This is a genomic window from uncultured Agrobacterium sp., from assembly GCA_913777615.1.
Classification (GTDB): Bacteria; Pseudomonadota; Alphaproteobacteria; order Rhizobiales; family Rhizobiaceae; genus Agrobacterium.
The window spans coordinates 281,873-393,655 of sequence record CAJYTK010000017.1 but is presented as its reverse complement, the minus strand read 5'-3'; the positions used below and the strand labels follow the sequence as shown (position 1 = coordinate 393,655).

The window sequence follows — 111,783 nt, the reverse complement described above, 5'->3', positions numbered from 1 at the left end:
GCCGTTCACGCGCAGACGGGCGATCTGAAATATACCGAAGTCGTCGAACATTACTTTGCTCGCCATAAAGTCAAGCCGGGCGTGACCGGGTGGGCTCAAATCAATGGATGGCGGGGAGAGATCGACAATAGTGACAAGATAAAACAGCGGACCGCCTTCGATCTGTACTATATCGAAAACTGGTCCCTCCTGCTCGACCTCAAAATTCTGTTTCTAACGCCGATTCGCTTGTTGAAGTCTGATAACGCCTACTGAACGACCAATATTATGATACCGCTTACCCCTTGGAACTCTCAGGGATTTTGGGCGTTAAAGCGCTGTAAATCTTAACTTTCAGGGGAAATCCGAATGACGCGAACCAACAATCTTTATCTCATCATCGGCGCACTGTTTGTGGCAGTAGCAGCCTTGGGCATTTATGTCTGGCATGAAGAAAGCAAGCCGAAGGGTATCGAAATGAATATCGGTCCAAATGGCGTTTCAGTGCAGGAAAACTAATAAGCCAGATGTGGAAAGCGCAGCCCTTAGGGAGCTGCGCATTTTGCACTTTGCAGCATAGACTGCTTCACGCAAGTCCTACGAAGGACAGAATCATCCCAACCACAACGACCAGACCGACGATGTAAATAATACTGTTCATTTCTCTCTCCATTCGCAATTGCCAGGCATCGAAGCCGATGCGTCATCTCGTTACGATGGACTAACCCCTCTGCAAGGCATGGCGTTCCATTAGAAAAATCAAAAATGAAGCATGCACTGCACGAGTGAGATAGGTGCGTCGAATCAACGTGGGCGCCAGATGTGAAGCACAGCAAATACGCTTCCGATTGCCCGGTACGGACTGAAGAAATTCGCCGAAAGAAGAGGTTTGGGGAGAACCTCGTGAATGGTCGGAGCGACAGGACTTGAACCTGCGACCCCTTGACCCCCAGTCAAGTGCGCTACCGGGCTGCGCTACGCTCCGACACAAGAGAGGCGTTTATATAGAAGGCGCGCTCCGTGCAACCCTAAAAATAAACGGCTGCGGACAAAAAGGCTGAACTGTGCTTATTCTCGCGTGACGCGCCTTCCCGTCGAGGTGAACCGTAAAAATGTCCAAGCGCTTTCTTGGCGTCGTCCGCCCCTGATTAGCTTGCACCTACGGGCTCAATGGAGCTCGCCAGGGACCCGTCCACGCGTCACATTGTTGCCAGATGGGTCTCGATCGTCTCCCAACTCTGATCCATTGGATAGGCTTGCGAGATGATCGGGACCGCGAGGTGGCCATAGCGGATCGACAATTGCTTCTCGGCCGTTTCCGGATTGATGCCGGCGATCTTGCCGAGATAGATAGCGGAAGCGAGTCCCGTACGATCCGATCCAGATCTGCAATGGATAAGAATTGGTTTGGGCGAAGAGCGCATGATCTCCACAAGCGCTTCCGCCTTATCCATGGAGAGCGCCTCACGTGCGGACATTGCAAAGTCTACGTGACTGATGCCAAGCGCCTTGGATTCGGAAATCTCGTCTTTGTACCAGGTCGAACCGTCATTCTTTCCCCTAAGATTGATGACGGTTTTGATATGGTGCTCCTTGACGTAAGATGCCAATTGCTCGGCACTAGGCTGGTTAGAGCGATACAGCTCTCCAGCCAAGACCTCGTGAAAATTCCCTGACAGTTGGAGAAATCCCAGATAGCCAAAAAAGGCGAGCAGAAGGACCGTGAAAACGGTGAAAAATGCTCTGAATTTTTTTCGCATGATTCCCATCGCTCTACTGTCGTTGAGACGATGGATATTGGCTCAGCCTGACATCAAGATGAATGAAGCTTTCGGATATCTTGTGCTAAGCAGCCATGTCACCGGACGAAGATATAGACCGTGTAGAGTGCAATCAGAGCGCTGGCGACAAGGGCAGCGATCAAACCTAGGCGCTTTTCAATGAAGTGACGAATGCCTTCGCCATATCGCTGTAGCAACAGTGCCAAAATGAAAAAGCGCGCTCCGCGCGTCACAATTGCGGTGATAATGAATAATGCAAGGCTGATATTGGCCGCGCCAGACAGGATTGTCACCACCTTGATTGGAGGAAGGTGAGCCAGCCCGGACGTGATCAACAAAAGGACGATCGTCTCATAATCGACGGACGCCTTGAGATTTTCAAACGTGTCTGCCTTACCGTAAAATTCCAGGATCGGGCGGGCGATGCTTTCAAAAGCATAATGGCCAAGATACCAGCCAGCAATTCCGCCAAGGACGGAAGCGACCGTCGCTACCGTGGCATAAAAAATGGCTCGACGCGGTCTTGCCAGAACCATCGGTAAAAACAAAACGTCAGCAGGCAGAAAAAAAATCGAACTCTCGACGAACGCGATAATGGCAAGCCACCAGACCGCAGTTTTTCTCGCTGCGAGGTTCATCGCCCAGGCGTAGAGGCCCTTCAGCATTTTTCTCTCCATTCGGTCTGCTAGGATTTTCGGCAGGGGTGTGTGGCCAAAGCATTAGCTTCCACCGCGAGGCTTTGCAAATGATGCAGCGCAACATTGTGGCAAAGAGGACATAAGAATGCTGCGACGCGGAAAATACTTTTATTGAGTTTTAAGATAAATCAAAGGGCATCATGGTGCAACGCAGCAATAAAGTTGTTTGTCCTGGTATTCCTGTTCAATCGGAGTAGTATGGTAAGAGCGAGGACATACTGAGGAGGAGACAGTTATGGACTACGTTAATTTCTTTACTTCACTGAACCCGTTTATTCTCGGAATTCTCATGGCGGTCCTATTATTGGGCGCCTACAATAAGTGGGTTTCCCACTAACGCAGTGAGATGTCCGTGGATCATCCGAGATCTTGATCGCCATCCGCCTGGCGGATTTGCGGATGGTCACTCTATGGCATGAGTGATATCACTTCCGAAATCGAAACGAATTCGGGAGACAGCATGACGCAGGACTTCGGTTTCAAGGATACGTCAGAGAATCTCAGCACAGTTTTACAACGCCTGATTGATCAGTTGCGCGGAAATACGATCACTCTGAGAGAGTTGATGGAGGCTATCGGCGAGCAAGGGCTTCTTTTGATGTGCGCCATCGCGTCGTTACCATTTTTGATACCTGTCTCCATTCCCGGCGTCAGCACCGTCTTCGGTGCGGCCATCATCATGATCAGTCTTGCTGTTACGCTGAACCGCCTTCCATGGCTTCCAAAGCGCATTCTGGACAAGCAGATGGAGACTGCGCGTCTCGTGCCTGCCCTGCAAAAGGGCATCAACATCGTTTCCTGGCTCGATCGCTACATTCGCCCACGAATGCTTTCACTGACGACTGGACTCTTGATGAACAGGGTCAATGGCCTTGCCATCATGAGTGCCGGTCTCTTGCTGATGATGCCACTGGGCTTCATTCCCTTCTCGAATACCTTGCCGGGAGTTGCGATTCTTCTGTTCTCTGCAGGGATGATCCAGCGTGACGGCGCGACCGTTCTGGGCGGCTATCTGTTTCTATTGCTAACGGTGGTCTACTTCGCCGCCCTCGCCTACGCGGCGGTCTGGGCTGGACAGGGGCTCAGCAACTCGCTTTCTGGCGCTTAAGAGCGTAGCTCGTCCTTTGGGACGCTCTATCGTCTTGAACCTACGCTTCGTGCTTTCCTGACATCGATTCCGATCCACGGTCCGATGCTGTAGCGCGGTCTCGGCGCGCCTGACGGGCGCGTTTGCGATACTCCCACCAGATTGCGAGCTGTCTGCGCTTGCGGCGAACGAAACGCAAATCCTGCGACAAAACGAGAAGCCCTAGAGGCACCATCCAGAAGCCGAGGATCGGCAAGAAGCCCAGCAGACCGCCAACGACCAACAATGTGCCGATAACGATGCGCCCGACACGCGAGCGAGGCATCGCTACGCTCCATTTACCCATATGGAGTCGCCCGGTTTTGGGATGGAGACCGAAATTCACGCCAGAATACCTCGGTTGAAAAGTGTCATGAGATTTTTTTTAACATCGTCATGCCCGGAAAAGTGGGGCCTTCAGTGGATAAAACAAGGGGAAGGCATTTTTTTTGAAAAAAGCGCTTGGCAAATCGTCAAAGCGTTTGTATTACCCCGCTCACGCCACGACAAGCGGCGCACGTTCCCTGGTAGCTCAGCGGTAGAGCATTCGACTGTTAATCGACAGGTCGCCGGTTCGAATCCGGCCCGGGGAGCCATTTTACAATATGCCGCATTGTAAAAAACCCCTTTCCTACTATCGCTGAAAAAACTGCTTAGTCTGCACATTGGTCGAAGCATGTCGCAGATGGTTTAAGCCTTGTTCATGTTTTTCGAGAATGCAGAATCAACGGCACTCGTGAAGACCATACCCACGATTTTCGCAAAACGATTCCGGTTCCCACTCCAATGTTGTAGGACAAGACAAGACCGCAGCATCCGCTTCGGTCAAGTTGCAGCCATGGAGACTGCTGACATGTCTATCACCGCTTCACAATGCAGAGCCGCACGAGCGATGCTCGACTGGTCACAAGAGACGCTGGTCGAAGGTGCCGATATCGAGCTGGACATCCTTTGTGCCTTCGAGCACGGCCATAGCAAGTTGGACCTCGAACTACAGGATCGGCTTCGCGCAGCTCTGGAGAAGGCAGGCATTTCTTTTATAGGCGACAATCAGACATCTGCGGCGGGCGGTCCAGGGGTGCGGATGTTGAGGTCGCCCGGCGAGTTCGATACCGACCAGAGCAAAACGGTGCAATACACGGAAAATCTGGCGCCGGACGCGCCAACAGGGGCTGGAGGCTGACATGTCCAAGAAGCAGAAAATGGAACACTCGGAGTTTTCCGGGGAATTCGAGGATGACGGCGTTACTGTTTTGGTGGATATTTTTCGGCCGGCGGGAACGCAACAGGACTGGCAACTGGAAGTCATCTCCGAAGAGGACGATGTCACCACTTGGGACGAGCCCTTTGCCACCGATAAGGATGCTTGGGAGGAGTTTCTGGCTACCTGCGAAAGAGACGGTATCCGAAGCTTTCTTGGCGACGAGGAGCCTGCTGTTCATTGATCGCGGTTACAGACACTTTGGGTTTGCGCTACGCACTCTGAAAGAGGTGGAAACCAAAAGACTAGAAGGCGGCCAGTGGTTTGGCCGCCTTGCATCTAAAAATAAGGAGCTTCGCGGCTACCCCGCGGGTGTTAGCGCTTGCCTGCGCGGCCCGATACGGCGGTCGATGTGGCTGACACCGGATCGCTTGCTGGAAATGTATCCTCCAGCCCCTCTTCGAACCCGGCCTCTGGATCACGCTCTTGCTGCGACTGTTCGCGGTTGAGCGATACGACAGCGGGTGACTGGTCAGCCGACGCTTCAGGCGCTTCGCCGAGAACCGACGTGTTCCTGTCGGCGTTGATTTCCATTTCAGCTTCGCTCCAATGGCGGTCGTGGTCGCCATCGCGCCGACCTTCGCTCTCCCACTTCTCATAGGCCTTCTTGCGTATTTCGGATTCACGATCGACTTGCATGGTGCTTCTCCCGTTTTGGATATCGGGAAAACAAATTGCACTCTTATTGGTTCCTGCTCGCCTGCTGCAGCGTCTATCAAGATGGGGTGAAGCATTGAGAGGAAGGAACGAAGCCACGCCCCGCCCGTTGTCGTACCGAACAGTCACTGAATAATTATGGAGCACACCATGACCGACGAAAGAGCAACCACCGACCAGAACAATCATCTTGATATCAGGGAAGAAGACGTGGCTCGCTTCGAGACGCAGGGAGATCTCACGCAACATCAACAGGAAGTTGACCCAGATGAGCTGATTAGCCTGCGAGCGCGCAAACAAGCTGCACGCCAGCACGAGGACGCTTTCATCGTTGCAACTGACTTGGAAGACGATGACCAGCGTGATGCAGCGCCAGGTACTCGCGAGCAGCCATAAGCTCAATCGCCTTGAGAGGACTTGAAGGGAAGTTTGTTCTTACTCCGAACTCCTCTCGGTTGGCGATGAGCTTCCAAGAACCCACTGCAGGCTAAGGGCGTTATCGGCTGGGGAGTCCCATCACCGCCGGACCGAGACGATGGACTTCCTGCTGAAATTGGAGACCTGGACGCGACCAGACTGGTTGCCGCCGAGGATTTGAGCAGTAGCACCGCTCATGCTTTTTAAAATTCCTGCGTGGTAGCGCTTGCCGCTTCTGACGACAACGACATCTCCGGGCTTGGCAGCGCCGACCGGAACGGCATAACCGAAGGATTTCCAGGATTTGGCGAAACCTGATGATTTCGGAGGGGTTCGTCCAGATTGCTCCGCGACGACACTGAGGAAGTGACCGCACCATGGGGTTTTACGGGGGTTGACGCCCAAAATCGCTTTCAGCGTCTTATTGTTCTTGCCCTCATGGAGCCCGGCATACCGCTCGGCTTGGTTCAACATGCCCGCCGAGACGGGTGTTACGACTGCGGCGCAAAGCCCTACAGCCAAAAGAAACGCAGATACTCTCACACTTTTGCCCTTTAAAAGCACAGGACGTCCCGGCTCCAGCCCGCGCCGAAGTGTCCTTGCGCACATTCAAAGTAGGGCAGTCTTGGGAGCGATACTGCTCGCTCACTGCGACTGCTGTCGAGCCGTCTATGCTTCGAATTTAGCGAGAATTTGACGAGACATGGGCGTTTGTGGGTATGTTTGCCCGGAAATCGCCCATCGTGTTACCAAAACTGAGAAGCCTATTCCGGATTTTGCTCATTATTGAAAACGTCTTCTACTCCCCAACATTTGGGTTTTGTTCTCATCCCATTTTGTGATTAAAAGCCGCCCGGTCTCACTTCGGCGGCAACGAGCCGATGGCGTGAATTCATGAGCGGCATTAGTGTGCTTGCCATTGCCTCGCCGACGATCTCGGGAGCATGTGAAGCAGCATTCAGTCCACCGGCAATGCCGCCATAGTTGTTAGACGGCCTCCAGGGGAAACAGCCGTCTTTACCTTATAAACTTTTGAAAAAATTGGCTTCTGCGACTACAAGCGAGATGCAAGCAGTCGTATCTGTGTCCAAAGTAGCCTCTCGCTTGTTCCTGTAAATGCTGCCATTTAGCGTAAGGGCTCGGAGCGTTCGGAAGTTGTCATAGCCGAGAATAGGAGAGCTTGGGCTCACCTGTCACATCCCGCGGCGGTTGAAACCGGCAGAGGTCAACGTCATACCATACGATTGCATAAAACCCGATTGCGATCTGAGCAACTTATCAGTCGATTTCGCGCTACGGCGCCCTGCCCCATTTCAGTCTGATTCCCTCCAGCCGGCGCTGGCGTTAACGTTTCAGCAACCATTTTTGTCGCGATCAATTCGTGCTGGGAGAGAGTATTTTGAGGCAAAGATGTGTCGGCAACTCATGAGCCATCCTGAAGTCGTGAGGGATTTGGCACATCAAAAAGCCACCCGGCGGGGACGCGACGGGTGGCTGAAAAGGTCATCTTCGAGAAAAGATTAAGCGGAGCGCTTAAGATGCGAGTTTGGGCATCTCCACAAGACGATTTGCATCGCGGCTTGCCTCTACAAAGGCGGTGCGTGCAATTTCGCCAGACACGCTGCCCAGAAGCGAGGCCCTGCAAAGGCGCAATGCCTGCTCATACGCCTTGCCATGGCGGCTGGGCCATTCGTGTTGGAGAAAGTCAAAGGCTTCATAAGCGCCGTTGAAGGTGCGAGGCGCGCCGTTCTCCAGGGAGATCACGACAGGCGCATCCCATTTAACTTCATTCAGCATCATCGGTGGGTCTTCCATACTCAATTCACGTGCCTCCAACGCTACCTCCGCCATATGGTTCCACTGGTTTTCATTTAAAACCAACAAAATTTACCCTTTAAAAACCATAGGTACCGCACCACCGTATTATGCTCGTTGCAACGGAGCAAAACATCTCCGCAGACGTTAAAAGAGCAAAGCAGGAAACGCTCCATGACAAAGCAGGAAAGCCCTATAATCCTTTGGTTTCGCAAGGATTTGCGTCTGACCGACAACCGCGCTTTAGCGGCTGCTCGCGAGCATGGTGGAGGTGTGATACCCGTCTATATCCGTGAGGAAAACATCGGCACGAACGGGCCGCTGGGCGGCGCTCAGGAATGGTGGCTGCATCATTCGCTCAAGGCTCTAGTAGAGGAGTTGGAAAAGCTTGGAAGTCGCTTGATCCTTCGCAGCGGAACATCTGCCGACACCCTAAAGTCACTTATCGGAGACACCGGAGCGAGCGCGGTCTTCTGGAATCGACGATATGACCCCGATGGCATGGAGATCGATCGCCAACTCAAGAAGAAGCTTCGCGATGACGGGTACGAGGTTGAAAGCTTTCCAGGTCATCTTCTCCACGAACCGTCCAAGGTGACGACTAAGAGCGGTGGGCCCTACCGCGTTTATACGCCCTTCTGGCGCGCCATCGAAGGGGGAGACGAACCACCGGAGCCGATGGTCAAGCCGCGGAAGATACCGGCGCCCTCAGGCTGGCCGAAATCGGAAAAGTTGGAGGATTGGAAACTCCTGCCGACAAAGCCCGATTGGGCGAAAGACTTCGCGGAAGTTTGGGCGCCAGGCGAAGCGGGAGCAAAACAGCGGTTGGATGATTTCATCGATTCCGCGCTGAAGGGATACGAGAAGGGCCGCGACTTTCCGGCTCAGCCATCAACCTCGATGCTCTCGCCGCATCTGGCCCACGGAGAAATAACTCCAGCCCAGATCTGGCACGCCACTCGAGGCCTCTCGTCCCACATCGCCTCAAACGACATCAGCCGTTTCCGCAAGGAGATCGTCTGGCGAGAGTTCTGCTATCACCTCCTCTTTCACTTCCCCCAACTTGGCGAGAAGAACTGGAACGACAGTTTCGACGCATTCGACTGGAAAACGGATACAGCCAAATTCAACGCCTGGAAGAAGGGAATGACCGGCTATCCGATCGTAGATGCTGGCATGCGCCAATTGTGGAAGCATGGTGTCATGCACAATCGCGTGCGGATGATCACGGCTTCTTTCATGATCAAGCATCTCCTGATCGATTGGCGCAAAGGCGAGACGTGGTTTCGTGACACGCTGGTGGATGCAGACCCGGCATCCAATGCAGGCAACTGGCAATGGGTGGCTGGTTCAGGCGCCGATGCCTCGCCCTTCTTTCGGATTTTCAATCCAATCATCCAGGGGGAGAAGTTTGACCCAGATGGCGAGTACGTCAAAACTTTCGTACCCGAGCTTGAAAAACTCGACGCCAAGTTCATTCACAAACCCTTTGACGCGCCAAAGCAGGTGTTGGCAAAGGCCGGGATAGAACTCGGCAAGACTTACCCAGAGCCAATCGTCAATCACAATGAGGCGCGCCAGCGCGCACTTGCCGCCTATTCCGATATCAAGAAGAGTGAATAAGGGGGTAATGGCAAGATTTTGCGCTGGAACCCTCTTCGCCAGAAGATAATTTCTTGTCACAAGGTCGATAGATAACGACATAACGGCTTTGAATCGCTGACTGGACAGAAGGCCTGATCATGACCATCCACTCTTCCGTGCTGACCGCAATTGGCAACACCCCGCTCATCCGCCTCAAGGCAGCATCCGAAGCCACGGGCTGCGAAATTCTTGGCAAGGCTGAGTTCATGAATCCGGGCCAGTCTGTCAAGGACCGCGCCGCGCTCTTCATTATCCGCGATGCGGAACGCCGCGGCCTCTTGCGTCCTGGCGGCACTATCGTGGAGGGTACTGCTGGCAATACGGGCATTGGGCTGGCTCTGGTCGCGAACGCGCTTGGCTATAAGACGGTGATCGTCATTCCCGAGACGCAGAGCCAGGAAAAGAAGGACGCGCTGAAGCTCCTCGGCGCGCAGCTCGTCGAGGTCCCGGCAGCGCCCTACTCCAATCCCAACAACTATGTGAAGGTTTCCGGTCGTTTGGCAAAGCAGCTTGCCGAGACGGATCCCAACGGGGCTATCTGGGCAAACCAGTTCGACAACGTCGCCAATCGGCAGGCGCATATCGAAACGACAGCGCCTGAAATCTGGGATCAGACGGATGGCAAAGTGGATGGCTTCATCTGCGCCGTCGGCTCCGGTGGCACGTTGGCGGGCGTTGCGGACGGTCTTCGCGATTTCAATCCCGATATCAAGATCGGCCTTGCCGATCCAGAAGGTGCCGCTCTTTACGAATTCTACAAGAACGGCGTTCTGAAATCCCAAGGTTCGTCCATTACCGAGGGCATTGGCCAGGGACGCATCACGGCCAATCTCGAAGGCTTCACGCCGGACTTCGCTTATCAAATCCCCGACTCCGAAGCGCTGCCGATTATCTTCGAATTGATCACCAAGGACGGCCTATGCCTTGGGGGCTCGTCGGGCATCAACATTGCTGGCGCAATTCGGCTTGCCCGCGACCTCGGACCGGGGCATACAATCGTCACCATACTTTGTGACTACGGTAACCGTTACCAGTCCAAGCTCTTCAATCCTGACTTCCTGCGGTCAAAGGGCCTTCCCCTTCCCGCATGGCTGATTGAGAAGAAAGAGCTTTCGGTTCCGTACGAAACCGTCTGAGGTAAATGCAGCATGCCCGTGAATGCCCTGTTTCGTGATGATTTTTATCTTTCAACTTGCGAAGCGGTGGTTACGGCAGTGCATGATGATGGTGGCATAGAGCTGGATCAGACCTGCTTCTATGCCACATCCGGCGGCCAGCCCGGCGATACGGGTTTTCTCGAGCGCGCCGACGGCTCGAAGATCGAACTTGGTGTCACGCGACATGGCGACGACAAGAGCGTCATCATCCATGTTCCTCTGGAAGGCCAGCCAGCACCAGAGGTCGGCGAAAAGCTTACTCTCCATATCGACTGGCAGCGTCGCTACAAGCTGATGCGCATGCACACGGCATGTCATCTGCTGTCCGTTGTCTGCTCATGGCCGATCACTGGTGCGGCCGTTGGCGAGGACGAGTCGCGGGTCGATTTCGACATGTCCGAGACGATCGACAAGGATGCGATCACCGCCAAGCTGATGGAACTTGTCGCTGAGAACCACCCCATCTACCTTCAATGGATCACCGATGAGGAATTGGCGGCCAATCCCGGTATCGTCAAATCCAAGCATGTTCGCCCGCCGGTTGGCCTTGGCCGCGTCAGTCTTGTCTGCATCGGCGAAAACTCTTCGGTTGACAGCCAGCCCTGCGGCGGCACTCATGTATCGGAGACGCAGGAAGTTGGCGAAATTTACATCGCCAAGATCGAAAAGAAGGGCAAGGAAAACCGCCGTTTCCGCATTCGCTTCGGCAAACCCGCCGACGCCGCCTGATTTCTGGGAGAAACATCGTGAGCACCGATAAAAGCCGTTTCGTCGTTTCGGCGGACTGGGTCGAGCAGCAGCTTGGAACCCCAAATTTCCGTATTGTCGATGCCTCCTGGTATCTGCCGGCGCACAAGCGCGATGGGAAGCAGGAATATGCGAGCGGACATATTCCAGGCGCCGTGTTCTTCGATCAGGACGCAATTGCCGATCATGACACGGGGCTTCCCCATTCGCTGCCCTCCCCGGAATTTTTCGCCGAGGAGGTCGGTAAACTTGGAATCAGCGAATCCGACACGATCGTAGTCTATGATGGACCCGGCTTTTTCTCCGCGCCGCGTGTCTGGTGGATGCTGCGTGTTATGGGCGCCGAAAAGGTTTACGTTCTGGATGGTGGTCTCGACGGCTGGAAGGCCGCGGGCAAACCGCTTGAAGCGGAAGCCCCGCAGGTAGAGCCAGCAGAATTCAATGCCGAGTTCAAGGCAAGCCGCGTCACGTCGTTCTCCGATATGCGCGCCATTGTCGATACCGGTGAAAAGCAGGTGGCAGACGCCAGAGGTGCTGGCCGCTTCACCGGAGACGAGGCCGAGCCCCGCGCCGGTATGCGCTCTGGCCACATGCCGGGCGCTCGCAGCCTGCCAGCCACGGCCTTCTCAGAAAATGGCCATTTCAAGGACTTGCCGACCATCCGCAAAATGATTGAAGACGCCGGTATCGATATCTCCAAGCCTGTGGTCACAAGTTGCGGCTCGGGCGTAACCGCTGCCGTCTTGACCCTGGCGCTGGAATCGCTCGGCCACTCGGACAATTCGCTCTATGACGGCTCGTGGTCCGAATGGGGATCGAAGCAGGATACGCCTGTCGTCACGGGTCCCTCAGAGCCGGTACCCCCGACGCCCTATGGTCCTTTGAAAGCCCATGTCACGCAGCTGGAAATGACATCCGCGCCTAAGGTCAGCCTGCCGGTGCCGGTCAATATCCAGACCGCGATCATGCGCACCCACAATATCCCGTTGCATTTCTATCGCTATCTTTACTGGCGTGTCGGCAAGCGCTGGCACTGGCAAAAGCGCATGCGAATGAGCGATGCCGAGCTTTCTACCGTCTTGAACGACCCCAAGAACTGTGTGACCGTGCTTTATCTGAACGGTTCACCAGCCGGCTTTTTCGAGTTCAACAAGGGCGATGGAGAGGTCACTGAACTCTCCTATTTCGGTCTTATGGAAGAAGCGATCGGCGCCGGTGTCGGCAAATGGTTCCTGCTTCAGGCGCTCTATTCGATCTGGCAGGACAATCCGAAAAAGGTAAAGGTCTCCACCAACACGCTCGATCATCCCCGCGCATTGCAGCTTTATCAGATGATGGGCTTTTCGCCGGTCAGCACCTACGAGGCCTGGGTAGAGCCATTGACCGACAGCGAGTATCTGGAAATTTCACGTCGCAGCTGAAGGCCTTCATCGCTCCGCGCGGATCAAGCCCAGCGGAGCGTTACAGTTCCTGACCAAGATTGACGGCTGTCGGAATTTCCTTTGCCGGCGCATCGCCGCGATCGCCATTGCTTGCTAGAAGATGTGCGGCAATCAGTTCGCCGTGAAACCGGGCAAGCTCGTAGCAATAGGTGATTTCGCGGCGTTCTGCCGACCAGTAGGTATCCGGCCTCCCGCAGCTTCTGGCCGTCAGCTTCACCTCACCCTTAAGATCATAGGCACTAAAGCCGCGGGCAATCAGATCGAGAACCTTCGATTCCTTCACCATCGTTGCATAGATGTCGAGGAAGGGGTCGCGCGCAGGCTCGTATCGTATATCGAATTTCGTTGTTCCCGGCGTCTTTGCATGCGGCTTGAGCAGCTCAGTCCAGCGAGCAACTGTTTGCGGGTAAGCCGTTTCGCAGGCCTTCCACTCGTTTTTGGGCAGCCCCATCATCGTGGCCAGATCGCCATATCCAGCTTCATCCTTACCGACCATAAGGCAGGCCATCTGCTGATCACGCCCGACTTTTGGAACAAGCACCGTGTAGACAGGCGGATTGTGTTCTGGAAGCGTTTGCGCGCTCCGCGCCAGATACCAACTATCGGTGGCGTTGACGATTGCGGTATCCAACCATTCCTGGTTTGCCTCAAGCATGATCGTTGCCGCCAGCTCGTCCGCTGCATCCTTGCCTTCGCCCGGACTGGATAGGGCAAAATCCGAGATCAGCATCTTTGACGCTTCGTGATAGAGGCCGAAAACGGCATTACCGATGACGAAATTCACGGTCTGCTGCAATTGCTCGTCGGACAAATCGTCCAGCGCCGGCGCAACCTGCGCCTGTGCCACAGGCATGACGGAACATAGAAGAACAACCGAAAGAACGGTTCGAAACCTGCGCAGCATTGACGTCAACTTTCCAGAACGAGACGCAGCATAGATCGCTAAACAGAACGGCCCACGCAATGGGTTGGTTTCGCTTACCGACAAGAAACGGGTGGATAGCAGACCGTTTGGCGATCATAGCGGCAAAGAAGCAACTGATAGATCACCGTCAAGGAGCAGCCATGACCGCCATCTTCTTTCGCGCCATTCCTCCAGCCCATGCGCACGCCATCCGCAGTGGCGCGCCCGATTCGAACGGTCAGCCACCGGAACGGATAATCGCTATGGACAACTTTCCCTGTCGTGCTTGCCTTGGCCAGATACAGCGTGGTGAGCCGATGCTACTTCTCTCTTACCGTCCGTTTCGTCACCTACAGCCTTACGCCGAGACAGGACCGATCTTCATTCATGCCGAGCCCTGCGCTCCCCTTGAGGCGGCTCAAGTGCTGCCCACCATGCTCGACAGCACCGACTACATCGTCCGGGGCTATGATGCAGGCGATCGCATTGTCTATGGCACTGGCGCCGTGACGCCGACTGCCAAGATCGTCGTGCGTTCACAGGAACTGCTTGAAAGTCCAGACATTGCCTATGTGCATGTTCGCTCGGCGCGAAACAACTGCTTCCAGTGCCGCATCGACAGGGCGTGACGTCAAAAACGACGTCGTAGCATTGAATATTAATTTTTTCTTATGCGGCCTGCTGAGCGGGCCGTGTCACACACCTGTCATTTTGCTGATAGACTCCTCTGCAATTCGTTCTACCTTGTCCCGCGTCGAGACAGGTCAATCGTATTTCACATCAGGAGTTTCCATGTCTTCCCTTATCGGCCTTCACCCCATTACCCGCCGTTCCCTTCTCAGCGGTATTGCGGCGTCTTCGGCGCTTGTCATGCTGCATCCCTTCGCGGCGCGCGCTCAGGGCAATCAGGCGCATCTTCGCATCATGGAAACCACCGACATTCACGTCCACGTTTTTCCTTACGATTACTATGCCGACAAGCCGAACGACACGCTGGGCCTTGCCCGTACCGCATCGCTGATCGACGCCGTGCGTGCAGAGGCTGGCAACTCCATGCTGGTCGACAATGGCGACTTCCTCCAAGGCAATCCGCTTGGCGATTACATTGCCTATGAGCGCGGCATGAAGGCAGGCGACAAACATCCGGTCATCAATGCCATGAATGTGCTTGGTTACGATTGCGGCACACTCGGCAACCACGAGTTCAACTATGGGCTCGATTTCATGTTCAACACACTGGGTGGCGCAAACTTCCCTTATGTCTGCGCCAACCTGACTAAGGGTCAACTCGCATCAGACCCAAAGCAGGACGACCTTTTCTTCAAACCCTATGTGATTTTGGAAAAGCAGATCCGTGACGGCTCCGGCGCAACAAGCCCCATCAAGGTCGGCATCATCGGCTTTGTGCCGCCGCAGATCATGATGTGGGATGCCAAGAACCTGGAAGGCAAAGCGCAGACGCGCGACATCGTGGACGCTGCCAAAGCCTGGGTGCCGGTCATGAAGGAACAGGGCGCGGATATTGTGATAGCACTCTCCCACTCCGGCATCGACGGCAAGGGCCAGAGCGAACGCATGGAAAATGCTTCGCTTTATCTCGCTGGCGTCCAAGGCATCGACGCGGTATTTACCGGTCACCAGCATCTGGTTTTCCCTGGCCCCAAGACGTGGGATGGAATCGATGGTGCCGATCCGGTTAAGGGCACATTGATGGGCAAGCCTGCCGTAATGGCTGGTTTCTGGGGATCGCATATGGGCCTCATCGATCTGCTGCTGGAAAAGGACGGCAAGAGCTGGAAGATCGTCGACTTCACCTCAGAAGCCCGACCGATCTATCACCGCGATGACAACCGCAAGATCGTTGCGGATGTAAAGGACAAGCCGGAGGTCATCGAAGCGGTCAAGAAGGACCATGATGGAGCGCTTGCCTATGTGCGCCGTCCCGTCGGCAAGAGCTCTGCGCCGCTCTACTCCTATTTTGCGCTAGTGGCCGATGATCCGTCGGTCCAGATCGTCTCTAATGCTCAGACTTGGTACATCAAGGACATGCTGAAGGACGGGCAGTACAAGGATCTGCCGGTGCTTTCTGCGGCAGCACCGTTCAAGTCGGGCGGTCGTGGCGGTGCTGACTATTATACGGATGTTCCTGCCGGTGACATTGCGATCAAGAACGTCGCCGACCTCTATCTCTATCCAAACACAGTGCAGGCCGTGCTCATCAACGGCGCGCAGGTGAAAGACTGGCTGGAGATGTCGGCCGGCATGTTCAACACGGTCAAGGCAGGATCCAAGGATGCGCCGCTGCTGAACAATGATTTCCCATCCTATAATTTCGACATCATCGATGGGGTCACCTATCAGATCGATGTCTCGAAACCTGCCAAGTTCGACAAGGATGGCAAGGCAGCCAACCCGGACAGCAGCCGCATCGTCAATCTTCAGTTCCAGGGCAAACCGATCGATCCGGAGCAGAAGTTCGTTGTCGCCACCAACAATTATCGTGCCAGCGGTGGCGGCAAGTTCCCGGCCATCGGTAGCGACAAGATCATATTCGTCGCGCCCGATACCAACCGCGATGTGATCGTGCGCTACATTATGGATCAGGGCACGATCAATCCATCTGCTGACGATAACTGGTCGTTTGCACCAGTCTCCGACACCACCGCCATTTTCGAAACCGGCCCGAAAGGCCGCCAATACGCCAAGGATGTGAAGGGCGCGAAAATCGAGGAAGTGGGCGACGGCGCCGAAGGCTTCGCAAAGTTCCGCCTGATGTTGGGATAATGGCCGTGGCGGCGGCTTCAAGCCGCCGCTATCATACACCGCGGTAGATAACCCTCGTGAGCCGATGGTCAGAGAGATGTCATTCCGCAGCGTCTTTGAGCGTTACGGGACGCACGGCATTCAAAAAGCTCTTATTGTCCGGGCATTTCGATAGTCGTTGCTGAAAACTGTCGATCAGCCATTGGCTCGCCGGACCAGCAGGCGTGTCGGCTCTGCGCAGCGAATAAAGTGGATACTCGCCGAGTTCGTAGGCATCGAGATTAAGTACCTTGAGACTACCGTTCATGATGTCGCCTCGAACGAGCGATGCTGGCAATCCGCCCCAACCGAGACCACCTTTGATCAACTGATACTTGGTTGCGATGTCACTGACGCGCCATGTCTTATACGAGAGAACATTGAAATCGCGACCCTTGGTGAGGCCGGACATATCCATCACCACCATCTGCACCTCTTCGCGTACATCGGCGAGTGTCACCGGGCGGTTCAGTCTCGCCAAGGGGTGATCGCTTGCAGCGACCGGCACCATGAAAGAATGCCCAATTTTTTCGATGACGAGGCCGTCATCCTGCTGGGAGATCGCGCCACCAATGCCGATCAGTGCCTTGCGGCTCCTGACCATATCCATCACCATGCCGAGTTCGCCCACATTGAGCGTCAGCGACACGGTTGGAAATTCGCGTCTGAATTCACGCAGAACCTCCACCACCGCTTCTGCCGGGACGATCGTGCTGAGCACGAGTGGAACCTCAGCCTCCAGGCCCTGCTTCAAACCTTTTGCGCGCGAGCGCATCTCTTGCAGACCGGCTACTATCCTGCGCGCATCTTCCAGCATGGCGCGACCTTCATCCGTCAGCCTGGACTGGCGACCGCTGCGCTCGAACAGACTGACCTCAAGCTGCGCCTCAAGATTGGCGATGGTGTAGCTGACGACCGATTGGGCACGGTTGAGAAGACGCGAAGCAGCTGAAAAACTGCCGCTCTCGGCAACGGTCAAGAAGACCTGCAACTGGTCGAGCGTCGGATTCGCGTCCATGTCCCATCCATTTTTTCGATAGCTTCATTTCAGATTATCACAGTTTTCTTGATGGTAAAACTGGCCGATACATCATCCAACCGAGCGGGTCTGTCCCGCTGCTATCTTCCCAAGACTGACAATGAGGCACTCAAATGTCGAAGATTCTTCTCGTCACCTCCAGCCCACGCGGCGACGAATCGCTTTCCAACAAGTTCGCGTCCGAGCTTGCTTCCAAGATCCAGGCACAGTCGAATGGCTCGATCACCCATCTCGATCTCGGCCAGAACCCAATCCCGCATCTCGATTCAGTCACGACTTCTGCGATCCGCAAGCAAGCCGATCAGCGCACGCCGGAAGAGGCTTCCGCCGCAGACTATTCCGACAAGCGCGTCGCTGAACTGATGGACGCCGACACCGTCATCATCGGAACGGGCCTCATCAATTTCTCGATCTATTCCGGCCTGAAATCCTGGATCGACAATATCGCTCGAGCAGGCATGACCTTCAAATACACCGAATCCGGCCCCATCGGCCTGGCGACCGGAAAGAAAGTCTACATCATTCTGTCCGCTGCTGGCGTGTACTCCGAAGGTCCCGCTGCTTCTCTTGAGCATGCGGTGCCTTACCTCAAGACCGTACTCGGCTTCATGGGCATGACCAACGTGGAAGTCATCCGCATCGAAGGCTTGGCGTTCGGTCCGGAAGCTGCTGAAAAGGCAATTGCTGCCGCAAATGCCAAGGTCGAGGAAATTGCGAAGGCCGCATGAAAAAAGCGGCCAGTCCGGCCGCTTCGGTTCAAAAATGCCGACGGTCGCGCTTGTCGCGGCCGTTATTTTTTGTCGGCAAACAGATGCGGCCCGCTCTGGTCGATAATAAGCTTGGCTTTTCTCACGGTGCATTCGACCGCGTCATCCATGCTGGTAAACACATCTGCGCGAACGAATTCGTGAACAAGCACCTCATCGCCGACCGTCTTTTCGATACGGCCTGCCAAGCGGTACTGCGCACCTTCCTTCATCGGCGTGGCATAGATGGTGTATTCGCCGTGCTGATGCGGTTCCGACGTTTCCGCCTTCTTCGGTGTATCCGACTGCGCAGCGCCGAAGCCGCCAAAGAGTTTCGAGAAGAACGAGGCCATGCTTTACCCTTCCTGTTATCTTTTTGCAGCGTGCTCGCCGCCGTCCTGCTTCTTAAAGCGTAAGATCAGATGATGAGGTTCGCGAGGATATCGTTTTCGGTAATATCTTCGTAACCGAGCCCTGCCGCTTCGAAACGCTCGAACAGGCCGGTAAAATTTTCACGCGAGGTCGTCTCGATGCCGATCAGGATCGAACCGAAGTTGCGAGCCGACTTCTTCAGATATTCGAAGCGGGCGACATCATCGTCAGGACCAAGCAGATTAAGAAAGTCGCGAAGCGCGCCAGGGCGCTGTGGTAGGCGCAAGATGAAATACTTTTTCACCCCGGTGAAGCGCATGGCGCGCTCCTTCACGTCCGGCAGACGCTCGAAATCGAAGTTGCCACCGGAAACCACACAGATGACTCGCTTGCCTTCCAGCCTTTCACGCCCGAGTTTCTCAAGCGTTGCAATTGACAGCGCGCCGGCAGGTTCCAGCACCACGCCTTCAAGATTGAGCATATCGATAATCGTCACGCACAATGCGTTTTCCGGAACCAGTTCGACTTGCTCGGCGGAAAAATTCTTGAGCGCTTGAAAATTGAGGTCGCCGATGCGAGCCACTGCGGCGCCATCGACGAAATTGTCGACCTTGTTCAACGTGACTGACTCTCCGGCCTCGAGGCTCTTTTTCAGGCTCGGCGCGCCCTCTGGCTCGCAGAAGACAAAGTTTTCTTTCGCCACCGTTCCAGCGAAGTATCCCGTGAGACCGGCCGCGAGGCCGCCGCCACCGACCGGCATGACCACGAGATCCGGCCTAGCACCGTCAGGCAACTGGTCCATGATCTCCGCAGCAACCGTTGCCTGGCCTTCGATAATGTCCTGATGGTCGAAGGGCGGCACCATATAGGCACCGTTTTCTTCGACATACGCACGCGCAGCCGCGTAGCACTGGTCGAAGATGTCGCCTACCAGTTTGATGGAAATGAATTCCGCACCGAAAATGCGGGTCTTATCGATCTTCTGCTGCGGCGCTGTGACTGGCATGAAAACCACGCCCTTCACGCCGAAATGGCGGCAGGCAAAAGCGAAGCCCTGAGCATGGTTGCCAGCGGATGCACAGACGAAAATATTGTCCTTGCCGGCGGTTGAGACAGCCTTGCGAAGAAAGTTGAATGCGCCTCTAATCTTGTAGGAACGAACAGGCGTGAGGTCTTCACGCTTCAGCCAAATCTCGGCTCCATACCGGCGGCTGAGATGTTCATTCAACTGCAACGGCGTTTCGGGAAAGATTTCCCGAACTTCGCGCCGTGCGGCTTCTACAAGCAGTTTGTCCACGATTTTCAATCCATTGAAATTCACGATGGCACCCGCTATGCCATAGGAACAGGCTCGACACAAAGACTCTTTGCGCCACTTCGGTACGCGTTACTCGATCAAGGTTTGATTTTTTTGAACGCCAATCTCCTGCGCGCAGTCGTCTATATTACGTCGATCTTCGGCCTTTACATGGCCACGTCAATGTTCGTACCAGCCATGACGGACCTCTATTACGGCAACAATGACTGGATCGTTTTCGCCGCTTCCGGTTTCATGTGCGGGGGATTTGCACTGGCCTGCGCGCTCGCAACCCGTGGACCGATGCCGACCTTCAACAAGCGCTTCGGCTTTCTGCTGGTGAACGTGTTGTGGCTGGCGTTTTCGCTCATCGGCGCCGTGCCTCTCTACCTGTCCGAACTCGATCTTTCCTTCGCTCAGGCGCTGTTTGAGTCGATATCTGCGATCACCACCACCGGCTCCACAGTGATTTCCGGTCTCGACCATGCGCCGCAAGGGCTTTTGATATGGCGTTCGCTTCTATGCTGGCTCGGAGGCATCGGCATCGTGGCGCTGGGTCTGTTCGTTCTGCCGCTATTGCGGGTCGGCGGGATGACGTTCTTCAGAATGGAATCCTCCGATACGGCGAGCGACAGGCCATTTGCGCGTCTCGCCAGTTTCACCCGCGCTTTCGTCGGTATTTACGTCCTGATGACGATTGCCTGCGCCATCGCCTTCGATTTCGCCGGGATGACGCATTTCGATGCAGTGAACCACGCCATGTCGGCGATCGCGACAGGAGGCTTCTCCACCCATGACGCCTCGTTCGGTTATTTCGGGGATAATGTCGCGCTGTTGTGGATCGCAACTTTCTTTCTGATTCTCGGCAGCCTGCCCTTCTCGGTCATGATCCTGCTCGCCGTGCGCCGACGCATGGATATTCTCTACGATCCTCAAATCCGGGTGTTCATAGGCTATCTCTGCGCCATCTCGCTCGCAGTCGGCATCTATCACCACATCAACAATGGCGTAGCGCTTCATATTGCACTCAGCCATTCCTTCTTCAACATGACCTCGATTCTTTCGACTGGCGGCTTTGCCAGCGACGACTACACCCTTTGGGGACCGTTCGTCGTGGTGGCGGCATTCTTCGCCACTTTCATGGGCGGCTGCTCCGGCTCGACGGCTGGCGGCATCAAGGCCTACCGTTTTGTCATCGTCTATAATGTGGTGAAAACCGGCTTGCGGAAGCTGATCTATCCCGATGCCGTCTATCCTGTGCGTTACGGCGCGCAGGTCGTCGATGCCGAAACCATTCGCAACGTCTTCTTGTTCATCAGTTGCTTCATTGCTCTGTGGATCGGCGGCAGCCTGTTGATGAGCGCCATGGGCTACGACTTTCTCACTGCGGCATCCGGTGTTGCCACATCGCTTGCCAATGTTGGTCCCGGCGTCGGCCCGATCATCGGGCCTGCGGGCAATTTCTCCACCATCAGCGATCCAGCGCTCTATCTGCTGTCGATTATGATGCTGCTCGGCCGTTTGGAAATCCTGACCGTGCTCGTGCTGCTGATGCCACTATTCTGGAGAGGTTAACGATTTGGTACGGGCGGCGGGACTCGAACCCGCACGCTTTCGCTCCGGATTTTAAGTCCGGTATGTCTACCATTCCATCACGCCCGCATGCATTTCCCATCTACACAGCGTGACCGCTTCCGGTCAACTGCAAGAGTTTCTTAGAACGTATTACCCACACCAGGATGGACTTGCGGAACCAGCACGGCGTGCAAGCCCCTCTCGGATCAACTGATCGGCAAAAGAAACTCCTGACCTGGACAGGGCTTTTACTTCTGCGCCCTGCCCTCCGGCTGCAATCTGGAAGCCGCCGGAGTTCAGCATGTCGCGCAGACGCACCTTGGCGGTGAAGCCGCGCGCACGTTCTTCCATGCAGCGCGCCTGATCCGTTTGCGGGACCTCGATGCCAGCAAGCTTCATCCTTACTCCCTTCATCCAGAAGGTGTTGCCGTCCATCACGCAATTGTTCAGGCCGGAGCGCCCACAAAAGGCAAATGTGCCGGGCTTGGCGCCGAGCGAAACATTTTCCACCTGTGGCCTTTGCGATGGCAAAGTCGCTGGCGGCAGTTGACCAGTGCTCAGCGCAGATCCTGCAGAAGCGATAGAGCGTGGCGGAATAGGCGCGCCGGTCGTTGGCAGGCCGACTGTCTGGGAGGGCTTTAGAGCTGCGACCTGCTTGGGCACACTCGTTTCGCGCATCGCGGGTGCTGACGGCTTGGACGCGGATGCAACAACTCCCCTTATCTTTGGTAACAGAGTGTCGCGGTGCTCATAGACCTGAATGCCGCCTATTGCGACACCAAACAGGATCAACCAGGACCAGACGCTGCCACCCTTGGACTTGGACGACGCACGGCGGCTTGAAGGCTTTCTCTTGCTCACAGTACAACTCCTTTTCAGGCGGGCATTATCCGCTGAAGGAGTTTCCGAAAGGTTGGCATTTGATATAAATTCGACGGGCGCTGGCGAAGCGCCGCGTTATCCACAGCTCTTCCACCGACCGAAACGTGAGATGTTTTTCGAGCTCACCCGTCGGTTAACGCACTTGGTCGAGCAGGCGTTTGCATTCCAGAAGGTCGAACAACGCCTCCTGCAGCAGGGCACGATCGTCTTTGCTGATACTGGATTTGCCGATGGAAATTTCCGGTGTATCGTCGGAACTTCCTCCGCCGAAACCAAAGAAACGACCGCTGGGCCTGGCCTTTGGGCGTCCGACAACTTCATCGTCGTCCGATGGCGCCACACGCGGTTCGGCAGTCTGCTTTTCACCGCTTGCAGCCATGATGGCTTCCATCGTCGCCATGTCGCCCGAAGCGATGGCCGCAACGAAACGGTTGCCGTTGGTTTTGAGGAGCTTCTGAACGCCCTTGATCGTATAACCATGATCGTAGAGCAGATGGCGGATGCCTTTGAGCAAATCGACATCGTCCGGACGATAATAACGGCGTCCGCCCCCACGCTTCATCGGCTTGATCTGGGGAAAGCGGGTTTCCCAGAAACGCAGCACATGCTGCGGGAGATCGAGCTCGTCCGCAACTTCGCTGATCGTTCTAAAGGCGTCCGGACTCTTATCCACGCTTAACTCCCACCCGGCGAAATGACAGGTTTGCAAAATACACGACAAGGTACGATGCGAATCGTCTTTATTTCAACGGCTTGAAGGTTGAAATTCAAGTGTGTTCACAGGAAGAAGAGGAGTGAGGTATCGAAATGGAGCTATTGCTACCGAAAGAAGCCGCTTCAGGAGCCGGGCTTCGGGGTCTTCTGCTTTGCCTTGCGTGACGCATGGGCTTTGAGGATGCGTTGTTTCAGAACGTTCGAGGCCTTGAAGGTCATTACGCGGCGCGGCGAGATCGGAACTTCTTCACCGGTCTTGGGGTTGCGACCGATACGCTCGTTTTTTTCACGAATTTGGAAGGTTGCAAAGGAGGAAAGCTTTACAACTTCACCACGGGTGATGGCGTTGCAGATTTCGTCGATGACGGTTTCGACCAGCTCGGCGGATTCGGTTCGGGACAAACCCACTTTGCGGAACACAGACTCGGCCAAATCCGCACGTGTCACAGTTTTACCGGCCATTTTTCCCCGCGCTTATCTCTGTTGTGTTCTGGAAACTGCCCGAGACTATTGCCGTTGATGGCAACGGTCAAGAAATGTTTCCAGAATCGTTTAGGGATTTACGGCAATGATGGCAAGGGGTTACGTGAGTACCGTAACCTACAGTTTACCAGCGCAGAAGCACTGCGCCCCAGGTGAAGCCACCGCCCATTGCTTCCAACATGACTAGATCGCCCTGCTTGATACGTCCGTCTGCCGCAGCGGTTGCGAGAGCGAGCGGAATGGAGGCAGCAGATGTGTTTCCGTGTAGATCGACCGTAACGACGACCTTCTCCAAGGGAATGCCGAGCTTCTTCGCGGAGCCGTCAATAATGCGGCGGTTCGCCTGGTGTGGAACGAGCCAGTCCAGATCATCCGCGGTCGTGCCGGTTGCCTCGAACGCTGCCTCGATCACGTCGGTGATCATGCCGACAGCATGCTTGAAGACTTCGCGACCTTCCATGCGCAGATGACCGACCGTCCCTGTCGTCGATGGCCCGCCATCGACATAGAGCTTTTCCTTATGCGAACCGTCCGAGCGCAGATTGGAGGTCAGCACGCCACGGTCAGACGTCTTGCCCTCACCCTCACCCGCTTCCAGGATGACAGCGCCAGCACCATCGCCGAAAAGAACGCAAGTGGTGCGATCCTTCCAGTCGAGAATTCGCGAGAAGGTTTCCGCGCCGATGACCAACACGCGCTTTGCCATGCCGCCACGAATGTAGAGGTCGGCCGTCGCCATCGCATAAACGAAACCAGAGCAAACGGCCTGAACGTCGAAAGCAAAACCGCCCGTGATACCGAGACGGTTCTGGATGTTCACCGCAGTTGCCGGAAAAGTGTTATCGGGCGTAGATGTTGCAACGATGATGAGATCGATATCTTCCGGCTTCAGACCGCCATTTTCCAGGGCTGCGCGGGCCGCGGCCTCACCCAGCGATGCAGAGGTCTCACCTTCGCCGGCGATGTAGCGCTGTTTGATGCCGGTGCGCTGAACGATCCATTCGTCCGAGGTTTCGACGATGCCCTCGATTTCCTGGTTGGTCACAACCCTCTTCGGGAGCGCCGCTCCGAAGCCACGTACAATAGAGCGGATCATTGATTATTCCTCATCGACCACGAGAGCTTCAGGCGCGGGAGGCGGAAGTCTTCTTGCGTGGTAAGCTTTCAAATCATTTTCGATCTTGGCGGTCAGACCGTTATGCACCATGTCGTAACCGACATCGATGGCAGAGGCGAAACCAAGCGCGTCCGTGCTGCCATGGCTCTTGATGACGATGCCATTCAATCCCAGGAAAACGCCGCCGTTGACCTTACGCGGATCCATCTTTTCACGCAGCACATCGAATGCGCTTTTAGCGAGAAGATAGCCGATCTTGGCAAAGAAACTGCGGGAAATCGCTTCGCGCAGCAAAGTGGTGATTTGGCGTGCCGTGCCTTCCGCAGCCTTCAGTGCGATATTGCCGGTAAAGCCTTCAGTGACGACCACGTCCACCGTGCCCTTGCCGATATCGTCACCTTCGACGAAGCCGCGATAATCGATGGTGGCGAGGTCCGCCTCACGGATAAGGCGACCGGCTTCCCGGACTTCTTCCTGGCCCTTCACCTCTTCGACACCGACATTGAGCAGACCGACAGTCGGGCGATCTACATCAAACAGCGCCCGTGCCATTGCGCCACCCATAAGGGCGAAGTCGAGAAGCTGCTGCGAATCTGCGCCGATCGTCGCACCGATATCGAGAACGATGCTTTCGCCACGCAATGTCGGCCAGATGCCTGCAATCGCCGGGCGCTCGATGCGCGCCATGGTGCGCAAACAGAACTTGGCCATGGCCATAAGCGCGCCGGTGTTCCCAGCAGACACGGCCACATCCGCCTCGCCCACCTTCACCGCTTCGATGGCACGCCACATGCTCGACACGTAACGGCCCCGGCGCAGCGCCTGGCTCGGCTTTTCATCCATCCCTACGGAGACTTCACAGTCGAAGAATTCCGATTTTGCGAGAAGCTGGGGATGTTGCGCCAGAATATGATCGCACTTGTCCTTCTGCCCATAAAGCAGAAATGTCACGTCGTTGTGCCGCTCAAGCGCCTTTGCGACACCGGGTATGACAACATCAGGGCCGTGGTCCCCGCCCATGACGTCAATTGCTATTCTGATCACTCGTCCCTGATCCTTCTGACCGCATGGCGGTATTTTTCGGGCGAAAATACCGTTTCCGCCCACGCTTACAACTGAATTGTTCTCTTCTTACGAAGGCGTTCAGTCTTTTTTCCAATCTTTCAACACTGCAAAGGGCGATGGTTTTTTATCATCCATTGGGGTCTTGTCGCCAAATCCATCAAAATCGACCCCAGCCTTTCGCGGATAGGGATCGATAGCAAGGGCGGCAAACTCGGCGACCACAACTCCTACATCGATCGTGTCACCGACAAACTGATCGGGAATATCCGGCCCGTCGGGATCAAGCACGATCTCGCCATCTTCATTCGTCGTCAGTCGCGCGAGCTTCGAGCCTTCCGGTACGAAAATCTGCTCTACCTTTTCATCGATCACGCTGGAGACAGGTTCCAGCGTTACCACGCAAGCCTGAGTCACTCCGGCCTGCACCTGACCTTTAATCCTGATGCCGTCCCTCTTCCAACGCGTTACCTGCAATTCACTCCTAAGATAATCGACGGACAGAACATCCCAGAATTTAGCAAGCGCAGCCAGTTCTTCCGGGCTCGCCTCCAGACCAATCCTGACCGGATTGGCAGAAATATGGCCTACCTTGACGACATAGGAAAAGGGCGCGTCATCATTTGCCGCATGGGGCGATTTCATTGAAAACCTCAAAAATCCGGTGACGGCAGCGTGGCGCTTCCCGTCACGACCGCATCTTCCGACTGCGAAGACAGCGTTTCAGACGCCATCATCATCCATTTCGAGAGAGCGCGCATGTCTGGCGCGGTCTCGTCTGCCTGCGGATATATATTGCGACGCAGCGCTGCCGCAAGAGCATCGGCATCCGCGCCATCGATTGCGGCCGCGTAGGATTCCAGTCGACCATAGAACATGCCTGCAAATTTCTTCATCCGTTTCGGCACGCCTTGGTCGCCGATGCCGAGTTCGCGCATGGAGTGATCGAGGTCCTGAAAGAAGGCGTCGACGATTTCCTGAGCGATCTCCTGTCCGCTGATGGATGCGTCCTTGGTGCGATGGAAATACAGAATCATGACGATTGCCAGCATCTCGAAGCGCCCCATCACCGTGTCGGGCACATCCATGTGGAGATAAAAACCTGGCTGACGCGCGGCTTGCGTCAATATCGCATATTGACGGTCAACGATGGCGCGATTGTTGTTTTTCTTCTTGAAAATCCCAAAAACCATCGAAAAATCCGAATATCGATCGACGAAATCGCGTCCCGCCCATCGCACTTGTTGCATGATCGTGAAAGCTGGTTTACCGAAGCATCCGAGAATTGCAATGCCGGGTCAGTCACGTTCATCATCGTGCTGAAACAGTAACGGAGAAGCGCCAGCAAACGGCAGCCGTCTCCGAAACATGTTGCATTCCATGGTGAAACGGGGAATTCCTGTCCCCGGATTGACATAATCGTGTGTACAGAAGCGGTACGACACGCAATGCCGGAAGGTGCCATTCATGATCGCAGTCGGGGAAACGCAGGTGAGCAAGCAGAAGTCGGGCGGAAAAACCAAATTTCTGAGCAAAACCGCCATCGCCGTCGTCATTGCTTCGAGCCTGCTTGCGGCCTGCTCCAGCACGACGGACGTTTTCCACAATGGCTATGTGCTGGACGAGCAGTCGCTGCAATTGATACCTGTCGGCTCCAGCCGTGAGCAGGTGCTGCTGACCATGGGAACGCCATCGACCACGGCAACCTTTGGCAATGAGGTTTTCTATTACATCTCGCAGAAGCGCGTTCGCAAAGCCGCCTTCATGAAGCCGCAGCTGGTTGAGCAGAACATCCTGGCCATCTATTTCGACAAGAATGGCGTCGTGACACAGAAGGCGAACTACACGCTTCAGGACGGCAAGGTATTCGACACGATTTCTCGTACCACGCCGACAGGCGGCAAGGACCTTACGTTCCTTCAGCAGCTGCTCTCCGGTGGTCCTGCGGGTGCCGGCATCGCCAAGAGCATTCTGGGCGGCAACAACAACAGCTACTGAGCAAGGCGCTCGGCCCAATTCGGAAACCGGGTATCTTTGCGATGCCCGGTTTTTTTGTGTTTGAAGAGCTAGCATTTGCGCGCAAACAAAAACGGGGCCGTTACCAGCCCCGTTTTTTTTCAATCTTGCTCTGTGTCTTTAGCCCACTCATCGCGCTTTTGCGAAAATCGAATCCGATTTTCGAGCCGATGGTGTCGCCGACAGATCAGCCAACGATTTCGGTTTCAGCGAACCAGTAGGCGATTTCCTGAGCAGCAGTTTCCGGGGCATCGGAGCCGTGAACCGAGTTCTCGCCGATGGAGAGAGCAAAGGTCTTGCGGATGGTGCCTTCGGCAGCCTGGGCAGGGTTGGTTGCACCCATGATTTCGCGGTTCTTGAGGATGGCGTTTTCGCCTTCCAGAACCTGAACGATGGTCGGGCCGGAGGTCATGCCCTCAACCAGTTCGCCGAAGAAAGGACGTTCCTTGTGAACGGCGTAGAAGCCTTCTGCTTCGCGCTTGCTCATCCAGACGCGCTTGGATGCGATAACGCGCAGGCCGTTTTCTTCAAAAACCTTGGTGATGGCGCCAGTGAGATTACGCTTGGTTGCGTCCGGCTTGATCATCGAGAATGTGCGTTCAATCGCCATTATTGCGGTTCCTTGTCATAGAAAGAAAGTGGGCGGTGTTTACCCGCCCAAACGCCCGAAAACAAGGGGGCTTTCCGTAATTGGCAGAAGCTGCGTGACATTTCACGCCGCTGTCACACTGCGCCCCTTCGCGCCATGCAGATCGAGGCAGCGCTCGAACCAGTCTCGAACAGGATCCTTGGCAGCAAAGAGATCGACGCCGCTGGCGACCCTCGACCACTGAAGCGCTCCGAAGACGATATAGTCGGCGAAGAGCGGGCTTTCGCCACCGAGAAACGGCTGACGGCTGAGCATCTTGCGGATGGGCTCCAAACGAGCGGGAAAAGCGGCAATCTCCGCATTACGTTCAGCAATGACGTCTTCCAGTGCAGCACCGAGCGCCTTCGTTCGGCTTTCGCGGAAATAAGCTTGGTCCTGATCATCCAGCATGTCATGAATATCAAGAAGCGCGATCCGGACGATGGCCGGATGGAGCTGCGTCTGCGACCAGCTTTCGACAAAGCGTGAGAGCGCCTTGCCGCCCTCCCCGTTAAACAGCGACGGCTGATCCGGATAGGCCTCATCGAGATAGACCGCGATGTCGAAGCTGTCCTTTACCAGCCTGTCGCCATCACGCAAAACCGGCACCGTTTTCGAAAAGCCGTTTTCGATGCCGGGGATCGCGGTGAAAGCAAGCGGGCGCTCTTCGAAATCCAGCCCTTTATGCGCCAGCGACAGAACGGTTTTCCAGCAATGGGGCGAGAACGGACGGCTGATGTCACGGCCGCAGAGCGTGTAAAGCGTAATCGACATGGTCACTCCTGTTTTTCTGACCCCATTGAACAGGCTGATGCGGCGAAAATCAAACCACCAGTCTTCATATCTGCCATCACAGGGTTTGAAGTGAGACGACCGGCGGTGAGACGGAGTTAGAAACGATAGAGAAACAGCTTCGTGTGACGGGCGTCATGCACTTCCAGAACATCAAGCGGAGTGACGCCGGGAATCTCGAAGCTATTGGAGACAAGCAACGTTCCTTTACGCATCTCAGCCTTGGCCTTTTCGTAAAGGCCGGGCATCGGCACCGGCGACAGGAAGCAATAGACCAGATCATATTGAGACAGATCGGCATCCCAGAGGCTTTTATAGCGGATCGCCGCATTGGGGCGACGGTTCATCGCGACCAGAAGCTTGGAGATCAACGTCAGAAGCGGCGCCGTCTCATAGCCATCGACCCGGACACCCGGGTGAGCCTTTGCCAGATAGATGACGATACCCCCCGTACCGCTTCCGAGATCGGCACAGGATTTCGCATTTTCCCGGGATACCAGACCGCTAATCGCGTTCCAGGTCTGCCGGTTTGTCATATAAAACGGCACCTGCTCCTTGGCACCGTTCCAGAAGACCAGCACGCAGGCGATGAAAGCCAGACCATAAGCCCAGGCCGGCACAACTTCATTATAGACGACCGCGAAGGGAAGCAGGATTTGCACCGGCACCCAGAACCACCAGAGTCCAAGAAGACGACCGATAAGCGCTGAGAACACACCGTGTATCAGCAGGATTTCGAAAATACCGAGTGGCAGCCGCCAGCCCATACGCTGAACGATCACGAAGCCGCCGAGCACGATCGCCTGGGAGAGAACGAGCCTGGAGAGGTTCAATATCGGCTGGAGAATACGGCTCATGGGCGGGTTCTTTTTGACGGCATCACACCCCCTACCCTGTAGAAGCTCACGATGGCGCGGGGCTTGCCGCTTCTCCATCTTGCAAGCTCCCGTAAACTCGGCCAAAAGGCTGGCATGATTACGATTACCGACCTTTCAGCCCGTATCGCAGGCCGCCTGCTTCTCGACAATGCCAGCGTCTCGCTGCCTGACGGCGTTAAAGCGGGTCTTGTGGGGCGCAATGGCGCGGGAAAATCGACACTGTTTCGCGTCATCACTGGCGATCTGGCATCGGAAAGCGGCAGCGTCACCATTCCCAAGCATGCGCGCATCGGTCAGGTGGCGCAGGAAGCGCCAGGCACCGAAGATTCGCTGATCTCTATCGTGCTTGCCGCCGACAAAGAACGGGCGGCCCTGTTGCAGGAAGCGGAAACGGCGACCGACCCGAACCGGATCGCTGACATCCAGATGCGGCTCGTCGATATCGATGCGCATTCGGCGGAAGCGCGCGCCTCAGCCATTCTCGCAGGTCTCGGTTTTGATCAGGATGCGCAGTTGCGCCCCGCCTCTTCATTTTCCGGTGGCTGGCGCATGCGCGTAGCGCTTGCCTCGGTGCTCTTCGCCGAACCCGATCTTCTGCTGCTCGACGAACCGACCAACTATCTCGACCTTGAAGGCACGCTCTGGCTGGAAGACTATATCCGCCGCTATCCCCACACCGTCATCATCATCAGCCACGACCGCGATCTTTTGAACAATGCCGTCAATTCGATCATCCATCTGGATCAGAAGAAGCTGACCTTCTATCGCGGCGGCTATGATTCCTTCGAGCGGCAGAAGGCGGAAGCCGACGAGCTGCAGATGAAGGCGAAGGTGAAGAGCGATGCGGCGCGCAAGCACTTGCAGAGCTACATCGACCGCTTCCGCTACAAGGCCTCCAAAGCCAAGCAGGCGCAAAGCCGTATCAAAGCGTTGGAACGCATGGGTACTGTTGCTGCCGTCATAGAAGATCATGTCCAGCCGATCACCTTCCCCGAGCCGGAAAAGCAACCCGCCTCACCGATCGTCGCCATCCAGAGCGGGGTCGTCGGCTATGAGCCGGGCAAGCCGATCCTTAAAGGCTTGAATCTGCGCATCGACAACGACGATCGGATCGCGCTGCTAGGCTCCAACGGTAACGGTAAATCCACTTTTGCCAAATTCATTTCTGGACGTCTTCCCGCGCAAGCGGGGGATTTGCGTTTGGCCCCAGGTCTGAAGATCGGCTTCTTCGCTCAACATCAATTAGATGATCTGATGCCGAATGAAACGCCGGTCGAGCATGTGCGCAAGTTGATGCCGCAGGCGGCGGAAGCACAGGTGCGTTCACGCGTGGCACAGATGGGACTTGCGACGGAAAAAATGTCAACCGCTGCCAAGGATTTGTCAGGCGGCGAGAAAGCCCGTCTGCTGATGGGGCTCGCCGCGTTTCATGCGCCGAACCTCCTTATCCTCGACGAACCGACCAACCATCTTGACATCGACAGCCGCCGCGCACTGATCGAGGCGCTGAACGATTATAATGGCGCCGTGATCCTGATCTCGCATGACAGACACCTGATAGAGGCAACCGTCGACCGCCTATGGCTAGTGAACAATGGTACGGTCACGAGCTTCGAAGGCGATATGGAAGAGTATCGGGACATCGTCATCGCGTCTGGCAAGAAGAAGGACGAGAAGGTCGAGGTCGCTGGGGACCAGGCATCCAAGGCCGATCAGCGCAAAGCCAACGCCGAAAAGCGCGCGCAACTTGCGCCGCTGAAGAAAAAGATCAACGAAATCGAATCCTTGACGGCGAAGCTTGAGAAACAGATTCAGGCTCTGGACACGGAGCTTGCCGATCCGACGCTGTATGAAAAGGCGCCGGCCAAGGCAGCAGAAAAGGTCAAGCAGCGCGGAGAAGCGGCCGCCAAACTTTCTGCAGCGGAAGAACAATGGCTGCTCTTGTCCAGTGAATATGAAGACGCGATGGGTGGATAAATGAAACGTTACTTCGCCAGCGGGAAAGTAACGCACCGTTAACCATAATGAGAGAAAGCTCGGCAGCAACGTCATCCCTGATTTGCCGAGCTTTTCATGCGCTTCTCCTCACTCTTCGTGTCCGCAGCCATTGCGCTGTGCCTTTCCAGTTGCGCAGGCAAGCCGCAGGCCGACGGGTCTCTAAAAAGCGCCTTTGCCGCCACGATGCCCGACAAGCCAACTGCAGGTGCACATGATCCTGTCGCACTGTCGCCAGCGGCATGGATGCGTCCACGCAACCCTATGGGGCTTGCCGGTCGCGACATTGAGGTGTCGTCCTTAAAAGATATCGCTCTTGCCAATAAGGAAGTCGTGCTCAGCTTCGATGATGGCCCTGTCCCCGGAAAGACAGAGCGGATCCTCGCGACACTTAACGACTTTGGCGTGAAGGCTACATTCCTGATGGTTGGCGAAATGGCGCAGGCGCATCCGGCCATTGCCAAGAAGGTCGTTGCCGAAGGACACACGATCGGTAGCCACACATTCAGCCACCCCAATCTGCGCAGCCTCGCATTCGACCGCGCAGTGGCGGAGATTGCCAAGGGTGAAAGAGCCGTGTCGAAAGCAACCGATACTGACGTGATGTTCTTCCGCTTCCCCTATCTCGCAGACAATAACAACCTTCGACGCATGGTATCCGAGCGCGGGCTCGTCATCATGGATGTCCAGGTCGATTCCAAGGATTACTTCACCGACACGCCAGCCCTCGTAGCGTCACGCACGATCGCGGCCCTTCGTCACCGCGGCAGCGGGATTATCCTGATGCACGACATTCACAAGCGCACTGCCACCATGCTGCCAGCGCTGCTGACCCAGTTGAAAGCGGAAGGCTACAAGGTGGTGCATCTGGTCTACAAAAAACCCGCTCAGAAGCCGTTGCTGGTTGCATCCATCAACTGATTTGCGGTGACAGCATCGAGCAACAGCTTGCCCGAACGGCGGTTTCTGATACAAGTAATAAAGTATTATTTTTAGAGCATCATACGGGTCTTAAAAGCATGTCAGCCATCAAGCTTGCCATCGTCGGCGTCGGCAAAATCGTTCGCGACCAGCATCTTCCAGCCATTGCCGCCAATGCGGATTTCGACCTCATTGCAACGGCTAGCCGCCACGGTACGGTGGAAGGCGTGCCCTCTTACCACACGATCGAGGAATTGATCGCAGCCGTACCTGACGCCACAGCCGTGTCGCTCTGCATGCCGCCGCAATATCGTTATGAGGCTGCCTATGCGGCGCTCAACGCTGGAAAGCATGTCTTCCTTGAAAAGCCGCCCGGCGCGACCCTCTCCGAAGTGCAGGATCTTGTTCGCTTGGCGGATTCGAAAGGCCTTTCGCTCTTTGCCAGCTGGCATTCGCGTTATGCGCCCGCCGTCGAGGCAGCAAAGAGCTTCCTGGCCTCCACCAAGATCAACAGCGTTCATGTCATCTGGAAAGAAGACGTGCGCCAGTGGCATCCAAACCAGGAATGGATCTGGCAGGCCGGCGGTCTTGGTGTTTTCGACCCAGGTATCAATGCGCTCTCCATCATCACCCATATCCTGCCGCGCGCGCTCTTCATCACCAAGGCGACGTTGGAATTCCCGGAAAACCGTGATGCGCCGATTGCAGCCGACATTCATTTCTCCGACGTGACGAAGATGCCGGTTCATGCCGAATTCGACTGGCGCCAGACGGGCAAGCAGAGCTGGGATATTGTCGCCGAAACAGAGGCAGGTCAAATGGTCCTGTCCGAAGGCGGCGCAAAGCTCTCTATCAATGGCGAACTGAAATTAGCCCAGCCTGAGCGTGAATATCCTGCCCTTTACGAACGCTTTGCCGAAATCATCAAGGCGAAGACATCCGATGTCGATCTTGCACCGCTGACTCACGTCGCCGATGCATTCCTGCTCGGTCGTCACAAGTTCGTCGATTCCTTCTACGACTGATCACAAGATCATTGACAGGCTTTGCCGATAAACAAATGACCGGGGAAGACCCCGGCCATTTTCCTTGACGCAATCTTTTCAAAGAGATGGCTGATTGTCAGCGGCCATTGGCCTTGCGCCATGCGGCGAAGGCCGTCTGATGCTCATCCTTGGTGCAGGGGTAAAGACCGATGATCGTCTCGCCCGCCTTCACGCGCTCCACGACGAAATCCTCATAAGCCGTCATTTCGACCGCCTCGTTGGCCACTTCGTCGGCAATGCCCGCGGGGATGACAATCACGCAATCGGCATCCCCAACAATGATGTCGCCAGGAAAGACCGGCGCGTCACCGCAGCCGATGGGGCCGTTGATCTCGATCGCCTCATGCTTGGTGAGGTTCGTCGGGCTAGAAGGGCGGGTGTGATAAGCCGGGATATCCAGCTCGGCAATCGTTGCCGCATCACGAAAGCCGCCATCGGAGACAATACCGGCACCGCCCCGCACCATCAAACGTGTTACGAGAATATCGCCGGCGGAGGCAGCACTCGCATCCTTGCGGCTATCCATGACCAGCACGTGACCGGGAGGGCATGTCTCGATTGCCACGCGCTGCGGATGGGCGGGGTTGCGGAACTCAACAAGCTGATTTCTATCTTCGCGCGCTGGCATGTAACGAAGGGTAAAGGCCGGGCCCACCATGTTCTTGCCCTTGTAGCCAAGCGGGCGAACCCCCTGAATGACCTGGTTGCGCAGGCCGCGCTTGTAAAGCGCTGTGGCCAGCGTCGCGACGGAAATCGTCGATAGTTTCTCGCGGGTTTCGCTGTTCATGGTTGTGTCCTCGTCGTGATGGATAAAGGCATTTCACGCCTTGTGAATGGGTTCATCGATGAAGATGCCACCCTGATATTTTGCGATGGCCGCTTGCGGATCGGGCCGCGGCACGATCCGTTCGATTTCCTCACGGAAGCGCGCGGCATTGTCGCGGCGCTCCCAGCCGAGAAAATCGACATGGGAATTGTCCCACCAGGAATCGTCGTTGGCAGACACGCCCCAGATGATGGGGCAACCAAGCTTTCGCACGCGGAAGACCGCCTCGATCAGCGAGACGAAATCGTCATGGCTGAGCCAGGTGGAAAGCATGCGCCAATCCATTGGCTTTTCGGTACAGGAACCGATGCGGACAATCGCCGTCTCCTGACAAAACTTGGAGTGATAGAGGCTCGCCATCGCCTCGCCGAAAATCTTCGACACGCCGTAAAGACCATCGGGCAAGAAGGGCATCTCCGGGGTCAGTTGCGTGCCCTGGGGATAATAGCCAATCGTGTGATTGGTGGAGGCGAAGAGGATGCGTGGCTTTCCGTTGGCTCGCGCCGCTTCATAGAGATTGTAGACTCCGCGTAGATTGGCGTCTTCGATCGGATCATAGGCCTTCTCAACCGAAATGCCGCCCAGGTGAACGATGCCATCGCAATCTTTCACCAGATCATGGACAGCGTGAGCGTCCTCCAGCGCACAGCGCATTACTTCCTCATGCGGCCCGGCCGGTGCGGCAATCTCAACCACATCCGACAGGCGGACGATTTCGGCAACATGACCGAGGCGCCCGCGCAGCATTCTGCCCAGCTGGCCGCCCGCACCTGTGATCAGCAAACGCTTCATCATCGACCCAATCCTTTAAAAGATATCCGGCTCGCCAGCGCTGCGGCCGAAATCCGTCTGGAGAAAATCGAAGTCGCAGCCCTTGTCGGCCTGGGTCACGTGCTTGGCGAAAAGATAGCCGTAGCCACGCTCGTAGCGAGGCGCCGGTGGCTGCCATGCGGCGCGCCGGCTGGCAATCTCTTCTTCGCTAACCAGCATGTCGAGGCGACGCGCCGGCAGATCGAGGCGAACGATGTCTCCGGTTTTCAACAGTGCTAGCGGACCGCCGACAAAACTCTCCGGCGCGACATGCAGCACGCAGGCCCCATAGGAGGTGCCGGACATACGCGCGTCGGAAATGCGCACCATGTCACGGTGACCTTTCTTGATCAGGGCCTTGGGGATCGGCAGCATTCCCCATTCCGGAAAGCCCGGTCCGCCGAGCGGGCCTGCATTGCGCAACACCAGAACATGATCGGGGGTCACATCGAGATTCTCGTCGTCGATCGCGGCCTTCATGTCGGGGTAGCTGTCGAAGACAAGCGCCGGACCTTCATGGACATGGAGTTTGGGATCGCTGGCCGCAGGCTTGATCACCGCACCATCCGGGCAGAGATTACCGCGCAACACGGCAAGAGAGCCTTCGGCATAGACCGGGTTGTCGAGCGAGCGGATGACGTCGTCATTGTAGACTTTGGCGCCTTCCAGGTTTTCACCCATGCTCCGCCCAGTGACCGTCAGCACCGAACAATCGAGGCGGCTTTCCAGCTGCTTCATCAGCGCGCGAAGGCCGCCGGCGTAATAAAAATCCTCCATCAGATAGTCCTTGCCCGAAGGACGGACATTGGCAATCAACGGGGTGACGCGACCGAGTGCATCCAGCTCGTCCAGCGTCATGGGTACGCCTGCGCGGCGGGCCATGGCGATCAGGTGCACGACGGCATTCGTGGAGCACCCGGTTGCCATGGCAACGATCGCCGCATTGCGGAAGGCCGCTGGGCTCAAGATGCGGTCAGGCGTCAGATCCTCGTCAACCATCTCGACGATGCGGCGACCGCAAGCGGCAGACATGCGCTGATGACCTGAGTCGACGGCAGGGATCGATGAGGCACCGGGCAGTGTCAGACCGAGAGCATCGGTGATCGCCGTCATGGTGGAGGCTGTGCCCATGGTCATGCAGACACCGGCCGAGCGCGCGATACCGCCCTGAACGCCGCGCCACTCCTCATCGGTCACGTTGCCTGCGCGCCGCTCGTCCCAGTATTTCCAGGCGTCGGAACCGGAGCCGAGCGTGTTGCCGGCATAGTTGCCGCTCAACATCGGACCTGCGGGCAAATAGATCATCGGCACGCCAGCGGAGATGGCTCCCAGCACGAGGCCGGGTGTCGTCTTGTCGCAGCCACCCATCAGCACCACGCCATCGAGAGGATGGGAACGGATCATCTCTTCCGTCTCCATCGCGAGCATGTTGCGGTAGAGCATGGATGTTGGCTTGGTGAAGCTCTCATCGACGGAGAGCGACGGCATCTCGACGGGAAAGCCACCGGCCTGGAGCACGCCGCGCTTCACATCCTTTACACGTTCTGGAAAATGCGAATGACAGGTGTTGAGCTCCGACCAGGTGTTGAGAATGCCAATGACCGGCTTGCCGGCAAAATCCTCTTCGGAGTAGCCGAGCTGCATCATGCGGGAGCGGTGACCAAAGCTGCGCAGATCGTCGGGCGCGAACCAACGAGCGGAACGGAGTTTTTTCTCAGTCATGTCAAACATCCTGCCTGAGCGTCAGCCCGCTCGTCGTATCGAAAAGATGAACGTGTTCGATTGGTGCCGACATGCGGATCACTTCTCCAGGGGAGACCGAAGTCTGACCGGATAGGTGTAGCGTCACAGGCGTACCATCGCCCAGATTACCGTAGAGATAGGATTCGCCGCCCAGTTGCTCGGCTGTGCGTACCGACATTGTGAGCGAGCCCTCGCTGCCGTGCTTCACGTGGTTAGGACGAATACCAAGTGTCACTTTCTGGCCGGGCGCATAGCCAAAGCCCATCTGCGGCAGCGGAATGAGTTCACCCGTCGCGATCTTCAGCTGCGGTGTCGGCCCAGAGATCACCTCACCGGCGAAGAAATTCATTTTCGGCGAGCCGATAAAACCGGCGACGAAGAGGTTGGCTGCGCGATTATAAAGATCGAGCGGGACGCCAAACTGCTCGAGCTTGCCAGCGCGCAGAACAGCGATCTTGTCAGCCATGGTCATGGCTTCGACCTGATCGTGGGTCACGTAGATCATGGTGTTGCCAAGCCGCTTGTGCAGGGCGGAGATTTCACCGCGCATATCGACGCGCAGTTCAGCGTCAAGGTTGGACAGCGGTTCATCGAAGAGAAAAACGCGCGGTTCGCGCACCACGGCGCGACCGATCGCAACACGCTGGCGCTGGCCACCCGAGAGATCCTTGGGACGGCGCTCCAACAACTGATCGATCTGCAGCATCTTGGACACCTGGGCGATCTTTTCGACGATCTCCTTTTTGGGCGTGCCGATATTTTCCAAACCAAAGGAGAGATTTTCGCGCACCGTCATATGTGGATAAAGCGCATATGACTGAAATACCATGGCAAGACCGCGGTCTGCCGCCGGCACGGTGTTGACGACATCGCCGCCGATGACGATATCGCCGCCGCTCAAGGCTTCCAGGCCGGAAATCATGCGCAGAAGCGTCGACTTGCCACAGCCGGAAGGCCCAACGAACACGCAGAATTCGCCATGCTTGATATCGAGATCGATCCCCTTGATCACATCCAGCGCGCCATATGTCTTTTTGACCTGACGAAGCTCAATACTTGCCATTGTCGTGTCTCCTCCCGAAGCTTATTTGCCGCCTGTCGACGCAATGCCGGTGGCGATGTATTTTTGCAGGAACATGAAGACCAGCGCGATCGGAGCGAGCGTCAGCACGGTCATGGCAAGCAGATTGCTCCATTCCGTCGTCATCTCTCCCTGGAAGGAATTGAGCGCCAGTTGCAGTGTAAAGTTTTCGTTGCGGGTCAATACGATGAGCGGCCATAGGAAGTCGTTCCAGCGCCACATGACCGCAAGGATTGCCAGAACCGCAAGGGCCGGAGCAGAGAGCGGCAGGATGATGCGCCAATAGATTTTCCATTCGCTCGCCTTGTCCATGCGTGCCGCATCGAGAATCTCATCCGGAATGGTCAGCATATATTGGCGCAGAAGGAACACGCCTGTCGGTGTCGCCGCCCCCGGAATGATAACGCCCCACAGACTGTTGATCATGCCAAGCTGGCTGGTGATGAGAAAGAGCGGCACGAGCACGACCGTCTGCGGGATCATCAAGGTACCGACGACCATCGCCAATACCGCACCCCTGCCCTTGAACTGGTATTTCGACAGGGCAAACGCTGCCATAGAGTTGACGATCAGCATGATCACGGTCGATGTCACGGTGATGAAGACCGAGTTCCAGAAGTAGAGTGGGAAGTTGAAACGCTGGAAAAGCTCCGTGTAGTTTTCCGTCGCCAGCGATACACGCTCTGCCGGCTTCAGCTCGTTGAACGGCATCTTCACGACTTCTGCCGGTTTTGCCGGGTCGATGACCTGCGCGACAAGCCCGATGCGGCGGATCATGCCGTAGGTCTTGCCATCCTTATCGGTATAGGCGGGCAGCGGTGCTGCCTGCCCGTCCACCACAAGGGTCTCCTGCGTATAGGGCAGAAGACGTGGCGGAAAGCGCTGGAGATCAGCTTCCGTCTTGAAGGAAGAGAGAACAAGCCAAACCACTGGGCCGAACATCAGTATCACAGCGAGACCAAGATAGGCGTAGGATAGCCAGTCAGTCCAATGCAGCTTGCCATTGCGACCGCGTGTGCGGGAAAGAAATGCAACGATCCTAGCCATCGACCTTGCTCCTGTTTGCCCGGAATTGCAGCGCAGTCAGCACCACGAGAACGACGGCGAGAAGCAGCGAAGCTGCAGCTGCAAGGCCGAAGTTGCGGGGCGTGCCGGCAAAACCGGTCTGATAGATGTATTGAATGATGAAGGTCGTCGCAGAGCCTGGACCGCCGCCAGTGAAGGCGAAGATTTCGTCGAAGGTCTGGACGCCCTTTATCAGCGATAGAACCAGAACCACTAGCATCGTCGGCGCCAGAAGCGGCATGGTGATGCGGCGGAAGATGCGCCAAGGGTTGGCCTTGTCGAGTTCGGCTGCCTCGTAAACGTCACGCGGGATCGCCTGCAATCCGGCAAGCAGGATCAGCGTGTAGAAGCCCATATGCGCCCAGACCGAGAGGAAGACGGACCAGCCAAAGGCAAGGTTTGCTTCCAGCAGCCAGTCCACCGAACTGAGCCCCATGGATTCCATTGCGGCGTTCAGAACTCCGAAGCGCTGCAAGATCCACTTCCAGATCAGCGCCACCACGACGGGCGACAAAAGAACAGGGAAGAAGAACACGGCGCGGAAGAAACCACGGGCGCGGATATCGCGGTTGAGAATGATGGCGGTTATCAGCGAGAATCCGACCATGAAGCCCACCTGAAGCACGACGAAGAACAGCGTGTTCCAAACCGAGCGCCAGAAGAGATCCTGCTGACAGGAATTGGGATCGAGATAATTGCCGCAGGACATCAGCGCGGAGAAATTCCCACCACCGACGAAAGGCCGATCGGCAAGCATGATCTGCTCGGTGCCGGTCACCGAATAGGCGACGTTCAGCAGGATCGGCAGAAACGCGAAGATGGCGAAGAGGATTAGGTTGGGGGTGAGAAACACCCAGGCAATCCGTCGATGTCCGAGAACCTTCTGCAAGAAGGAGAACGGAAGTTCGACAATGCCCATCACTGGCGCAATCAATTTATACATGGGGCTCCTCCTTCGATCCGGCGCGGCGCGGTATCGGCCGCGCCGGAAGGCGTTGGATCACTTCGCCTGCTTCAACATTTCCTCAACGTCCGTCTTGGCGCGGGCCATGGCTTCATCGACAGTGAGCTCACCGACGATGGCCTGGGTCACGCGCTGGACAGAGATGTTGAACATGGCGCGATTGTTCTTGTAGCCCTGATAGGTATAGGCAATCGGGCTGATGCCGGGGATCTGATCGAGCCAGGCATTCATGGCCTTCTGCGTCGAAGGGGTCGCGCCGGTATAGGTCACGCCCTTGTCCGCGACTGACTTCTTGGCCGGAACGTTGCGGGTACGCACCGTGAAGTCGAGGTAATTTTCGTCTTCAGCCAGGAAGTTCAGAATATCGGCAACAATCTTCGGGTTCTTGGTCTGCTTGAAGCCGACGATGCCGGTCCCACCAGGCATGCCGGTGCAGGCGGCACCACCGCAAGGCTGCGGAACAACTTCCCAGTCGAAGGCGTCGCCCACCTGACTGTCGAAGCGTGCTGTCTGCCAGCTGCCGGAATAGTAGTAAGCGAGCTGGCCGTTGATGAATTCCTGACCGGCGTCGCGATAGGTATTGCCCCCTTGGCCTGCCCAGACGTCACGCGCCATGGTGCCGTCCTTGTTCCACTCGACGAACTTCTTCACGAATGTCGTAAAGCCTTCATCGACCAAGATCGGTTTGCCTTCCGCGTCAAAAATCTTGGCGCCGTAGGAAATGGCCGGACCGGCGATACGGTGGCCGGAACGGTCGATCGCCATCGGGTAAGGCGTGCTGGTGGCCTTGGCAACGGCCGTTGCAGCCTTTGCCCAATCATCCATCGTCGCGTCCTTGCCGGGCACGGCAACATTGGCCTGATCGAAGAGCGTGCGGTTGATGAAGGCGCCAGTGATGGTCAGCTGGGTATGCATGCCGTAGATGCCCTTGTCGTCAGGGCCGCTGCGATACCATTTTAGCACGTTGGAGAAATTGTCTTCCCAGTTCTTCGCGTCCACGTAGGGCGTCAGATCGAGATAATAGCGGTTGAGGCCGCCAAGGTCGGTGACGGTTGCGAAGTCAGGGCCGCTACCACCGGCGAGCTGAACCGGCAGACCTTCCAACAATGCCTTGTAGGGCACGACGTCGGTGACGATCTTCACATCCGGATGCTGCTTTTCGTAGCGCGCGAGAATGTCCTTCAGGATTTCGCAGCCATTGCCATCATAGGCGCAGGTGAAGCGGACTTCCTGCGCGGCCTGAGCGCCACCGGCAAAAGACGCCGTCCCCAGGGCTAACGCTGCAAATGCGATCTTGTATTGACTGATCATCTGGTTTCCTCCCGTTAGATGATTATGCTTTAGAGCGTCGTGCTTCCTTTGGGCCGCATGACGCTCTACTGCTTTGAGTCTACGCATCGTGGTTTCTGAAAAATCGATTCCGGTTTTCAGGCCGATGCGTTGGCGTCTACCGGCCGTGGAGCCCAACCCTTGATCCACTGACCTTCCGCCGCCTCTGCCAGCCGCACGGGCCTGCCCTCCCGCGCCGAGCGATAGATGGCTGTCACCAGTTCTATGGATTGCAGACCGTCATTGACGGTGACTTCCTTACCGCCGCGCCCCTCCATGGCGTCGGCGATGGCCTCGACGAAACCGGTGAAACCGTTTTCGCCTTCGCCGACTGTGGCAAGAACCGCATCGATCTGATCTTGGGTCGTTGGTGCACGTGCTATGAAGCGCCACTTGTCTTCTGCCGGGCGGTAGGGCAGCGAACCGCTTTCGGCAGTAAAGCCTTCAAAGCAGAAGCGCAGACGCGATGTATCTTCCGCCGCACCAAGCGTCACCGAACTGGTGGCCAGCGCGCCGTTCTTCATGCGGAAGCTCAAGGCTGCGCAGTCTTCCGTCTCGATCGTGTTGACGCGCGTATCGGCCATGGTGAAAACTTCCTCGACCGGACCCAGCACGTGGCAGATCAAGTCATGCGCATGGATCGCGTGACCGAGGATCGCGCCGCCGCATTCGCCTTTCCACGTGCCACGCCAAGGGATGTCATAATAGCCCTTGCCGCGGTTCCAGTGTACTTCCGAGCTTGCAACATAGGCCTTGCCGGCAAGGCCGGCATCGATCAGCGCGCGAAGCTGACGCATCGCCGGGCCAAAACGATATTGGAAGACCGGGAAGATGCTGCGGCCTGTCGTCTTGACGGAATCGAGAAGCGCATTCGCCTCTTCCAGCGAACGGACAAGCGGCTTTTCACAGACGACATCCTTGCCGGCGGCGTGCGCCTTCAGCGTGATCGGAAAGTGCAAGTGCGGCGGCAGGCAGACGTCGATCAGCTGAATACTCTCATCCGCTAGAACCTCGTCCAGATCCGCCGTCACGTGGATAGACGTGCCATTAGCAACACCGCGCGCGCGCTCCACATCGAGATCGCAGATCGCCTTGACGGTGAAGCGCTCGGGTAGAGCGAGATACCCCTTCAGATGCTCGGCACCGATACCGGCGCCAACAATGGCGACGCCAATCATGCCTTTGCTCCTTCGGCCTTGGCTTGAGCCTGAAGCGACAGTTCGCAAACCTTGAAGACGTGTTCATGCGTCATCGCCGTTTCGGTGCGGTTGCGAATGTCGTCGCATACGCGTCCGAAATATGGGAGGCCGGCGTCGGAGGCATCAATATATTCGCAGCGATCGCCGTTGACGAGAATGAGACGGTCGGTGCCTTCGCTGTTACCGATATCGACATATTTGCGCAGCTCGATATAGCCCTCGGTGCCTAGGATCGTCAGGCGGCCGTCACCCCAGGTCGGCAGCGCATCCGGCGTATACCAGTCGACGCGGATGTAGCCGTGGCCCTTGTCACCGCGCAGCAGCACTTCGCCGAAGTCCTGCAGGCCCGGATCGCCTGGGTTCGCGTAGTTTGCGACGGTCGCGGACACGACTTCCACCTCGGTGGAGCCGGTGAAGAACATGAACTGGTCGATCTGGTGGCTGGCAATATCGGTGATGATGCCGCCATAGGCTTCGCGCTCGAAGAACCACGTCGGACGAATCTGACGGTTCAGACGGTGCGGGCCCATGCCGATGGTCTGGATGACGCGACCGATGGCGCCAGCGGCGACCAATTCGGCAGCCTTGGTGACACTTGGCACTTCGAAGCGCTCGGAGAAATCGACGGTCCAGATGCGATTGGTCTTCTTCACTGTCTGACGGATGCGCTCGAGTTGCTCGAATGTAGTGCAGCCCGGCTTGTCGGTCATGACATCCTTGCCAGCTTCCATCGAAGCGACGGCAAGGTCTGCGCGCTTGGAAGGGATATCGGCGATCACGACGAGATCAATGCTGTCATCTGCAAGAAGCGCTTCCTTCGTGGCCGCACGCGGCACGTCGGGGAAACGCTTGACGAAGCCTTCGACTACGTCAGGCTCGCCTTCCGTCCACCAGCCGACAAACTCAGCGCCGGCATCCATCAGGTTCTGTGCCATGCCAAAAATGTGGCGGTGCTCTATGCCGAGAGCCACGAACTTGATTGCTTTAGTCATCGTTGCAGTTCCACTTCCTTGCCGGTTTCGGCCGAGTTGATGATCGCGTCGATCAGTCTGTGAGATAAAAGAGCCGCTTCACCCGTCACGACCGGCGGGCGCGCTTCATCGAGGGCGTCTGCGAAATCCTCGAACACGCCCTGATGCCATTCATGGGTGAAGGCCATCGGATCGGCGCCGCCGCCGGTGCCAGCGGCTGCGCCGCCAAATATTTCCTGTCGTCCATCGCGCCAGTCGAGATGCAGCAAACCGGAAGCGAGCCGGAGGCTGGCGTTATCGAAATGCAGGAGGATCGATTCCGCCGAACCTGGAAAGCTTGCCGTGCTCGCAACCAGCGAACCGACCGCGCCGCTTGCAAAGCGAAGGCCCGCAGAAACGTAATCTTCCGTTTCCATCCGGTGGAAACGGGTCGTCGCCGCCATGGCCTGAACGCGGGATACGGGACCCGTCAGGCTCAGCGCAAGATCAATGGTGTGGATAGCTTGAGAGATCAGAACACCACCGCCGTCACGCGCCAGAGTGCCGCGACCGGGCTCGTCGTAATAGGATTGGGCGCGCCACCATGGCACGGAAATCTCGCAGAGACCGAGCTCCCCAAGCGTTCCGCCTTCAACGAGCTCGCGCGCCTTCTGCGACGCAGCCCGCATGCGGTGCTGGAAGATGATACCGAGCGTGATGCCGGCATCACGGCAAAGCCGTACCAGATGCTCGGCCTCGTCTGTGTTACGGGCAACCGGCTTTTCCATGAGGATGTGCTTGCCGGCGCGTGCGAAGGCTTCAACAATATCGAGTCGCGCATTCGGTGGCGTCGCGATGATGGCAAAATCAACGTCCGGGTCAGCAGCCGCCTCTTCTACCGACGAGTAAACTTTCACGTCATACCCAGCGCTCCAAGTGGCCTCTTCAGCCAGCGCCTTGGCGCGACCGGAACCGCTATCAACGATCCCCTTCAGCCTGATTTTCTCTGGACTTGCTGCACAGGCGAGCACATGCGTCTTCGCCACCATTCCGGCGCCGATTATGACGCAGGTCTTGATATTCTGCATTTTAGGGAGCCTCCCTTCCCATTGTGGCGTAATTTGCATACCGGTATGCCGGTTGTCAACTCACTTGTGTTCCGGTATACCGGTTAAAAATCCCTGGAGTGAAAATGCCCAAAATTCCGATGACAAGCGGCTCTGTCCCGACCATGGAGAGGCTGGATCTGAACCGCCCCGTGGTGGATCAGATCTACTCCGCACTGAAGTCCGCCATCCTGTCGCGCGAGCTTTTCCCAGGTCAGGCGGTATCCGAAAACGAGATCGGTCAGTCCTTCAATTCAAGCCGCACGCCGGTGCGCGAGGCATTGAGCCGCTTGCGAGACGACGGTTTGATCGTCACGCTTCCCAGCCGTGGTACCTATGTCTCCAAACTTTCGGAGAAGAATATCCGCAGCTCGCAGTTCATCCGCGAGGCGCTTGAGGTCGCAGCCGTCGAGAAACTGTGCCACATCGGCCTGTCAGCCGAGGCAGAGCAAGAGATCGAGCATGCGCTGAACGGTCAACGCAAAGCGATGCAACGCGGCGATCGGAAGGCTTTTCGCATGCACGACGATCAGTTTCACAGCGCACTTGCGGCAGCCACAGGCATGGAGAGGCTTGAAACGCTGCTGATCCGCGAAAAGGCAGGCCTTGATCGCCTGCGTGCTCTCGCCATTACCGACGAGGCGCATATGGCCGGGTTGCTGAGCGAGCACGAGGCTGTCTATGGGGCGGTCCAGGACGGCAATGAAGCGGTTGCGGCAGAGGAATTGCGCAAACATCTGCGACGCGTGCTCGGCATTCTGGCGCAGGTCTTTGCCAACCACCAGGACTATTTCGAGTAAGCCTGCGCCGCCACCGACACTGGATAAATGATCATGACGACTGCACCCTACGGACAGCTTCCTGCCGAGACACTTGCCATGTCACAGGCAACACTGCTCTGCGACACGATCAGCACACTGGCGGAATCCCCTGTCTGGGATGAGAAGCGCCAGGTCCTGTTCTGGTGCGACATTCTCGGCAAGACGGTGCGATCGGCTGCGCTCACACATGGCCAGTATCGCGAATGGTCTTTCCCAAGCACGGTGTCTAGCCTCGGACTTTGCGACGATGGCGACCTCATCATCGCTTGCGGCATGGATATTGTTGTCCTCGATCCAGATAGCGGTGCCATCAGTCCGCTGTGCAGCATTCCTTCGCCGGAAGACGCTCCTTTCCGACTGAACGACGGACGCATCGGCCCCGATGGTGCCTTTTGGGTCGGCACCATGCACAATGTGCCGCTTGCGCAGATGGAGCCACGCGGCGAACTTTGGCGGGTGACGGCAAGTGGAGCAGAGCGCATGCAAACCGGCCTGACCTGCTCCAACGGCCTTGCCTTCTCTGAAGATGGTTCGGTGATGTGGCAGAGCGATTCCATTCAGCGGTGGATCCGGCGCCGCGTCTTCGACAAGAGCGGCGGCACCTTCGACGAGGGCGTACTGGTTGCGCAGATGACCGAGGAAACGGGCAGGCCCGATGGTGGCTGCGTCGATCGTTCTGGCATTTATTGGAGTTCGGGCGTGTCCGCTGGGCTTATCAATGCGTTTTCGCCCGACGGCACGCATCTCGGCGCGACTGCGGCGCCCGTCCCGCACCCGACCATGGGCTGCTTCGGTGGGCCCGATTTCAGCACGTTTTTCCTGACTTCGCACCGTCACAACATGTCTTACGAACGGCTGCAAAAGGCGCCATTATCCGGCGGCGTGTGGGTCATTCCGACAACCACGACCGGTTTTGCCGGGTTTCGCTTCCGTCGTTGAACGGGTTCAGGCGTCTACGCCTTTTTCTGCCAGCGGCCTTCCGGTGATTGCTGCCAGTAAGTAAGAGCGTGCCCCTCACCTTTCAGCTTCTTCCACTGTGCCCTCGCCGCCTCGAGTTGTCCGGCGTCGTAGCCATCGAACATGAAGACGATTCGCTCGTAAGGCTCAAGCGCTGGCGCCTCTGCGCCATCGACAAGAAACCGGACCGTTGCCTGATTGACGTTGCCTTCGCTTGAGGTGAGCAGCACCGGCTGATCGGACGAATTTCCGGCGGCGTCGGTGGCGTGCGGCAGAAAGCTGTCGTCGCGAAATGTCCACAGAAGCACGTCGAGCGCATCGCGCTTCTCATCGCTTCCCGTCTGGACCGCGACCTTCCAGCCGCGTTCCAGCGATTTCTCCAGAAGCGGCGGCAAAGCATCCTCCAGCTTGGATTCCGTCAGATGATAAAACAGGACTTCCGTCATCGGGATATTGCCGCCTTCATACGTCACCTCAGTCTTCGTAGTGGGCGCGGACCAACTCATCGAGAAGCCGCACGCCGTAACCGGAGCCCCAGGACTGGTTGATCTCGGTCAAAGGCGAACCCATAGCTGTTCCGGCAATATCGAGATGTGCCCATGGGGTATCACCGACGAAGCGTTTAAGGAATTGCGCGGCTGTGACCGAACCGGCCAGGCGACCGGCGCTGTTCTTCATGTCAGCAAATTTCGAATCGATAATCTTGTCGTAATCCTTGCCGAGCGGCATGCGCCACAGTTTCTCCTGCGTGGTCTCACCGGCGCCAATCAGTTGACCGGCCAGTTCATCGTCATTGCAGAACAGGCCCGCCTGAAGATTGCCCAGCGCCACCGTGATCGCACCGGTCAGTGTGGCAAGATTGATCATGAATTTCGGCTTGAAACGGTCGTTTGTATACCAGAGCGCATCCGCCAGAACGAGACGGCCCTCGGCGTCGGTATTGATGATCTCGATTGTTTGGCCGGACATGGAAGTGACGATGTCGCCGGGGCGCTGCGCGTTGCCATCCGGCATATTTTCCACCAGCCCGATGACGCCGATGACATTGGCCTTGGCTTTGCGCGCAGCCAGCGTATGCATAAGGCCCGTCACCGCAGCCGCGCCACCCATATCGCCCTTCATGTCTTCCATACCGGCGCCGGGCTTCAGCGAGATCCCGCCGGTGTCGAAGACAACGCCCTTGCCGATGAAGGCAATCGGCTCATCTTTCTTGGAGCCGCCATTCCACTGCATGATGGCAAGCCGCGGCGGGCGAACCGAGCCCTGCGCGACCCCGAGAAGAGCGCCCATGCCAAGCTTCTTCATTTCTTTTTCGCCAAGGATTTCGACCTCAACGCCGAGTTTCCTCAAGCTTTCAGCTTTCTCGGCAAACTCGACGGGCCCTAGCACATTCGGCGGCAGATTGACGAGATCGCGCGCCAGAATCACGCCGTCGGCAACAGCCTGAGCGGCGTCGAACGCCTTCTTCGCCTCTTCATGGGCAACCGTCACGATCGTCACATCGACCCGCTTCGGCTTCTTTTCCTCGTCGGAGGACTTCTTGGTCTTGTAAGTATCAAAGCTATAGGCACGCAGCAGAAGTCCAAGCGCGAAATCGGCAGCGGTCTTGCCTTTTACATCGAGGCCCGGAACATCGAGATAGACGACAACCTTTTCCGCCTTCTTGAAATTTGCAGCAGCGCTACCACCGGCTCTCAGCCAATCATGGGCTGTCAGCTTCGTTGCCTTGCCAAGACCGATGACGACGATGCGATCGGCTTCGGATCCCTGTGGTGCGAGCACGTCGAGAACGCTCATAGACTTTGCCGCAAAGCCCGATACCTTCGCGGCCTTTTCCAGCACGCCAGCAGGATCGACATGCGCTTGGCCTGCCGCCCCGTCTTCTCCGGACGCGCGAAGAAGAATGACGGTGGCATTCTCACATGAGGCAGAAGCGGCGAAGGAAATATCGAAACTGGCGGACATCTTGATGCTCATCTTGCTGTTTTTTAAGGGGTGCGCGGATCATGAGCCTTTCCGCCCGTGACGCAACCCCGGCATGGCGCGTTGCAGTGTCAAATTTGTGGATGGAGAGCGGTGGCCTGGAACTGACGAAAAAGTTTTTCTCGCCCCTCTCCACAAAAAGCCACAGCGACAGGAAAAATGACGGTGCAGAAGAAATTTGTGGCGGGTGCGGAGTCGCCAAGCGTGATCCATACGATTACATAGGGCCAAATCCCTGCGAGGGGAAAAGAATGAAAAATGTGACCAGGGACTAAATGGCGCTTCTCGAACGCTACATATTGCGACGCACGACGCAGATGGTTCTCGTCGCGCTCATGCCTGTGCTGGCTATCATCTGGACGATCCAGGTTCTGCAAAGAATCAACCTCGTCACCGATAGCGGCCAGTCCATGGGCTCATTCATGACGCTTGCGACGATGCTGTTGCCGACGCTCATACCGGTCGTCTTGCCATTCGCGCTGGTCATCGGCGTGACGCAGACGCTGACGGCAATGAATACCGATTCCGAACTGGCGATCATCGATGCATCCGGCGCTCGTCGCACCATCATATACAAGCCCGTCCTCATTCTCGGTGCGGTGTTGAGTCTCGTCTCCTTCGGCATCACCAATTTCGCCGAACCGCCTGCTCGCGCCGCGGCGCGGCAAATGGTGGCGGAGGCCTATGCAGATCTGTTGTCTTCCGTCATCGAAGAAAAGACTTTCCGCACGATCCAGGATGGACTCTACGTGCAGATCGGCCAGCGTCAGGGCCGCATCTTGCGCGGTCTTTTCGTGGCTGACCGACGCGATCCGAATTACGACCTCATCTATTATGCAAAGGAAGGCATGATTGACGAAGGCGGTACATCGCTGACCATGCGCGACGGAGAGGTCCAGCAGAAGACACCAGACGGGAAGGTTTCCGTCGTCAAATTCCTGTCCTATGCCTTCGATCTATCAACCATGTCCGAGAAATCCGACAAGGAGCCGTCGCTTTCTGCCAGTGATGCCAGCCTCTCCTTCCTGCTCTCGCCCGATCAGGATCTGGACAGCTACAAAAAGAACCCCGGCACGTTCCGATCGGAATTGCACCGGCGTCTCGTCGACTGGATGTTTCCCTTTGTCTTTGCACTGATCTCGCTGGTCGTCGCGGGTGATGCGCGCTCCCATCGCGAGGCGCGACTGCACCCGATGGTGGTCGCGTTGGTGACCGCCTTCATGCTGCGCTGGCTTGGCTTCTATTTTACCAATCAGGTCAAGCAGAGCGCCGTTTTCATACCGCTTGTATATGCCGTGCCGGTGGTGAGCGGGCTTATTGCCACCTATGTGCTCGCGACAGGCCGGAAACTTCATATGCCAGCCTTCGTCCAGCACGCGAGCCGAATGCTTCAACGCCGTATCAGCCCTCCAAAGGCTAGCGGCAATGGAGGACAAGGCGCATGATCTTCGGAACGCTTGCCCGTTACTTTCTTCGCCGCTATGCCGTTACGACCTTCTGGTTTTTGCTCGGCGTCTCCTCGATCATTTTTCTGGCCGATTTCAGCGAAACGGCACGCCGCATGTCGGCTCTTCCCGGCTATTCCGTGCCTGCCGCGCTCGGCCTCACAGCGCTCAGGCTGCCTCTTATTCTGCAGCAGACCGTCCCATTTGTCGCACTTTTCGTCGGCATGACGACGCTGATTTCGCTCAATCGCCGTTACGAGCTGGTGGTGACTCGCGCAGCCGGTATCTCCGTCTGGCAGTTCATGCTCCCCTTCATTACCGGAGCGATCCTGCTCGGCATTCTATCCATCACAGCGCTCAATCCTCTAGCGGCGTGGGGAGAGAGCAAATCGCTTTCGGTTGAAGCAGGATGGCGCAACGATGGCAGCGGGCCCCGCCAGCAACAGGTCATTCCTTGGTTGCGTCAAAGCAGCGGCGGCCAGGATACGATCATCGGCGCCAAGAGTTTCGAGGACAACGGCACCCTGTTGAAAGATGTGGTGCTCATTCACCTCGATAAGAGCGGCAATATCCTTTTCCGGCAGGACGCAAGCTCTGCGAAATTGGAAGATGGTTACTGGCTTCTTAACGACGTTTCAGAGATTCGACCGGGCCACGTGCCCACGCATCAGGCAACATCGAGAATCAGTACCAATTTGAGACAGGAATTCGTTCAGGAGCGTTTGACGCAGCCGGAAACCGTTGCTTTCTTTGATCTTTCCAGAAAGATCGAAGTGGCAAAATCATTTGGCCTGTCATCGAAGGCGCTTGAGACCCAGTATCATTTCATGCTCTCGATGCCGTTTCTGCTCGTAGCGATGACCTTGATTGCAGCGACTGTTTCTCTAAAGTTCAGCCGTTTTGCACAGTCTCGTTCCGTGATTCTCGGTGGAATCCTTTCCGGCTTCGTGCTTTATGTGGTAACCGTGCTTGTAAGGGCATTCGGGAGTAGCGGCGTTGTTCCGCCCTTCGTTGCGGTCTGGATTCCAGTCATCGTAGCGTTGGCATTAGGGGCAACCATTCTGCTTCATCAGGAGGACGGCTAGTGGCGGTATTTGACCGCGGGAATATCAGACGGCTTGCGGCAGCCCTTCTGACAGGGGCTTCTGTGTGCGCATACGTTGCGACCGCATCCAGCGCTTTTGCTGATGACGGCGTGATGGTCGGCGACGCTCAAGACCAATCAAAACTCCTGCTTACAGCAAATGAACTCACCTATAATCGCGACGCTGAACAAGTGATCGCAACGGGTGGCGTGCGCATGAAATATTCGGGCTACCGCATGGTGGCCCAGAGGGTTGAATACAACCAGGGCACTGGCCGGGTGGTTGCTCGCGGCGATATCGAGTTGATCGAGCCGGGTGGAAACCGTATCTACGCCGACGAACTGGATGTCACCGACAACTTCTCTCAGGGCTTCGTCAATGCCTTGCGTGTGGAAACGACTGACAATACCCGCATAGCAGGCGAAAGCGCCGAGCGCGTCAATGAGGATGTCATGATCCTCAACAACGGCGTCTACACAGCATGTCTTCCCTGCTCCGAACGACCGGACAAGCCGCCATTATGGCAGGTCAGAGCCGAGCGCGTGATCCAGGACGGCAAGAGCCAGACCGTGCGACTTGAAAAGGCGCGTTTTGAGCTGTTTGGCAAGCCGATCGCCTATCTTCCTTTCATCACGGTTCCCGATAACCGGGTAAAGCGCAAGTCGGGCTTTTTGTTCCCGCAAATGAGCATAACGGACAAGCTCGGCTTCGGAATCGGCGTTCCCTACTATCAGATCCTCGGCGATAGCGCTGATCTGACCGTCACGCCCACCTACTACACGGCCCAGGGCCTTCTGCTGCACGGCGAGCTGCGTCAGCGTTTCGAAATGGGAACGCACACGCTCACATTTGCCGGCATCGATCAGAAGGACCCGTCCCGCTTTGATGCAGGAACCAGTGACTCGCTGAACGACCGTCGTGGCATGGTTGCCAGCAAGGGTGACTTCAAGATCAATCCTCGCTGGTCCTTCGGCTGGGATGTCATGGTGCAATCGGACAATAACTTCGCACGCACCTACGACCTCAAAGGCTACAAGAGCGAAACGCAGACCAACAAGCTTTACCTCTCCGGTCTCGGTGACCGTAACAGCTTCGATGCCAATGCCTACTACTTCAACGTTCAGGACAAGGACGACTTCGAAGCCGAGGAACGCCGACAGGCAATGGTTCACCCGGCCATCGACTATCGCTACTTCGTACCGGACCCGGTTTACGGCGGAGAGCTTTCGCTGACGACCAACCTGACGAGCCTGACAAGGCGTGATCAGGATGCGTATGCGCTTGGAACATCCAACCGATTCCCAGGCCTCGAGGGAACCTATACGCGACTATCTACCGAAGCGGAGTGGAAGAGAACCTATACATTTGACAGCGGCGTCCAATTGACACCGCTTGCAGCGCTTCGGGGAGACATCTTCTCCACCGACATGAGCACACAGGGTTTTGCTTATAACAGCATGATCAACGACGATGCGGCGTTCCGCGGCATGGCCACATTCGGCCTGGAGGCGCGCTACCCGATCCTGTTCACTGCTCAGAACAGCAACCATGTCATCGAGCCGATTGCACAATTGTTCGTGCGTCCGGACGAGCAATATGCGGGCCAGCTTCCGAACGAGGATTCTCAGGCCTTCGTCTTTGACGCGACCAATCTCTTTGAACGCGACAAGTTCACCGGCTTTGACCGGATCGAAGGCGGCACACGCGCCAATCTCGGTTTCCGCTACAACGGTACCTTCAATAACGGCTATGGCATTCGTGCGATTGTGGGTCAGTCCTACCACCTGGCGGGCGAAAATTCTTTCGCATCCACGGATCTGGTCAATGTCGGCGCCGACTCCGGACTTGAGTCTGATCGATCCGACTACGTGACCATGGCAGCAATCGATGCACCGATCGGCCTGTCCTTCTCCAACAGCCTGCGTCTCGACAAGGATAATTTCGAGATCAACCGCATGGAGAATAGTGTTCACTACGCGGACAACCGCTTCACCGGGAAGGTCAGCTACACGCAGGTCAAGGCACAGCCGAATTATGGCTATGATCGTGATCGTGACATCATCCAGACCTCCGGCAAGCTTCGTCTCAATGACAACTGGGCGCTGTTCGGGGCGATCAACTACGATCTGAATAATAAGTTCTCCAGCGAACGTCGTATCGGTGTTCTGTATCAGGACGAATGCACCATCTTTACCGTCAGCTATTCCGATGAAGGCAATCTGAGCACGGTACGTGAAGCGGCCAACGACTGGTCAATCAATGCCCGCATCGCCTTCCGTACGCTCGGCGATATCAGCGTCGGCTCCGCCGCAGAGGATTGGAGCAAGGCAGACATTGGCTGGCAACCGAACACTTACTGATCGACTGCTGGAAATTATCGAGATGCGGCGGGATTTTCCCGCCGTTTTCGTTTGATGGGCGAAACATCAGTCGTGTGCAGAGATAAGCAAAGATTATGCGTGTGAGAGCGCCTGCTGGACCATGGGATTGACGATTTCTCGATAAAACGGGTCACGCCCGCTCAGCCAGGGCTTTCGTCACGCTTTTGCCGCAGATATCGACGATCTCGTATCGGCGAACGATTGCCGTAGCAATCATTCCAGTGATATACACGGGCACGTTCATATTTAGGTTCGCAGCGTAAGGACAGACAACGCCGCAAGGTACGGCTGTAACCTTCATGCAGCGGGAGTTTCAAGAGCACTGTCTGGGCACTCGTCCCACGTCATGCCGAGAGGGAGAGAACAGGATGAACTTCGGAAAGAAGGCGATGCGTAGCGTCGCGTTTGCCTTTGCGATCTTCGCAGTTCCCATGATTGTCGCACCACAGGCAAATCGTGCTTTTGCCGATAGCGCGGTTAAGATCGTCGTCAACAAGACGCCAATCACCTCCGACGACATAGCGCGCCGCGTCGCTTTCCTGAAACTACAGCGCCAATCCGGCAATCTCAATGACAAGGCGCGTGAGCAGTTGATCGATGAGGCGCTGAAGCGCGACGAGATCGCCCGCGTCAAGGCCTCCGTCAGCACCGCGGATGTGGATGCAGCTTTCGCGCGCTTTGCTGCCACGAACAAGATGACGAAAGACCAATTGACCAAAGTATTGGCCCAGGCAGGCGTTGGCGCTGACCACTTCAAGTCGTTTATCGCCATCCAGATGAGCTGGCCGCGCCTTGTAAACGCGCGCTATGGCGGCAAGAACCGCATGTCGACTCAAGATTTCGTCACGAGGCTCAAGGAACGCGGGCAAAAGCCCGTCACGACGGAGTATTTCCTTCAACAGGTTATCTTCGTGGTGCCGCAGTCGAAGAAGTCCATCGTTGGCAAGCGCAAGAGCGAAGCGGAAGCCTCTCGCAAGCGTTACCCCGGCTGCGAACAGGCAAAGACTTTCGCAGCGACGATGCTGGATGTGTCGATCAAGGATCTCGGTCGTATTCTTGAACCGGAACTGCCGGCAGAATGGAAAGACATGGTCATCAAGGCGCCTGTGGGCGGCACCACCGGCACCCTCGTGACCGACAAGGGCGTGGAATATCTCGCGGTCTGCAAGAAGCAACAAGTGTCCGACGATTATGCAGCGGAAATCGTTTTCCGGGCCGAGGACCTGACCAAGGCCGAGAAGGGTGAAAACCCGAATGAAAAGAAGTATCTGGACGAGCTTCGCAGCAAGGCGCAGATTACCAGAACGTGAGTGAAGTGCGGCGCTCCTTACTGCTGCGCCCCTCTATTGACATAGATGCTACCGTCGGCAGGCTCTCTCTGCCGGTTACGGCATAACAGGTGAAAGCTCCAACGCATTGTCTTCGCTCAAGCTGCCTCTTGCTCTTACCCAAGGCGACCCCGCTGGAATCGGTCCCGATATCGCACTCGCAGCCTGGGCGAAGCGCGCGGAACTTGACGTTCCACCGTTCCTGTTCATCGGCGATCCAGAGGTCCTGACGAGCAGAGCGAATATACTCGGCATGCCCGTCAGCGTGGTGACGTGCGAAGCAGAAGAGGCGTTCTCTGCCTTTTCGTCCGCCCTTCCCGTTCTTGCCGTTCCCGTCGGCTTTGACGTTCAGGCTGGACAGCCGCATGTAGGGGCTGCCCATTCGACCGTAAAAGCCATCGAGATCGCCGTTTCGCTCACGATGGAGAACAAGACTGCGGCCGTCGTTACTAATCCCATCGCCAAATCCGTACTTTACGAGGCCGGGTTCGGGTTTCCAGGTCACACGGAATTTCTTGCCGATCTAGCATTGAAGCATACAGGCCAGCCAGCAAGGCCGGTCATGATGATTGCTGGCCCAAAGCTGCGCGTCGTACCTGTGACCATTCATATTCCACTGAAGGACGTCGCGTCGGCTTTGACCCAAGACTTGATCATCGACACCTGCCGCATCGTTGCCAACGATCTGAAGAGCAAGTTCGGTATGGATGCTCCGCGGCTGGCGGTGGCCGGGCTTAATCCTCATGCGGGAGAGGACGGCGCTATCGGCCTGGAAGATCGCGACATCATCCATCCGGCGACCATGCGACTGCGCAAGGATGGTATCGATGCGTTCGGCCCGCTGCCCGCCGATACGATGTTCCATGATGCAGCGCGCAAGCGTTACGATGTCGCCGTCTGCATGTATCACGATCAAGGTCTGATACCGGCAAAAGCGCTCGGCTTCGATGATTCGGTCAATGTCACGCTCGGCCTGCCCTTCATCCGGACGTCACCCGACCACGGCACAGCCTTCGGCATTGCTGGACAGGGTATCGCCAATCCGTCCAGTCTCATCGCATCGCTGACGATGGCGGCCCAGATCGCCGAGCGACAGGCCTCGTGATGGCAGCCATCGATGGTCTTCCGCCTCTGCGCGACGTCATCCAGCGCCATGGTCTCGACGCGAAAAAATCGCTGGGCCAGAACTTCCTCTTCGACCTTAATCTTACCCAGAAGATCGCGCGCACCGCGGGCCCGCTCGACGGCGTGACTGTTTTCGAGGTTGGTCCAGGGCCTGGCGGCTTGACGCGGGCCATCCTTTCTCTTGGAGCGAAAAAGGTGATCGCAGTCGAACGCGACAGCCGTTGCCTGCCAGCGCTTGCGGAGATCGCAGATCATTATCCCGGAAGGCTTGAGGTCATCGAGGGCGATGCTCTCAAGACTGATTTCGAGATGTTGGTTCCCAAGGGCGAACCGATCCGTATCATCGCCAACCTTCCCTATAATGTCGGCACGCAGCTTCTGGTGAACTGGCTTTTGCCGAAAGAATGGCCACCATTCTGGCTTTCCATGACGCTGATGTTCCAGAAGGAAGTCGGGCAGAGGATCGTTGCCGAGGAAGGCGATAATCACTACGGTCGCCTGGGCGTGCTCGCCGGATGGCGCACAGTGCCGGAAATGGCATTTGACGTGCCACCGCAAGCCTTCAGCCCGCCGCCCAAAGTCACCTCGACTGTCGTGCATCTGTTGCCGAAGGCAAAGCCAATGTCCTGCGACGTGGAGAAGCTTGAGAAGGTCACGGAAGCCGCCTTCGGTCAGCGACGAAAGATGCTGCGCCAAAGTGTAAAGAGCATCGGTGGCGAAGCGCTGCTTGAAAAGGCTGGCATTGACCCCACACGACGCGCCGAGACGCTTTCAGTAGAAGAGTTCGTACGGTTGGCAAACAGCTTGTAATCCTTGCTGAGCGACAACTTGATCGACATCCATCTCGCGTCGAGTCGCGCCGAGAAGGACGTCTTGAACAACGCCGGTTTAAACACAGGCGCGATCACTCTTCAGGCACCACGCACTGTGTCATCCAGCAGACAAGCCAAACACTGGTTCTGGCCCATTCCTCGAATCGACCAATGATCGCCAGCTAAGCCGGCTTGTCTGAATTGCGGTTCTGCGGGAGGACCAATCTGGTTGCCTTGGCTGTGCCCCAGAAGACATCGAGAGCGCCCGAGCCTCTGCGGCTTTCCTGTCATGCCGCTTCCTGCCGCGCACGATGCCCCGCCACTATTAGAACGATGCACTCACGCGGAAAGCCGCACAGCAGTCGCCTTTGGGTGAAAGACGCCACCGATGACAAACCTTCGGATAAAGAGCTGCGACCTGCGTCTTTGCTGATTAAAGCTGCGGCTCTTCTTCGAGCAAGCCTCTGACAAAATCGAACATGCCGTGGCGTCGGTCGCGGCGGACACGTTCGGCCTTTACGATGGCTTCAACCGCCGAGAACGCCGCCTGGAGGTCATCGTTGAGGATGACATAGTCATAATCGCGCCAGTGCTCTATTTCGGCGCGCGAGTTGGCAAGGCGTGTGCGGATGACTTCTTCGGTGTCTTCGGCACGCCGATGCAAGCGCGATTGGAGTTCGGTCATCGTCGGCGGCAGGATGAATATCGAAACGACGTCTGCCTTCATCTTGTCCTGAAGCTGTTCGGCGCCCTGCCAGTCGATATCGAACAGCATGTCGCGACCTTCAGACATTGCCTGTTCCACGGGCGCACGCGGCGTCCCGTAGAAATTGCCATGCACCTCAGCCCATTCCAGAAGCTGATCGCTGTCGCGCAGTCCCTCGAATTCGCGCTTGGTGATGAAGTGATAGTGAATGCCTTCGATTTCGCTTTGCCTGCGCTGGCGCGTGGTGACGCTCACAGAAAGGCTTATGTTCTTATCCCTCTCCAGCAGGTTTCGAGCAATAGTGGATTTGCCTGCGCCGGATGGCGAGGACATGACCAGCATCAGACCCCTGCGGGCGATATGGACGGGAGAGCTATTCGCTGGCACCATAGAGCCTACTCCAGATTTTGAACCTGTTCGCGGAACTGATCGATCACGACCTTCAATTCGATACCAGTAGCGGTTACAGCACTGGCATTGGATTTGGAACAGATCGTATTCGACTCGCGGTTAAATTCCTGTGCAAGAAAATCGAGCTTTCGTCCGACCGGCCCGCCCGTGGCAAGAAGTTCCCTCGCGGCAGAAACATGCGAGGTCAGCCGGTCGATCTCTTCACGCAGATCGGCTTTGGTCGCAAGCAATGCGGCTTCCGCATAAAGACGCTCGCGATCCAGTCCGCTGGTGCCGTCACCGATCAGGGCGATCTGGGCTTCCAGCCTTGCGCGAATATGCTCCGGCTGGCGGGACGGATCAGCATTGATGACCGACGTCAGTTGTTCGATCCGGTCGATATGGGTCGACAGAAGCGCATAAAGAGATGTCCCCTCGCGCTCACGCATGGATCTCAGGGCCGCAACGGCAGCCGAGAAGCCAGCAACGATATCGGCATTGCGCGCGCTCTGAACCTCTTCTGTTTCCACCGGCTCGCGAAACTCCACTAGACCGCGCACCGACAGCAACGTGTCGAAGCTGAGCGGCGCATCGCTGATCGCACTGCCCAATTCCTGCTTAAGGGCAAGGACCGCATCCAGTGCATCACGGTTGACAACAGCCTCAAGCTTGGTTTCGGAGGCTGACAGCGAAAGGCCCGCTTGAATGTTACCTCGAGACAGGCTTTGCGATGCGATGTCGCGAAACGCCGTCTCAAGTGCCTCCATGCCTGACGGCAGACGCAGACGCAGATCCAGTCCCTTGCCGTTTACGGAGCGTAACTCCCATGCCCAGCGATACCGCCCGGAGGTGCCTTCGCTGCGCGCGAAACCCGTCATGGATTGCAATGTCATGCGATTGTCCCCCAGAAACTCTATGCGGTCACGCAAAGCGCGACCGCAGCAAAGCCAGTCTCATCAATTGGCAGGTTTTTCTGCTTGATTGCCGCCGGGTTGACCATCGACAACCGTATCGGACGCGGTCCCATTTGCGGCCTTTTCAGCCTCGATCTTGCGCCAGCGACGCACATTGCTGTTGTGCTCGTCCAGCGTCTTTGCAAAGACGTGCCCACCCGTGCCATCGGCAACGAAGTAGAGATCATCTGTCCGCCATGGGTTGGCAGTTGCCTCCAGCGCCGCACGGCCAGGATTTGCAATCGGATGAGGCGGCAGACCGCGGATGATGTAGGTATTGAAGGGCGTTTCTTTCTGAAGATCCGATTGATAAATCGGCCTATCGGACGGTTTACCCTCGCCACCGAACAGACCGTAGATGATGGTCGGATCGGATTGCAGTCGCATGTTCTTCTTCATCCGATTGTAGAACACCGAAGCGACATGACCGCGCTCATCATCCTTGCCGGTCTCCTTTTCAACGATGGAGGCAAGCGTGACGAATTCCTCGATCGTCTTCAGTGGAAGGTTCGGATCGCGGCGCTCCCAGAGCATCTCCACGAGCTTTGTCTGAGCTGCGCGCATCTGGCGAACGATTTCGTCACGCTTGGTACCGCGGGTAAAGGGATAAGTATCAGGACGCAGACTGCCCTCGGGCGGCAGTTCGCTCGGCAAGTCACCCTCCAGAACCGGATCGGTAGCAAGCCGCGCAAACATCTGCTTGACCGTAAGGCCTTCCGGGAAGGAGACGGTATAGAGAATAGACTTGCCCGATTCTAGCAGAGACAGAATATCCTTCATCGAGGCATGTGCCTTGATTTCATATTCGCCGGGCTTCGGTGTCTGGCCGGCGGCCATGTAGCGATCTGCCATGAGGCGGAAGATGCGGCCGTTGGAAATCGCTTCGCTACGCTCCAGCGTGTTGGCAATTTCCGCAAGACCCGCGCCGTTGCGCACCGTGATCGTGGTGTTGGTCTGCAACGGGCCCGGCTCGTGGAACGCATGGATCATGTAGTAGAAGCCAGCGACACCCACGACCGTGACGGCAACGATCAGTGTCATCAGAAAATTCAGAAAGATCACCGCCTGGCTGTGGGCCTTGCGCGAACGCTTCGGCGGCTCAGGAACTTTTTCAGGTCTCAAAGCCTCGGTCGGCGATTTTGGAATGATCGGTCCACCCTTGCTCTCATAGGAGCTGTCGCGATCGTAGGGGGGAAGATTGTTCTCTCTATTATCGCTCACCGGCGGTCCTTTTCAGTTCGGCATTACAACGGCTTATTTGAGCAGGCAATGCGGCAAAAACAGGTTCGGCAGGCTATTCTGCACTCTCTCAGGCTGGAGGGATCGAACACATCTTCGTGGACGAAGACAGGATACTCCAAGGGTCCAGTTCTTAAAAAAGAATGCTTGCGCATCTTCATTTCTAAAGGACTGGTCGATCAGTCATCCCGGATCACCACCGGGAATGCTGAAAGCGTTCTGATCGATTCTTGGAGGGGCGGCAAGGGGCCGCTCCTTCCTGAATTGGGTTGGGTTATCCCAACCTCAGCCTTCGTAGCGGCGCAGTACCAGAGACGCGTTGGTCCCACCGAAACCGAAGGAATTCGACAGTGCCACATTGACGTCGCGCTTGCGCGCCTTGTGCGGCACGAGATCGATCTCAGTCTCGACGTCAGGATTATCGAGATTGAGTGTCGGCGGGACAATGTTGTCACGGATGGCCAGCGTGGCGAAGATCGCTTCGATCGCGCCTGCTGCTCCAAGAAGATGTCCTGTCGCCGACTTGGTGGACGACATAGAAATCTTTGAGGCAGAGTCCCCCACAAGTCGCTCGACGGCACCGAGTTCGATCGTGTCTGCCATGGTGGAGGTGCCATGGGCATTGATATAGTCGATATCTGCAGGCGTCAGCCCCGCACGCTTCAGCGCCATTGACATGCAGCGATAGGCACCTTCGCCATCCTCGGACGGAGCCGTGATGTGGAAGGCATCGCCGGAAAGACCATAGCCGACGACTTCGGCATAGATCTTCGCGCCACGGGACTTGGCATGTTCCAGCTCTTCCAGAACGACGATGCCCGCACCTTCACCCATGACGAAACCATCGCGGTCACGGTCATAGGGGCGCGAAGCCTTCTGTGGATCATCATTATGCTGGGTGGACAGCGCTTTGCAGGCAGCAAAACCGGCAAGCGCGATACGGCAAACCGGCGACTCCGCACCTCCTGCGACCATCACGTCGGCGTCGCCGAGCGCAATCAGACGGGCTGCGTCACCAATGGCGTGCGCGCCGGTGGAGCAGGCGGTAACGACCGCATGGTTTGGGCCACGAAGCTTATGCTTGATGGAGACCTGGCCGGAGACAAGATTGATCAGCCGACCGGGAATAAAAAATGGTGAAACGCGGCGCGGACCTTTATCGCGAAGGGTATAGCCAGCCTCGACGATACCTTCCAGACCGCCGATACCGGAGCCGATCAGCACGCCGGTCATGATCTGCTCTTCGTCCGTCTGCGGATGCCAGTTGGCGTCGTTCAGCGCCATGTCGGCGGCGGCGATACCGTAAATGATGAACGGATCGACCTTGCGCTGTTCCTTCGGTTCCATCCAGTCGTCAGGATTGAAAGTGCCATCGGTACCGTCCCCAACAGGAATCCGGCAGGCGATTTTTGCGGGTAGATCGTCAACTTCGAATTCCGTGACGAGGCGAGCGCCATTCTGACCGGCCAAAAGCCGCTCCCAGGTCACTTCCGTTCCACAACCAAGGGGAGATACCATGCCGGTACCTGTGATAACGACACGTCTCAACGTCAACTTTGCGCCCTCATAATCCGATCATTCGAGCATTTCCGGCCAAAGCATGTTGGCTTTTTGCATACGGAAATACATCACAACAAAGAGTTAGAGCAGTATGGGTGAACCCGTGTTCACCGAAATTGCTCCAGGTGTATGGCTCAGCGTCATTCACGCCTCATCCAGCCGAAAACGGCCGCATGATAAAATATTGGCCCGGACAGGCCGGGCCACATCGGGAAGGCATCGCAGCCTTCCCTAGATCCATTCAATGATTAGGCCTGAGCCTTTTCGATGAACTTGACAGCGTCGCCAACAGTCAGGATCGAGTCAGCTGCGTCGTCTGGAATCTCAACGCCGAATTCTTCTTCGAACGCCATAACCAGTTCAACGGTGTCGAGCGAGTCAGCGCCCAGGTCGTCGATGAAGCTTGCGCCTTCAACGACTTTGTCGGCGTCAACGCCAAGATGATCAACTACAATTTTCTTTACGCGTTCTGCGATATCGCTCATGTCGGTTTCCTCGACCTTTACTTTGAAAGGAATGCCCCTTCAGGCACCCTGCCCTGTTAAAACCCCCAAGCGCCTTTCAAGGCAGGCACCGTGGGCAAACCCGTTCAACCCGGCCAAGCTAACATCGTCGCAAGAAATCGCAACGGCTGCCTGTCACTCCGGGACGACTGTTCACAGTCTTCGCCCGCTTAACACGGTTTCCAGCGGGAAAAAAGCCTTAAAATTACGCTAACACACGTGCTCTACAGGCAATTTTCTTGCTTCGAATCATCAAAAGCCAGGCTGTGAAAGCGCCATCTTGAAAAGGCGGTAGGCGCTTTCACCTGTTGTCTCTTCCCATCATGCCGCCCGAAGTTACCCGCGGATTAACGGCATGATGCATTAGATCATCGCCATTCCGCCGTTCACGTGCAGCGTTTGTCCGGTCATGTATCCGGCCTCGTTGGAGGCGAGATAGAGCACGGCAGATGCGATTTCTGCGCCCGTTCCCATGCGCTTCATAGGGATCGCTCCCATGATCGCTTCTTTCTGCTTGTCATTCAGCTTGCCGGTCATCGCGCTTTCGATGAAGCCTGGCGCCACGCAATTGACGGTGACGTTGCGTGTGGCGATTTCCTGGGCGAGCGACTTGGAGAAACCGATCATGCCGGCCTTCGAAGCGCAATAATTCGCCTGACCGGGATTTCCGGTGACACCGACGATGGAGGTGATGTTGATGATGCGACCGAAACGACGGCGCATCATAGGATGGGTCAGCTCACGCGTAAGGCGGAACATTGCGGTCAAATTGACCTCGATAACATTGTCCCAGTCCTCGTCGCTCATGCGGACGAAGAGCCCGTCCTTGGTGATGCCGGCATTATTGACGAGAATATCGACGCCTTCGAGTTCGGCTTCCGCCTTCTCGCCGAGCGCCTTGACCTCTGCGCGATCGGCCAGATTGGCCGGGAAGATCTTCACGCGTTCGCCGAGCTCGGACGCGAGTGCCTCAAGCTTTTCGACACGGGTGCCGTGGAGACCGACAATTGCGCCCTGCGCATGAAGAAGGCGGGCGATTTCTTCGCCGATGCCGCCGGTCGCGCCGGTGATGAGAGCCTTGCGGCCAGTCAGATCAAACATTCTGTTCGTCCTTTGTTGTATCTTGTGAACTCAGCCGAGAAGCGTCTGCAGTGCGGCATCAATATCCGCAGGCGTGTTGACGGCAACGCCGGTCACCGTCTTGTCGATGCGGCGGGCGAGCCCAGTCAAAACCTTGCCCGAGCCGATTTCATAAAGCGTGGTCACGTCATTTGCGGCAAACCACTCGACCGTCTCGCGCCAGCGAACCTGCCCGGTCACCTGCTCAACTAGGAGCGATGCAATCTCATCGGCATCGGAGACTGGGGCAGCCCGCACGTTAGCAACCACCGGCACGACCGGATTGTTCTTCTTGACCGAGGCCAGTGCCTCACGCATCGCTTCGGCGGCAGGCGCCATCAAGGCTGAATGGAATGGTGCTGACACCGGCAGCATGATCGCGCGCTTGGCGCCCTTTTCCGAAGCCAGGGCCGCCGCCTTTTCCACTGGTGCCTTCGCGCCGGAAATCACCAACTGTCCGCCACCATTGTCGTTGGCGATCTGGCAGATGCCACCGTTTGCAGCTTCGCGGCAAATGGCTTCCACATCGCCATGCTCAAGACCGATGATGGCTGCCATGGCTCCCTCACCGACCGGAACAGCAGCTTGCATGGCATTGCCGCGGATGCGCAGGAGACGGGCGGTATCGGCAAGCGAGAACGTGCCGGCAGCACAAAGCGCTGAATATTCGCCAAGCGAATGGCCCGCGACATAGGATACTCTTTGCGCCAGATCCAAGCCGCGCGCTTCCAGCACGCGCATCACGGCGACGGATACGGCCATCAACGCCGGCTGGGCATTGGCGGTCAGCGTCAGCGTCTCTTCCGGACCGTTCCACATGATGTCGGACAGCTTCTGTCCCAAAGCTTCGTCGACTTCATCGAAAACCGCGCGGGCTTCTGCGAAGTTCTCTGCCAGATCCTTGCCCATGCCAACGGCCTGGCTGCCCTGACCTGGAAATGTGAATGCGATAGCCATGGAATGCGGTCCTTCTTTTTTGGCCTGTTTTTGGGCCTTCACTTCCATTCTGGCGCTTTCCATTCACAGTTCGGCCCGCAAAGTCAAGGCTTTGCGCCGTTTGACGGCCGCTCGCGCCTTGTTTGACCGCCCTCTTCCACAGAGATTGAAGAGCAATATTTTTTCTTGCACTGCGGCAATTCCGCATTACTTTCTGCCAACCTTCCAAGCAAAACGAGACATTTCCATGAAACACAACACGTTGGGACGCACGGGCATTTCCGTGTCGGAAATCTGCCTTGGCACGATGACATGGGGTACGCAGAATACCGAGTCCGAAGCCCATGAGCAGATGGACTACGCACTCGAGAATGGCGTGAACTTTTTTGATACCGCCGAGCTCTACCCGACGACGCCGGTCTCCGCCGAAACGCAAGGGCGCACGGAAGACTATATCGGAACCTGGTTCCAGAAGAGCGGCAAGCGCAGCGAGGTGGTCCTGGCCACCAAGGTTGCGGGTTCTGGTCGTGATTACATTCGCGGCGGGCGCGATATCGACGCGGCAGCCATTCGTGAAGCGGTCGACACCAGCCTCACGCGTCTGAAGACCGATTACATCGATCTCTACCAGATCCATTGGCCGAACCGTGGCACTTACCATTTCCGCGGCGCGTGGAGCTTCGATGCCTCCAAGCAGAACAAAGAAAAGACCCTCGAAGAGTTCAACGAGAAGCTCGAGACACTCAGTGAACTGGTGAAGGCCGGAAAAATTCGCGCCATCGGACTTTCCAACGAAAGTGCTTGGGGTACGCAGAAATACATCGATATCGCCGAGGCCAAGGGGCTGCCACGCGTCGCCTCGATTCAGAACGAGTATAATCTTCTCTATCGCAGCTTCGATCTCGATCTTGCGGAAGTAGCGCATCACGAGGATGTGGGCCTGCTTGCCTATTCGCCGCTTGCAGGCGGCATCCTGACCGGCAAGTACCAGAACGGTGCGCGCCCGGAAGGATCGCGCGGGTCGATCAATCACGATATCGGCGGACGGCTGCAGCCTTTGCAGGAGGCTCCGGTCAAGGCCTATCTGGAACTGGCGTACGAGCTCGGCATCGATCCCGCGCAGCTCGCCATTGCCTTTTGCCTTACCCGCCCCTTCATGGCGTCCGTCATCATCGGTGCGACGACGATGGAGCAGTTGAAGACAGATATCGCGGCAGCGGAGGTCACCTTGTCCGATGAAACGCTCAAAAGCATTGCGGACCTCCACCGGCAATACCCAATGCCGATCTAATCGAAGCCCGTTCACCAGGCTTTTTGGAGCGGCGCGCTTGCATTCGCAGCGAAATTCAGTATAAGCGCGCTGTTCACAACACCCGGTCTTATGGCTGGTGGCTGAACGGAGGGCTGGTTTCGATTTCGAAACAGCAGGAACCATAAGGTTTTTCCGGCCTCCCGTGTCTCCGCTCTCGACCGTCTCGAACAACGCTTTTCTTGCCTCCGGTTTTCCGATCAAGAGCAGTCGTTGAGGCTTAGCGCCGTTGCCGGGTGATGAATGAAACGCAAGAAAGGCAAAGCTTAAATGGCTCTTTACGAACACATCTTCCTTGCCCGGCAGGATATCACTGCCCAGCAGGTCGACGCACTTGTCGAACATTACAAGGGCGTTATCGAATCGTTCGGCGGCAAAGTCGGACGCATCGAAAACTGGGGTCTGAAGTCCCTCACCTACCGCATCAAGAAGAACCGCAAGGCTCACTACGCTCTGATGGACATCGACGCTCCGGCGGCTGCCATCCACGAAGTCGAGCGCCAGATGCGCATCAACGAAGACGTTCTTCGTTACATGACCATCGCTGTGGAAGCCCACGAAGAAGGCCCGTCTGCCATGTTGCAGAAGCGTGACCGCGACGACCGTCCGCGTGGCGACCGTCCCGATCGTGGCCCCCGTGAAGGTGGCTTTGGCGACCGTCCGCGTAGCGACCGCGAAGACCGTCCGCGCCGTCCGCGCGAAGACCGTGCATAAGGAGAAACAATAATGGCTGACGCATCCTCTTCCCAGGCACGCCGCCCGTTCCATCGCCGTCGCAAGACGTGCCCCTTCTCCGGCGCAAATGCTCCGAAGATCGACTACAAGGACGTTCGTCTCCTGCAGCGCTACATTTCCGAGCGCGGCAAGATCGTTCCTTCGCGCATCACCGCCGTTTCCCAGAAGAAGCAGCGCGAACTCGCTCAGGCGATCAAGCGTGCACGCTTCCTCGGCCTGCTGCCTTACGTCGTAGCGTAATTTAAAGTTTCGAGGTCGCGCCGTGCGCGGCCTCGGTCCTTCCTGCTCTGCCCGTATGGCATTTCAGGAGCTCTCAATTCCTTCCGCGTCGGGCGCGGATCGACAAAGACCAAATCCCATGTTGGGGACGATGTTCAGATGAACGGTCCTCTAACTGCTGAAAACAAGCAGGACAGCGACGTTGAGACAGTTGAACCAGACAGTGCTGATCACCGGCATTCTTGCCGGCATATGCGCCGCGTTTCTGACGCTTGGCGCAACGGCACAATCGTCGATGTCGTTCCTGCTTTATGCCGCGTCTGCCATGCCGGTTCTCGTCGCCGGCCTGGGCTGGGGCAATGCTGCCGCCATCGTTGCCATCGTTTCAGCTGCCTTTCTCGGTGCACTTGCGGTTTCCCCGCTCTTTGCGGTGACGATTTCAATCTTTACGCTTATCCCGGCTGGCTGGCTCTCTCATCTTGCCAATCTCGCACGGCCTGCAACCGAAATCGGCGGGCCGAAAGACCTGATGGCTTGGTATCCGCTGTCCGGCATCGTGCTGCATCTTTGCGGCCTGATCACGGTATCCGTCGTCGTCCTCGGCGTCATGATCGGCTATGGCCCGGATCTCGTCTCCCAAATCGTCGATCTGATGATGGCGTCCGTGCAGGCCAGCGAAGCTTCTTTCAAGCCAGACCCGACAGCGCTTGCGCAGACGAAGTCGCTTCTGGTTTTGATGCTGCCGATGATCCAGGGCGGTCTGTGGGTGATGCTCTTGTTTGCAGCCTACTATTTTGCAAGCCGCATGGTCCGCTCCTTCGGCAAGGGCCTACGCCCACGCGAAGATATCGCAGCGGCGCTTCGTATGCATCGCAATGCGATCTTCATTTTTCTCGCAGGCATCGTCCTCACCTTTTTTGGCGGCGTTCCCGCCATGATCGGTGCGGTTGTCTGCGGCACGTTCGGTGCGGGATTCATCATGGCGGGCTACGCTTCGCTGCATCACCGTTCCAAGGGTAAGGATTGGCGCCTGCCGGTTCTCGTCCTCGCATACCTATCAGCGGTCTTCATGTTTCCGCTGTTCTTCATACTCCTCCTGGGATTGAGCGACGTGCGCAGCACGATTTCACTCACTCCTGCGCGGAACTCCGATCAAACTAACGAAACCAACTCCAATTGAGAAAGGATCAAGAAGATGCAAGTCATTCTTCTCGAGCGCATCGCAAAGCTTGGCCAGATGGGCGAAACCGTAAAGGTTCGCGATGGCTACGCACGTAACTTCCTGCTGCCGCAGGGCAAGGCGCTGCGCGCCAACGCTGCCAACAAGGCACGTTTCGAAAACGAGCGCGCAACGCTCGAAGCCCGTAACCTCGAGCGTAAGTCCGAAGCCCAGAAGGTTGCCGACGCACTTGAAGGCAAGAGCTTCATCGTTGTTCGCTCCGCTGGCGAAACCGGTCAGCTCTACGGTTCTGTTGCTGCCCGTGACGTCGTCGAGATCCTCGGCGCGGAAGGCTTCAACGTTGGCCGTAACCAAGTCGAACTCAACACGCCGATCAAGACCATCGGTCTGCACAACGTAACGCTTCACCTGCACTCGGAAGTCGAGCTTCAGGTTGAGCTGAACGTTGCCCGTTCGGCTGAAGAAGCTGAGCGTCAGGCCAAGGGTGAAAGCCTGACCTCCGCTGACGCCATCTACGGCGTTGACGAAGACGCACTGCGTCCGGAAGACTTCTTCGATCCGGAAGCTGACCGCGACGGCGACGACGACTAATTTCTGCGAGCGTTTTAAGGCTCGAACACAAAACCCCGGATGGTGACATCCGGGGTTTTTGTTTGGGTTTTGGATTATTCGCTAGATACCTTCGCCTCGGCCATTCCTGCGATCGGCCGGCGTGTCGGCAACGTCATTGCAATCACCCCCGTGAGAATACAGACGAGACCTATCATCGTGCTCGCGTACAGTTGTTCGCCCAGGAATATAACGCCGATCGCTACGCCCACGGGTACGCGTACATAGGCCTGGGCCGTCGTTCCAAGCGACCCTAGAGTACGAACGAGGCGGAAGTATATCGTGAAAGCAAGTGCCGTGGAAAATATCGAGAGCCCGATGAGTGCGGTAATCGAACGCGCTGAGGGCACTAGCTCCCACGGGCGGTCAACCACCAGACTGACGGGTATGAGAATCACGGCTCCGCAGATTAAAGAAGCAGCAGCCGGGATCATCGAATCAATACCCTTGAAGTTCTTCCCGAAGATCGCCGCGCCCGCATAAAAAGCCGTGGCTAGAATGACTGCCACCTGCGCCAACACGACATCGCCGAAACCATTTAGCGCCTGAACGCCAATCATGACAACCGTTCCAACGAGCCCGATCATCACACCAAACAGCTTTCTGCCATTGACCATCTCATGACGGGTAATGATCGCGGTTAGCAGAAATGTGAAAACAGGCGTCAGCGAATTGAGAATGACTGCCAATCCGGCATCGATGTGATGTTCTGCCCAGGCAATCAGCGTGAATGGCAGAGCGCTGTTCAGCACCGCCTGGATGGCGAACATCTTCCAAAGTGCTGAATCCCTTGGAAGCCGCAAGCCTCGCCAGAATATGACGACGGTGAGGATGCTACCGGCAATCGCGGTGCGCGCTGCAATCAGCGTCAGAGGAGGGATCGTCTCAATGCCGATCTTGATGAAGGTGTAGGAGCTGCCCCACAGGCATCCCAGCAAGACGAGCAGGGCGAGTTCGGGCAGCAATTTTTTATCAGCCATTCTATCAGTCTCTCCATCAAAGCGATCCTTCTTTATAGAGTTGCGCCGCGGGGGGAAGCTTCGGCATCGACCGAACAATGTGCCGCTGACGAGCGGATGTGGGAGTGATAATGGTGTTGCATGACCGGTTTCGCCTCCCCTAACACACTTGCCGCCGTAGCCAGCCTTATTGGCGATACGACGCGCGCAAACATGCTCTGCGCGCTGATGGGCGGACAGGCTTTGACAGCGGGCGAGCTTTCGCGAGATGCAGGCGTCACGCCACAAACCGCAAGCGAGCATCTAGCGAAGATGGTCGACGCCAACCTTCTGACAACCGTAAAACAAGGTCGGCATCGCTACTACCGGCTTTCGTCCGCTCAGGTTGCTCATGGTATCGATTCGCTCATGTCGATTGCTGCAGTCGGTCCGAAACGGCATCATCCGATGGGGCCGCGAGAAAAAGACATGCGTATCGCCCGCAGCTGTTACGACCACATCGCAGGACGGCTTGCCGTCGCGATCACAGACAGCCTCAGCGACAGCGGAGTGATTCTGCTGTCGGACGAAGGCGCTCTTGTAACAAAAAAAGGCAAGGACTTTTTGGGGGAGTTCGGGATCGATCTGAGCGACGGTTCACGTCCGAAGCGGCCGCTCTGCCGCACCTGCCTGGACTGGAGCGAACGGCGTCATCACATTGCCGGGCGTATCGGTGCCGCACTTTTCCAACGCATGCTGGATCTCGGATGGGTAGCACGCAGGGCCGATAGCCGCGCTCTGACGATCACGCCTACGGGTGAGAAGGGATTTCGAAACATCTTCTGCCTGCCCGCGGATTGGCGGGAAGGCTGAGCGAAGCCGACGACCTAGCAAGACAAAGCCTTCAAACCGGCCGTATAGGCTGAAAGGCTTGACTGTGGAAGCCGTACCGCAGTCTATTTAGATGCGGCCTCTTCCGCTACGGGAGCCTTGCTCTTGTCGACGCGAACGACCACCGACATGCCCGGAGACAACTCTTCAGCGGCGCGCTGGTCCGGATCGATCGACACGCGCACGCCCACCCTCTGCGCGATCTTCACGAAGTTGCCAGTCGCATTGTCTGGCTTGATCACGGCAAATTCGGAACCGGCAGCTGGCGAGAAGCGCTCGACCCTGCCCTTCAATTTGCGATGATGGAGCGCATCGACGGAAATCGACACAGGCTGGCCCACTTCCATGCCCGCAAGCTGGGTTTCCTTGAAGTTGGCGACAACCCACACATCATGCGGCACGACCGCCATCAGCTGGGTTCCTGCGGCGACATACTGGCCTACACGCGCGCCCACTTCACCAAGCTCGCCATCGCGCGGCGCCTTGATCTCGGTGTTCTGCAAATCGATTCTAGCGAGCTCAACCGCCGCCTGCGCATTGGCAACGGCAGCCTGGAGCGAACTACGATTGACGATAATGGTCTGCAAATCCTGGCGAGCCACTTCCAGCGCCGCCTTGGCCTGCGACAACCCTGCGCGGGACTTTTCAAGATTGGCCTGAGCTTCTTCTTGCAGGCTTGAGGTTCCGACGCCGCTGCGGATCAGATTGTCCTGGCGATCGGCAGCCAATTGCGCCTGTTTCAGCGAGGCTTCGGCGCTATCCACAGCGGCCTGGCTGGAGGCAATATTGGCACGAGCGGCGTTTTCCTGCTGGCGGGAATTATCCGAGGCGGCGGTCTGCCCGGCAAGTGTGGCTTCTGCCTGCGCCAGTCTCTGGCGGAAGATGCGGTCGTCGATCTTGACCAGCAGATCTCCTTGTTTGACCTCCTGATAATCCTTCACCGGCACATCGACGACATACCCGCTGACCTGAGGGCTCATGGTCGTGACATAACCGCGCACATAGGCATTATCGGTCATTTCCACATGACTGGAGAAGGGTGGCAGGCGCCAGGCATAAAGCACCAACGCGACGCCAGCGACACCTCCGAGAAGAACGATTAGGGTGACAGGTGTGAAAATCTTTTTTAGCATTTTTAAGTCTCTGAAGGATCAGGAGTGGGAAACGGTTGCGGCACTTTGACCGCCCGACATCAATGGTTTGAGGCGCAGCCATGCGAGGTGTAGAAGCAGCGCGACGAGAGCGGCGGCAGCGCATATAGCGATCAGCAGAAACGTATCGTTATAAGCGAGAATATAGGCCTCTCGCGATACCTGCTGGGCAAGAAGGGTCACACCCTCCGCTCGCAGAAGCGTCGGATCGGTGAGCACATGGCTGTATGCACCCGAAAGCTGGCTGATGCGCTGCGCGACCTGCGGATTTTGCAGAAGGATGCTTTCCACTAGGATGTTGGAGTGGAATTTTTCCCTGAGCGTCACAAAGGAGCCCAACAGACCAGTCGTCAACATCGATCCGGTAATCTGGGTGAACAGGAAGATGGTGATGAAGTTAACGAGATAGGGCGGACCTTTTGCCAGTGCCGCGCCAAATCCCTTGGCCATAACGGGGGGCAGAAACATGGCCGCGCCGAAGGCGATCATTGCCTGACTCAGATACATTTGTTCAGGCCGGGTCAGATTGGTCGATGTGCTGTCCATGAAGGCTCCGAGCGCAATACAGGACAGGGCGATGACATGTGCGGTTTCGACATATTTCGTCAGCATCAACAACGCGCAGGTCGCACCGCCCAGAACGGTCGCGAGAATGATGAGACCATAAAGGTCCGCTGTCTGTTCGTTGAGGATGCCAAGTTGCTGATAGAGGCTCACTGCGGTGGACGACTGCTCCGAAGAGACGGCGCGATAGATCAATAAGACCGCAATGAGATGCAGATTGGTGCGCGAGAAAATCCAGCGCAGATCGAGCATAGGATTCTTGCGTGGCAATTCGATCATGGTCATCACAGTCAGGAGGCTGATCGACGTCGCCAGAAGCACTCCAAGCCACCAGGTTTCGAACCACCAGTAGAACCGGCCAAGCGTGAGAAAGACAGCGAGACAGCCAAGACCTCCGGCAAATAGCATATAGCTCAGAATGTCGAGGCGCTCGATCACTTTCACCCGTGGCGGAGCCGTTAGCGGAAGGAGGTAGATGATCGGCAATACGGCAAGCGCTAGCCCCACTTCCATGCTGTAGAGCGCCTGCCAGCCATCGATCTGGAGCAGCGGCGGCGAGACGATGCGCGCGAGCGGCGATGCCAGAAGCGTTCCCGTAAGCGCGATGCTGAGGCCAAGCGTCAGCTTTCGCTGTGCGGGGAAAGCTTCGAGAATGTAGAGAAAGCCAAGCGACGACAGAGGTGCCGCCGCCATGCCGCTAACGAAACGCACGACAATGGCGGAATGCAGATCCGTAACAAAAAGGTTGAGGCAAGAGGCAAAAACGAAGGCGATGATGCTGATTTCCGCAAATGGCCGCAGGCCATATTGCTGGCGGACCTTGAAGAGCGCAATCGAGAAGGTCGCATAGGGCGCCATATATGCTGCCGAAAGCCAGGCCACCTCCGCCACAGTTCCAGAGAATTCGCCTTGCAGCTGATAGATATTGGCCATGACGATGTTCATGCCCATGCCCTGGGTAATGAAGAAGGCAAGGCCGGCGGCGATATACATCAGTTTTTGGCTGAAGGATTTCTCGGCGGGCTGAACCGGCGGGAGGGCCGCATCGTCCTTAGGCTCGGATGCAGGTACAGCAGCGGGAGTGGCCTTTTGCTCCTCTTCATCCAGAGGCACGTCGCGCTGATACGTTATGGCATTACTCACGACGTCGCCTCCTCTTCCGAGAGTTTCTGCAGATTGTTGGTCAAGCGTCTGACCACGTTGAGCGCCACCCGGATTTCATCGGTGGAAACATCCAGCGCGATCTCTGCTCGCATGGCCTTCGCCTGCGCATCCACTTCTTCGAATGTCTGTACTCCGGAGGCTGTCATGTGAATTCGCTTCGCCCTCCGATCAACTTCGTCAGAACGCCTTTCGATGAGCTTTTGTTTCTCCATGGCATCCAACAGCCGCACGAGCGTCGGCGTTTCGATTTCCAACTCTTCCGCAAGCTCCTTTTGCGTCAGCGGACCTCTTCTCGAAAGAGCAAACAATGTCCGAGCACGCGCCAACGTCAGCCCTTTTTCAGCAACGCGAGCATCGAAGAACGAGCGGAGCTTGCGGTTGAAGGCCGCCATCTCATCAAACAGCTGTTCTTTTTCGGTAATTCGGGACACCGTATTTAAACCTTATAATTAGTGCACTACTTATTTTATCCCTACCTATTTCGCTCTCTGCTAAAATTCAAGTGTCTTTGGTGGATTGGAGCCATGCTTTAAAATCATGGCAGAGAGTGAGTGATTCGCGCCGCCTTCATCGCATTGTCCGAATCATCCTGTGGATTAATGGGGACAACCTACTATGTTGGGGTCCCCGCCTCTCTTTAGGTAAGGTGAGGCTCAAGTGTTGCCTTCAGGTCATTGACGACAACGCCGCCACGCTTCAAACCGGCAGCCTTGCCGCAGACGGAAGGCCAACGCGCCAGCAGAAAATCGACATGGGTTTTTCGCAAAGCTGGATGCGCAGATGGAAAAGTTAGAGCGTGTCTTGTGCCTTCTAAAGGATGCGCCGCGCTTTAAAGGGAGATCGCGAGACCATGAACGACGCCGTGAGAAAGATCACCCCAGCGCCCGCCGCCGAACCGCTTTACCGCGAGGCGCCAAACAACATCGAAGCTGAGCAGGCGCTGCTCGGCGCGATCCTCGTCAACAACGACGCCTATTATCGCGTGTCGGACTTCCTGAAGCCGGTGCATCTGTACGAGCCGCTCCACCGCAAGATCTTCGAGGTCGCGGGCGATATCATCCGCATGGGCAAGACGGCCAACCCCGTCACCATCAAGACTTTTCTTCCGGCGGATGACAAGGTCGGCGACCTGACCGTTGCCCAGTACTTGGCGCGTCTTGCCGCCGAAGCCGTCTCGATCATCAACGCGGAAGATTATGGCCGGGCGATTTACGATCTGGCGCTGCGCCGCGCACTGATCCAGATCGGTGAGGATGTGGTCAATATCGCCTATGATGCGCCGCTCGACATGCCGCCTCAGGCGCAGATCGAAGACACAGAGCGCCGCCTGTTCGAGCTGGCAGAAACCGGGCGCTACGATGGTGGCTTCCAATCGTTCAACGATGCGGTGGCGCTTGCCATCGACATGGCTGGCGCTGCCTTCGAGCGCGATGGGAACCTGTCCGGCATTTCTACCGGCATCCATTCACTCGATGCCCGCATGGGCGGCTTGCAGCGTTCGGACTTGATCGTGCTTGCCGGACGTCCGGGCATGGGCAAGACCTCGCTTGCAACCAATATCGCCTATAACATTGCCGCGGCCTATGAGCAGGAAGTGCAGCCGGACGGAACCTATAAGGCCAAGAATGGCGGCGTCGTCGGCTTCTACTCACTCGAAATGTCGTCCGAACAGCTCGCAACCCGTATCATCTCCGAGCAGACGGAAGTCTCATCATCGAAAATCCGTCGTGGTGACATCACCGAAGCCGATTTCGAAAAGCTTGTGGCGTGCAGCCAGATGATGCAGAAGGTGCCGCTCTATATCGACCAGACCGGTGGTATCTCGATTGCTCAGCTTGCCGCCCGCGCGCGCCGTCTGAAGCGCCAGCGCGGTCTTGATGTTTTGGTCGTCGACTACGTTCAGCTGATGACAGGATCGGGCAAGGGTGGCGAAAACCGCGTGCAGGAAATCACCCAGATCACCACCGGCCTGAAAGCGCTCGGCAAGGAACTCAATGTTCCGATCATCGCACTTTCACAGCTCTCTCGTGCGGTGGAAAGCCGTGAAGACAAGCGCCCGCAGCTTTCCGACCTTCGTGAATCGGGCTCCATCGAGCAGGACGCCGACGTGGTGCTCTTCGTGTTCCGTGAGGAATATTACGTCAAAAACATGGAGCCGCGCGATCCCGCCGACCCGAAATATTCTGAATGGGAATCGCTCTTCGACAAGGTCAAGGGCACAGCCGACGTGATCATCGCCAAGCAGCGTCACGGACCGACCGGCACCGTCAAGCTAGCCTTCCAGGCCGAGTTCACCCGATTTGCTGATCTCGCCGATCCATCCTTCAGTCAGTACGAAGAACACTGATATCGCGTCTGCTTGGCGGTTTGTCGACCATCAGGCAGAGTCTTTTCAAGAGGATAGCGGCGGCGGTTCAGACACAGATTCGCTTGCTTCAACCGCTTTCAAGGTGACGACCTGATCCTGCGCACGGATGGAGCTTTGGCGATGCGTGATCGCGATGATCGTCAGATCACCGTCCAGTTTGCGCAGCTGATCCATGATTTCCCGCTCAGTCTCTTCATCCAGTGCTGAGCTCGCCTCGTCCAGGAGCAGGATGGACGGCGCACCATATAAGGCGCGGGCGATCGCGATGCGCTGGCGCTCACCGCCCGAAAGCTTCAGCCCCCTCTCCCCGACGATCGTATCGAAACCATCCGCCATGCCTTCGATCCGTTTCAGGATGGCGGCCTGCTCGGCGACTTCGCGTAGCCGCTCTTCATCGTTGGGGCGACCCAGAACAATGTTCGTGCGGAGACTGTCATTCAAAAGCTGAATTTCCTGTGGGACGATCCCGACTAACGAGTACCAACGGTCCTTGCCGATCTCTCTCAAGTCGGCGCCATCGACAAGGATGTGTCCCTGTTGTGGCACCATGGTCTTTTGCAGCAGCTTGAACAGGGTGGATTTGCCGGAGCCTGTCTCACCGATGATGAAGGTAAAGCGCGCCGGTGATGCCGTGAAAGAGACGTTACTGACGCCACGGTCATTGTCGTAACGGAAACCGACATTCCAAAGTTCGATCGTCTCCGGGTGCGAGACTGACTGCTCGGCTGCCACTTCTGCCGGCTCCTCCGGCTCCAACCACATGCGCGCGCAGGGCATGAAGCGCGCCAGAGAGCGTATGGCTTCTCCGATCGACTGCCCGATCATTTCGAATGGGATGTTCAGTTGAAGCAACAGCATGTTGAACAGCACGATATCGCCGACGGAAATCGTTCCTTGCTGATAGCGCGGCAAGAGGAGATAGAAGCTGAGCATAAGCTGGAAGCAAAGCGCCAGAGAGAGTGCCGCGATGAAGCCGATACGCCGCAACGAGTAGAGCCGCCAGTTCTGATAGATCGCATTGGCATTTTCACCGAAGCGCTCTTGCATCCAGGCCGTGCTGCCCGTGTGCCTTAACGGCTCGATCATGCTGACTGCGTTGCCGACAAAGCCGGCATTCTGCTGCCCCGCTTCGATGGCCCGCTCCAGATAACGGCTGGTGAAGCGGTTTGACGCAATTGTCAGTGCTATGAATACTGCGCCGTAACAGAAAACGATCAGGATCAACTCGGGGCTGATCGCCGCGCCGAGAACTATGATACTGAACAGAAAATTGGCGAAGCCCGGCACGAAATAGATTAGGACGATCTGCATCAGGATCGAAGCTGCGGATGCGCCCTGAGTTTGTGCTTGCTGGATCTCCGCAGGATTATGATCAGTGAAGAAAGTACCGTGCTTGCGCGTAATCCTTTCGAAGAAACGTGTCGTTGCTACAAATTCCAACCGCTCCGAATGGATCACGGCAAGATACTGCGTGCAACGTTGTGTGCCCGTCGCTAGAGCCGTGAGAATGGCATAAAGGGAAAACGCCATGATCCATGGACCGGCCTCTTTCGGCACGTCATCGATAATGCGCGAGAACACATAAGGGCCGGATACAGACAGCAACGCGCCTGCGAGAATGGTCACGATTAGCAAGAGGATCGAGGGCCATGCAGTCCTCAGATCTTGTCGATAAATCTGCAGCAACGGCCTCAGGGCGATCTTGTAGTTCTTGAACAAAACGGTGCTCCCGCTTTTCACAAACTAGAAAGTCGTCCTTCAGGACATAACGTCTCCGGTTGGTTTGCACAACCCTTAGGCGACAATGTTACAGCCCAAGCGCGCGCAATAGCGCCACCGTCACAACGCCCGTGCCCGCGGCAGGCAGAAGCGAAAAACGGGTGGCGGCAAGAGCGGTGACAGCGCAGCCGATGGATTCCGCAAGACCGTTGGTAAAGGCTGTGGGGGTGACGACAGCCATCAGCACCGCAGGCGGCACAGCATTGAGCGCTCGCGTCGCCCTGTCCGTCATATGCACGTGGCGGATCAGTACGAGACCGCCGAAGCGCGTGAGGACTGTCGCAAACGCCATGGCGAGGATCGTCAGCAGCGTGTTGGGATCAAGGCTCATTGCGCCGCCTCCCCTTCGTCACGGGAGAAGGCGGCAACGGCCAGTCCGGCCAGCGCGCCGGCTGCGATATACCAGGCGCCGGGAACATATCGATGGGCGAGGAAGGCAGCGGCGGCACTTGCGACGAGAACGAAGCCCGTTTGCCGACCCTTCCAAAATCCCATCAGCAGCACGATGAAGACGGCTGGAAAGGCGAAGTCGAGACCGATGACCGTGGTATCGCCCATGACGGAGCCAAGCAGCGCGCCCGCGAGTGTCGCAAGGTTCCAGACCGTATAGATGGACAGAGCGGCGGCGGCATAGAATGCCGGACGCAAGGGGCCGGTCATACTGCGAAATTCTGCGAGCGCCCAGGACTCGTCCGTCAGAACCGGCATGGAGAGCCAGCGCTGCCATGGTTTGAAGCTTCGCATTTTCACGGCGATGGAGGCGCTCATCAGTATGTGCCTGAGATTGACGAGGAGCGCCGCAAAGCCAAGCGCTGCCCAGCTTGCCGGATGCGTCCACAAATCCATGGCCACGAATTGCGCGCCACCGGCGAAAACGAAGAGCGACATCAGGCAGGTCTCCAAAGGCGAAAGACCCTTGCTGACGGCGATGGCACCGAAGACCACGCCGATCGGCACCATGGCGACGAGCAATGGCGAAGCAGCCTTCAATCCGGCGATCAGTTCCTGTGGTTTTTCAGGCGGGGTCTTGCTCAACATATCATTCTCCTGTTCAGGAGATGCATCTATGCTGCCACCGAATTTCCGTATTGAACGAAAGTGACCTGGTGTTTCAGGCCGCGCGAAACTGGCCGGGCGTCACGCCCGTGCGCGCCTTGAAGTGGCGGGCGAAATGCGCCTGATCGGCAAAGCCGCATTCCAGTGCAACCGAGGCCGGGCTTTCGCCCTCGCGCAACAAATGTCTTGCCCGGCGAATGCGGATATCAGTGAGATAAGCATGCGGCGTGATGTGGAACTCGCGCCGGAAAGCGCGGATCAGATGCGCTCGGCTTAGACCGGCCATAGCTGCGAGTTCTTCCAATCCGATATCCAAGTCGAAATTGTCATTGAGATAATCCCGCGCCTGATACACGGCCGTCTTCTCACGTGTCTCGACGGGCAGAATGATGGCGCTGCCGTGCCGGCAAAACAGTTCAGCCAAAACGGAGAACATCCCCTCATCTGCCTCCAGCGCCCCTGCTCCGTTGTCCAGCCTGCGATGAGCGATCTGGAAAGCCTGCGCCATCTTTGGGTCGTGCGGCAGGAACTTCGGAAAGGACGGTGTCCCGTGAAAAGCACGGCGTGTCACGTCTTCGATGACTTCCGACAACAGTGCTACATCCGGATAGATCATTCGATATCTGTAACCGTCACCGCCGGGCGCGCCATCGTGGATCTGGCCGGGATCGATAAGATAAAGATGTCCGGGACCGGTGCGCTCTGTCGTGCCCTTGATGGTCGAAATCTGTGAGCCGTTTTCGATGGCGCCGATTGAAAATGTATCATGCGCGTGCGGCGAAAATTCATGCGTCAGGAACGTTGCCGTCATGCATTCCATGCCTTTGAAGCGCTTGTCGCGCCAAAACCGAGTGGTTTCAGCGCGTGAAAGCGGCATGTGCTCCGTGGCCTGTTCCTGCGAAACATTGTGCATAGTTAGGGTTTAGCCCAATCCGTCATGACCGTCTTGAACAAAAGTGATAGACCATGCCGACATTCAAAAGGTGCAAGACCATGACAGACGACCTTGACGATAGCATCTCCGAGATGGGGGCAGACGCATTCGAAACCGCGCCGGTTCGGCTCACCGTCGATCTCGCAGCCCTTGCGGATAACTGGCGCGATATGCAGCGCCGCTCCGGCAAGGCGCGGGCGGCAGCGGTGGTGAAGGCGGATGCCTATGGCATGGGGATCGAAGATTGTGGTTCGACGCTTTATTACACAGGCGCCCGCGATTTCTTTGTCGCCAGCGTCTCCGAGGGCGTCACGCTTCGTCCCCACGCGCCGGAAGCCCGGATCTTCGTTTTGTCCGGCATCTGGCCAAGCCAGGAGCGCGATGTCTTCGCCCATGATCTGGTACCGGTCATTGCCTCGGAAGAGCAGCTTACCTTCTGGATGAGCGCCCTTGCGGAGCGCGGCGATCATCCTTTTGCGCTGCATGTGGATACGGGTTTCAACCGGCTTGGGCTTCCACTTGAGGACGCGCTTTATCTGGCCGATGATCCCACGCGCCCCGCAAGCTTCGATCCCGTACTGGTCCTGTCGCATCTCGCAAGCGCCGACACCCCCGCCTCGCCAATGAACAAGGCGCAGCTTGAATCATTTCGCAAAGTTAGCGCGGCTTTCGAAGGTATAGAATCAAGCCTCTCAGCCTCGGCCGGAATATTCCTTGGTCCGGACTACCACTTCGATCTGACGCGCCCCGGGATTTCTCTCTATGGCGGTGAAGCAGTCAACGACATGAAGAACCCGATGCGCCCCGTCGCCAAGGCGGAAGCTCGGATCATCCAGATTCGCCGGGCAGGTGAAGGTGAGACGGTAAGTTATGGCGGAACCCACCGTCTGACGCGACCAAGCCGTCTGGCGATCGCCGCCGTGGGTTATGCCGATGGCTACCAACGCTCGCTTTCCGGCTCCGGCATTCCACTGCGTGAGATGGGTCGCGGCGGAGCGGAAGGGTTTATCAACGGGCACCGTGTGCCGGTTGCCGGTCGCGTGACCATGGATCTCACCATTTTCGATGTCACGGATGTTCCGGAACGCGAAATCCGCGCCGGTGACTATATCGAGCTGTTCGGGCCGAATGTGCCTGTCGACGACGTAGCGCGGGCCGCAGGCACGATCGGTTACGAAATGTTGACGAGCCTTGGGCTGCGCTACGAGCGGCAATATCTGATCGGCGACGAGTGACATTTTCCGGCTCTTGGAAAGCTGCAACGATCTGTGCTAGACGAGAACAAAACGGGATCGAAATTCACGATCGCCGACTGTACTTTCAAGGAAAAGACTGACATTCATGGCCAAAGCCAAGACACAATTCGTCTGCCAGAACTGCGGTACCGTTCACACAAGATGGGCCGGAAAATGCGAAGGTTGCGGCGAGTGGAACACCATCGTTGAAGAAGACCCGATGGGTGGAATTGGCGGAGGACCTGGCAAGACTCCAAAGAAAGGCCGACCGGTCACTCTCACCTCGCTTTCCGGTGAAATCGAGGAAGCGCCGCGCATTCCGACCGGCATGAGCGAACTGGATCGTGCAACGGGCGGCGGCTTCGTGCGCGGATCAGCGGTGCTGATCGGCGGCGATCCAGGGATTGGCAAGTCGACTCTGCTGATGCAGGCTGCGGCAGCACTCTCGCGCCAGGGCCATCGCGTCATCTATGTGTCGGGCGAAGAGGCCGTGGCACAGGTGCGGCTGCGGGCGCAACGCCTTGGCGCTGCTGAAACCGATGTGCTCTTGGCTGCTGAGACCAATGTCGAGGACATTCTCGCCACTATTTCAGAAGGCAAGCGCCCCGATCTGGTCATCATCGATTCCATTCAGACGCTGTGGAGCGACACCGCCGATTCCGCCCCCGGCACGGTCACGCAGGTGCGCACCGGCGTTCAGGCGATGATCCGCTTTGCCAAACAGACGGGCGCCACCATGGTGCTCGTCGGCCACGTAACCAAGGAAGGCCAGATCGCCGGGCCACGGGTCGTCGAACACATGGTCGACGCGGTGCTCTATTTCGAAGGCGACCGCGGACATCATTATCGCATCCTGCGCACGGTCAAGAACCGCTTTGGCCCCACTGATGAAATCGGCGTTTTCGAAATGTCGGATCGAGGTTTGAGGGAGGTGTCCAACCCCTCGGAACTCTTTCTAGGCGAGCGCAACGAAAAATCTCCGGGTGCTGCGGTTTTCGCCGGTATGGAAGGCACGCGTCCTGTGCTGGTCGAGGTTCAGGCGCTGGTGGCGGCTACTTCACTCGGCACGCCGAGACGTGCGGTCGTCGGCTGGGACTCGTCGCGCCTTGCCATGATTCTTGCCGTGCTCGAAGCCCACTGCGGCGTAAAGCTCAGTCAGCACGACGTCTACCTCAACATTGCCGGTGGCTATCGTATCTCCGAACCGGCAGCGGACATGGCGATTGCTTCTGCACTGGTTTCCTCGCTTGCCGGTCTTGCCCTGCCTGCCGATTGCGTCTATTTCGGCGAAATCAGCCTTTCGGGCGCAGTGCGGCCGGTGTCCCAGACGGCCCAGCGGTTGAAGGAAGCCGAGAAGCTTGGCTTTTCTGCTGCATTTCTCCCCTCCGCATCGGCAGAATTGCCGAAAGGCTCAAAGGGGCGCTGGACGGAGATCGAAAGCCTGCCCGATCTCGTGGCGCGCATTGCCGGTTCGGGCAACCGCTTCAGACAGGCTGAGGAAGAAGAATATTGATCCTTTCGCTGCTTACCCGGCTAGTGTAAGAGGATCGCAAACTGGCACAGCGGTTCTCTTCCGGGAGCCGCGACCTCCGGAGTTGGTAAATGCCCATAACGATTTTCGACGGTATCGTTCTTGCCGTTGTGCTTTTCTCCGCCGTTCTCGCCATGGTGCGCGGGTTCTCGCGTGAAATTCTTTCCATCGCAAGTTGGGTCGGCTCCGTTGCGGCTGCCTACTACATCTACCCGCTGCTACTTCCCTACGCGCGCAACTATACCGATGACGAGAAGATCGCGATTGCCGGTTCTGCCGGTCTGGTTTTCCTCATCGCGCTCATCATCATTTCCTTCATCACCTCGCGCATTGCCGATTTCATCATCGACAGCCGCATCGGCGCGCTGGACCGCACACTGGGCTTTCTGTTCGGTGCGGCGCGCGGCCTTCTTCTTCTCGTCGTTGCCGTTGCCTTCTGGAATTGGCTGGTCGATGTGAAAACGCAGCCCGAATGGGTGACGCAGGCCAAGTCCAAGCCGTTCCTGGACGGTCTGGTCGGCAAGTTGGAAGCGGTTCTGCCGGATGATATCGAGCCGCAAATCCGGGCTCGCATCCTTGGCAAGAAGACCGAGACGACGCCTGAGCAGGCGCCAGCAGAAGATGCACCAGCCACAACGGCGCCGGTGCCCGCGAATTGATCGGATAGCGCGCCTTGCAATAGATGCAAGGCGCGCTATTTGTGCTAGATACTTCGACATAGGCAGCAGACAGGCCAAACCGGCAGAGCAATTCTCCGGGGCGGTTTTTGTTTTTGGCACTGAGCAAAGGCAAGCCAGATGAATGAGCCGCTTTCGCATTCCACCTTCAATGACATTATCGATGGCGATACGCTGCATGAAGAATGCGGTGTGTTCGGCATCCTCGGTCACGCGGATGCGGCGGCCCTGACGGCGCTTGGCCTGCATGCTCTCCAGCATCGCGGGCAGGAAGCTGCCGGTATCGTTTCGTTCGATGGCAAGCGCTTCCATCAGGAACGGCATATGGGTCTGGTGGGCGACCATTATACCAACCCCATGACGCTGGCTCGCCTGCCGGGCTCGATCTCCATCGGTCATACGCGCTATTCGACCACAGGCGAAGTTGCGATGCGCAACGTGCAGCCGCTGTTTGCCGAACTGGAAGAAGGCGGCATCGCCATTGCCCACAACGGCAACTTTACCAACGGCCTGACGCTTCGCCGCCAGATCATCGCCACCGGCGCAATCTGCCAGTCCACCTCCGATACCGAAGTGGTGCTGCACCTCATTGCGCGCTCGCGCCACTCTTCCACGGCTGACCGTTTCATCGATGCGATCCGCCAGATGGAAGGCGGCTACTCGATGCTCGCCATGACCCGTACGAAGCTGATTGCAGCGCGCGACCCCACGGGTATTCGTCCCCTTGTCATGGGCGATCTCGACGGCAAGCCGATCTTCTGTTCCGAGACCTGTGCGCTTGACATTATCGGCGCGAAATTCGTACGCGACGTGGAAAACGGCGAAGTCATCATCTGCGAGATCCAGCCGGATGGTTCGATCAGCATCGATGCCCGCAAGCCTAACAAGCCGCAGCCGGAACGTCTCTGCCTGTTCGAATATGTCTATTTCGCTCGCCCGGACTCCGTCGTTGGCGGCCGCAACGTCTATACGACGCGCAAGAATATGGGCATGAACCTTGCCAAGGAAGCTCCGCTCGAGGCCGATGTCGTCGTGCCGGTGCCGGATGGCGGCACGCCTGCCGCACTCGGTTTTGCCCAGGAAAGCGGTATTCCCTTCGAATACGGCATCATCCGCAACCATTATGTCGGGCGCACCTTCATCGAGCCGACTCAGCAGATCCGCGCGTTCGGCGTGAAGCTGAAGCATTCGGCCAACCGGGCGATGATCGAAGGCAAGCGTGTCGTTCTAGTGGATGATTCCATCGTTCGCGGTACGACCTCGGTAAAAATCGTACAGATGATCCGCGAGGCTGGCGCCAAGGAAGTTCACATACGCGTAGCGAGCCCAATGATTTTCCACCCGGACTTCTACGGCATCGACACGCCGGAGGCCGACAAGCTGCTCGCCAATCAATACGCAGATGTCGACGCCATGGCGAAATATATCGGCGCAGATTCGCTGGCCTTCCTGTCGATCAACGGGCTTTACCGCGCCGTAGGCGGGGAGGATCGTAACCCTGCACGTCCGCAATTCACCGATCATTATTTCACCGGTGAATATCCGACCCGCCTCCTCGACAAGAATGGCGAGTCCATGGGCAGCAAGATTTCCATGCTGGCCAGCAACGGCTGACCTTCTTCAAGCCCGCATCGAACGTGCGGGCTTTTCTTTGCGACCCACTCAGACCTTGAAGCCGCTTGCAGGACATGTCCTGCCTCGTTTAGAGATTGCGGACGATCGAAAGATATTCAGGGGGGACCATGACCATCGACCTTAAAGGCCGGATCGCACTTGTGACCGGAGCCTCACGCGGCATCGGCTATTTCACAGCGGTCGAACTGGCAAAAGCTGGCGCCCATGTGATTGCCTGTGCGCGCACCGTCGGTGGGCTTGAAGATCTGGATGATGCCATCAAGGCAGTTGGTGGAACGGCAACGCTGGTCCCTTTCGATCTCGCCGACATGAAAGCCATCGATGCGCTGGGCGCATCGATCCATGAACGTTGGGGAAAGCTCGATATTCTCGTCGCCAATGCGGGTGTCCTTGGCGTCATCTCTCCGGTGGGGCACATCGAGGCGAAGGTGTTCGAAAAGGTGATGAACATCAACGTCACCGCAACGTGGCGCCTGATCCGTTCGGTCGAACCGCTTCTGTTGAAGTCGGATGCCGGACGCGCATTGATTCTATCTTCCGGCGCTGCACATTCCTGCCGTCCGTTCTGGGGCGTCTATTCCACCTCCAAGGCAGCGGTCGAGGCACTGGCACGCACCTGGGCTGCCGAAACCGAACGGACCCATCTGCGCGTCAACAGCATCAATCCCGGCGTAACGCGGACGGCAATGCGGGCTCAAGCGATGCCCGGCGAAGATCCGGACACCCTGCCCCACCCTTCCGAAGTGGCACAAGCCATCATTCCGCTTGCCTCGCCGGATCTGACAGAGACCGGCAAGATCTATGTGGTCCGCGACAGGAAGTTCGTGAGCTATCGCACGCCGGAGTGACTGAGCCGTCGGCCATGAATATCGAAGCGAAGCCCTTGACCGACAACGGGCATCGTTTCATAAAGCAAGTTATGAAAATAACGATCTGCTGCTGCTGCTGAGTTGAATTTTGCTGGTTTAACACCCGGCCAGATCGTTTTCGTCTCCTGAAAGGTCAACGCAGACAAACGCTCCGGTGGGGTCAATCTCCGATACCCGAAGGAAATACGCATGTCCTTGCGCTTGAAGCTCTACAACACGCTGACCCGCGAAAAATCGGAATTTCAGCCGATCGATGCGAAGAATGTCCGCATGTATGTCTGCGGCCCGACGGTCTATGACTACGCTCATATCGGCAACGCCCGCCCGGTCATCGTGTTCGACGTTCTCTACCGTCTGTTGCGTCATGCCTATGGCGAGAATGGCGTGACCTATGCCCGCAACATCACCGATGTGGACGACAAGATCAACGCGCGTGCGCTTCGCGACTATCCGAACCTGCCATTGAACGACGCGATCCATGCAGTCACGGAAAAGACCGCCAACCAGTTTCATCAGGATGTCGCAGCGCTTGGTTGCCTTGAGCCGACTGTAGAGCCCCGCGCAACCGACAATATCGCCCAGATGGTGGAGATCATCGAGAAGCTTATTGCTCGTGGTCACGCTTATGTGGCGGCAGGAGAAGTTCTTTTCGATACCAAATCCATGAGCGATTACGGCCAACTGTCAAAACGACCGCTGGATGAGCAGCAGGCCGGCGCACGCATCGCGGTCGATGCGCACAAGAAAAACCCGGGAGACTTCGTGCTGTGGAAGCTTTCAAGCCACAATGAACCGGGCTGGGAGAGCCCTTGGGGGCGTGGCCGTCCGGGTTGGCATATCGAGTGCTCGGCCATGTCCGGTCGTTATCTCGGCGAAGTTTTCGATATTCACGGCGGCGGTCTCGATCTGATCTTTCCGCATCACGAAAACGAAATCGCCCAATCCCGCTGCGCGCACGGTACGCATGTCATGGCCAATGTCTGGATGCATAACGGCTTCGTGCAGGTCGAAGGCCGCAAGATGTCCAAGTCCGACGGCAACTTCGTGACGATCTACGACCTGCTCCACACCGAATCCTTCGGGGGACGTAAATGGCCGGGAGACGTGTTGCGGCTGGCAATGCTGATGACCCACTACCGAGAGCCGATCGACTTTTCGGTGAAGCGTCTGGAAGAGGCAGAACGGCTACTGGCGAAGTGGCCTGCCGCGGAAGCGGGTGATGCCAAGGTTGATCAGAGCGTGCTCGATGCACTGGCCGACGATCTCAACACCGTCGCAGCCGTGCAGGCACTACATGCGCTGGCTCAGGCTGCGAATGCCGATCCAGAAAAGCTTCCGGTGTTTGCGGCAAGTGCAGCACTTCTCGGCGTGCTGCCCAAGAGAGCGGAAGTGGATGCGGCGATTGCGGCAGCGGTGGATTCGCTCGTTGCCATGCGCTTGGAGATGCTGAAGGCGAAGAATTTTGCCGAGGCGGATCGGATCCGGGATGAATTGTCGGCCAAGGGTATTCAGTTGAAGGATGGCAAGGATAAGGAGACGGGCGAGAGGGTGACGACCTGGGAGTTAAAGCGGTAGGCAGGACCTACCGCCGTCCTTCTGGCTCACGGACCCGACGATTTGCTTTAGGATACAACTGCCCATTTTCGGTCACATCGTCGATTTCGTCTGAAATCAGCATTAGCTCTTTATAGAGATAGACGAATTCGACACGCAACCGACGTTCGACAAACGGCAATCGTCAAAGGACTGGAACCCTCCAGCAAATTGGCTGGACAGTCATTCGCTTCTGGATTCAAGATGTGCTCCTTCGTTTGCACGACATCTGTCTCTACATCCTAAACTCGATCCCAAGGAGCAACCATGACCATCCACACCGGCGGATGCCAATGCGGCGCAATACGGTTTCGCGTAGAGGGCGACTTGAAGGACAGCTCGATCTGCCACTGCCGCATGTGCCAGAAGGCTTTTGGGGCTTATTATGCGCCTCTGGTTTCCGTGCGAGGCGCCACGTTTGAATGGACCCGTGGCGAACCTAAGCGGTTTCGGTCTTCCAACCACGTGAAGCGTGGGTTTTGTGGTGACTGTGGTACTCCACTCACCTATGAGGCACCAGATGGTATGGCGATCGCGTCGGGCGCCTTTGACGATCCCTCCGTCCTGCCGCCGGTGATCCAGTGGGGCATCGAAAACAAGATCGTCTTTGTCGATCATCTTCACTCCCTGCCGAAAGAAGAAACCGAGGCCGATCAGACGTCGGCAAGTTACATTGCCGACCTTGTTTCCTATCAGCATCCGGACCACGATACGTCCGAATGGCCACAAGAGAGGCATAGATGAGCGAGTCGGGATATTCAGGTGGGTGCCAGTGCGGCGCGGTGCGCTTTCATGCAGGCAAGCTCGGACGCCCGTCAATTTGCCATTGTCGCATGTGCCAGAAGCAGTTCGGCAATTTCTTCGGTGCGCTTGTCACGGCAGATCAAGCGCATCTGACATGGACACGCGGACAACCGACACTGTTCCGCTCATCGGCTAAAATTCATCGCGGCTTTTGCAACAAATGCGGCACGCCTCTGAGCTATCATCATCCAGGCGGGGTGGAGATCGCCATCGGCGCCTTCGATCATCCGCAGGACATCGAGCCGCAGGTTCAGGTCAACGCACATCTCCGGATGCCTTGGATCAAGACTTTGTTCGAAAAGCCAGAGGTACAGCAGGGCGTGGATGAAAGTACCATCACGACCTATCAGCATCCAGACCACGACACCATGGTGTGGCCGCCTGCAAATGACACAAACGACTAAGACCAAGGACTTTATGCCATGACTGAAATACTGCGCGGCCTCTATCCAGAGATCGAACCCTACGAAACCGGCTTTCTGGATGTGGGTGACGGCCACACGATCTATTGGGAGCGCGTCGGCACCAAGGGCGGTAAACCGGCGGTGTTTCTGCATGGCGGTCCGGGCGGCGGCGTCAACCCGACACAGCGGCGCGTATTCGATCCCGCGCTCTACGACGTGGTCCTGTTCGACCAGCGCGGTTGCGGCCGATCTACCCCGCATGCCAGCCTGGAAGCCAACACGACATGGCATCTGGTCGCGGATATCGAAAAGCTTCGCCAGAAATTCGGCTACGACAAGTGGCAGGTCTTCGGCGGCTCCTGGGGTTCCACGCTGGCGCTTGCCTATGCCGAAACCCATCCGGAGCATGTCAGCGAACTCATCGTTCGCGGCGTCTATCTGCTGACGAAACGTGAGCTCGATTGGTATTATCAATTCGGCGTCTCGGAAATGTATCCTGAGCGCTGGGAGACCTTCGTCGCGCCGATACCTGAGGCGGAGCGTGGTCAAATGATGGCGAGCTATTATCGCTACCTCACTGGCACGGACGAGAAGAAAAAGCTGGAATGCGCCAAGACCTGGAGTCAATGGGAGGGTGCGACGATCTCGCTCGTCACCGATCCGTCCCGTGTCGACGCATTCGGTGAAGATCAATACGCCATAGCCTTTGCCCGGATCGAAACGCATTTCTTCGTCAATGGCGGATGGCTTGAAGAAGGACAGTTGCTGCGGGATGCTCACAAGTTGGAGGATATTCCGGGCGTTATCGTTCACGGACGTTACGACATGCCCTGCCCGGCAAAAACAGCGTGGGATTTATCCAAGGCTTGGCCGAAAGCCGATCTGCACATCATCGAAGCCGCGGGCCACGCGATGACCGAGCCCGGCATTCTCGATCAGTTGATCCGCGCAACGGACCGTTTCGCCGGAAAGTAAAGCCGGAACTCTGCGCGTTACGTTCAGCGTTACACCAAGGATGGCCCGCCGGCCTCGCTGGCGGGCCTCGTTATTTTCATGAGTCTTGCCGGGCATTTACGTCGCGCGGCTCAGATCTTGATTCATTCGAACGATCAATATCCCGGCAATATGGATGCGTGATCCAAGCTTCACGGAAATGAATTGGTGCATCACGCCAAAGGGGAATACTGCGAAGAAAATCCGATCATTCTGGTTGTAGTCTCATGGCAATGAACCCCTCCATTCAAGCTCCTCAGTCGGGCGATAGCGTCCGTGGCTTCGTCTATGCGCTGACGGCCTATCTTCTGTGGGGTTTTCTGCCTCTTTACATGAAGGCCGTGGCACATATTTCGCCGCTGGAGGTCATCGTTCATCGCGTCGTCTGGTCCGTGCCGATTGCAGCCATCGTGCTCATTGTGCTCGGCCGAACAGCCGAAATCCGCCAGGCGCTGACCACGCCCCGCATGCTTGCCATGGCCTGCCTCACGGCTTCACTGATCAGCCTCAACTGGGGCATCTACATCTGGGCCATCGGATCGGGTCACGCGCTGGATGCAGCACTCGGTTATTTCATCAATCCGCTGTTCAGCATTGTTCTCGGCGCCGTGATCCTGAAAGAAAAGCTCAGTCGCATACAGATCGCAGCCATCTCGCTGGTCGCGATGGCGGTGGCGCTGCTGACATGGAATGCCGGCGGTCTGCCTTGGGTGGCTCTCGCACTGACCGTGACCTGGGGCTTTTACGCATTCTTCCGCAAGACGCTTCCCATCGGCCCGACGCAGGGTTTCCTGTTGGAGGTTCTGCTGTTGACCCCACCAGCTCTCGCCTTCATCGTCTATCTGACAGTCACCGGGCGCGGACATTTCTTTGCAGGAACTGCCGCCGACACGTGGCTCCTGGCAGCAAGCGGCCTCGTTACTGCCGTCCCGCTGATCTTTTACGGCAATGGCGCGAAACTTCTGAAGCTCTCCACGATCGGCATCATGCAATACATCGCGCCGTCGATCATCTTCGTCATCGCGGTCTTCATCTTCAGAGAACCGTTCGATACGGTTCGGCTGATTGCATTTCTGATGATCTGGTCAGCACTTGCGGTTTACACATTACCAAGCCTGATGAAAGGCAAGGGCACCCGTTAACCGGCGGCGCTTGGAGCGCCGCGTTCTATTGAATGCAAAAGGCGCTCTCAAACGTTAAACAGACGCATTGCGGTTCAAAGCTGCGCGATGACCGACGCGTCGCCTTCGGGGTTTTGCTGAGCTGCCGCACGCTCGATGATTGCCGGCACGATGTCGCCGATCTGGTCGATCACCAGCGGGTTCAACAAATGCGCGCGATGGATAAAGCCCTGATCGCGCATGTGACGGATCAGTTCGAGCATCGGATTCCAGAAGCCGTTGATGTTGGCGAAAACCATGGGCTTTGCATGACGGCCAAGCTGTGCCCAGGTCATGATCTCGACGATCTCTTCCACCGTGCCGATACCGCCCGGCAATGTGACGAAAGCATCGGCACGCTCGAACATCATGTGCTTGCGCTCATGCATGTCCTTGGTGATCACAAGTTCGTTCAATTGCCCGAGAGAATGGCGTGTCGCTTCCATATCCACGAGAAACTCGGGTATGATCCCCGTCACTTCGCCGCCGTTTGAAAGAACGCCGCTTGCGACCGCACCCATGATGCCCTTGGTGCCGCCGCCATAGACGAGGCGAATGCCGTTTTCGGCAAAGGATTTTCCAAGGTTGCGGCCAGCTTCCATATAGGCGGGATCGCGACCCGGCTGGGAGCCGCAATAGACGCAGATGGATCGAATCGGATGTTTTTTATATGTCATGACCTGCACCGAACTACGCAGGGTCGATCCCGTCAAGAATTTTTGGGGGAAGATGCGGCAAAGGCAGCGCTTCAGCCATGCCAGTGCTTGTATGGAAAGCGCTAAAACGCTAGCAATTCGCGATAATCTTGCGAAGAATGACCTGGAGACTCATGATGAAAAATAAGAGAGCTGCATTGTTGGCGCTTGTCGTGCTCGGCATTGCCACGCTGCTCATGGTCTTCTTCGTCCTGCCCCGTATGTCCGGTGACGACAAACCGATCGGTGACGCTATCAACGAAGCCAGCAACGCTGTCAAAAACAGCGTGGAAATGGGCAGCGAAAAGGCGGGCGATCTTTTGTCCGATGCAGCTGGAGAGACCACCAATGTTGCCGACAAGGTCGGCCGCCTGGCGGAATCCGCCACGAAGTCCATCAAGGACATGAGTAACCTGTTCTCCGACAACAAGGTGCCTTCGAACGAAGACTTCGCCGCGGCCCGCAAAAAGGTGGAAGAGTCCCTTCGCGAACTGGACACGATCGATATTCCGGAATCGCTTGACGAAACGACCTCACGCCTGATCACCACGGCGCGCTCTGCCGCTGAGCGGACACTCGCATATTTGCGCGGGCTACCGGACGATGCATCTGCCGCTGCCGCCCAGGTTCGTCGCCTTGCGGGCGTGTTCGCCGGTACCGATGATGGAGCACCAAGGCAGGAACCGCCTGCTGCGCCGGCACCTGCGCAAGAACCTGCGCAGCCGGCAGCACGGACTGAAAGCGCCCCAGCCAACGATGCTGCAGCGCAGCTTCCGAGCTTCGACGTTCTGCGCGTCGAACCCGATGGCTCTGCTGTTATTGCCGGTAAGGCGCAGCCGGGTTCCCAGCTTGAAATCGTCAACAAAGGTCAGGTCATTGCCAAGACGCCGGTTGAAAGCAGTGGGGATTTCGCAGCCGTCCTCGACAACCCCCTACCGCCAGGCGACCACGAGTTGGTGCTACGGGCAACCGGCAAGAATGGCAACGTATCGCAGTCGCAGGAAGTGGCGACAGTCTCCGTTCCTGCACAGAAGGGGGGCGATCTTCTCGCCATGGTCACCACGCCTGGCAAAGCGAGCCGCGTTTTGACCATGCCGGAAACCGCTCCAGCCGAGCTTCAGCCGCAGGCCACCGCCAGTGCCCAAGCGCCCGCCACCAATGCGCGGGGCGGTACCGTACCGGAAACTGCATCGGTGCGCGTGACCGCCGTGGAGTTCGATGGATCGAAGATCTATATCGCCGGCTCTGCGCCAGCCGGAACCACGATACGTGCTCTGGTAGACGAGGTGCGCGTTGGCGACACCAAGACCGAAGCTTCCGGCAGCTTCGTCATCGAAGGCGATATCCAGCTCTCCGTCGGCAATCACGTCATTACAGCGGAAGCACTCGACGAATCTGGCAAGGTGACCGTGCGGGTACGCGTGCCCTTCTCGCGTCCTGAGGCAGATCAGGGAACGGTCGCCATGCAGCCATCGGGTGCCGCAACCGCATCTCAAAGCGCTCCGACATCGAGTGATCGCCCCGCTGCGGTCAGCGATCAGGCCGCTTTCGAGGCACTTCGCACGGAAGTGGCCAAAGCCTTCGGTATCCTCTCAGGCCTCTACAAAGACGGTAAGACACCCACTCTTGACGAGGTGGCAGCTGCGAAATCCGCAACAGCCATTGCGTTGCGTTCGCTTTCGGAATTCCGCACCGCTGCCTCGGCGGATCCAGCCTTTACGAATTTCGTTGCCGAGATCGCTCGCGAGGCGCGCTCCTTGCTTTCGCTCGTGGACGCGTTGCCGAACGATGTTGCAGCCGTTGGCAAAGCTATTGCAGGTTTGACAGATCGGTTTGCCGCGTTAAATGCGAAGGGTCCCGCAACGCCAGCGCCAGCAAACACCGCGGAGCCCGCCACCGATTCATCCGGCACGAAGACCTTCGAGCAGGCACCGCTCGCACATAGTGACAGCACCGTCATCATTCGGCGCGGTGATACTTTGTGGCAAATTTCCCGTCGGGTCTATGGCCAGGGCGTGCGCTACACTACGATCTACCTTGCCAATCAACAGCAGATCCAAAACCCCGACCTCATCGAACCGGGGCAGATTTTCGACGTGCCGGAAAAGGCTCTACCAAATGCGGAGGAAATCCACCGCAACCGGTTGAAGACACGCTGAGGATGGTCTTCGGGGGCATTGTAAAAACCCGATCTAGACATTATCTAAATTAGATGACGGCGGCCTATCAAAGCCGCCGTCTTGCTGTCTGCATCCCGGCAGACGCCGGAGCAGAGCATGGCCAACAACAAGAAGAAGACGATCTCAGCGGATTCCAGCAATCCGATGCAGACACTCATCAACCTATGGCCATATATGTGGCCAGATGGCAGGCGGGACCTTAAGATGCGGGTGGTATGGGCCACCATCTTCCTGCTTGTTGCGAAGCTGGTGTTGATCTCCGTTCCCTATTTCTTCAAATGGGCGACTGATGCGCTGAACGGCAAAGTGGACATGGCGGGAGTGCTTCCCCTATTCCTGCTCGGCGCCGTTTCACTCGTCATCGCCTACAATCTGACGCGCGTCATTCAGATTGGCTTCAATCAGTTACGGGACTCGCTTTTCGCCAGCGTCGGGCAGCATGCGGTTCGTCAACTGGCCTATAAGACATTCGTGCATATGCACCAGCTTTCACTGCGCTTTCATCTGGAGCGCAAGACAGGTGGCTTGTCGCGCATTATCGAGCGCGGCACGAAGGGTATAGAAACGATCGTTCGTTTCACCATCCTCAACACCGCGCCGACATTCATCGAATTCCTGCTGACGGCCGCCATCTTCTGGGTGTCCTACGGCTTCTGGTATGTCTTCGTCACCGTCGTCACGGTCTGGGCCTATATCTGGTTCACGGTCAAGGCCAGCAACTGGCGCATATCCATTCGCAGGTCGATGAATGACAGCGACACCGATGCCAATACGAAGGCCATCGACTCGCTGTTGAACTTCGAAACAGTCAAGTATTTCGGCAATGAGGACATGGAAGCCCGCCGCTTCGACGCGGCGATGGCGCGCTACGAAAAATCGGCCGTCGCCATCTGGACGTCGCTCGGTTGGCTAAACTTCGGCCAGGGAGTCATATTCGGTCTGGGCTCCCTCGTCATGATGGTGATGTCTGCGCTTGCGGTGCAGCGCGGAGAGCAGACCATCGGCGACTTCGTCTTCATTAACGCGCTACTTCTGCAGCTTTCCGTGCCGCTAAACTTCATCGGCTTCGTGTATCGCGAAATCCGCCAGGGTTTGACCGATATCGAACAGATGTTCGATCTGTTGGAAGTGGAAGCGGAAGTTGTGGATTCACCAGGCGCCAAGCCGCTTCACATTGGTTCAGGCGCTGTCAGCTTCCGCGACGTTCAGTTTGCCTACGATCCCGAGCGGCCAATTCTGAAGGGCATCTCCTTCGATGTGCCCGCTGGCAAAACGATCGCGATCGTCGGCCCCTCGGGAGCCGGAAAGTCAACGATCTCCAGGCTGCTCTATCGATTCTATGACATTCAAAGTGGATCGATCACCATCGACGGCCAGGATATCCGCTCGGTCACGCAAAAGAGCCTGCGCGCCGTGGTCGGCATGGTGCCGCAGGATACGGTGCTGTTTAACGATACACTGGCCTATAACATTCGCTATGGTCGGCCAGATGCCCCGGAAGCCGATGTCACGGCTGCGGCGAATGCCGCGCAGATCAGCGGATTCATCAGCAAGTTGCCCGATGGTTTCCAGACCATGGTCGGCGAGCGGGGATTGAAGCTTTCGGGTGGAGAGAAGCAGCGCGTTGCCATTGCCCGCACCATTCTCAAGGCACCACCCATCCTCATCCTCGACGAGGCCACATCTGCGCTCGACACCCACACCGAACAGGAGATTCAAAGCGCGCTGGACGTGGTTTCACAAAATCGCACGACGCTCGTCATCGCACATCGCTTGTCCACCGTGATCGGAGCGGACGAAATCATCGTCCTCAAGGACGGCACCATCGCGGAACGGGGAACCCATTCATCGCTCATGTTCGCCGGTGGGCTTTATGCCTCGATGTGGAGCCGCCAGCGCGAAGCGATTCAGGCCGAGGAGCGGTTGCGCGAAGTCCGCGAAAAAGACGATCTCGGGGTGGTGGATCGCGGCGAACCAGCGCGTTGAGCCTGGGTATAAACCGGTCTTGTGGCTGCGCACCATTGCCCGTGGCGCGGTTTGCCTGTAGTCACCTATGCGTGTTTTGTCGCCTTGAGACGTGAATATGGTCGCGAAACGACTATATCATGCGTGTCACGCAGGAACCTTAAGACGCTCTGCGATGGGGCATGCAGACAAATCGAGGCCTGAGCGAGCAGCAGCCGAGAGGCGCATCGTCAGGACTGGAAACGAAAATTTCGGAGAAGAACGACCAATGAACCTGTTCGATACCATTCGCAACACCCTGGTACCGATTCACAAGGAAGGCTACATTTTCATCGCGGCTTTCTTCGTTGCATCGCTGGTGCTCGGCTGGATCGCCACGCCCCTCTTCTGGATCGGTATGGTTCTGACAGCGTGGTGCGCCTACTTCTTCCGCGACCCCGAACGCGTGACGCCACAGGATGACGATCTGATCATCAGCCCTGCAGATGGCACCGTGTCCGCCATCCAGACCGTCGTTCCTCCGCTGGAGCTCGAACTCGGCAAGGAGCCGATGGTGCGTGTTTCGGTGTTCATGAATGTGTTCAACTGCCACGTTAACCGCTCGCCGGTGCGTGGCCGCATCGTGAATGTCGCCTACCGCCCAGGCCTATTCCTTAATGCCGATCTCGACAAGGCTTCGGAAGACAACGAACGCAACGGGCTTGTGATCGAAACGGCGCATGGCCGGGTCGGCGTCGTACAGATTGCGGGCATGGTCGCTCGTCGAATTGTCTGCTGGGTTAAGCCGAACGAACCCGTTGATGCCGGCGAGCGCTTCGGCCTTATCCGCTTCGGCTCTCGCCTCGACATCTTCCTGCCTGAAGGCTTCGCACCGCGCGTTTCCGTCGGACAGACGGCTATTGCTGGCGAAACCGTTCTTGCCGAATTCGGCTCGGCCAAGGGGGCCGTTCTCAGCCGCCGCGCCTGATGATACGACAGGGAGCCACGATCGATGGAAGAACAAGCGCCGCAGCCGAATATCCACGGCAAGCCCGAGGTCAGCACAGATAGCGGACGAGGCCCGAGGCTTCGCGAAATTCCGCTTCGTCTGGTCGTGCCCAATCTCGTCACGGTACTTGCCATCTGCGCGGGTCTTAGTGGCGTTCGCCTCGCCTTCGAGGGACGCTTCGAGCTGGCGGTCGCCATGGTTCTGGTGGCAGCGTTCCTCGACGGGATCGATGGACGCCTGGCAAGGATGATGAAGGCAACGTCCAAATTCGGCGCGCAGATGGATTCGCTTGCCGACATCGTCAATTTCGGCGTTGCCCCTGCCCTCGTCGTATATGCCTATCTCCTCGATCAAGCGCGGTCGCTGGGTTGGATCGCTGCCCTCATCTATGTCATTGCTGCTGGACTTCGCCTGGCGCGCTTCAATGTCATGGTCGAGCGGGAAGTGAAGGCGCCCTGGCAGAACGAATTCTTTGTTGGCGTTCCCGCTCCGATGGGCGCGATGCTGGTATTGCTTCCCGTTTATGTCGGATTTATTGGCGTCGAGCCGAGCCGCACGTTTGCCCACATTGCCGCTGCCTATACAGTATTGATCGGCTACCTTCTGATCAGCCGCCTTCCGGTATGGTCGGGAAAGTCTGAAAGCCGCATCCGCCGCGATCTCGTTCTTCCAGCGATTTTGATCGTCGTGCTCTATGTCGCGCTCCTGATGAGCTTCACCTGGGAAGTTCTGATCCTGACGGTTCTGGCCTATCTCACATTTTTGCCCTTCAGCGCACGGATCTGGCATAAACGTTACGGCACGCTGACCATCGAAGACCATGATCACGGCGACAGCGGCGACGGTCTAGACCGAGGCATTTGACCTCAGCGGGACTGAAAGCGTTTCGCGGCAACAATGACTGGTTTCAGCGGTGGGCAGTTCCAGGGTGGGGGCGAACACGAAATGTCGCAGACTGCAATTTTCAATTGATTGAATCCGCCTCGAATTCGTCACGATTGACCCCGAGAGAGCTTGTCAGGAAGGCCCGCGAATCAAGGCCGGACAAGCAATCTGCGGAGGGTGGAATGACTGAGACAACGAAAATCGAAACGCCAGCAAAACCGGATCTGAAGGCGCATTACCAGCCGCTCGGCCTCAAGGCCGTTGCAGCCGCCGCCATGATGGTGGCGCGCAAGCCGAAGCAGGCAAAGACTGCCTGATCTCTTTCAAGTTTAGCAGGCAGTGTGGTGCCCGCGAGCTTTGCAAGTGGCGCTTTCGAGCGCCATTTTCATTTTCTACGTAGAGACACGATCGGCAAGAAGCCGATTCCTCGTCTAAAATAGCGCGAGTTGCTCGCTCTTCTCTTTCACCGGAGCAAGTGGTGCGGTTTCCTCCACCGGCTCGATAAGATCAGGCCCGACATTGGCGACCTTGTTCACCCTGTCCGAAACCGGGATCATCTCGAAGAAATCCTCATCCGCTGCCGTCATCAAGCTCGAGACCTCGCGTGGCTCCTGCGTCTTACAATCCAGCCAACGGCTGAAATCCTGCGGAGCGATCACCACCGGCATCCGGTCGTGGATGCGTGACATAGAGGCGTTGGCAGCGGTGGTGAGGATCGCGCCGGTATCGACTTCCGATCCATCTGCAGAGGACCATGTTTCCATCAATCCGGCGAAGGCAACGATACCGCCGTGCTTTGGCCTGATGTAGTATGCCTGAAGCTTGCCGCAATCATCTTTGGCTGGTCTTTTCCACTCGTAAAATCCGCTCGCCGGGATGAGGATGCGGCGATGACGCATGGCAGCGCGGAACGACGCCTTGCCGATGGCGGTTTCTGCGCGCGCATTGATCAGAAGCGGAAAGGTCTTGGGGTCTTTTACCCAACCCGGCATGAAGCCCCAGCGCACGAGCATGGCCTGCCGGTTTGGCAGGTTGCTTCCCACTTCCTGCCGCTCACCCTCCACAATAATCAGGATCGGCTGGGTCGGCGCGATGTTGAAACGCGGCGGGAAATCCTCAACGCCGATCAGATCGAGATGATCGGCAATCTCTTCCGGCGTTGCTTTCAGTACGAAGCGACCGCACATGGACCTATCCTCTCGGCGCAAACAGAATGAGCGAAGCGCCGGCAAGGCAAACCGCGCCGCCCGCCAGATCCCAGCGATCGGGCGCATGACGCTCCACGCCCCAAAGCCACAGCAAAGAAGCGACGATGTAAATGCCTCCATAGGCCGCATAGGCCCGTCCGGCAGCCTCGGTCGGCACCAGCGTCAAAAGCCAGGCAAAGATTGCAAGCGACACCATCCCGGGCACCAACCAAACCACCGATCTGCCCATGCGCAGCCACGCCCAAAAGGCAAAGCATCCAGCTATTTCGGCAAGCGCTGCGGCTGCATAGACGAGGGTAATTTTCATGCCTATTTCCTGCTCCTGTTTCCGCCGCAGGCAAGGTGGACTGTTCGGGGCCTTGAGCGCATCATAGCGAAAACCATCTCTTTCGTGCAGTCTCGTCGAGCCCGCCAAGCATTCAGCCACGGTCTATGTCACACCCCGGAGCGGTTACATGACCCTTAAGCTCTATATGCACCCGCTTTCGTCATTCTGCCACAAGGTGCTCGTGGCACTTTATGAAAACGGCACATCTTTTGAACCGGTTATCGTCGATTTCTCCAATCCTGATTCAAGGGCGGCGTTCGTTGAAAGATCACCGAGGGGAAAGATGCTGGCGCTGCATGATATCGAAGCCAACGTAGCGCTGCCGGAAAGCAGCATCATCATCGAATATATTCATACCCATTATCAAGGTCCGGCCGAACTGCTGCCGAAAGGCGTGGAGGAGCAGCTTGAGGTGCGGCTATGGGATCGGTTCTTTGATCTCTACATCCACCAGTCTATGCAGCGCATTGCCGCGGAACGTTTGCGTCCTAAAGATGCTCCCGATCCTCATGGTTTATCCGAGGCTCATGCGACCATCGAAAAGGCCTATGGCGTCCTGGAGCAGCACTTACCAAGTCGTGAGTGGGTCGCAGGCAAGGAGTTTTCGATGGCGCATTGCTCTACGGTTCCGGCGTTCTTTTATGGGTCGATCGTTCATCCGTTCAGCGGCGACTTTAAAAACACCAGCGAGTATTTCGAACGATTGGTTTCAAGACCTTCGGTGAAGCGAGTGATTGAAGAGGCGAGCCCCTATTTTCAGTATTTCCCTACAAGGAAAAGATGCCGCCACGTTTCCTGCAAGGTTGACTGCATAATAAGAAGCAGATTCTTGAAGGAAACCGCATGCCTCTTCCCCACCCAGCATCTTCCGCCATCGTCCGGCGTGGCGACCGTCTGCTGTTGGTGCGGCGAATCAATCCGCCATCGAAGGACATGTTCGCCTTTCCCGGTGGGCGCGGCGAGCCTGGCGAGACACCGGCGCAGACAGCACTTCGCGAATTGCTGGAAGAGACAGGCATCAAGGCGCGCGATCCACAGCTTTTCGCGACCTACGATCTGCCTTCGTATGACGTTGCGGGACGGCTGACCAGTCATTTTCTACTGTCGGTGTTTCTTGTGGACGCGGACGAGCAGACCGCGGCTCTTGCAGCAGATGACGCGGCAGATGCCGGATGGTTCACGCTCGAGGAGATACGCCGTCTCCCCGCACCGGAAAGTGTTCTGGAATGCGCCGAGCGCGTTTTAGGCCAGTTGCATGAACACTAGAATCACAGCTATCTGGAAGAAGTTTGTCACGAGTCGATGTTGGGTTGCGCGTAAAGTCATGGGTCAAAGGGTTTGTTTTTTGTCGGCATTGTTGGTGAGTGTGGCTCTGCCCGTCGCCTTGCACGCTGCAAGCCCGAAACCACCTCAGCCGACAGCGCCACCACCGCAGGAAAGCAAGCCAGCACCCTATGACGACAAGCTGGCGCGCCTGTCGGAAATCCTTGGCGCCGTGCAATATCTGCGCACGCTCTGCCCGGCGACGGGTCCGCAGGAGTGGCGCAAAGCCATGAGCGATATTCTGGCAGCGGATACTGCAAACGAGCCGCAGCGAAAGCAGCGTATGACCGCCGCATTCAACCGCGGATACCGGACCTTTGCGGCTGTCCATACGAGTTGCACCTCCGCCGCGCTCTTGGCGGAACAGAAATACCGTGCCGAAGGCGCAACACTCGCACAAGAAATCACGTCGAGATTCGGAAATTAGAGGATTGTTAACCTCTTTTCGCCGCAGGGCGTGCCGTTTTGATAAAAGACTGTTAGAGTTGTTAACAGGGTGGTAACGACTTGGACGCCCTGTCGAGGATGAAAGATGCAAACGAGCCGTAACGAAATCCACGATATGATCGCGCATGAAAAGATGCAGGTCGCTCTGGAACATCAAAACGAAGCCTGGGCTGATGGTATGGCCGATGGCATCGAACCGGAGATCATCGCAGATGCCGCTATAGCCTTGGCCATGCGCGAAACCATTCGCATGCATGGCGAAGCCGGCGCAGAGGCCATGCTCGAATCATTGCGTCAGCGCATGCTTGCTGGCGAATTTTCCCCGCAGCGGATCATTCAGTAAGCGGGAGCCTATCCATGCTGTTTTTCGGTCATAAAGTCGCGCGGTCGTCTGCCGCGCTTGCCGCCGTTATTTCACTAACCCTTTCTGCCACCGCACTACCGCATGCGGCCTATGCTCTGTCTGAGCTGAAGCCTGGTCCAAGCGGCGAGACCAAGCAGGCCCAGGCATCCGAGGCGCCCAAGTCGTCGCAGCCGGCGCCGGTCGAAGAGGGTTCCGATGGCATTCCCATGCCAGATCCGCTGGTGAACCGCCAGGGCGGACAACATGAGGCAGCGCCTGAACAAAACGATGCGCCGCAAGTCTCCGCACAAATCGAGCATGATATCAGCAAGGCACCGGAGCCGGTGCGTCGTCTGCGTCAATTGATCATCGACGCGGCCTCCAGTGGCGATATCGAGAAACTGCGTCCACTGATCAATGCCGGCCCGAACCAGACGCGTATAGACGCCGAAGGAACAGATCCTATCGCTGCGCTGAAAAGCTTCTCCGGCGACCCGGAAGGTCTGGAAGTGCTGGCCATAATCCTCGATCTTCTCTCTACCGGCTATGCCCGCGTGGATGCCGGAACGCCGGATGAAATGTATGTCTTCCCCTACTTTGCCGGAAAGTCGCTCAACACACTGACCAAGCCCGAGAAAGTAGATCTCCTGCGTATCATCACGGCTGGCGATCTGGCCGACATGCAGGAATATGGCAATTACAGCTTTTACCGTATCGGCATCTCGCCAGATGGACAGTGGAAGTTCTTTGGCGCAGGCGACTGATCAGGCCGCTTGAAGCATGGTCCGCGCCAATTTTCGGCAATACTGACATGCGGTGAGGCAAAGAGATCAAGCGTCAGAGCGAATCTTGAAGACCGTGATGCACTTTGGCCTCAACTGCCCCTTCCGGCTTGCCCTCGCGCGCCTAAAATCCTAACTCTAAAGCACCGTGCGTGTTCTTGGACGCACAAAGGACGCTCTATCTTTTTTGTCTCTACGCATCGGGCTTTTTCCGAAAACCGATTCTGATGTTCAGGCCGAGGCCGTAGGGAAAAAACCCAGCTGAATGGTAACGCCATGTCATCCGCCTTCTTGCCGAACCGTCGTTTCATCCGCATTGGTGGCGAAGCGGCTGCCGATTTCCTGCAAAACCTGATCACCACGGATCTGGATTCACTTCCCGATGGGGAAGCGCGTGCAGGCGCGCTACTGACGCCGCAGGGCAAGATCCTGTTTGATTTTCTGATCGCACGCGACGGCGCTGCGTACCGTTTGGAGACAGACAAGGATCAACAGGAGGCGTTGCTGCGCCGCTTGACAATGTACAAATTGCGCGCGGCTGTCGATCTGCAAGCCGAAGAGACGGAAGGCGTCAGCGTCCATTGGGACGATTCTGTCCCGCAACACGGCGTCAAAGACGGACGCTTCGCCAAAGCGGGGGTGGTGCTTTATCGCGTTCCGGGTCACCACGTGAGCGGCGATTCGTCCAGTTACGACCTGCTGCGGATAGCATATGGCGTTGCCGAATCGGGTCGCGATTACGCGCTACAGGATGCGTTCCCCCATGACGTGTTGATGGATGTGAATGACGGCGTGTCCTTCAAGAAGGGTTGCTTCGTCGGTCAGGAAGTCGTCTCGCGCATGAAGCATCGCGGCACGGCACGTCGGCGGGTCGTCATCGTTTCTGGCGAACACATCCTTCCGGCAGCTGGCACCGAGATCATGGCAGGTGGTAAGCCGATTGGGACACTTGGCACGGTCGTCGCAGACAAGGGCCTCGCGATAGTGCGCACCGATCGGGCCGCGGACGCGATGTCGTCGCACGTTGCGATGATGGCAGGGGATGTCACCGTGTCTGTGTCTCTGCCGGAGTGGACTGGGTTGAGCTTTCCCTCAACCGATCCGCTTGCAAGCACAGAGGACTAAGCGGTGGCACTCTCGAAGGCCCCGCGCGCATGGCAACGCATGCTTTCCGGCAGGCGGCTCGATCTTCTCGATCCCTCACCGCTGGATGTGGAGCTTGCCGATATCGCCCACGGCTTGGCGCGTGTGGCGCGTTGGAACGGTCAAACGCGGGGCGATCACGCCTTTTCGGTCGCGCAGCACAGTCTCATCGTCGAGGCGATTTTTTGCCGTTTGAATCCATCGGCTCCCCCGAATGATATGCTGATGGCGCTGCTGCATGATGCACCGGAATATGTGATCGGCGATATGATCTCTCCGTTCAAATCCGTCGTTGGTGGGGGCTACAAAAGTGTCGAAAGCCGACTGGAAGCCGCCATTCATCTGCGTTTCTCCTTGCCGCCACATCCCACACGCGAACTAAAAGACCGCATCAAGAAAGCCGACACGGTTGCTGCCTTTTTCGAAGCCACTGAGCTTGCGGGCTTTTCGCTTGCAGAGGCGCAGAAATTCTTCGGCCTTCCACGCGGCATCAGTCGCGACATGATCGCCATCGATCCCGTTCCCGCAACGGAGGCACAGCGCCGTTTCATCGCACGCTTCGAAGTGATCGAAGCATTACGCAAGGCCCCAGCATGACCGCAATTGTCGTCTCGCCACTTTCCCGCATCGGAGAAATGGCCGTGCGCCACAAGGCGCGTGAAATGATTACCTTGATCGCCAAGGAGCAGGCCTTTCACCGCCCTGCCGTGATTTCTGCAGAGCGGCATCTGACACTGCAAATGAACGATATCGCCTTTAAGGGGAACGACGCTCTCATCGCGCCGGACGATGCCCATGTTCTGCGGCTGATCGATTTTGCCCGTGAATGGGATCAATCCGCGCCGCTCTTGATCCATTGCTGGATGGGTGTTTCCCGTTCGCCAGCCGCAGCGATCGTCGCCGCACTGGCTCTCTATCCGGATCAGGATGAAACAGCGCTAGCACGCCGGCTAAGAACAGTATCCCCATATGCGACGCCGAATGCCCGCATCATTGAAATCGGCGACAGGCTGCTTGACCGCAAGGGTCGATTGGTGAGCGCAATCAAGGCGATCGGCCGCGGTGCGGACACCGATGGCAACGTCCCCTTCGTGCTGCCGCTTAGCGATTCGGTCCCGCTTTAACGGGAACCCCAGCCGAAACCTATCGTTACCAACCCTGAACACCGAAAGATCATCAAGGACGATCCATGGAACAACAGGCAACGGATATCATCGTGGCATCGCAGGCCGCGCTCCGGCAAGCGAGCGCGTTGGCGGTTCAATATTCCTTCTCCGTCATCGGCGCGCTTCTTCTTCTCATCATCGGCTGGCTTGCCGCGACTTTCCTCCAGCGTTGGGCATTCCAGGGACTGTCACGCATTCGCGGTTTCGACGCAACCCTTGCAGGCTTCTTTGCCGGCGCTATTCGCTATGTCGTGCTCATCCTCGTCATGGTGATGGTGCTTGGCCAGTTCGGTGTGCAGACCGCGTCCATTCTCGCTGCACTCGGTGCCGCAGGTCTTGCCATCGGTCTGGCTCTCCAAGGTACGCTACAGAACATTGCAGCTGGCATCATGCTTCTGGTCCTTCGCCCGTTTCGAGTTGGAGAATATATCGAGACGAGTACAGTCTCCGGCACCATCATTGAAATCGGCCTTTTCGCCACCGAACTCAAGACGAGCGATGGACTGTATCGACTTGCGCCAAATTCTACCCTGTGGAACGTACCGATCACCAACCACAGCCGCTTTCCATCGCGTCGCCACGAACTGAGCGTTACGGTGCCGAAGGGCGAAAGTATTGCCGAGACACAGGATATGTTGATGCAGATCGCGCGCAACGAAAGCCGTGTGCTGCTCGACCCTGCTCCGACCACATTCGTCGATGCCGCCAGCGCCGACAGCGCAACCGTCAAGCTGCGCTACTGGGTGCGCAGCGCAAACTGGTTTGCAACGACACGCGACATCACGAAGGCGCTGAAGCTTGCTTTCGAGGAACGCGAGGCTAAGGTTGAGGACACGCCGTCGGAATGACGAAAGGCCGGGTGAACCGGCTTTTCTCTTTGCATTAGCGCTTAACTTCATTGCCCCATGGTCGAGCGATGTGCCCATCCCGTCATGCGCTTCTCTACCCAGGCCATGATGGCGTACATGACGATACCTTCGACCGCGAGCATCAGCAGCCCGGCAAACACCAGTGGCACGTTGAACTGGCTTTGAGCCGAACTCATCATGTTGCCCAGTCCGTTATTGGAGGCGACGGTTTCCGAGACAACGGATCCCACGAAGGCGAGCGTGATGGCAATTTTCAAGGAACCGAAGAAATAGGGCATGCAGCGCGGGATGCCCACTTTCAGCATGATATCCATCTTCTTGGCGCCCAGCGCCCGCAACACATCTTCGGTGTCCGGTTCGATCGTGGCGAGGCCGGTGGCAACGTTGACGACGATGGGAAAGAAGGAAATTAGGAACGCCGTCAGCACCGCAGGCACGGTTCCGATGCCGAACCAGATGACGAGAACCGGCACCAGTGCCACCTTGGGGATCGCGTTGAAGCCGATCATCAGCGGATAAAGCCCGGCATAGATGGTCTTCGACCAGCCGATAAAGAGACCTATGCCGAGACCGGCGACGACGGCAATCGCAAAGCCGAGTGTCGTGGTGTAAAGCGTTTGTAGCGAGTTCTTCCAGATCGGCGACCAGTATTGCACCACGGCCTGGGCCACGCGCGTGGGCGATGGCAGCACCGTCTGCGGCATCTTAAGCGCAAAGACGAGCAGTTCCCAGGCGGCGAAAAGAGCGAGCGTGTATAGCCAGGGCGCAGCCTTGACCCAGTTGATGCGCTCAACGAGCGGCTTTCTTTGGGCAGTCGCAAGCTGGCCTTCGACAACCGCACTCATGCCGCCACCCTCGCCTGGGCGATCTCTCCATGCAGTTCCTGGACCATGTCATTGAAACCCTTTTCATACATCAGCGACAACTGGCGCGGCCGCTCGAATGGCACGCGGTGCTCCGCAAGCACCCTACCCGGCCTGGCGCTCATGACGAAAATCTTGTCGGCCAGGAATACCGCCTCGCGCAGATCATGGGTGACCAGAATGATCGTCACGCGCTGGACAGCGTGAAGATCACGGATGACGCACCACAACTCCTCACGGGTGAAGGCGTCCAGGGCGCCGAAAGGCTCGTCCAGCATCAGCAGTTGCGGCTCGTGAATGAGAGCACGACAAAGATTGGCGCGTTGCTGCATGCCGCCGGAAAGCTGCCAGGGAAACTTCGATCCGAAGCCTTTGAGGCCGACAATTTCCAGCAGACGCTCCGCCTTTGCCACATACTCCGCTTTGTTGGCGCGCAGGCGGCGGCGATGTCTTTCAACGATCTCCAGCGGCAGCAAGATGTTTTCAAGTGTCGTGCGCCACGGCAGCATTGTGGGGTTCTGAAACGCCATGCCTACGATGGAAACCGGTTCTGTCACCTGCTTGCCGCCGACAATGACATTACCACTTTGGGGAATGTGCAGGCCTGTGACGAGCTTCATCAGCGTCGACTTTCCGCAGCCGGACGGCCCGACAACGGCTGCAAACTCCCCTCTGTCTACCGTGAGCTTTAGGTTCGAGACGGCGAGCGTACCCGACGCACCTCCATAGCGCATATCGACCCCGTCGATTTCCACCAGATGAGACATATCGTGAGTTCCTGTTATCTTCCAAAAGATACGTTACGGTCGCCTACGCAAGGACCAAACGCCATGAAGCGATCTTCTCCATGGATGGATGCTCGGGTCGAGCCCGAGCATGACAACCTATCGGGCTTGTCGCTCCAAGCCACCATCAGGGAAGCATACGCTCTTCCTTTGGCGGCAGATAACTTGCGTCGAAAACCTGCTCGGCCTTCACGTTCCCCTTAAGGCCAATAGAAATCTTCAGCGTTTCCATGGAAGCGGCAAGGCGCAAGGGATCGACCCCACCCATGCCGTTTTCGGTCACGTAGGGCGTTTTGATGTTCATCGAGTTTGCCATAGTCAGGCGCTGCAATTCGATGTCGGGATTGAGCGTTTCGTTACGCTTTAATACTGCCGCAACGCCCTCTTCCGGGTTCTTGACCGCATCGGCAAAACCCTTTGCAAGTGCTTTAAGGAAACCCTTAACGGCCTGCGGATTTTTTGCCGCAAAATCAGTATTTACGAGAACGGCGTTGCCATAAAGATTCAAGCCGTGTTCGGCCATCAGGATGGTCGCGATATCGTCATCAGCAATGCCCTGAGCCTTGAGGTTGAGAATCACCGAGAAGGCAAAGCCGAAAACGGCATCGACATCGCCTTTCGCCAGCATCGGCTCGCGAACAGGAAAACCGATCGACTGGATGGTAATCTTGCTGTCATCGATCTTGGCGACTTGCTTAAAGGCGTTCCACTGCGCGAAGGCGCCATCTGGCGGCGGGGCGCCGAGCTTCTTGCCTTGCAGCGACTTCGGGTCTTCGGTCACGCCCAGAGACTTGCGGCCAACAACCGAGAATGTGGGGCGTTCGTAGACCATATAAACGGCCGTCACCTTTTGGGATGGGTCTTCATCGAGAAACTTCATGACGGAATTGATGTCACCGAAGCCCATTTGATATGCGCCGGTTGCAACACGCGGAATGGCCTCGACTGACCCGTTACCGCTATCGATGGTAACATCCAGGCCTTCGGCCTTGAAATATCCCTTGTCGAGCGCAAGAAGAAATCCAGCAGACGGGCCTTCGAATTTCCAGTCGAGTGTGAATTTGATTGGCGTATCGGCCAAGGCTGCAAGTGGTGCGATGGATACACCGGCGAGCATGGAAATTGCGGCCAAAGCCGCTGCTTTTGAAAACAGCCTTCGCGTCAACATTCAGAAATTTCCCTCTGGAGGTTTTTATGTCGTTGTCGCCATACAAACCAATTTCATTCTGCATGGCAAGAACTAATAGCCCATAAAATACGCAAAATATTTTTTGCTTATATTTTGACCTATTCACGCGCTGACGACGGCATGTAGAGCGATTTTTAGGCTGAAAACTATCGTGGTGAGGGTGATACTCAAAGATATGAACACATCGTTCTGCCCATCATGGATTGCGAAACGGCCAAAGAGCATCAAGATGACAGAACCAACCGGCATTCTGGAGACACGCATGACATCGGCCCTCGGCATCCACCACATCACCATGATCACCCGAAAGGTTCAGGCAAATGTGGATTTTTACGCCGGCTTCCTGGGACTTCGGCTGGTCAAACGGACCGCCGGCTTCGAAGACGCCATGCAGCTTCATCTTTTTTACGGCGACTACGCCGCCTCCCCAGGCTCGCTGATGACCTTTCTCGTCTGGGAAGATGGTGGACAGGGCCGCGTCGGCTACGGCCAGACGCTCGATGTTTCTCTTGCCATAGAACCCGCCAGCATCGGCTTTTGGCTGACGCGCGCCTTGCAGGCGGGCGTTCGAACCGAGGGACCTATGGAGGAGTTCGGCGAACCCGTCATCCGGCTGAAAGATCCTGACGGCATCATCGTCAAGCTCGTCGGCACCTCTGCTTTTCCAGAGGCTCAACCACACGAGGTGCCAGGAATACCCCTCGGACATGCCATCCGTCGTATTCGCGGCGCGACCGTTCTCAGTGAAGTGCCGGAAGAAACGGAGAGTTTCTTGTCCAAACACTTCGGCTACGCCCATCACGGCAAACAGGGCGCTGTCCGCCGCATGTCTTCCGCTTCCGGCGATGTTGTCGATGTCAGAGATGCTTTGGGCTTCTGGTCAAGCGCGCCAGGGACGGGCACGGTCGATCATATCGCCTTTCGCGCCCGTGATATGGATGAGCTGGAAGAGACGCTCACCCACCTGAAGTCCTTAAACTCTTCCACGACCAACGCCCACGATCGGAAATATTTCCACTCTCTTTACGTGCGCGAACCGGGCGGTGTGCTGATCGAAATGGCAAGCGACGCACCGGGCATGACCGTCGACGAGCCCCTGGAAAGGCTCGGCGAAGAGTTGTTCATTCCGACCCTCTTCATGCGCGATGAAGAGGATGTTCGCGTAGCGTTGCCTCAATTTTCCACTCCCGGAGACGAGCGCGTAATCTATCGGGAGCTTCCCTTCGTCCACCGTTTCTACACGCCGGCGGAGCCTGATGGCAGCGTCATCGTTCTGCTCCATGGTTCCGGCGGCAGCGAGACAAGCCTCATGGCACTGGCGCACCGGGCAAACCCTGCGGCCACCCTTCTGGGTGTTCGCGGACGCAGCACCGAAGAGGACATGGCACGCTGGTTTCGCCGCTTCGGCGATCTCAACTTCGACCAGAAGGACATCGCCGCCGAAGCGGAGGCCTTTGCGGCATTCATGGAAGGCGCGGTCCAGTCTTACGGGATCGACCGAAATACTGTGAGCTTCATCGGTCATTCCAATGGCGCCAACTTTCTCGCTGCTTTCTTCGCTCTTCACCCGGAATGGATGGCCGATGCCCTTTTGTTGCGCCCCATGCCGGTTCTGGACCACTGGCCCGCGGTCGATTTCTCATCGCGACGCCTCATGATCGCAGCAGGCCAAACAGACCGACATCGGGACAAGGCAGAAGAGCTTGCGGGGCTACTGAAGGACCGCGGCGCCGATGTGGAGGTGCGGGTTTTGCCGAACAATCACGACATCGGGTTCGACGATGTCGAGCTGGCAAAGGAGTGGGTTGCGGCCCGCTCAGCCAGCTAAAGCTTCGTTAAAGAAAATCGAGCGTTGCCCGTCCGACAGGACGCACAACGCACGAGGGTCAGAACCGAGGCTGAAGGAGAGACTGGCCAATCAGTCATCAAACTAAGCCGATACGGCTTGCAGATACCGCAATAAAAGGCTTTAAAAAACAGAGCTATACGCGGAGTGCTTATGACGTCTTTCCTGTTGCTTCTTATCGTCGGGTATGTCGTTGCGTTTTTCTATACGCTGAATGCCAGCATCAAGAACTCAAGACGCTTGGCAGAGCTTGAACAGGAAGTGTCGAGCCTGAAGGCGAAGATGATGGCAGGCGTTCTGTCCACGGCTGATGCCGGAGCGGTTGCTCGCGTACCCGAGGAAGATGTAAAACCTGCCGAGGAGCTCACGCCATCAGAACCGCTCGCCGCACCAGCGGAGATGGATAGCCAGGTTGTCCCGCCACCGCTTCCCGTCAGACCAACCGTTGAACAGGTGATGGAAGAGAGTACGGTCTCCGACCAGGCCGCGGCGTTTGAAGCCGCGCCGAAAGAAAGTTTCGAAAGCAGGCTCGGTGCGCGTTGGGCCGTCTGGCTTGGCGGCATCACGCTTGGGCTCGGTGGCATATTGCTGGTCAAATACTCCATCGAAAATGGTCTTCTCAGCCCTGCTGTGCGCCTTGCCATGGCGGCACTCTTCGGCATGCTGCTGGCCGCGGCTGGCGAAGCGATCCGCCGCAAAGCCCTACCCGGCATCCAGGCAGCTTACTCCAACGCGATGATCCCAGGTGTGTTGACGGCCGCGGCCTCACTGACGCTCTTCGGAGTCGTCTTCGCAGCTTACGGCGTTTACGAATATATCGGGCCGACGGCAGCATTCATCCTTCTTGCGCTCGTGGCTTTTGCCACATTGGGCCTGTCGCTGCTCCACGGCCAGGCTCTTGCTGGGCTGGGGCTCTTCGGCTCCATGATCACACCTGCTCTCATCGTGACGGAGACACCCAATATATGGGCGCTCTTCGGCTTCCTCACGGTTTCGTGGACCGCGACGACGCTAGCGGCACGGTACCAGAGGTGGCTGATCGTGCCAGCGCTCGCCAATATCGGCCTCGGACTATGGGGTGTTGGCTACACGATGGCGTCGAATCCGGTTCTTGCAGAGCCTGTCATGTTCGCAATGCTCGCAATGGTGGCGGGCTCCATCTGGATCTGGCCTGGTAAGGCTTTCGAACATACGCAGGATAACGAGGCGGCTTTGAGTACCGAGGCCACGGGAAAACCCGCCAAGCGGTTTGTTGCCATTCTCACAAGAGCGCCGCTCACCATCAATCTGACGGTTTCCCTTTCCATCGTTCTGACAGCGCTGGCCATGCTTGCCAGCGGCTCCGGCATCAGCATGCACCCCGCCTTCGTTGTCGCAGTTCTGATTATCGGCCTTGCTGCGCTCGGTGCAGGACGCGTGAATGCGGTTTGGCCCGCAATATTCTCCTCGCTCGCGGCGCTCGGTTGCGCCAATCTTCTGGCCCAAAACAGCTTGGAGTTTCTTAACGGCTTCAATTCCGGCACGGCACCGGCAACATTGGCAGTGGATCACAGCCTTCAGGCGTCCATCACCCGGATCATGGGCATTGTCTTCCTGCTCTTTGCTGTGGAAGCCACACGCCGGAGAAGCGCGAAGGATCCAGCGTTCGGCACTCTTTGGGCCGCCATCGGGTCCATCGTTCCGCTTGGGCTCGGCATCATCAGCTTTGTAGATTACGGCAATCTGACGCGCGACTGGCTGCACGCAGCTTACGGTCTGTCGATCGGCCTTGTCCTATTGGGCGCCGCCTATCGGTTCGACAAGCGGGCCAAGCCAGCCTTTCAGCTGCCGGTCAACATCATGCTGGTCGGTTCGTTTCTCGCCTTCGTGTTGACCATCCACGCACTGACGAGTGGTCTTTTCACCACACTCCTCATCCCGCTCCTCGGCTTTGTCTATGTTTTAGCGACGAAGTACCGCAATTGGCCTGCCATCGCATGGGTCATGGCTCTGGCGCTTCTCTTCGTTCTCGGCCGCATCGCCTGGGAGCCGACCATCGTCGGTCCGCAGAACCTCGGCACGACCCCGGTCTTCAACGCGCTTCTTCTGGGCTATGGCGTTCCTGCGCTGCTTGCGGTGCTTTCCGCGTGGCTCCTGCGTCACTCGCCGGATCTACGCGTCCGAAACTTCCTTCAGGCGCTTGCAAGTCTCATGGTGCTGCTGACGCTGGCCATACTCACCCGTCATGCAATGAATGGCGGGGTTTTGAACGAGGCGGTTCCGACACTCGGGGAGCAATCCATCTACACGCTGCTGACCATCGGCATGTCCGGGGTGTTGATGACGCTGGATATGAAAAGCCCCAGCCCGGTTTTCCGTTACGGTTCGATGGTTACCGGCTGCCTTGCCGTGGTCAACGTGCTGGCCGCTCATTTCCTGGCGCTCAATCCTTACTTCACCGGGGAGAATACCGGGCGTTGGCCGTTCTTCAATCTATTGCTGATTGGCTATCTTCTGCCAGGCCTTGCCTATGCTGGCCTTGCCTTTTACGCCCAGGGAAAACGGCCTCGGCTTTACGTCACGCTGCTGGCG

General features: G+C 57.1%; 112 protein-coding genes, 3 tRNA genes and 1 pseudogene (2 of these 116 only partly in view). 61 read left to right on the top strand and 55 right to left on the bottom strand.

Going from position 1 to position 111,783, the window contains the following annotated elements:
• Positions 1-255, top strand: partial view of an undecaprenyl-phosphate glucose phosphotransferase gene (locus QZ862_RS16515; RefSeq protein ID WP_296100990.1) — the end only. Its footprint begins 1,287 nt before the window's first position; 255 of the gene's 1,542 nt are visible here — the last part of the coding sequence; its start codon lies off the left edge, out of view; the stop codon is at positions 253-255.
• Positions 256-348: 93 nt separating this feature from the next.
• A complete protein-coding gene (locus QZ862_RS16510) occupies positions 349-498 on the top strand; it encodes a hypothetical protein (protein WP_296082804.1) in 150 nt (49 codons plus the stop codon).
• Positions 499-887: 389 nt separating this feature from the next.
• Here QZ862_RS16510 and QZ862_RS16505 read toward each other — a convergent pair.
• The 3 genes from QZ862_RS16505 to QZ862_RS16495 all read right to left on the bottom strand — a co-directional run bounded on the left by QZ862_RS16505 (position 888) and on the right by QZ862_RS16495 (position 2,425).
• Positions 888-964 (bottom strand) — tRNA-Pro (locus tag QZ862_RS16505).
• Positions 965-1,178: 214 nt separating this feature from the next.
• Positions 1,179-1,739 carry a dual specificity protein phosphatase family protein gene (locus QZ862_RS16500; protein ID WP_296082801.1) on the bottom strand — a complete coding sequence of 187 codons (561 nt, stop codon included), beginning with the start codon at positions 1,737-1,739 and terminating at the stop codon, positions 1,179-1,181.
• Between the two features lie 98 nt (positions 1,740-1,837).
• The gene (locus tag QZ862_RS16495; RefSeq protein ID WP_296038220.1) at positions 1,838-2,425 is read right to left on the bottom strand and encodes a YqaA family protein; all 588 of its coding nucleotides are present in this window, start codon (positions 2,423-2,425) and stop codon (positions 1,838-1,840) included.
• A gap of 493 nt (positions 2,426-2,918) precedes the next feature.
• On the opposite strand from QZ862_RS16495, the gene QZ862_RS16490 reads away from it, so the two are divergent.
• Positions 2,919-3,566, top strand: coding sequence for an exopolysaccharide biosynthesis protein (locus QZ862_RS16490; protein WP_296101039.1), 648 nt, complete (start codon positions 2,919-2,921; stop codon positions 3,564-3,566).
• A 40-nt stretch (positions 3,567-3,606) separates the two neighbouring features.
• On the opposite strand, the gene QZ862_RS16485 is transcribed toward QZ862_RS16490, so the two are convergent.
• Positions 3,607-3,930, bottom strand: a complete 324-nt coding sequence (locus tag QZ862_RS16485; RefSeq protein WP_296038223.1) for a hypothetical protein — start codon at positions 3,928-3,930, stop codon at positions 3,607-3,609.
• A gap of 175 nt (positions 3,931-4,105) precedes the next feature.
• On the opposite strand from QZ862_RS16485, the gene QZ862_RS16480 reads away from it, so the two are divergent.
• The 3 genes from QZ862_RS16480 (at position 4,106) to QZ862_RS16470 (ending at position 5,029) form a co-directional block, all read left to right on the top strand.
• Positions 4,106-4,180: transfer RNA gene (locus tag QZ862_RS16480), tRNA-Asn, on the top strand.
• A gap of 257 nt (positions 4,181-4,437) precedes the next feature.
• Positions 4,438-4,767 (top strand): XRE family transcriptional regulator, encoded by a 330-nt coding sequence (locus QZ862_RS16475; protein ID WP_296100989.1) that lies wholly within the window; start codon positions 4,438-4,440, stop codon positions 4,765-4,767.
• A 1-nt stretch (position 4,768) separates the two neighbouring features.
• The gene (locus QZ862_RS16470) at positions 4,769-5,029 is read left to right on the top strand and encodes a hypothetical protein (protein ID WP_296022199.1); all 261 of its coding nucleotides are present in this window, start codon (positions 4,769-4,771) and stop codon (positions 5,027-5,029) included.
• A gap of 131 nt (positions 5,030-5,160) precedes the next feature.
• Here the strand turns inward: QZ862_RS16470 and QZ862_RS16465 are convergent, their stop codons facing one another.
• On the bottom strand, positions 5,161-5,484 hold the full coding sequence (locus QZ862_RS16465) for a DUF2934 domain-containing protein (RefSeq protein WP_296022200.1): 324 nt from the start codon (positions 5,482-5,484) through the stop codon (positions 5,161-5,163).
• A 168-nt stretch (positions 5,485-5,652) separates the two neighbouring features.
• Here QZ862_RS16465 and QZ862_RS16460 point away from each other — a divergent pair, with 168 nt between their 5' ends.
• Complete coding sequence (locus tag QZ862_RS16460) at positions 5,653-5,898, top strand: hypothetical protein (RefSeq protein ID WP_296100988.1); 246 nt, start codon at positions 5,653-5,655, stop codon at positions 5,896-5,898.
• Positions 5,899-6,018: 120 nt separating this feature from the next.
• On the opposite strand, the gene QZ862_RS16455 is transcribed toward QZ862_RS16460, so the two are convergent.
• Complete coding sequence (locus QZ862_RS16455) at positions 6,019-6,393, bottom strand: TIGR02594 family protein (protein ID WP_296022256.1); 375 nt, start codon at positions 6,391-6,393, stop codon at positions 6,019-6,021.
• Positions 6,394-7,452: 1,059 nt separating this feature from the next.
• Positions 7,453-7,719 carry a DUF982 domain-containing protein gene (locus tag QZ862_RS16450; RefSeq protein WP_296022258.1) on the bottom strand — a complete coding sequence of 89 codons (267 nt, stop codon included), beginning with the start codon at positions 7,717-7,719 and terminating at the stop codon, positions 7,453-7,455.
• Between the two features lie 189 nt (positions 7,720-7,908).
• Between QZ862_RS16450 and QZ862_RS16445 the strand changes: the two genes are divergently transcribed.
• The 4 genes from QZ862_RS16445 (at position 7,909) to sseA (ending at position 12,703) form a co-directional block, all read left to right on the top strand.
• Entirely contained in the window at positions 7,909-9,357 is a 1,449-nt protein-coding gene (locus QZ862_RS16445; RefSeq protein WP_296100986.1) for a deoxyribodipyrimidine photo-lyase, read from the top strand.
• A 119-nt stretch (positions 9,358-9,476) separates the two neighbouring features.
• Entirely contained in the window at positions 9,477-10,514 is a 1,038-nt protein-coding gene (locus QZ862_RS16440) for a cysteine synthase A (RefSeq protein ID WP_296022207.1), read from the top strand.
• A gap of 12 nt (positions 10,515-10,526) precedes the next feature.
• Positions 10,527-11,264 carry an alanyl-tRNA editing protein gene (locus QZ862_RS16435; protein WP_296100985.1) on the top strand — a complete coding sequence of 246 codons (738 nt, stop codon included), beginning with the start codon at positions 10,527-10,529 and terminating at the stop codon, positions 11,262-11,264.
• Positions 11,265-11,281: 17 nt separating this feature from the next.
• Positions 11,282-12,703: a 3-mercaptopyruvate sulfurtransferase gene (gene sseA / locus QZ862_RS16430; RefSeq protein WP_296022212.1), complete on the top strand. Its 1,422-nt coding sequence runs from the start codon at positions 11,282-11,284 to the stop codon at positions 12,701-12,703.
• A gap of 40 nt (positions 12,704-12,743) precedes the next feature.
• Here the strand turns inward: sseA and QZ862_RS16425 are convergent, their stop codons facing one another.
• A complete protein-coding gene (locus QZ862_RS16425) occupies positions 12,744-13,628 on the bottom strand; it encodes a DUF4344 domain-containing metallopeptidase (protein ID WP_296100984.1) in 885 nt (294 codons plus the stop codon).
• 161 nt (positions 13,629-13,789) lie between these two features.
• Between QZ862_RS16425 and QZ862_RS16420 the strand changes: the two genes are divergently transcribed.
• Positions 13,790-14,257 (top strand): DUF1203 domain-containing protein, encoded by a 468-nt coding sequence (locus QZ862_RS16420; protein ID WP_296073796.1) that lies wholly within the window; start codon positions 13,790-13,792, stop codon positions 14,255-14,257.
• Positions 14,258-14,420: 163 nt separating this feature from the next.
• Entirely contained in the window at positions 14,421-16,412 is a 1,992-nt protein-coding gene (locus QZ862_RS16415; RefSeq protein WP_296100983.1) for a bifunctional 2',3'-cyclic-nucleotide 2'-phosphodiesterase/3'-nucleotidase, read from the top strand.
• A gap of 79 nt (positions 16,413-16,491) precedes the next feature.
• Here the strand turns inward: QZ862_RS16415 and QZ862_RS16410 are convergent, their stop codons facing one another.
• On the bottom strand, positions 16,492-17,448 hold the full coding sequence (locus QZ862_RS16410; protein ID WP_296100982.1) for a LysR family transcriptional regulator: 957 nt from the start codon (positions 17,446-17,448) through the stop codon (positions 16,492-16,494).
• Positions 17,449-17,582: 134 nt separating this feature from the next.
• Between QZ862_RS16410 and QZ862_RS16405 the strand changes: the two genes are divergently transcribed.
• Entirely contained in the window at positions 17,583-18,197 is a 615-nt protein-coding gene (locus QZ862_RS16405; RefSeq protein WP_296100980.1) for an FMN-dependent NADH-azoreductase, read from the top strand.
• Between the two features lie 62 nt (positions 18,198-18,259).
• Here QZ862_RS16405 and QZ862_RS16400 read toward each other — a convergent pair whose 3' ends face one another.
• Entirely contained in the window at positions 18,260-18,568 is a 309-nt protein-coding gene (locus tag QZ862_RS16400) for an HlyU family transcriptional regulator (protein WP_296100979.1), read from the bottom strand.
• Between the two features lie 65 nt (positions 18,569-18,633).
• Positions 18,634-19,884, bottom strand: a complete 1,251-nt coding sequence (ilvA, locus tag QZ862_RS16395) for a threonine ammonia-lyase (protein ID WP_296081472.1) — start codon at positions 19,882-19,884, stop codon at positions 18,634-18,636.
• Positions 19,885-19,998: 114 nt separating this feature from the next.
• Here ilvA and QZ862_RS16390 point away from each other — a divergent pair, with 114 nt between their 5' ends.
• Positions 19,999-21,459, top strand: coding sequence for a TrkH family potassium uptake protein (locus QZ862_RS16390; protein ID WP_296100978.1), 1,461 nt, complete (start codon positions 19,999-20,001; stop codon positions 21,457-21,459).
• Positions 21,460-21,464: 5 nt separating this feature from the next.
• Here the strand turns inward: QZ862_RS16390 and QZ862_RS16385 are convergent.
• The 8 genes from QZ862_RS16385 to QZ862_RS16350 form a co-directional block, all read right to left on the bottom strand.
• Positions 21,465-21,546: transfer RNA gene (locus tag QZ862_RS16385), tRNA-Leu, on the bottom strand.
• Positions 21,547-21,609: 63 nt separating this feature from the next.
• Positions 21,610-22,320: a nuclease gene (locus QZ862_RS16380; RefSeq protein WP_296100977.1), complete on the bottom strand. Its 711-nt coding sequence runs from the start codon at positions 22,318-22,320 to the stop codon at positions 21,610-21,612.
• A 154-nt stretch (positions 22,321-22,474) separates the two neighbouring features.
• Complete coding sequence (locus QZ862_RS16375; protein ID WP_296073786.1) at positions 22,475-23,014, bottom strand: MerR family transcriptional regulator; 540 nt, start codon at positions 23,012-23,014, stop codon at positions 22,475-22,477.
• Between the two features lie 164 nt (positions 23,015-23,178).
• Positions 23,179-23,517 (bottom strand): integration host factor subunit alpha, encoded by a 339-nt coding sequence (locus QZ862_RS16370; RefSeq protein ID WP_296022238.1) that lies wholly within the window; start codon positions 23,515-23,517, stop codon positions 23,179-23,181.
• 145 nt (positions 23,518-23,662) lie between these two features.
• Positions 23,663-24,634, bottom strand: a complete 972-nt coding sequence (locus QZ862_RS16365) for a beta-ketoacyl-ACP synthase III (RefSeq protein WP_296022240.1) — start codon at positions 24,632-24,634, stop codon at positions 23,663-23,665.
• 3 nt (positions 24,635-24,637) lie between these two features.
• Positions 24,638-25,699 carry a phosphate acyltransferase PlsX gene (gene plsX, locus QZ862_RS16360; protein WP_296022243.1) on the bottom strand — a complete coding sequence of 354 codons (1,062 nt, stop codon included), beginning with the start codon at positions 25,697-25,699 and terminating at the stop codon, positions 24,638-24,640.
• Between the two features lie 99 nt (positions 25,700-25,798).
• Positions 25,799-26,362 (bottom strand): DUF177 domain-containing protein, encoded by a 564-nt coding sequence (locus QZ862_RS16355; protein WP_296100975.1) that lies wholly within the window; start codon positions 26,360-26,362, stop codon positions 25,799-25,801.
• A gap of 8 nt (positions 26,363-26,370) precedes the next feature.
• Positions 26,371-26,910 (bottom strand): ubiquinol-cytochrome C chaperone family protein, encoded by a 540-nt coding sequence (locus tag QZ862_RS16350; RefSeq protein ID WP_296100974.1) that lies wholly within the window; start codon positions 26,908-26,910, stop codon positions 26,371-26,373.
• 274 nt (positions 26,911-27,184) lie between these two features.
• Between QZ862_RS16350 and QZ862_RS16345 the strand changes: the two genes are divergently transcribed.
• Complete coding sequence (locus QZ862_RS16345) at positions 27,185-27,715, top strand: outer membrane protein assembly factor BamE (protein ID WP_296022251.1); 531 nt, start codon at positions 27,185-27,187, stop codon at positions 27,713-27,715.
• 205 nt (positions 27,716-27,920) lie between these two features.
• On the opposite strand, the gene ndk is transcribed toward QZ862_RS16345, so the two are convergent.
• From ndk to QZ862_RS16330, 3 genes are all read right to left on the bottom strand, one after another.
• On the bottom strand, positions 27,921-28,343 hold the full coding sequence (gene ndk, locus QZ862_RS16340) for a nucleoside-diphosphate kinase (RefSeq protein WP_062425595.1): 423 nt from the start codon (positions 28,341-28,343) through the stop codon (positions 27,921-27,923).
• Between the two features lie 102 nt (positions 28,344-28,445).
• Positions 28,446-29,135 (bottom strand): glutathione S-transferase family protein, encoded by a 690-nt coding sequence (locus QZ862_RS16335; protein WP_296100973.1) that lies wholly within the window; start codon positions 29,133-29,135, stop codon positions 28,446-28,448.
• Between the two features lie 116 nt (positions 29,136-29,251).
• Positions 29,252-30,010, bottom strand: coding sequence for a class I SAM-dependent methyltransferase (locus QZ862_RS16330; protein WP_296100971.1), 759 nt, complete (start codon positions 30,008-30,010; stop codon positions 29,252-29,254).
• Between the two features lie 114 nt (positions 30,011-30,124).
• On the opposite strand from QZ862_RS16330, the gene QZ862_RS16325 reads away from it, so the two are divergent.
• The 3 genes from QZ862_RS16325 to QZ862_RS16315 all read left to right on the top strand — a co-directional run bounded on the left by QZ862_RS16325 (position 30,125) and on the right by QZ862_RS16315 (position 33,972).
• A complete protein-coding gene (locus QZ862_RS16325) occupies positions 30,125-32,008 on the top strand; it encodes an ABC-F family ATP-binding cassette domain-containing protein (RefSeq protein WP_296101038.1) in 1,884 nt (627 codons plus the stop codon).
• Between the two features lie 96 nt (positions 32,009-32,104).
• Positions 32,105-32,947 (top strand): polysaccharide deacetylase family protein, encoded by an 843-nt coding sequence (locus QZ862_RS16320; RefSeq protein ID WP_296075105.1) that lies wholly within the window; start codon positions 32,105-32,107, stop codon positions 32,945-32,947.
• Positions 32,948-33,045: 98 nt separating this feature from the next.
• Positions 33,046-33,972, top strand: a complete 927-nt coding sequence (locus QZ862_RS16315; protein ID WP_296100970.1) for a Gfo/Idh/MocA family oxidoreductase — start codon at positions 33,046-33,048, stop codon at positions 33,970-33,972.
• Positions 33,973-34,069: 97 nt separating this feature from the next.
• On the opposite strand, the gene QZ862_RS16310 is transcribed toward QZ862_RS16315, so the two are convergent.
• From QZ862_RS16310 to QZ862_RS16265, 10 genes are all read right to left on the bottom strand, one after another.
• Positions 34,070-34,780, bottom strand: a complete 711-nt coding sequence (locus tag QZ862_RS16310) for a ribonuclease activity regulator RraA (RefSeq protein ID WP_296040050.1) — start codon at positions 34,778-34,780, stop codon at positions 34,070-34,072.
• A gap of 33 nt (positions 34,781-34,813) precedes the next feature.
• Entirely contained in the window at positions 34,814-35,614 is an 801-nt protein-coding gene (locus QZ862_RS16305) for an NAD(P)-dependent oxidoreductase (protein WP_296100967.1), read from the bottom strand.
• Between the two features lie 12 nt (positions 35,615-35,626).
• Positions 35,627-37,351: an L-arabinonate dehydratase gene (gene araD, locus QZ862_RS16300; protein WP_296100965.1), complete on the bottom strand. Its 1,725-nt coding sequence runs from the start codon at positions 37,349-37,351 to the stop codon at positions 35,627-35,629.
• A 1-nt stretch (position 37,352) separates the two neighbouring features.
• Complete coding sequence (ugpC, locus tag QZ862_RS16295) at positions 37,353-38,435, bottom strand: sn-glycerol-3-phosphate ABC transporter ATP-binding protein UgpC (RefSeq protein WP_296100964.1); 1,083 nt, start codon at positions 38,433-38,435, stop codon at positions 37,353-37,355.
• A gap of 21 nt (positions 38,436-38,456) precedes the next feature.
• Positions 38,457-39,500 carry a carbohydrate ABC transporter permease gene (locus QZ862_RS16290; RefSeq protein WP_296100963.1) on the bottom strand — a complete coding sequence of 348 codons (1,044 nt, stop codon included), beginning with the start codon at positions 39,498-39,500 and terminating at the stop codon, positions 38,457-38,459.
• Entirely contained in the window at positions 39,493-40,461 is a 969-nt protein-coding gene (locus QZ862_RS16285; protein WP_296100962.1) for a sugar ABC transporter permease, read from the bottom strand. The genes QZ862_RS16290 and QZ862_RS16285 overlap by 8 nt, the downstream gene beginning before the upstream one ends.
• Positions 40,462-40,518: 57 nt before the next feature.
• A complete protein-coding gene (locus tag QZ862_RS16280; protein WP_296100960.1) occupies positions 40,519-41,793 on the bottom strand; it encodes an ABC transporter substrate-binding protein in 1,275 nt (424 codons plus the stop codon).
• A gap of 116 nt (positions 41,794-41,909) precedes the next feature.
• Positions 41,910-42,989 (bottom strand): Gfo/Idh/MocA family oxidoreductase, encoded by a 1,080-nt coding sequence (locus QZ862_RS16275; protein WP_296100959.1) that lies wholly within the window; start codon positions 42,987-42,989, stop codon positions 41,910-41,912.
• The gene (locus QZ862_RS16270) at positions 42,986-44,002 is read right to left on the bottom strand and encodes a Gfo/Idh/MocA family oxidoreductase (RefSeq protein WP_296100957.1); all 1,017 of its coding nucleotides are present in this window, start codon (positions 44,000-44,002) and stop codon (positions 42,986-42,988) included. Before QZ862_RS16270 ends, QZ862_RS16275 begins: the two co-directional genes overlap by 4 nt.
• Positions 43,999-45,048: a Gfo/Idh/MocA family oxidoreductase gene (locus QZ862_RS16265; protein WP_296081440.1), complete on the bottom strand. Its 1,050-nt coding sequence runs from the start codon at positions 45,046-45,048 to the stop codon at positions 43,999-44,001. The genes QZ862_RS16270 and QZ862_RS16265 overlap by 4 nt, the downstream gene beginning before the upstream one ends.
• Positions 45,049-45,152: 104 nt before the next feature.
• Between QZ862_RS16265 and QZ862_RS16260 the strand changes: the two genes are divergently transcribed.
• Together QZ862_RS16260 and QZ862_RS16255 are read left to right on the top strand one after the other, a co-directional pair.
• Positions 45,153-45,866, top strand: a complete 714-nt coding sequence (locus QZ862_RS16260; RefSeq protein WP_296100955.1) for a GntR family transcriptional regulator — start codon at positions 45,153-45,155, stop codon at positions 45,864-45,866.
• A 33-nt stretch (positions 45,867-45,899) separates the two neighbouring features.
• A complete protein-coding gene (locus QZ862_RS16255) occupies positions 45,900-46,826 on the top strand; it encodes an SMP-30/gluconolactonase/LRE family protein (RefSeq protein WP_296100953.1) in 927 nt (308 codons plus the stop codon).
• A gap of 14 nt (positions 46,827-46,840) precedes the next feature.
• Here the strand turns inward: QZ862_RS16255 and QZ862_RS16250 are convergent, their stop codons facing one another.
• Complete coding sequence (locus QZ862_RS16250; RefSeq protein WP_296101037.1) at positions 46,841-47,290, bottom strand: DNA polymerase III subunit chi; 450 nt, start codon at positions 47,288-47,290, stop codon at positions 46,841-46,843.
• 28 nt (positions 47,291-47,318) lie between these two features.
• Positions 47,319-48,809 (bottom strand): leucyl aminopeptidase, encoded by a 1,491-nt coding sequence (locus QZ862_RS16245; RefSeq protein WP_296019582.1) that lies wholly within the window; start codon positions 48,807-48,809, stop codon positions 47,319-47,321.
• 41 nt (positions 48,810-48,850) lie between these two features.
• Between QZ862_RS16245 and QZ862_RS16240 the strand changes: the two genes are divergently transcribed.
• The 7 genes from QZ862_RS16240 to rsmA all read left to right on the top strand — a co-directional run bounded on the left by QZ862_RS16240 (position 48,851) and on the right by rsmA (position 57,001).
• The gene (locus tag QZ862_RS16240; protein WP_296081436.1) at positions 48,851-49,102 is read left to right on the top strand and encodes a hypothetical protein; all 252 of its coding nucleotides are present in this window, start codon (positions 48,851-48,853) and stop codon (positions 49,100-49,102) included.
• A complete protein-coding gene (locus QZ862_RS16235; RefSeq protein WP_296100951.1) occupies positions 49,103-50,272 on the top strand; it encodes an LptF/LptG family permease in 1,170 nt (389 codons plus the stop codon).
• Entirely contained in the window at positions 50,269-51,357 is a 1,089-nt protein-coding gene (lptG, locus tag QZ862_RS16230) for an LPS export ABC transporter permease LptG (RefSeq protein WP_296100950.1), read from the top strand. Before QZ862_RS16235 ends, lptG begins: the two co-directional genes overlap by 4 nt.
• The gene (locus tag QZ862_RS16225; RefSeq protein WP_296081433.1) at positions 51,357-53,717 is read left to right on the top strand and encodes an LPS-assembly protein LptD; all 2,361 of its coding nucleotides are present in this window, start codon (positions 51,357-51,359) and stop codon (positions 53,715-53,717) included. The genes lptG and QZ862_RS16225 overlap by 1 nt, the downstream gene beginning before the upstream one ends.
• 410 nt (positions 53,718-54,127) lie before the next feature.
• Entirely contained in the window at positions 54,128-55,048 is a 921-nt protein-coding gene (locus QZ862_RS16220; protein ID WP_296019584.1) for a peptidylprolyl isomerase, read from the top strand.
• A 106-nt stretch (positions 55,049-55,154) separates the two neighbouring features.
• Positions 55,155-56,171 carry a 4-hydroxythreonine-4-phosphate dehydrogenase PdxA gene (gene pdxA, locus QZ862_RS16215; RefSeq protein WP_296100949.1) on the top strand — a complete coding sequence of 339 codons (1,017 nt, stop codon included), beginning with the start codon at positions 55,155-55,157 and terminating at the stop codon, positions 56,169-56,171.
• Positions 56,171-57,001 (top strand): 16S rRNA (adenine(1518)-N(6)/adenine(1519)-N(6))-dimethyltransferase RsmA, encoded by an 831-nt coding sequence (gene rsmA, locus QZ862_RS16210; RefSeq protein WP_296100948.1) that lies wholly within the window; start codon positions 56,171-56,173, stop codon positions 56,999-57,001. Before pdxA ends, rsmA begins: the two co-directional genes overlap by 1 nt.
• 435 nt (positions 57,002-57,436) lie before the next feature.
• Here rsmA and gmk read toward each other — a convergent pair whose 3' ends face one another.
• From gmk to fabD, 7 genes are all read right to left on the bottom strand, one after another.
• Positions 57,437-58,099 (bottom strand): guanylate kinase, encoded by a 663-nt coding sequence (gene gmk / locus QZ862_RS16205; protein ID WP_296019377.1) that lies wholly within the window; start codon positions 58,097-58,099, stop codon positions 57,437-57,439.
• A 5-nt stretch (positions 58,100-58,104) separates the two neighbouring features.
• Entirely contained in the window at positions 58,105-58,992 is an 888-nt protein-coding gene (locus tag QZ862_RS16200) for a YicC/YloC family endoribonuclease (protein WP_296100947.1), read from the bottom strand.
• 63 nt (positions 58,993-59,055) lie between these two features.
• Entirely contained in the window at positions 59,056-60,273 is a 1,218-nt protein-coding gene (mltG, locus tag QZ862_RS16195) for an endolytic transglycosylase MltG (protein WP_296040022.1), read from the bottom strand.
• Positions 60,274-60,576: 303 nt separating this feature from the next.
• Positions 60,577-61,839 (bottom strand): beta-ketoacyl-ACP synthase II, encoded by a 1,263-nt coding sequence (gene fabF / locus QZ862_RS16190; protein ID WP_296081486.1) that lies wholly within the window; start codon positions 61,837-61,839, stop codon positions 60,577-60,579.
• A gap of 260 nt (positions 61,840-62,099) precedes the next feature.
• Complete coding sequence (locus QZ862_RS16185; RefSeq protein WP_027675866.1) at positions 62,100-62,336, bottom strand: acyl carrier protein; 237 nt, start codon at positions 62,334-62,336, stop codon at positions 62,100-62,102.
• A gap of 381 nt (positions 62,337-62,717) precedes the next feature.
• A complete protein-coding gene (fabG, locus tag QZ862_RS16180; RefSeq protein ID WP_296100946.1) occupies positions 62,718-63,455 on the bottom strand; it encodes a 3-oxoacyl-[acyl-carrier-protein] reductase in 738 nt (245 codons plus the stop codon).
• 30 nt (positions 63,456-63,485) lie between these two features.
• Positions 63,486-64,430 (bottom strand): ACP S-malonyltransferase, encoded by a 945-nt coding sequence (fabD, locus tag QZ862_RS16175; protein ID WP_296100944.1) that lies wholly within the window; start codon positions 64,428-64,430, stop codon positions 63,486-63,488.
• 226 nt (positions 64,431-64,656) lie between these two features.
• On the opposite strand from fabD, the gene QZ862_RS16170 reads away from it, so the two are divergent.
• The 5 genes from QZ862_RS16170 to rplI all read left to right on the top strand — a co-directional run bounded on the left by QZ862_RS16170 (position 64,657) and on the right by rplI (position 68,443).
• Entirely contained in the window at positions 64,657-65,700 is a 1,044-nt protein-coding gene (locus tag QZ862_RS16170; protein WP_296100943.1) for an aldo/keto reductase, read from the top strand.
• 288 nt (positions 65,701-65,988) lie between these two features.
• Positions 65,989-66,432: a 30S ribosomal protein S6 gene (gene rpsF / locus QZ862_RS16165; protein ID WP_296100941.1), complete on the top strand. Its 444-nt coding sequence runs from the start codon at positions 65,989-65,991 to the stop codon at positions 66,430-66,432.
• A gap of 12 nt (positions 66,433-66,444) precedes the next feature.
• The gene (gene rpsR / locus QZ862_RS16160; RefSeq protein ID WP_003502063.1) at positions 66,445-66,693 is read left to right on the top strand and encodes a 30S ribosomal protein S18; all 249 of its coding nucleotides are present in this window, start codon (positions 66,445-66,447) and stop codon (positions 66,691-66,693) included.
• 181 nt (positions 66,694-66,874) lie between these two features.
• Positions 66,875-67,852 (top strand): DUF2232 domain-containing protein, encoded by a 978-nt coding sequence (locus tag QZ862_RS16155; protein WP_296040015.1) that lies wholly within the window; start codon positions 66,875-66,877, stop codon positions 67,850-67,852.
• A 15-nt stretch (positions 67,853-67,867) separates the two neighbouring features.
• Positions 67,868-68,443 carry a 50S ribosomal protein L9 gene (gene rplI / locus QZ862_RS16150; RefSeq protein WP_296019410.1) on the top strand — a complete coding sequence of 192 codons (576 nt, stop codon included), beginning with the start codon at positions 67,868-67,870 and terminating at the stop codon, positions 68,441-68,443.
• 74 nt (positions 68,444-68,517) lie between these two features.
• On the opposite strand, the gene QZ862_RS16145 is transcribed toward rplI, so the two are convergent.
• Positions 68,518-69,441, bottom strand: a complete 924-nt coding sequence (locus QZ862_RS16145; protein ID WP_296100940.1) for an EamA family transporter — start codon at positions 69,439-69,441, stop codon at positions 68,518-68,520.
• 120 nt (positions 69,442-69,561) lie between these two features.
• On the opposite strand from QZ862_RS16145, the gene QZ862_RS16140 reads away from it, so the two are divergent.
• Positions 69,562-70,272 (top strand): winged helix-turn-helix domain-containing protein, encoded by a 711-nt coding sequence (locus QZ862_RS16140; protein ID WP_296100938.1) that lies wholly within the window; start codon positions 69,562-69,564, stop codon positions 70,270-70,272.
• Between the two features lie 83 nt (positions 70,273-70,355).
• On the opposite strand, the gene QZ862_RS16135 is transcribed toward QZ862_RS16140, so the two are convergent.
• The 3 genes from QZ862_RS16135 to QZ862_RS16125 form a co-directional block, all read right to left on the bottom strand.
• On the bottom strand, positions 70,356-71,423 hold the full coding sequence (locus QZ862_RS16135) for an HlyD family secretion protein (protein ID WP_296100937.1): 1,068 nt from the start codon (positions 71,421-71,423) through the stop codon (positions 70,356-70,358).
• 18 nt (positions 71,424-71,441) lie between these two features.
• The gene (locus QZ862_RS16130; protein WP_296101036.1) at positions 71,442-72,998 is read right to left on the bottom strand and encodes an MFS transporter; all 1,557 of its coding nucleotides are present in this window, start codon (positions 72,996-72,998) and stop codon (positions 71,442-71,444) included.
• Between the two features lie 146 nt (positions 72,999-73,144).
• Complete coding sequence (locus tag QZ862_RS16125) at positions 73,145-73,600, bottom strand: MarR family transcriptional regulator (RefSeq protein ID WP_296040006.1); 456 nt, start codon at positions 73,598-73,600, stop codon at positions 73,145-73,147.
• A gap of 419 nt (positions 73,601-74,019) precedes the next feature.
• On the opposite strand from QZ862_RS16125, the gene QZ862_RS16120 reads away from it, so the two are divergent.
• Positions 74,020-75,516, top strand: coding sequence for a replicative DNA helicase (locus QZ862_RS16120; protein ID WP_296100935.1), 1,497 nt, complete (start codon positions 74,020-74,022; stop codon positions 75,514-75,516).
• 45 nt (positions 75,517-75,561) lie between these two features.
• Here QZ862_RS16120 and QZ862_RS16115 read toward each other — a convergent pair whose 3' ends face one another.
• From QZ862_RS16115 to QZ862_RS16100, 4 genes are all read right to left on the bottom strand, one after another.
• Complete coding sequence (locus tag QZ862_RS16115) at positions 75,562-77,256, bottom strand: ABC transporter ATP-binding protein (RefSeq protein WP_296100933.1); 1,695 nt, start codon at positions 77,254-77,256, stop codon at positions 75,562-75,564.
• A gap of 88 nt (positions 77,257-77,344) precedes the next feature.
• On the bottom strand, positions 77,345-77,647 hold the full coding sequence (locus QZ862_RS16110; RefSeq protein ID WP_296019429.1) for an AzlD family protein: 303 nt from the start codon (positions 77,645-77,647) through the stop codon (positions 77,345-77,347).
• On the bottom strand, positions 77,644-78,354 hold the full coding sequence (locus tag QZ862_RS16105) for an AzlC family ABC transporter permease (protein WP_296100931.1): 711 nt from the start codon (positions 78,352-78,354) through the stop codon (positions 77,644-77,646). The genes QZ862_RS16110 and QZ862_RS16105 overlap by 4 nt, the downstream gene beginning before the upstream one ends.
• A 73-nt stretch (positions 78,355-78,427) precedes the next feature.
• Entirely contained in the window at positions 78,428-79,285 is an 858-nt protein-coding gene (locus QZ862_RS16100; protein ID WP_296100930.1) for an AraC family transcriptional regulator, read from the bottom strand.
• An 80-nt stretch (positions 79,286-79,365) separates the two neighbouring features.
• Between QZ862_RS16100 and alr the strand changes: the two genes are divergently transcribed.
• From alr to rarD, 10 genes are all read left to right on the top strand, one after another.
• Positions 79,366-80,541: an alanine racemase gene (alr, locus tag QZ862_RS16095; protein WP_296100928.1), complete on the top strand. Its 1,176-nt coding sequence runs from the start codon at positions 79,366-79,368 to the stop codon at positions 80,539-80,541.
• A gap of 106 nt (positions 80,542-80,647) precedes the next feature.
• Entirely contained in the window at positions 80,648-82,054 is a 1,407-nt protein-coding gene (gene radA / locus QZ862_RS16090) for a DNA repair protein RadA (RefSeq protein WP_296100926.1), read from the top strand.
• A gap of 89 nt (positions 82,055-82,143) precedes the next feature.
• The gene (locus QZ862_RS16085; protein WP_296019442.1) at positions 82,144-82,731 is read left to right on the top strand and encodes a CvpA family protein; all 588 of its coding nucleotides are present in this window, start codon (positions 82,144-82,146) and stop codon (positions 82,729-82,731) included.
• Between the two features lie 138 nt (positions 82,732-82,869).
• Positions 82,870-84,363: an amidophosphoribosyltransferase gene (gene purF / locus QZ862_RS16080; RefSeq protein ID WP_296019446.1), complete on the top strand. Its 1,494-nt coding sequence runs from the start codon at positions 82,870-82,872 to the stop codon at positions 84,361-84,363.
• 128 nt (positions 84,364-84,491) lie between these two features.
• On the top strand, positions 84,492-85,232 hold the full coding sequence (locus QZ862_RS16075) for an SDR family NAD(P)-dependent oxidoreductase (RefSeq protein WP_296100924.1): 741 nt from the start codon (positions 84,492-84,494) through the stop codon (positions 85,230-85,232).
• A 210-nt stretch (positions 85,233-85,442) separates the two neighbouring features.
• On the top strand, positions 85,443-86,828 hold the full coding sequence (gene cysS, locus QZ862_RS16070) for a cysteine--tRNA ligase (RefSeq protein ID WP_296078364.1): 1,386 nt from the start codon (positions 85,443-85,445) through the stop codon (positions 86,826-86,828).
• A 285-nt stretch (positions 86,829-87,113) separates the two neighbouring features.
• Complete coding sequence (locus tag QZ862_RS16065) at positions 87,114-87,590, top strand: GFA family protein (RefSeq protein ID WP_296078365.1); 477 nt, start codon at positions 87,114-87,116, stop codon at positions 87,588-87,590.
• A complete protein-coding gene (locus QZ862_RS16060; protein ID WP_296019459.1) occupies positions 87,587-88,054 on the top strand; it encodes a GFA family protein in 468 nt (155 codons plus the stop codon). Before QZ862_RS16065 ends, QZ862_RS16060 begins: the two co-directional genes overlap by 4 nt.
• An 18-nt stretch (positions 88,055-88,072) precedes the next feature.
• Positions 88,073-89,029, top strand: a complete 957-nt coding sequence (pip, locus tag QZ862_RS16055) for a prolyl aminopeptidase (RefSeq protein WP_296019460.1) — start codon at positions 88,073-88,075, stop codon at positions 89,027-89,029.
• A 245-nt stretch (positions 89,030-89,274) separates the two neighbouring features.
• Positions 89,275-90,189 carry an EamA family transporter RarD gene (gene rarD, locus QZ862_RS16050; RefSeq protein ID WP_296100922.1) on the top strand — a complete coding sequence of 305 codons (915 nt, stop codon included), beginning with the start codon at positions 89,275-89,277 and terminating at the stop codon, positions 90,187-90,189.
• Between the two features lie 74 nt (positions 90,190-90,263).
• On the opposite strand, the gene QZ862_RS16045 is transcribed toward rarD, so the two are convergent.
• Positions 90,264-90,884, bottom strand: coding sequence for a TIGR00730 family Rossman fold protein (locus QZ862_RS16045; protein ID WP_296100921.1), 621 nt, complete (start codon positions 90,882-90,884; stop codon positions 90,264-90,266).
• Positions 90,885-91,039: 155 nt separating this feature from the next.
• Between QZ862_RS16045 and QZ862_RS16040 the strand changes: the two genes are divergently transcribed.
• The 5 genes from QZ862_RS16040 to QZ862_RS16020 all read left to right on the top strand — a co-directional run bounded on the left by QZ862_RS16040 (position 91,040) and on the right by QZ862_RS16020 (position 97,237).
• Positions 91,040-93,061: a LysM peptidoglycan-binding domain-containing protein gene (locus QZ862_RS16040; RefSeq protein WP_296100919.1), complete on the top strand. Its 2,022-nt coding sequence runs from the start codon at positions 91,040-91,042 to the stop codon at positions 93,059-93,061.
• Between the two features lie 117 nt (positions 93,062-93,178).
• Positions 93,179-95,068, top strand: a complete 1,890-nt coding sequence (locus QZ862_RS16035) for an ABC transporter ATP-binding protein/permease (protein ID WP_296100916.1) — start codon at positions 93,179-93,181, stop codon at positions 95,066-95,068.
• A 247-nt stretch (positions 95,069-95,315) separates the two neighbouring features.
• Positions 95,316-96,014 (top strand): phosphatidylserine decarboxylase, encoded by a 699-nt coding sequence (locus tag QZ862_RS16030; RefSeq protein WP_296019472.1) that lies wholly within the window; start codon positions 95,316-95,318, stop codon positions 96,012-96,014.
• Between the two features lie 24 nt (positions 96,015-96,038).
• Complete coding sequence (gene pssA / locus QZ862_RS16025) at positions 96,039-96,899, top strand: CDP-diacylglycerol--serine O-phosphatidyltransferase (RefSeq protein ID WP_296100914.1); 861 nt, start codon at positions 96,039-96,041, stop codon at positions 96,897-96,899.
• A gap of 203 nt (positions 96,900-97,102) precedes the next feature.
• Complete coding sequence (locus QZ862_RS16020; RefSeq protein WP_296019477.1) at positions 97,103-97,237, top strand: hypothetical protein; 135 nt, start codon at positions 97,103-97,105, stop codon at positions 97,235-97,237.
• A 114-nt stretch (positions 97,238-97,351) separates the two neighbouring features.
• Here the strand turns inward: QZ862_RS16020 and QZ862_RS16015 are convergent, their stop codons facing one another.
• Both QZ862_RS16015 and QZ862_RS16010 read right to left on the bottom strand, forming a co-directional pair.
• A complete protein-coding gene (locus QZ862_RS16015) occupies positions 97,352-98,107 on the bottom strand; it encodes an SOS response-associated peptidase (RefSeq protein WP_296100912.1) in 756 nt (251 codons plus the stop codon).
• 4 nt (positions 98,108-98,111) lie between these two features.
• On the bottom strand, positions 98,112-98,435 hold the full coding sequence (locus QZ862_RS16010) for a YnfA family protein (RefSeq protein WP_296019481.1): 324 nt from the start codon (positions 98,433-98,435) through the stop codon (positions 98,112-98,114).
• Positions 98,436-98,583: 148 nt separating this feature from the next.
• On the opposite strand from QZ862_RS16010, the pseudogene QZ862_RS16005 reads away from it, so the two are divergent.
• The 9 genes and pseudogenes from QZ862_RS16005 to QZ862_RS15965 all read left to right on the top strand — a co-directional run.
• Positions 98,584-99,114 (top strand): annotated as a pseudogene (locus QZ862_RS16005) (glutathione S-transferase family protein); the annotation flags it as partial.
• A gap of 185 nt (positions 99,115-99,299) precedes the next feature.
• Complete coding sequence (locus QZ862_RS16000; protein ID WP_296100911.1) at positions 99,300-99,722, top strand: NUDIX domain-containing protein; 423 nt, start codon at positions 99,300-99,302, stop codon at positions 99,720-99,722.
• Between the two features lie 58 nt (positions 99,723-99,780).
• Positions 99,781-100,206, top strand: a complete 426-nt coding sequence (locus tag QZ862_RS15995) for a TIGR02301 family protein (RefSeq protein ID WP_296039979.1) — start codon at positions 99,781-99,783, stop codon at positions 100,204-100,206.
• Between the two features lie 105 nt (positions 100,207-100,311).
• A complete protein-coding gene (locus QZ862_RS15990; RefSeq protein ID WP_062425653.1) occupies positions 100,312-100,569 on the top strand; it encodes a hypothetical protein in 258 nt (85 codons plus the stop codon).
• A gap of 14 nt (positions 100,570-100,583) precedes the next feature.
• Positions 100,584-101,333 carry a hypothetical protein gene (locus QZ862_RS15985; RefSeq protein WP_296100910.1) on the top strand — a complete coding sequence of 250 codons (750 nt, stop codon included), beginning with the start codon at positions 100,584-100,586 and terminating at the stop codon, positions 101,331-101,333.
• 294 nt (positions 101,334-101,627) lie between these two features.
• Positions 101,628-102,476, top strand: a complete 849-nt coding sequence (locus QZ862_RS15980) for a folate-binding protein YgfZ (protein ID WP_296100909.1) — start codon at positions 101,628-101,630, stop codon at positions 102,474-102,476.
• Positions 102,477-102,479: 3 nt separating this feature from the next.
• Entirely contained in the window at positions 102,480-103,091 is a 612-nt protein-coding gene (locus QZ862_RS15975; RefSeq protein ID WP_296100908.1) for an HD family hydrolase, read from the top strand.
• Complete coding sequence (locus tag QZ862_RS15970; RefSeq protein WP_296100907.1) at positions 103,088-103,618, top strand: tyrosine phosphatase family protein; 531 nt, start codon at positions 103,088-103,090, stop codon at positions 103,616-103,618. The genes QZ862_RS15975 and QZ862_RS15970 overlap by 4 nt, the downstream gene beginning before the upstream one ends.
• Positions 103,619-103,683: 65 nt before the next feature.
• Positions 103,684-104,508, top strand: a complete 825-nt coding sequence (locus QZ862_RS15965; protein WP_296100906.1) for a mechanosensitive ion channel family protein — start codon at positions 103,684-103,686, stop codon at positions 104,506-104,508.
• A 47-nt stretch (positions 104,509-104,555) separates the two neighbouring features.
• Here the strand turns inward: QZ862_RS15965 and QZ862_RS15960 are convergent, their stop codons facing one another.
• The 3 genes from QZ862_RS15960 to QZ862_RS15950 all read right to left on the bottom strand — a co-directional run bounded on the left by QZ862_RS15960 (position 104,556) and on the right by QZ862_RS15950 (position 107,345).
• Complete coding sequence (locus tag QZ862_RS15960) at positions 104,556-105,374, bottom strand: ABC transporter permease (RefSeq protein WP_296100905.1); 819 nt, start codon at positions 105,372-105,374, stop codon at positions 104,556-104,558.
• A complete protein-coding gene (locus QZ862_RS15955; protein WP_296100903.1) occupies positions 105,371-106,159 on the bottom strand; it encodes an ABC transporter ATP-binding protein in 789 nt (262 codons plus the stop codon). The genes QZ862_RS15960 and QZ862_RS15955 overlap by 4 nt, the downstream gene beginning before the upstream one ends.
• A 145-nt stretch (positions 106,160-106,304) precedes the next feature.
• Positions 106,305-107,345, bottom strand: a complete 1,041-nt coding sequence (locus QZ862_RS15950; protein ID WP_296100901.1) for an ABC transporter substrate-binding protein — start codon at positions 107,343-107,345, stop codon at positions 106,305-106,307.
• Positions 107,346-107,628: 283 nt separating this feature from the next.
• Here QZ862_RS15950 and QZ862_RS15945 point away from each other — a divergent pair, with 283 nt between their 5' ends.
• Both QZ862_RS15945 and QZ862_RS15940 read left to right on the top strand, forming a co-directional pair.
• Entirely contained in the window at positions 107,629-109,194 is a 1,566-nt protein-coding gene (locus tag QZ862_RS15945) for a VOC family protein (RefSeq protein WP_296101034.1), read from the top strand.
• A 171-nt stretch (positions 109,195-109,365) separates the two neighbouring features.
• Positions 109,366-111,783, top strand: the 5' portion of a protein-coding gene (locus QZ862_RS15940; protein ID WP_296100899.1) for a DUF2339 domain-containing protein. The gene runs 369 nt beyond the window's last position; only the first 2,418 of its 2,787 coding nucleotides appear in the window; its start codon is at positions 109,366-109,368; its stop codon lies beyond the right edge, outside the window.

What these genes read in the sequence shown, in the direction of transcription:
- QZ862_RS16255 (WP_296100953.1), top strand. Translation starts at nt 45,900, where the DNA reads ATGACGACTGCACCCTACGGACAGCTTCCTGCCGAGACACTTGCCATG.
- purF (WP_296019446.1), top strand. Translation starts at nt 82,870, where the DNA reads ATGAATGAGCCGCTTTCGCATTCCACCTTCAATGACATTATCGATGGC.
- QZ862_RS15985 (WP_296100910.1), top strand. Translation starts at nt 100,584, where the DNA reads ATGCTGTTTTTCGGTCATAAAGTCGCGCGGTCGTCTGCCGCGCTTGCC.
- QZ862_RS16185 (WP_027675866.1), bottom strand. Translation starts at nt 62,336, where the DNA reads ATGAGCGATATCGCAGAACGCGTAAAGAAAATTGTAGTTGATCATCTT.
- QZ862_RS15995 (WP_296039979.1), top strand. Translation starts at nt 99,781, where the DNA reads ATGGGTCAAAGGGTTTGTTTTTTGTCGGCATTGTTGGTGAGTGTGGCT.
- QZ862_RS16425 (WP_296100984.1), bottom strand. Translation starts at nt 13,628, where the DNA reads ATGCTGCGCAGGTTTCGAACCGTTCTTTCGGTTGTTCTTCTATGTTCC.
- QZ862_RS16010 (WP_296019481.1), bottom strand. Translation starts at nt 98,435, where the DNA reads ATGAAAATTACCCTCGTCTATGCAGCCGCAGCGCTTGCCGAAATAGCT.
- QZ862_RS16245 (WP_296019582.1), bottom strand. Translation starts at nt 48,809, where the DNA reads ATGTCCGCCAGTTTCGATATTTCCTTCGCCGCTTCTGCCTCATGTGAG.
- QZ862_RS16420 (WP_296073796.1), top strand. Translation starts at nt 13,790, where the DNA reads ATGACCGCCATCTTCTTTCGCGCCATTCCTCCAGCCCATGCGCACGCC.
- QZ862_RS16200 (WP_296100947.1), bottom strand. Translation starts at nt 58,992, where the DNA reads ATGACATTGCAATCCATGACGGGTTTCGCGCGCAGCGAAGGCACCTCC.
- araD (WP_296100965.1), bottom strand. Translation starts at nt 37,351, where the DNA reads ATGACTGAGAAAAAACTCCGTTCCGCTCGTTGGTTCGCGCCCGACGAT.
- QZ862_RS16260 (WP_296100955.1), top strand. Translation starts at nt 45,153, where the DNA reads ATGCCCAAAATTCCGATGACAAGCGGCTCTGTCCCGACCATGGAGAGG.
- ugpC (WP_296100964.1), bottom strand. Translation starts at nt 38,435, where the DNA reads ATGGCAAGTATTGAGCTTCGTCAGGTCAAAAAGACATATGGCGCGCTG.
- rplI (WP_296019410.1), top strand. Translation starts at nt 67,868, where the DNA reads ATGCAAGTCATTCTTCTCGAGCGCATCGCAAAGCTTGGCCAGATGGGC.
- rarD (WP_296100922.1), top strand. Translation starts at nt 89,275, where the DNA reads ATGGCAATGAACCCCTCCATTCAAGCTCCTCAGTCGGGCGATAGCGTC.
- QZ862_RS15965 (WP_296100906.1), top strand. Translation starts at nt 103,684, where the DNA reads ATGGAACAACAGGCAACGGATATCATCGTGGCATCGCAGGCCGCGCTC.
- rsmA (WP_296100948.1), top strand. Translation starts at nt 56,171, where the DNA reads ATGGCAGCCATCGATGGTCTTCCGCCTCTGCGCGACGTCATCCAGCGC.
- QZ862_RS15980 (WP_296100909.1), top strand. Translation starts at nt 101,628, where the DNA reads ATGTCATCCGCCTTCTTGCCGAACCGTCGTTTCATCCGCATTGGTGGC.
- QZ862_RS16170 (WP_296100943.1), top strand. Translation starts at nt 64,657, where the DNA reads ATGAAACACAACACGTTGGGACGCACGGGCATTTCCGTGTCGGAAATC.
- QZ862_RS16015 (WP_296100912.1), bottom strand. Translation starts at nt 98,107, where the DNA reads ATGTGCGGTCGCTTCGTACTGAAAGCAACGCCGGAAGAGATTGCCGAT.
- fabD (WP_296100944.1), bottom strand. Translation starts at nt 64,430, where the DNA reads ATGGCTATCGCATTCACATTTCCAGGTCAGGGCAGCCAGGCCGTTGGC.
- QZ862_RS16445 (WP_296100986.1), top strand. Translation starts at nt 7,909, where the DNA reads ATGACAAAGCAGGAAAGCCCTATAATCCTTTGGTTTCGCAAGGATTTG.
- QZ862_RS16265 (WP_296081440.1), bottom strand. Translation starts at nt 45,048, where the DNA reads ATGCAGAATATCAAGACCTGCGTCATAATCGGCGCCGGAATGGTGGCG.
- QZ862_RS16400 (WP_296100979.1), bottom strand. Translation starts at nt 18,568, where the DNA reads ATGGCCTCGTTCTTCTCGAAACTCTTTGGCGGCTTCGGCGCTGCGCAG.
- QZ862_RS16270 (WP_296100957.1), bottom strand. Translation starts at nt 44,002, where the DNA reads ATGACTAAAGCAATCAAGTTCGTGGCTCTCGGCATAGAGCACCGCCAC.
- QZ862_RS16105 (WP_296100931.1), bottom strand. Translation starts at nt 78,354, where the DNA reads ATGTTGAGCAAGACCCCGCCTGAAAAACCACAGGAACTGATCGCCGGA.
- QZ862_RS16100 (WP_296100930.1), bottom strand. Translation starts at nt 79,285, where the DNA reads ATGCACAATGTTTCGCAGGAACAGGCCACGGAGCACATGCCGCTTTCA.
- QZ862_RS16355 (WP_296100975.1), bottom strand. Translation starts at nt 26,362, where the DNA reads ATGAAATCGCCCCATGCGGCAAATGATGACGCGCCCTTTTCCTATGTC.
- QZ862_RS16510 (WP_296082804.1), top strand. Translation starts at nt 349, where the DNA reads ATGACGCGAACCAACAATCTTTATCTCATCATCGGCGCACTGTTTGTG.
- QZ862_RS15955 (WP_296100903.1), bottom strand. Translation starts at nt 106,159, where the DNA reads ATGTCTCATCTGGTGGAAATCGACGGGGTCGATATGCGCTATGGAGGT.
- pip (WP_296019460.1), top strand. Translation starts at nt 88,073, where the DNA reads ATGACTGAAATACTGCGCGGCCTCTATCCAGAGATCGAACCCTACGAA.
- QZ862_RS16470 (WP_296022199.1), top strand. Translation starts at nt 4,769, where the DNA reads ATGTCCAAGAAGCAGAAAATGGAACACTCGGAGTTTTCCGGGGAATTC.
- QZ862_RS16290 (WP_296100963.1), bottom strand. Translation starts at nt 39,500, where the DNA reads ATGGCTAGGATCGTTGCATTTCTTTCCCGCACACGCGGTCGCAATGGC.
- QZ862_RS16455 (WP_296022256.1), bottom strand. Translation starts at nt 6,393, where the DNA reads ATGTTGAACCAAGCCGAGCGGTATGCCGGGCTCCATGAGGGCAAGAAC.
- pssA (WP_296100914.1), top strand. Translation starts at nt 96,039, where the DNA reads ATGGAAGAACAAGCGCCGCAGCCGAATATCCACGGCAAGCCCGAGGTC.
- QZ862_RS16320 (WP_296075105.1), top strand. Translation starts at nt 32,105, where the DNA reads ATGCGCTTCTCCTCACTCTTCGTGTCCGCAGCCATTGCGCTGTGCCTT.
- QZ862_RS16370 (WP_296022238.1), bottom strand. Translation starts at nt 23,517, where the DNA reads ATGGCCGGTAAAACTGTGACACGTGCGGATTTGGCCGAGTCTGTGTTC.
- QZ862_RS16035 (WP_296100916.1), top strand. Translation starts at nt 93,179, where the DNA reads ATGGCCAACAACAAGAAGAAGACGATCTCAGCGGATTCCAGCAATCCG.
- QZ862_RS16345 (WP_296022251.1), top strand. Translation starts at nt 27,185, where the DNA reads ATGATCGCAGTCGGGGAAACGCAGGTGAGCAAGCAGAAGTCGGGCGGA.
- ndk (WP_062425595.1), bottom strand. Translation starts at nt 28,343, where the DNA reads ATGGCGATTGAACGCACATTCTCGATGATCAAGCCGGACGCAACCAAG.
- rpsR (WP_003502063.1), top strand. Translation starts at nt 66,445, where the DNA reads ATGGCTGACGCATCCTCTTCCCAGGCACGCCGCCCGTTCCATCGCCGT.
- QZ862_RS16350 (WP_296100974.1), bottom strand. Translation starts at nt 26,910, where the DNA reads ATGGTTTTTGGGATTTTCAAGAAGAAAAACAACAATCGCGCCATCGTT.
- QZ862_RS16365 (WP_296022240.1), bottom strand. Translation starts at nt 24,634, where the DNA reads ATGATCCGCTCTATTGTACGTGGCTTCGGAGCGGCGCTCCCGAAGAGG.
- QZ862_RS16240 (WP_296081436.1), top strand. Translation starts at nt 48,851, where the DNA reads ATGAGCCTTTCCGCCCGTGACGCAACCCCGGCATGGCGCGTTGCAGTG.
- QZ862_RS16500 (WP_296082801.1), bottom strand. Translation starts at nt 1,739, where the DNA reads ATGCGAAAAAAATTCAGAGCATTTTTCACCGTTTTCACGGTCCTTCTG.
- QZ862_RS16060 (WP_296019459.1), top strand. Translation starts at nt 87,587, where the DNA reads ATGAGCGAGTCGGGATATTCAGGTGGGTGCCAGTGCGGCGCGGTGCGC.
- fabG (WP_296100946.1), bottom strand. Translation starts at nt 63,455, where the DNA reads ATGTTTGATCTGACTGGCCGCAAGGCTCTCATCACCGGCGCGACCGGC.
- gmk (WP_296019377.1), bottom strand. Translation starts at nt 58,099, where the DNA reads ATGGTGCCAGCGAATAGCTCTCCCGTCCATATCGCCCGCAGGGGTCTG.
- QZ862_RS16405 (WP_296100980.1), top strand. Translation starts at nt 17,583, where the DNA reads ATGTCGAAGATTCTTCTCGTCACCTCCAGCCCACGCGGCGACGAATCG.
- QZ862_RS16495 (WP_296038220.1), bottom strand. Translation starts at nt 2,425, where the DNA reads ATGCTGAAGGGCCTCTACGCCTGGGCGATGAACCTCGCAGCGAGAAAA.
- QZ862_RS16110 (WP_296019429.1), bottom strand. Translation starts at nt 77,647, where the DNA reads ATGAGCCTTGATCCCAACACGCTGCTGACGATCCTCGCCATGGCGTTT.
- QZ862_RS15960 (WP_296100905.1), bottom strand. Translation starts at nt 105,374, where the DNA reads ATGAGTGCGGTTGTCGAAGGCCAGCTTGCGACTGCCCAAAGAAAGCCG.
- QZ862_RS15950 (WP_296100901.1), bottom strand. Translation starts at nt 107,345, where the DNA reads ATGTTGACGCGAAGGCTGTTTTCAAAAGCAGCGGCTTTGGCCGCAATT.
- alr (WP_296100928.1), top strand. Translation starts at nt 79,366, where the DNA reads ATGACAGACGACCTTGACGATAGCATCTCCGAGATGGGGGCAGACGCA.
- QZ862_RS16075 (WP_296100924.1), top strand. Translation starts at nt 84,492, where the DNA reads ATGACCATCGACCTTAAAGGCCGGATCGCACTTGTGACCGGAGCCTCA.
- QZ862_RS16450 (WP_296022258.1), bottom strand. Translation starts at nt 7,719, where the DNA reads ATGATGCTGAATGAAGTTAAATGGGATGCGCCTGTCGTGATCTCCCTG.
- lptG (WP_296100950.1), top strand. Translation starts at nt 50,269, where the DNA reads ATGATCTTCGGAACGCTTGCCCGTTACTTTCTTCGCCGCTATGCCGTT.
- QZ862_RS16415 (WP_296100983.1), top strand. Translation starts at nt 14,421, where the DNA reads ATGTCTTCCCTTATCGGCCTTCACCCCATTACCCGCCGTTCCCTTCTC.
- QZ862_RS16045 (WP_296100921.1), bottom strand. Translation starts at nt 90,884, where the DNA reads ATGACATATAAAAAACATCCGATTCGATCCATCTGCGTCTATTGCGGC.
- cysS (WP_296078364.1), top strand. Translation starts at nt 85,443, where the DNA reads ATGTCCTTGCGCTTGAAGCTCTACAACACGCTGACCCGCGAAAAATCG.
- QZ862_RS16065 (WP_296078365.1), top strand. Translation starts at nt 87,114, where the DNA reads ATGACCATCCACACCGGCGGATGCCAATGCGGCGCAATACGGTTTCGC.
- QZ862_RS16020 (WP_296019477.1), top strand. Translation starts at nt 97,103, where the DNA reads ATGACTGAGACAACGAAAATCGAAACGCCAGCAAAACCGGATCTGAAG.
- QZ862_RS16120 (WP_296100935.1), top strand. Translation starts at nt 74,020, where the DNA reads ATGAACGACGCCGTGAGAAAGATCACCCCAGCGCCCGCCGCCGAACCG.
- QZ862_RS16275 (WP_296100959.1), bottom strand. Translation starts at nt 42,989, where the DNA reads ATGATTGGCGTCGCCATTGTTGGCGCCGGTATCGGTGCCGAGCATCTG.
- QZ862_RS16475 (WP_296100989.1), top strand. Translation starts at nt 4,438, where the DNA reads ATGTCTATCACCGCTTCACAATGCAGAGCCGCACGAGCGATGCTCGAC.
- QZ862_RS16305 (WP_296100967.1), bottom strand. Translation starts at nt 35,614, where the DNA reads ATGATGAAGCGTTTGCTGATCACAGGTGCGGGCGGCCAGCTGGGCAGA.
- QZ862_RS16140 (WP_296100938.1), top strand. Translation starts at nt 69,562, where the DNA reads ATGACCGGTTTCGCCTCCCCTAACACACTTGCCGCCGTAGCCAGCCTT.
- QZ862_RS16325 (WP_296101038.1), top strand. Translation starts at nt 30,125, where the DNA reads ATGATTACGATTACCGACCTTTCAGCCCGTATCGCAGGCCGCCTGCTT.
- QZ862_RS16145 (WP_296100940.1), bottom strand. Translation starts at nt 69,441, where the DNA reads ATGGCTGATAAAAAATTGCTGCCCGAACTCGCCCTGCTCGTCTTGCTG.
- QZ862_RS16440 (WP_296022207.1), top strand. Translation starts at nt 9,477, where the DNA reads ATGACCATCCACTCTTCCGTGCTGACCGCAATTGGCAACACCCCGCTC.
- QZ862_RS16220 (WP_296019584.1), top strand. Translation starts at nt 54,128, where the DNA reads ATGCGTAGCGTCGCGTTTGCCTTTGCGATCTTCGCAGTTCCCATGATT.
- QZ862_RS16280 (WP_296100960.1), bottom strand. Translation starts at nt 41,793, where the DNA reads ATGATCAGTCAATACAAGATCGCATTTGCAGCGTTAGCCCTGGGGACG.
- QZ862_RS16465 (WP_296022200.1), bottom strand. Translation starts at nt 5,484, where the DNA reads ATGCAAGTCGATCGTGAATCCGAAATACGCAAGAAGGCCTATGAGAAG.
- QZ862_RS16000 (WP_296100911.1), top strand. Translation starts at nt 99,300, where the DNA reads ATGCCTCTTCCCCACCCAGCATCTTCCGCCATCGTCCGGCGTGGCGAC.
- QZ862_RS16490 (WP_296101039.1), top strand. Translation starts at nt 2,919, where the DNA reads ATGACGCAGGACTTCGGTTTCAAGGATACGTCAGAGAATCTCAGCACA.
- radA (WP_296100926.1), top strand. Translation starts at nt 80,648, where the DNA reads ATGGCCAAAGCCAAGACACAATTCGTCTGCCAGAACTGCGGTACCGTT.
- QZ862_RS16310 (WP_296040050.1), bottom strand. Translation starts at nt 34,780, where the DNA reads ATGAACAGCGAAACCCGCGAGAAACTATCGACGATTTCCGTCGCGACG.
- rpsF (WP_296100941.1), top strand. Translation starts at nt 65,989, where the DNA reads ATGGCTCTTTACGAACACATCTTCCTTGCCCGGCAGGATATCACTGCC.
- QZ862_RS16435 (WP_296100985.1), top strand. Translation starts at nt 10,527, where the DNA reads ATGCCCGTGAATGCCCTGTTTCGTGATGATTTTTATCTTTCAACTTGC.
- QZ862_RS15990 (WP_062425653.1), top strand. Translation starts at nt 100,312, where the DNA reads ATGCAAACGAGCCGTAACGAAATCCACGATATGATCGCGCATGAAAAG.
- QZ862_RS16135 (WP_296100937.1), bottom strand. Translation starts at nt 71,423, where the DNA reads ATGCTAAAAAAGATTTTCACACCTGTCACCCTAATCGTTCTTCTCGGA.
- QZ862_RS16030 (WP_296019472.1), top strand. Translation starts at nt 95,316, where the DNA reads ATGAACCTGTTCGATACCATTCGCAACACCCTGGTACCGATTCACAAG.
- QZ862_RS16285 (WP_296100962.1), bottom strand. Translation starts at nt 40,461, where the DNA reads ATGTATAAATTGATTGCGCCAGTGATGGGCATTGTCGAACTTCCGTTC.
- QZ862_RS16410 (WP_296100982.1), bottom strand. Translation starts at nt 17,448, where the DNA reads ATGGACGCGAATCCGACGCTCGACCAGTTGCAGGTCTTCTTGACCGTT.
- QZ862_RS15945 (WP_296101034.1), top strand. Translation starts at nt 107,629, where the DNA reads ATGACATCGGCCCTCGGCATCCACCACATCACCATGATCACCCGAAAG.
- QZ862_RS16330 (WP_296100971.1), bottom strand. Translation starts at nt 30,010, where the DNA reads ATGAGCCGTATTCTCCAGCCGATATTGAACCTCTCCAGGCTCGTTCTC.
- QZ862_RS16315 (WP_296100970.1), top strand. Translation starts at nt 33,046, where the DNA reads ATGTCAGCCATCAAGCTTGCCATCGTCGGCGTCGGCAAAATCGTTCGC.
- QZ862_RS16250 (WP_296101037.1), bottom strand. Translation starts at nt 47,290, where the DNA reads ATGACGGAAGTCCTGTTTTATCATCTGACGGAATCCAAGCTGGAGGAT.
- QZ862_RS16335 (WP_296100973.1), bottom strand. Translation starts at nt 29,135, where the DNA reads ATGTCGATTACGCTTTACACGCTCTGCGGCCGTGACATCAGCCGTCCG.
- QZ862_RS16235 (WP_296100951.1), top strand. Translation starts at nt 49,103, where the DNA reads ATGGCGCTTCTCGAACGCTACATATTGCGACGCACGACGCAGATGGTT.
- QZ862_RS15970 (WP_296100907.1), top strand. Translation starts at nt 103,088, where the DNA reads ATGACCGCAATTGTCGTCTCGCCACTTTCCCGCATCGGAGAAATGGCC.
- QZ862_RS16085 (WP_296019442.1), top strand. Translation starts at nt 82,144, where the DNA reads ATGCCCATAACGATTTTCGACGGTATCGTTCTTGCCGTTGTGCTTTTC.
- QZ862_RS16460 (WP_296100988.1), top strand. Translation starts at nt 5,653, where the DNA reads ATGACCGACGAAAGAGCAACCACCGACCAGAACAATCATCTTGATATC.
- QZ862_RS16040 (WP_296100919.1), top strand. Translation starts at nt 91,040, where the DNA reads ATGAAAAATAAGAGAGCTGCATTGTTGGCGCTTGTCGTGCTCGGCATT.
- QZ862_RS16130 (WP_296101036.1), bottom strand. Translation starts at nt 72,998, where the DNA reads ATGTATATCGCCGCCGGCCTTGCCTTCTTCATTACCCAGGGCATGGGC.